The sequence below is a fragment of the Streptomyces sp. NPDC001410 genome (assembly GCF_042895235.1).
Lineage (GTDB): Bacteria > Actinomycetota > Actinomycetes > Streptomycetales > Streptomycetaceae > Streptomyces.
The window spans coordinates 225651-338430 of the sequence record NZ_JBIAWE010000004.1; the positions used below are offsets into that span (position 1 = coordinate 225651).

Genomic DNA, 112780 nt, shown 5'->3' on the forward strand with positions numbered 1-112780 from the left:
CTGACCCAAGTGAGGCAGTCGCATGTCCAGGGCACTTCCGAAGTACAACAAGCGTCGTGTGGCGATCATCGGCGGCGCTGCCGCCATGGCGCTCTCCGGCGCGGTGATCGCCGGTTCCGCCCTCGCCGGGGAGTCGTCGGAGTCGTCGGCGAGTGGCGCCGCCCGGAGCGCGCGCACCCTGGCGGACCCCGGCACCATCACCTGCCCCGACGTGAAGTCGAAGCTGCCCGCGATTCCGGCCTCCGCCCAGGCCGAGGTCGACCGCAACCTCGCCCTCCTCCAGACCCAGCTCCAGGAGGCCAACACGCGACTGAAGAACACCGTGGGCCAAGGCGGGCCCAACTTCGTCAGCAATGCGATCCTCGGCCCCCTCAAGGACAAGCGCGTCTCCACCATCGACCGCATCGCCGTCTCCATCGGCCGCAAGGGCACCAAGCCGACGGGGCTGGACGCGCTGGCGCCCTGCACCCTGAACGCGGGCGGGGTCGGGGGCGGTGGTGCGAACGCGGGCGGCGGCCAGGCGTCCGCCTCCGCGGCCCCGGGCACCGCGGCCGGCCGGCAGTCGGGCGGTGGGGCCGCGGCGGGCGGGAGCACCGCGGCGGGCACGATCACCTGCCCGGACGTGGCCTCCAGGCTGCCGGCCGTCCCGGCATCCGCGAAGGCCGAGGTCGACCGCAACCTGGCCCTGCTGCAGACGCAGATCCAGGAGGCCAACACGCGACTGAAGAACACCGTGGGCCAGGGCGGGCCGAACTTCGTCAACAACGCGATCCTCGGCCCGCTGAAGGACAAGCGGGTCTCGACCATCGACCGCATCGCCATCTCCATCGGCCGCACCTCGGCCAAGCCGACCGGCCTGGACTCGCTGGCCGCCTGCACGCTCACCAAGTGAGATGACAGGCAGCCGTGGCCGCCCCGTTGGACAGCGCCGGCGGGGGCGGCCGCGGCGGATCCGGCAATTCCTTAGACAGCCGAACGACTTCCGTCAATAATCGTTAGACATGGGAAAGATCTATGAGCGCATAGACGGAAGGCTCCGGACGTTCATCGAGGAGCAGCCACTCTTCTTCACGGCGACCGCGCCACTCTCCGCAGAGGGCACGGTCAACCTCTCCCCCAAGGGCCTCAAGGGCTCGTTCGTGGTGCTCGACGAACTCACGCTGGCGTATCTGGACTTCGCCGGGTCCAACGCCGAGACCGTCGCGCACCTGCGGGAGAACGGGCGCATCACCCTCATGTGGTGCGCCTTCCAGGGCCCGCCGAACATCGTGCGGGTGCACGGCCGGGGCGAGGCGGTCTTCCGGGACGACCCGCGCTTCAGGGATCTGGTCGCCCGCTTCCCGGACATCGACCCGAGCCTGCACGGCCTGCGCGCGGTCATCGTCGTCCACGCCGAACTGGTGCGGGACAGCTGCGGATACGCCGTCCCCTATATGGCCTACGAGGAGGACCGCGATCTGCACGCCAAGCGGTTCGCCCGCGAGGACGACGACTCGCTGAGCGCCTATTTCACCAAGAAGGAGCACATCGCGACCAGCCTGGACGGACTGCCCGGACTGCCGTTGCCGCTCCCGCCGTCTACCGTCTGAGCCATGCGCCCCAGTGCCGTCGTCGCCCTCGTGTCCGCGTCCGTCTGCCTGCTCGGCTTCATGCCCGGGCAGGCGCCGGTTCCGTTGCCCGCGCAGCTGGCGGACACCGGGGGCGGCACCCAGCTGATCACCGCTCAGGCGCCGGACACCGACGCGACGTCCGGCACGCTCACGTGGTGGGACCTGCGGGACGGCCAGTGGGTCCAGGCCGGGTCCGCGCCCGCGCGGTTCGGGGCGAACGGGCTGGTGGAGGGGCAGTCGCGGACGCAGGGGACGAAGACCACGCCGACCGGGCTGTACCGCCTTCCGTTCGCCTTCGGCATCAAGGCGGCGCCGAGCGGGACGCGGTTCGAGTACCGGGCGGTGAAGGGGAGTTCCTGGTGGTGCGAGGACCCCGACTCCACCGCGTACAACCGCTGGGTGGATCCCCTTCCGGCCGACTGCCGGGCCGCGGAGTCCGAGCAGCTCAGCTCCTACGGGACGTACGCGTACGGGCTTGTCATCGGGTTCAACTACGACGAGCCGGTGCGGGGGCGGGGGGCCGGGATCTTTCTGCACGTCAACGGGAAGGCGGCCACCGCCGGTTGCGTGTCCGTACCCGAGGATGCGATGCAGCGGATCCTGAAATGGGCGGACCCCGACAGGAAGCCGCATGTCGCGATCGGCACCACGGACGGCGCCACGGCCATCACGCGTTACTGACCTCGCCGAGGGGCAGCCGTACGGTGAACGTCGTCGCCCCCGGCCTGCTCTCCAGCCCGACGCTCCCCCCGTGCGCCTCCACCACCGCCGCCACGATCGACAGGCCGAGGCCCGCGCCACCGCCGGGGGCGTCCCGGCGGCGGCGGTGTTCGGCGCGGGTGAAGCGTTCGAAGACGCCCGGCTGGACTTCCTCGGGGACGCCGGGGCCGTCGTCGTGGACCGAGAGGTGGGCCGAGCCGTCCTCGGTCTCCAGGGTCACCGTCACCTTGGTGCCAACGGGTGTGTGCACACGCGCGTTGGCCAACAGGTTGGCCAACACCTGTTGGAGGCGGTGGGTGTCGCCCGTGACCGTGACCGGTTCCTCCGGGAGGTCCAGGGTCCAGCGGTGGTCGGGGCCGGCGGCCCGGGCGTCCGTCACCGCGTCCAGGACCAGATGCGTCAGGTCGACCGGGCGGCGCTCCAGCGGGCGGCCCGCGTCGAGGCGGGCCAGCAGGAGCAGGTCGTCGACCATCTCGCCCATGCGGGAGGACTCGGCGGCGATGCGCTCCAGGGCGCGGGTCACCTCCGGTGGGACCGGCCCCGGGTGCAGCAGGGCCAGCTCGGCGTGGCCGCGGACCGAGGCGACCGGGGTGCGCAGCTCGTGGCTGGCGTCGGCGGCGAAGCGGCGCAGCCGCTCCTCGCTCGCGTGGCGTTTGGTCAGGGCGTCCTCGACATGGCCCAGCATGCGGTTGAAGGCGGCCGCGACCCGGCCGACCTCGCTGCGGGAGTCGGGGTCCGGGGCCCGGGGCGGCAGGGCCACCTCGCCGCTGGCGAGCGGCAGCTCGCTGACCCGGGTGGCGGTCGCCGCGACCCTGCTGAGCGGGCGCAGCGACCAGCGGACCCAGAAGGCCCCGGCCACGCCGGTCGCCACCAGCGCGAGGCCGAAGACGATGCCGGCCACCAGTTCCAGACGGTGGACGGCGGCCTGGACGGGCTCCAGCGGCAGGCCGACGACCAGGACGTCACCGTCCCGGCCCGGGGTGGCCACGACCCGGTAGTCGTCAAGGGCGGAGAGTTCGACGGTGTGCGGTCTGCCGTCGGCCGGTACGGCGGCCAGCCGCTTCTGGTCCCTGGCGGTCAGGTCCACGCTCAGGTCCGCGGACGGGTCGCCGGAGCGGATGAGGCCCTTGTTGGTGACCTGGCCGTTCAGCAGGCGGGCGCCGAAGGTGCCGGTGGCCAGGCGGCGGGTGTCGCCGTGCTCGTCGCCGTCGTGGTCGTCGGGCACCCGGCCGTCCTGCCCCAGGACCTGGTGCTCCAGGCTCTCCGGGAACCGGGTGCCGACCTGGGTGAGCTGCTCGTCGAGACGCTGGGTGAGGAAGCCGTTCAGCTCGACGACCGCGGCGAGTCCCACGGCCGCGCAGCTCACGGCGAGCAGGATCACCAGGGCGAAGGTGAGCCGGGCGCGCAGGGTGCGGGGCCGGGGCAGGCGTCGTACGGGCCTCACCGGGGCACCGGCTTCAGGACGTAACCCGCGCCACGCACCGTGTGGATCATGGGTTCGCGACCCGCGTCCACCTTTTTGCGCAGGTAGGAGATGTACAGCTCGACCACGTGGGCCCGGCCGCCGAAATCGTACGACCACACCCGGTCGAGGATCTGCGTCTTGCTCAGCACCCGGCGCGGGTTGCGCATCAGGAAGCGGAGGAGTTCGAACTCGGTGGGCGAGAGTTCGATCAGCTCGCCGTTCCGGGTCACCTCGCGGGCCTCCTCGTCCATGACCAGGTCACCCACGGTCAGCCGCGGCCCCTCCTCCAGCTGGCGGGCCATGCCCGCGCGGCGCAGCAGTCCGCGCAGCCGGGCGACGACCTCCTCCAGGCTGAAGGGCTTGGTGACGTAGTCGTCGCCGCCCGCCGTGATGCCGGCGATGCGGTCCTCGACCGCGTCCCGGGCGGTGAGGAAGAGCACGCAGACGTCCGGCTTCACCTCGTGCAGGCGGCGCAGCACGGCGAAGCCGTCGGTGTCCGGGAGCATCACGTCCAGGACGACGGCGTCGGGCAGCAGCTCGCGCGCGGCGGTGACCGCCGAGGCGCCGTCGCCGGCCGCGCGCACCTCCCAGCCCTCGTAGCGCAGGGCGCCGGTGAGCACCTCCGCGAGGTCGGGGTCGTCGTCGACGACGAGGACGCGCAGCGGGGTGCCGTCGGGTCGGGTGAGGGCGGGGCGGCCGGAGCGGGTGGTGTTCATCGCGTCTACCAGCATCGCTCGTGCGCGGGGCACCCGTCTGCCCGGGCGGCTCTGAGTTTCCTCTGAGTCGGCTGGTTCGGCGCCCGCTCAGAGGTCTCTCAGAGTTTCGGACCGCACAGTGGCCTGGCACGACGGACGAAGGGACGACGTATTCATGATCACCGTGGATGCGGGGCGGGCGGCCCCGCCCCGGCCCCTGACCGCACGGCGCTCCCCCGCGGGGCCCGTGCTGGCCGTGCTGTGGGCGGGTGCGGCGGCCGTGGTCGCGCTCTGGTGGGCGGACACGGGCGCCGTGGTCGGTACGGCGGGCTGGCTGACCGGGGCCGGGCGGATCGCCGGGCTGCTGTGTGGGTACGCCTGCGCGGTCCTGGTCGGCCTGATGGCGCGGGTGCCGCTGCTGGAGGTGCGTATCGGCTCCGACCGGGTGGCCCGCTGGCACGCGATGGCCGGCCGGTACACCGTCTGCCTGCTCGTCGCGCACATCGCGCTGATCCTGGCCGGGTACGCCGCCCAGGACCGGGCTTCGCTGTGGCACGAGGCGGTCACCGTCGTGCTGGACTACCCGGAGATGCTCAAGGCCACCGCCGGCACGGTGATCCTCTTCGCGGTCGGCGTCACCTCGGTGCGCGCCGCGCGCCGCCGCACGAGCCACGAGTTCTGGTACTACGTCCACCTCCTCACCTACGCGGCCGTCTTCCTCGCCTTCGGGCACCAGCTGGCGCTGGGCGAGCAGTTCAACGGCAAGCCGGTGGCCACCGCCTTCTGGTACGCGCTGTACCTCGGGGTGGCGGCCCTGGTGCTGTGGTTCCGCGTCCTCGCCCCGGTCCGGCTCAACCGGCGGCACCGGCTGCGGGTGGAGTCGGTGCACAAGGAGGCGCCGGGCGTGTACTCGGTCGTCGTGCACGGGCGGCACCTGGACGAGCTGGGCGCGCGGCCGGGTCAGTTCTTCCGCTGGCGGTTCCTCGGCGAGGGCATGGGCTGGACGTCGACGCCATATTCCCTGTCGGCGCCGCCGCGCCCGGACCGGCTGCGGATCACGGTGAAGGCGCTCGGCGACCACAGCGCGGCCGTGGCGCTGCTGCGGCCGGGCACCCGGGTGTGGGCGGAGGGCCCGTACGGCTCCCTGACCGCCGACCGGGCCACCGGGCAGCGGTCCCTGCTGATCGCGGCCGGGGTCGGCATCACCCCGCTGCGGGCGCTGTTCGAGACGCTGCCCGGCGAGGTCACCCTGCTCTACCGGGCGCGCGGCGCCGAGGACCTGGCGCTGGGCAGCGAGCTGGAGGCGATCGCCCGCTGGCGGGGCGCGCAGCTGCTGTACGCGCTCAACGGGCCGCGCGGGGAGCGGCCGAGCATCACGGCGCAGTCGCTGCGCGCGACCTTCCCCGATCTGGCGGACCACGACGTCTACATCTGCGGCCCGCACGGCTTCGCCCAGGACGTGTACGGCGCGCTGCGGGCGGCCGGGGTCCCGGACCGTCGTATCCACCACGAGTCGTTCGAACTGTGAGAGCTGTGAGGCCCGCGTGCACGCGTTGAACAAGAACCGCCCGCTCCGCCGCATCGTGCTGGCGAGTGCCGCCACCGTCTCCGGGATGGTGCTGTTGCTGTCGCTGAAGCCGCACACGAGCCCCACGCTGGCGACGGCGGACACCAAGTCACCCACGACGTCGAGCAGTTCGAGCCCGACGGCCGGTTCCAGCTCGGGGACCAAGCGCGTCACCGGCGACACCGTCCAGACCCGGTGGGGACCGGTCCAGGTGCGGGTGACGATCGAGAGCGGCAAGCTCACGGACGTGACGGCGGTCAGCTATCCGCAGGACAACCCGCGCGACCAGGAGATCAACAGCTACGCCCTGCCGCAGCTGCGGCGCGAGGCGCTGGCCGCCCAGAGCGCGCAGATCGACACGGTCTCGGGGGCCACGTACACCAGCGACGGTTACCGCCAGTCACTCCAGTCCGCCCTCGACTCGGCGGGGCTCTGAACACTCAGCGCATGCGGCACGTATCTGTGGGCCAAGGGTCAAGTCCCCACGGAGGAACCGTGACCACCACGCTCGCAGGCGGACGTGCCGCCCGCCGCCAGACGATGCGCCGCATCCGCCCGCGCCGCTCACCGGCCGTTCCGCTGCTGCTCGCGGTGTGGGCCGGCGCGGCGGCCGTGCTGTGGCTCTGGTGGCACAACACACCGTCCATAGCCGACGACAACAGCAGGATTCTGAACGCGGGCCGCATCACCGGTCTGCTGGCCGGCTACCTGATGGCGCTGGTCGTGCTGCAGATGGCGCGCGTACCGGCGCTGGAACGGCGCGTCGGCTCCGACCGGGTGGCCCGCTGGCACGCGATGAGCGGCAGGTACACGCTCTGCCTGATCGTCGCGCACGTCTTCCTCACCATGTGGGGGTACGCGCTCCAGGCCGGCAAGTCGCTCGGCGACATCGTCCAGCAGACCATCGACTCCATCAACCAGCTGCCGGACATGGGCAAGGCCGCCATCGGCACGGGCCTGTTCGTGGTCATCGGCCTGACGTCGATCGGCCCGGTCCGGCGCCGGCTGCCGTACGACACCTGGTACCACGTCCACCTGCTGACGTACGCGGCCGTGTTCCTGACGTTCTGGCACCAGATCACCACCGGCAACGACTTCGCGGTCGAGCCGTCCGCCAAGACCTTCTGGTACGTGCTCTACGGCACCGTCACCGCCCTGGTGCTCTGGTACCGGATCCTCACCCCGATCCGGCTGAACCTCCGTCACCGCATGCGTGTGGAAGCGGTCATCGAGGAGACGCCGGGCATCGTGTCCGTACTGATCGGCGGCCGGAAGCTGCACCGGATGGGCGCGGAGGCGGGCCAGTTCTTCCGCTGGCGGTTCCTCGCTCCCGGGATGCGGTTCAGCTCGCACCCGTACTCTCTGTCGGCGGCACCCCGCCCCGACATGCTGCGGATCACGGTGAAGGCGATCGGCGACCACAGCGCCCGGCTGCGCGAACTGACGCCCGGCACCCGGGTGTGGGCGGAGGGCCCGTACGGCGCGCTCACCGCCCAGCGGCGCAGCAAGGGCAAGGTGCTGCTGGTCGCGGGCGGGGTCGGCATCACGCCGATGCGGGCGCTGTTCGAGACGCTGCCCGGCGCGGCCGGTGACATCACCCTGCTCTACCGGGCCAACACCACCCAGGACCTGGCCCTGTGGGACGAGCTGGCCGCGATCGCCGATGAGCGCGGGGCCCGGCTGATGTACGCGGTCAACAGCCCCGAGGGCGAGCGGCCGGACATCTCGGCGGAGAACCTCCAGCGGAAGATCCCGGACATCGATCACCATGATGTCTTCATGTGCGGCCCGCCCGGGTTCGCGCAGTCGGTGTACGAGGCACTGCGCGGCGCGGGAGTCCCCGCGCGCCGTATCCACCACGAGTCGTTCGAGATGTGAGCGGGAGCTGCGAAGCGATGAGGAAGAGCCACCCCATTCGGCGCGTCGTGCTGGCCACGGCCGCCACCGTGTCCGGTGTCGTGCTGCTGCTGTCGCTGAAGCCCGCCTCGGATCCGGCGGCCGCTTCGGCGGCAGGCGCGGCACCCCAGCAGACGGCGGCGGCGCAGGAGTCTCCGCAGGGCGGGGCGCAGGCCGCCGGCACCGGCACGGTGACCGGAGACGCAGCGCAGACCCAGTACGGGGCCGTCCAGGTGCGGCTCACCGTCGCGGGCGGCAAGATCACCAAGGCAGAGGCGGTGCAGGCGCCCAAGGGCGGGCTCAGCGACCAGAAGACCGAACTCGCCGTGCCCAAGCTCAACCAGGAGGCCGTGGCGGCGCAGAGTGCGCAGATCGACGCGGTGTCCGGGGCGACGTACACGAGCACGGGGTACAAGAAGTCGCTGCAGTCGGCGCTGGACAAGATGAAGGCGTCCGCGGGGTCGTCTTCCGGGTCTTCGTCCGGGTCGTCTTCCAGCTCCTCCTCCGGGTCGTCCTCCGGCTCCTCCGCCGGATCGGGCGCGGCGCAGGCCCGTACCGTCACCGGCAAGGCCGTCCAGACCCAGTACGGCACGGTCCAGGTCCGGATCACGGTCAGCAACGGGAAGATCACCAAGGCGGACGCGGTCCAGGCGCCCGAGGGCGGACTGAGCAGCCAGAAGACCCAGCTCTCCGTGCCCAAGCTCAACCAGGAGGCCGTGGCGGCCGGAACCGCGAACATCGACTCCGTCTCCGGGGCCACCTACACCAGCACCGGCTACAAGCAGTCGCTGCAGTCGGCGCTCGACCAGGCCGGTGGCTGACGCGGTGGCCGAGTCGGCTGAAGCTCCCGCCGCGGTGCGTCATGCGGAGGAGGTCATGGGGACCGTCTTCTCCTTCGACGTCCGCGGCGGGGAATCCGGTGCGGTACGGCGGGCCTTGGACGAGGCGGTCGCGGGCCTGCACCGGGTCGACGCGCTCTTCTCCACCTACCGTGAGGACAGCGAGGTGTCGCGCCTCGCCCGGGGTGAGCTGACCGTGGCGCAGTGCGCTCCCGAGGTGGCCGAGGTGCTGGAGCTGGCGGCCGAGGCGGAGCGGGTGAGTGACGGGTGGTTCAGCACCCGGTACCGAGGGTCACTGGATCCGACCGGAATCGTGAAGGGCTGGTCGGCGGAGCGGGCGGCGCGGCTGCTGGCGGCGGTGGACGGGGTGTGCGGGGTCAGCGTGAACGGGGGCGGTGACGTCCAGATGCTGGGCGCGCCGGAGCCGCAGCGGCCGTGGCGGGTCGGGGTGTCGGATCCGCTCCGCCCCGGTGGACTGGCGGCGGTGATCTCGGCGGCCGGAGTGGACGAGCTGTCGGTGGCGACGTCCGGCACGGTGGAGCGGGGCGACCACATCGTGGATCCGCGTACCGGCAGGTCCGCGGTGACGGACCTGGTCGCGGTGACCGTGGTGGGGCCCCGGCTGACGTGGGTGGACTGCTGGGCCACGGCGGCGTTCGCGATGGGGTCGCGGGCGGGGCTGGCATGGCTCGAGTCGCTGCCGGACGTGGAGGCGTTGCTGATCACGGCGGGTGACGAGGTGCGGTGCACCGGCGGGCTGGCGGCGCGGCTCGGCTGAACAGCAGTTCGGTTGAACATCGGACACTGGAACGGGGAATTTTTGACGTTTCTACCAAGTTGTCCCCATTACGCCATCCAACTTCCACGTTGGGACGTATCCCCTGTGGGGCAAGTTTCAGGAGGAACGCATATGGCCATCTTCAACAGTCTCATGCCGGCGAAGGGCCACGGCCACGACGACGACTCGTCGAGGCACGACTCCTCGCGGCACGGGCACCGCCACGACCACGGCGACCGCCGCGACCACGGCGACCGCCACGGCCACGGCGACCGCCACGGCCACGGCGACCGTAACGGCCACGGCCACAGCGGCCACTGATCGCACACGGAGGGTGAGCGGACCGGATTCGGAAGGACCCGGTCCGTTTCGCCGCCCCCCGAGGAATGCATGCCATGGCGCATGTCCTGCGGCGGCTGCTGTCGGTGGGCGAGACGTCCGACGCCGTGGTCGCGGCCGCGCCTCCGGTGCCCCCGCGTGAGGTGTTCCGGCGGTTCTGGCCGTACACCCGCGGTGGCCGGCGCTGGCTCGTGCCCATCGTGTTCTTCAGCCTGATCGGCCCCGTCGTCGACGCCGGGGAGATCTGGCTCTTCAAGATCGTCGTGGACGACGTCCTCGTCCCCCGTGATCTCCGGCCGCTCCTGTGGATCGCGCCGACCTATCTGGGACTCATCGTCGGTTCCGGCGTGCTCGCCTACGCCGACGACGTGACGTCCACCTGGGTCAGCGAGCGCTTCCTGCTCACTCTTCGCGCCGATGTGTTCCGACACGTCCAAGGGCTGTCGCTCGGATTCTTCGAACGCCGGCGGCTCGGGGACGTGCTCTCGCGTGTCACGGGCGATGTCGACGCGGTCGAGACGTTCCTGCTCTCCGGCATCGCGGACGCCCTCTACTACGTGATCAGCCTGGGCGTGTTCCTCGGCCTGCTGTTCTACCTGCAGTGGGATCTCACCCTCCTCGCCCTCGTCATCGTGCCGCTGTTCTGGGGCACGGCCCGGCACTTCGCCAAGCTGATCAAGGCGGCGTCGCGGGAGCGCAGGCGCCGTAGCGGCTCGATCAGCGCGATCGCCGAGGAGTCGCTGGGCAACGTCGCGCTGGTGCAGGCGTACAACCGGCAGGGCTGGGAGGAGCAGCGGTTCGAGCGGGAGAACATCGGCAGGTACCGGGCGGCGATGGCCTCGGCGCGGATCCGTGGCGTGTACGGACCCCTCGTCGACGTCATCGAGGTGGCCGGCGGGCTCGCGGTCATGGGCCTGGGTACCTGGAAGCTGGCCCAGGGCCAGCTCACGCTGGGCGGGCTGCTGGTCTTCCTGGCGCTGATCGGCAAGCTCTACGGCCCGGTCCGCAACCTGTCCCACCTCGGCACCACCTTCTACGCGGCGTCCGCCTCGGCGGAACGGATCATCGAGCTGCTGGACCAGCGACCGCAGGTGACCGAGGCCGCGGGCGCCCGGCGGATCGGCCGGGCCCACGGTGACCTGGAGTTCGACGGCGTCTGGTTCCGCTATCCGGGCCTCCCGTCCTGGGCACTGTCCGACGTGTCCTTCCATGTGGCACCCGGCGAGACGCTGGCGCTGGTCGGGGCCAGCGGGGCCGGCAAATCCACGGTCGCGAAACTGCAGTTGCGCTTCTACGACCCCGACCGGGGAGCGGTCCGCCTCGACGGGACCGATCTGCGCTCGCTGCGCCTGGCCGACGTACGGGAGAGCATCGCGGTGGTGCTGCAGGAGACGCTCGTCTTCCACGGCACCGTGCGGGAGAACATCGCCTACGGCCGGCCGGAGGCGACGCAGGCGGACATCGTGGCGGCGGCGCGCGCCGCGGACGCGCACGAGTTCATCGAGGCGCTCCCGGACGGCTACGACACGCTGGTCGGCCAGCGCGGCCGGACGCTCTCCGGCGGACAGCGCCAGCGCCTGGCGATCGCCCGCGCGATGATCAGGGACGCGCCCGTGCTGCTGCTGGACGAGCCGACCACGGGGCTCGACGTCCGGTCCGGCCGACGGATCATGGACCCGCTGCGCCGACTCATGGCCGGACGGACGACCGTCGTCATCTCCCACAACCTGCTGACCGTCCGCGACGCCACGCACATCGTGGTGCTGGACGGCGGCCGGGTGGTCGAGCACGGCACCCACGAGGACCTGCTGCGGCGCGACGGCAGGTACGCCCGGCTCCACCGGCTGCACGCGCCGGAGGGGAGGGTCCTGTCGTGAGCGACGACGCCCCGCCTCCCCGCCCACCGGGCGCGAGACCGGCCCCGGGTTACGAGGTCCTGGCGCACCTGACGCGCACCGGCTGGCTGGACGTCTACGACGCCTGGAGCGAGGAGCGGGCCTGCCGCTGTGTGATCAAGACGGTGCGTCCCGACCGGCTGGGCGAGGAGCGGCTGCGGGCGCGGCTGCTGCGGGAGGGCCGGTGGCTGGGCGCGTTCACGCATCCCCACCTGGTGCGCGCCTACGAGACCTTCGAGTCGCCCGAGCCGCTCGTCGTCCTGGAGACACTGACCGGTGAGACGCTGTCCCACCTGATCGGCCGGCTGCCGCGGCGGCCGGCCGCCGCCGACGTGGCGCTCCTCGGGGTGCAGCTGTGCTCCGCGGTCCACTACCTGCACGGACAGGGCCTGCTGCACCTGGACCTCAAACCGTCCAACGTGGTGGTGGACTGCGGCCATGCGAAGGTGCTGGACCTGAGCCTCGCACGGCCGCCCGGCAGCGCACCCCCGGGGCTGGGCACGATCCGCTACCTGGCTCCGGAGCAGGCCCGCGGCGGGCAGCTGACGGCCGCCGCCGACGTGTGGGGCATCGGCATCACGCTGTACGAACTCGCCTGCGGTGACGTGCCGTTCGACCGCGGCGGGCCGCCGACGGCCGCGGCCGAGTCCTCCGAGGGGCAGCGGGCGGACCGCTGTCCGCAGCTGGAGCAAAGTGCCCCGCCCATCGCGTCCCGGCGGCGGCTGCCGGCCGCTCTCGCCGCCGCCGTCGACAGCTGTCTGCGCGCCGACCCGGCGTCCCGGCCCACCGTCGACGAGCTGGCCGCCGCCCTCGACGCGACGGCGCCCGGCCATCGGCGCCACACCGCGCGCGCCTGAGGCCGTCCCGGGGGTGGACCGGGTTCACGCCTCCTCGGGGGTCTGGACCTGGCCGATGTGCAGGTCGGCCGTGGCCAGGACGGTGCCGTCGGACGCGGTCACCCGGGCGCCCGTGACCGTCGTGGGGTCGATCGGGGTCGCCGTACCCCAGTGGCCCTGACCGTCGCGCAGGGCGAAGTCACCGATGTGGGTGGTGGTGCCGTCCGCGTGCTCCAGGAGACAGGTGACCTTGCCGGTGTACGAGGCGTGGGTGCCGGTCAGGTCGACGGACATGAAGAGCCAGCCGGGGGGCCCGGGGTGGGCGTAGACCTCGCCGGCCGACGGCTCGGCCCCGTGGGGCGAGGTCAGGTCCCCGACCAGGACCGGCTCGGTCTCGACGGCGGGGGCCGACGAGGCCGTGATCGTCTCGACCGCGGTCCCGATCCCCCAGCCGGCGAAGCCACAGGCGATGGCGAGCGCGGCCACGGCGGAGGCCAGCCGGAGCCTGGCCCGGCGGGCGCGGCCGCGGAGGCCCTTGTGCTCGGCTGCCGACGGGTGCGTGTGCGCGCGGCCCTCGGACGCGGTCACGGCGCGGGTCAGTCCGCGCGCCACCCGGGTCTCGAACCCGTTCGGCGGCTCGGTCGGCGGCAGCAGGCCGAGCAGCCGGTCGCCGACGAGCGTCAGATGCCCGACGTACTCCCGGCAGTCCGCGCACCGCTCCAGGTGCTCGACCGCTTCGGCCCGCTGACGCCCGAACAGCACGCCGAGTGCCAGCTCGGCGCCGCTCTCCTGGAGCTTCTCGCAGGTCACATCACTGGCCATGGTCGCCTCGCTTCGGAGACGTGAGCGTGTTCCGCAGCTTTGCCATCGCGGTTCTGATCCGCGTCTTGGCGGTTCCCAGCGGGATCTTCTCCCAGTCGGCGATCTGCTGAGCCGTCATTCCGTAGATGCCCGCCATCACCAGGGCACGACCCTGTTCCCGTGGCAGCTGCGCCACGGCGGCCCGCAGCCGGGCCGAGGCCTCGTCGGCCAGCGCCCACTGCTCGGGCGTCTCGCTGACGACGTCGAGGAGCACGTCGAGGTCCTCCGGCGCCATCGGCTCGCTCCGCCGCGCCCGGAGTGCGTCCACGGCGAGGTTGTGCGCGATGGTCGTCAGCCAGGTCGCCACCGAGCCACGGCGCGGGTCGTAGATCTGGGCATGACGCCACGCGCGCTCGAACGTCTGCTGGGCGATGTCCTCGGCGAGCTGTGGGTCCCCGGTGACGGCGATGGCGACACCGAAGACCGTGTGCTGGAACCTCCGTACAAAGGTGGCCGCGAGTTCCGGATCACCGGTGGCCAGCCCGGACAGCAGAGCCTCGTCCGGGAGCCGGCCCACCGGGAACCGAATCCCTTGCATACCTCCATATACGGTCCGCCCCCGCCAGGAGATTGCCCGGCCTTCGCGGCGGAAGATCACGTTCCTATTCTCCGCCCGTACCCCCGGCGGCGCCCGTCAGTGGCCGTTCTGGGCCAGCCGCAGGAGGTGGTCCGCCAGAGCCTGCCCGCCGGTGGGATCCCGGCTGATCAGCAGCAGCGTGTCGTCGCCCGCGATGGTGCCGAGGATGTCGTGCAGCTCGGCCTGGTCGATGGCGGAGGCGAGGAACTGGGCGGCCCCCGGAGGGGTCCGCAGGACCACGAGGTTGGCGGAGGCCTCGGCGGAGATCAGCAGCTCCTGGGACAGGCGCCGCATCCGCTCCTCCTTCGCCGACTCCCCGAGCGGCGCCCGGGGCGTGCGGAAGCCGCCCTCGCTCGGCACCGCGTAGATCAGGTCGCCCTCGTTGTTGCGGATCTTGACCGCGTTCAGCTCGTCGAGGTCCCGCGACAGCGTCGCCTGGGTCACGCTCAGCCCGTCGTCGGCGAGGAGCTTCGCCAGCTGGCTCTGCGACCGCACCGGCTGCCGGTTGAGGATGTCCACGATCCGGCGGTGCCGTGCGGTGCGGGTCTGCGGCACGGCGGGCCCGGCGCCTGCCGCGTGCTCGTGGTCCTGCGCCTGGCTCATCGTCGTCTCATTCTCCGGATCGTCCGTCCCCGTTCGCCGGGCTCGCCGCGTCGAGGATGCCGGGCAGCGCCCGGAGGAAGGCGCCTGTCTCGTCGTCGCTCAGGTTCAGCGGCGGCATGAGCCGCACGACGTCGGGAGCGGGCGCGTTCACCAGGAACCCGGCCTCCTGGGCCGCCTGCTGCACCTGCGGTGCGAGCGGCCCGGTGAGCACGATACCCAGGAGGAGGCCCGCACCCCGGACATAATCGATCAACGGGTGACGTGATCCGCCGCAGGCACTCTCGATTCCCTCGCGCAGTGCGCCGCTCTGCCGCTTCACGTTCTCCAGCAGCCCCTCGTCCGCGATGGTGTCGAGGACGGCGAGCCCCGCGGCGCAGGCGACCGGGTTGCCGCCGAAGGTCGTGCCGTGCTGGCCGGGCTGGAGCAGGTCGGCGGCGCGCCCGAAGGCCACGGTGGCGCCGAGCGGCAGCCCGCCGCCGAGTCCCTTGGCGAGCGTGACGACGTCGGGCAGCACGCCCTCGTGGGCCTGGTACTCGAACCAGTTGCCGGTACGGCCGATGCCGGTCTGCACCTCGTCCAGGACGAGCAGCGCCCCGGTGGCCGCGGTGATCGCCCGGGCCGCCTTCAGGTACCCGGACGGGGGCACCACGACCCCGTTCTCGCCCTGGATCGGCTCGATGATGACGAGCGCCGTGTCCTCCGTGACCGCCGCGGCCAGCGCCTGGGCGTCGCCGTAGGGCACGTGGGTGACGTCGCCGGGCAGCGGCAGGAACGGCGCCTGCTTGCCGGGCTGGCCGGTGAGCGCCAGGGCGCCCATGGTGCGGCCGTGGAAGCCGCCGGTGGTCGCCACCATGTGGGTGCGCCCGGTCAGCCGGCCGATCTTGAAGGCTCCCTCGTTGGCCTCGGCGCCCGAGTTGCAGAAGAAGACCTTGCCGTCCCGGCCGAAGAGCTGCAGGAGGCGTTCGGCGAGGGCGACGGGCGGCTCGGCGATGAACAGGTTGGAGACGTGCCCTAGGGAGGCGATCTGCCGGCTCACCGCCTCCACCACGGCCGGGTGGGCGTGGCCGAGCGCGTTGACCGCGATGCCGCCGACGAAGTCCAGGTACTGCTTGCCCTCGGCGTCCCACACCTTGGCGCCCTCGCCGCGCACGAGGGGCAGTCGGGGGGTGCCGTAGTTGTTCATGAGCGCGCCCTGCCAGCGCGCGGTCAGCTCTGCGTTGGTCGCGGTACCCGTCATGACTGCTCCCCCTCGGCTTCGTCGGGCACGACCATCGTGCCGATGCCCTCGTCGGTGAAGATCTCCAGCAGGATCGAGTGCTGGACCCGGCCGTCGATGACGCGGGCCGTGGTGACGCCGTTGCGTACGGCGTGCAGGCAGCCCTCCATCTTCGGCACCATGCCCAAGGACAGCTCCGGCAGCAGTTTCTCCAGCTCGGACGCGGTGAGGCGGCTGATCACCTCGTCGGAGTCCGGCCAGTCCTCGTAGAGGCCCTCGACGTCGGTGAGGACCATGAGGGTCTCGGCCCCCAGTGCCGCAGCGAGAGCCGCAGCCGCCGTATCAGCATTGACGTTGTAGACATGTCCGTCGTCCTGGGATCGGGCGATCGACGACACGACCGGGATGCGGCCGTCGGCCAGCAGGGCCTCGATCGCGCCGGTGTCGATCGCGGTGATCTCGCCGACCCGCCCGATGTCGACCAGTTCGCCGTCGATCTCGGGCTGGTGCTTGGTGGCGGTGATGGTGTGGGCGTCCTCGCCCGTCAGACCCACGGCGAGCGGTCCGTGCTGGTTGAGCAGCCCGACCAGCTCGCGCTGCACCTGCCCGGCCAGCACCATCCGTACGACGTCCATGGCGTCCTCGGTGGTGACCCTGAGGCCGGCCTTGAACTCGCTGACGATGCCGTGCCGGTCGAGGGCGGCGCTGATCTGGGGGCCGCCGCCGTGCACCACGACCGGCTTGAGTCCGGCGTGCCGCAGGAAGACGACGTCCTGGGCGAAGGCGGCCTTCAGGTCCTCGTTCACCATGGCGTTGCCGCCGAACTTGATGACGACGACCTTGCCGTGGTGCCGGGTCAGCCAGGGCAGCGCCTCGATGAGGATCTGGGCCTTGGGCAGGGCGGTGTGCTTACGCGTCGTTCCAGTGCTCATGAGGAGTAGGCGCTGTTCTCGTGGACGTAGTCGGCGGTGAGGTCGTTGGTCCAGATGGTGGCGGTCTGGGAACCGGCCGCGAGGTCGGCGACGATGTGCACCTCGCGGTAGCGCATGTCGACCAGTTCGCGGTCCTCGCCGACACCGCCGTTCTTGCACACCCAGACGCCGTTGATGGCGACGTTCAGCTGGTCCGGCTCGAAGGCGGCCTTCGTCGTGCCGATCGCGGACAGGACGCGGCCCCAGTTGGGGTCCTCGCCGTGGATCGCGCACTTGAGGAGGTTGTTGCGGGCGATGGAGCGGCCCACCTCGACGGCGTCGTCCTCGGACGCGGCGTTGATCACCTCGACCCTGATGTCCTTGCTGGCGCCCTCGGCGTCCCGGATCAGCTGCTGGCCGAGGTCGTCGCAGACCTGGCGCACGGCCTCGGCGAACTCGGCGTACTCCGGGGTGATGCCGGAGGAGCCGGAGGCGAGCAGCAGCACCGTGTCGTTGGTGGACATGCAGCCGTCGGAGTCGACACGGTCGAAGGTGACCTTCGTGGCCGCGCGGAGCGCCCGGTCCAGCACCTCGTCGTCGAGGTCGGCGTCGGTGGTGAGGACGACCAGCATGGTGGCCAGGCCCGGCGCGAGCATGCCCGCGCCCTTGGCCATGCCGCCGACGGTCCAGCCGTCCCTGGTGGCCACGGACGTCTTGTGGACGGTGTCGGTGGTCTTGATGGCGATGGCGGCCTTCTCGCCGCCGTGCTCGGAGAGCTGGGCCGCGGCAGTCTCGACGCCCGGGAGCAGCTTGTCCATGGGCAGCAGGACGCCGATGAGGCCGGTGGAGCAGACGGCGATCTCGATGGCACCCCGGCCGAGCGCCTCGGCCGCCTTCTCGGCGGTCGCGTGCGTGTCCTGGAAGCCCTTGGGGCCCGTGCAGGCGTTGGCGCCGCCGGAGTTGAGGACCACGGCCGTCACCTGGCCGCTCCTGAGGACCTGCTCGGACCAGAGCACCGGCGCGGCCTTCACACGGTTGGAGGTGAAGACGCCTGCGGCGGCACGGCGCGGCCCGTTGTTGACCACGAGGGCCAGGTCGGGGTTGCCGTTCTCCTTGATCCCGGCGGCGATGCCCGCGGCCGTGAATCCCTTCGCTGCCGTCACGCTCACGGCGCAACTCCGATCGTGGTCAGCCCGGTGGTCTCGGCGAGACCCAGGGCGATGTTCATGCTCTGTACGGCACCGCCCGCGGTGCCCTTGGTCAGGTTGTCGATGGCGCTGATCGCGATGATGCGGCCCACCGCCGCGTCGTACGCGACCTGCACCTGAACGGCGTTGGAACCGTAGACGGACGCCGTGGCGGGCCACTGTCCCTCGGGGAGCAGGTGGACGAACGGCTCGTCGGCGTAGGCCTTCTCGTAGGCGGCGCGCACGGACTCGCCGGTCACCCCGTCCCGGGCGGACGCGCTGCAGGTGGCGAGGATGCCGCGGGGCATCGGCGCGAGGGTCGGCGTGAAGGAGACGGAGATCCGCTCGCCGGCCACGCCGCTGAGGTTCTGGATCATCTCGGGGGTGTGCCGGTGGCCGCCGCCGACGCCGTACGGCGACATGGAGCCCATGACCTCGCTGCCGAGCAGGTGGGGCTTGGGCGCCTTGCCGGCGCCGGAGGTGCCGGACGCGGCGACGATCACCGCCTCGGGCTCGGCGAGTCCGGCCGCGTAGGCCGGGAACAGGGCGAGGGTCACGGCGGTCGGGTAGCACCCGGGCACCGCGATGCGCTTGGACCCCGTAAGCCGGGCGCGGGCGCCCGGAAGTTCGGGAAGGCCGTAGGGCCAGGTACCGGCGTGCGGGGAGCCGTAGAACTTCTCCCAGTCGGCCGCGTCGGCGAGGCGGAAGTCGGCGCCCATGTCGACGACGAGGACGTCCGGGCCGAGCTGCTCGGCGACGGCGGCGGACTGCCCGTGCGGCAGGGCCAGGAACACGACGTCGTGCCCGGCGAGTGCCTCGGCCGTGGTCTCGGTCAGCACCCGGTCGGCCAGCGGCAGCAGATGCGGCTGGAGCGCGCCGAGCCGCTGCCCGGCGTTGGAGTTGCCGGTCAGGGCACCGATCTCGACCTCGGGGTGCGCGAGGAGCAGGCGCAGGACCTCTCCGCCCGCGTATCCGCTCGCTCCGGCCACCGCCGCACGTACCGCCATGTCCACCCTCCTCTGGATGGCATGACTATACGTATCGATGCACGTTTATGCAATCGATCGGGGGAGCATCACCCAGCGGGACACGACGAACGTGACGGGGATGGCGGCCGCCGAGGCGAGCAGTGGGGCGAAGCGGCTGCCGGCGTGCAGGACGTCGACGATCACGTACACCCCGGCGGTCGTGATCAGGAAATTGGTGGCGTTGGTCAGCGGGAACAGCAGGAATTTCCGCCAGGTGGGCCGTGTCCGATACGTGAAGTGCGCATTGAGGAAAAAGGATCCGATCATGCTGAGCAGAAAGGCTAGAATATGCGCGGCCAGATAGGGCAGCCATGTGAGGAACAACAGGTAGAGACAGTAATAAGTGGCGGTGTTGATCACACCGACCGCGGCAAAGGTGACGATCTGTCGCTTCAAGGAATGAGGTCTTTCGTCCGTTCCACATTGGTCGCCTTCACCAGGAAGTGCGGGCGCCCCTTCACCTCGTAGTAGATGCGGCCGGTGTACTCCCCGATCACTCCCAGCATGACCATCTGCACGCCGGCGAGGGCCGTGACGGCGGTGATGATGGTCACGTAGCCGGGCGTCTGTACCCCGTTGACCAGCGCGGCGCCCACGATCCAGGCGGTGTACAGCCCGGCGCACAGCAGCAGGCCCATGCCGAGCCAGAGGGCGGCGCGCAGCGGCCGGTTGTTGAAGGAGAGCAGGCCGTCCAGGCCGTAGTTGAGCAGGCTGCGGAAGGACCAGGAGCTGCTGCCGGCCTCGCGCGTCGCGTTCTCGTACTCGAAGGTGGTGCTCGGGAAGCCGACCCAGGCGAACAGGCCCTTGGAGAAGCGGTTGTACTCGGTGAGGTTCAGGACCGCGTCCACCACCCGGCGCGACAGCAGGCGGAAGTCGCCCACGCCGTCGACGAGTTCGACGTCGACCATGCGGTTGATGAGCCGGTAGTACAGGCGGGCGGTGACGGTGCGGGTGAGGCGGTCGCCGGTGCGGCTGCGCTTGGCGATGACCTGGTCGTAGCCCTGGCCGCGCAGCTCCACCATCCGCTTGATCAGCTCCGGCGGGTGCTGGAGGTCGGCGTCCATGACGACGACCGAGTCGCCCGAGGCGTGCCTGAGGCCCGCGAGCAGGGCCGCCTCCTTGCCGAAGTTGCGGCTGAAGGAGACGTACCGCACCCGCGAGTCGCGGTCGGCGAGGCGCCTCAGCACGGCGAGCGTGCGGTCGCGGCTGCCGTCGTCGACGTACACGAACTCCATGTCGTGGCCGAGCGGCAGCAGCTCGTCCGCGATCTTCTGGACCTCCTCGTGGAAGCGTTCGAGGACGTCTTCCTCGTTGTAGCAGGGCGCGACGATCGATATCAGCATGGCGTTCCCCCCAGGGGCGCGGTCAGGGTGCGGTGGTCACGCGCTCGCGTGGTGGTGTGGTCGTGGACGGTGCCGGGGCGCGTCTACGGCGCACGGCGGTGAGGGTGCCGAGCAGCGCGAGCGTGAGCAGCGAGGCGCCCCCGACGGCCGTGCCCAGCCGCAGGCCGGGCGGGTGGAAGGTGCAGGTCAACGAGGTCGAGGTCGCGGCGGTGCCGTCGGTTCCGTCGAGGGGTACGGCGATCAGCCCGTGGTACTCCCCCGCCGGCCGGGCCGGGCCGCCACCGGTGGCGCATCGCCAGCCGGCGATCCGGGGCGCGGCGACGACCGCGATCCCCTTGCTGCCCGCGGGCAGTTGGGCTCGGACGGTGCCGTCGGAGACGGTGACCTCGGTGGCGCCGGTGGCCTTCAGGCGGGCGGCCGCGGTGCGCAGGCGTGCGGTGTCCAGGCAGCCGATCGCACCGCCCGGGACGCGGCCGGGGCGGTCCGGGGTCAGGTCGATGCGCAGTCGGCCGGACGCCGGGGCCGGGCCGAGCGGCGCCATGGCGGCGCGGTTGCGCGGGAACTCGAAGCGGAAGCGCGCGGCGGTGCCGGCGCCGTGCTGCCGTGCCGTGCCCGAGTAGTGCGGGGCCCACAGGTAGACCTGGGTCCCGGCCGGGCAGCGGGCCGTGATCGTCGGGCTCGTGACGGCGTTCCCGGAACCGACCCGGCCTCCCCGGGCCGGCTTTCCGGTGTCGCCGTGCACGGCGAGGCGGGGCACGGTGTAGACGCGGCTGCCGAGCAGCAGCTCCTGGTTGCGGTACGGAGACGGCCCGAAGGCGGCCCGGTCGGGAGCGGTCCGCACGGTCACCAGCGGCGGCACGTCGCGCCGGGTCACCGTCACCCGGTCGCCGTCCTGCGGCAGGTACTTCTGGTGCGGGTCCGGCGGCGAGTGAACCCGGGCGCCGACCGAGAAGATGACGTCGGTGACGGCGTTGTCCAGGCTCTGCACGCTGCGGCCGCGCGAGGTCCAGCCGTCGCCGAGCGCGGTCAGCGTACGGCTGAGGACGTCGGAGGTCAGGCTGCTGTAGTACTGGGCGCCCTGGCCGCCCACCAGCATCGGGTCGTTGCCGACGGTCTGCTCGCGTCCGGGGTCGGTCCGGTACCGGGGCCAGTCGTCGGCCGCCGCGACGGTGTCCGCCTGCCGCTGCTGCCGCTGCCCCCAGGGCGCGTAGTCGTCCAGGTGCCCGAGGCGCAGCCGTGTGGCCACGGCGGAGGTGGCGGCCGTCTCCCCGAGCTGCGCACCGAGCAGGAGAACGACGGCCAGGCCGGCCAGCCGGGTGCGCCGTGCTACGTCGGCGCGGGCGAGCAGGGCCAGTCCGCCGAGGGCGCCGGCGGTGGCGAGCAGCAGCACCGGCCAGGCGAAGGCCCGCACCAGGTCGCTGCGGCTCGCCGCGAGGGCGATCAGGGCGAGCAGCCCGGCCGCCGCCATGAGCGCGCGCCGGTCGGGCAGGCCGTACGACAACGCGTGCCAGGCGGCGATCACCAGCAGCCCGCAGAGCACGAAGGCCTGGCGGTAGGGGCTGCCCTGCGGGGTGGCGAAGGCGTGCCAGACCAGGTGGGTCGGCGCCCACTGCAGGGACAGGGTCACCGCGAGCACGAGGAGCGTCCAGCCCGCACGCACCCGGACGGGGACCGCGCGGTGGAACGGCAGCGCGAGGGCGAGCAGCAGGGCCGTGATGCCCACGTAGACGGCCGGCGAGCCGAAGCCGTACGTCGCCGGCAGCAGCCTGGCCAGCACGTCCTCACTCGCCACCGGGGCGAACTGGCGGACGCGGCCCGGGTAGGCGTGCTTGGTGCCGAAGTAGATGACGGTCACCAGCGGGGCGGCGAGGCCCACGCCGAGGACCACGGTGAGCACGGCGCGGCCGGCCGCCGCGAGCGCCCGCCGCCGGGGCAGGTCCGCCAGCAGCAGCCGGAGCAGCAGGACCAGGGCGGCGCCGAGGGTGGCCATGTAGGCGGTGTAGAAGTTCGCGGTCCAGGCGAGGGCCACGACGAGGACGCCCAGGTAGCGGCGGCGCCCGGCGATGGCCCACTCGCCGACCAGGCACAGCAGCGGCAGCGCGATGAGACCGTCCAGCCACATGGGGTTGTAGGAGGCGTCGGCGACGCTCCAGCCGCACAGGGCGTAGGAGGCGCCGAGCAGTCCTGCCGCCCACCAGCGGCCGGGTCGCAGGGTGAGCAGCAGGCAGGCCATGGCGGCTGCGGCGGCCGCGGTCTTCAGTCCGGTGACGACGTACACCGCGAGGTCGATCTCGTCCCGCGGGAAAAGGGCCACGAGCAGCGCGAACGGGCTGCCCAGGTAGGTGCCGACGTCGGGCAGGAAGCTGGAGCCGTAGCCGGACTGCCAGTTGACGAGGAGGCCGCCGTCGGCCCTGCCGTGCAGCAGGTCCCACAGGTGGGCGTGGAAGGGCACGTACTGGTTGCCCAGGTCGTTGACGCTGCGGGTGCGGGAGCCGAACGGGTAGCTGCGGGCAAGGGCGTCGGCGGCGCAGAACGCCGTGATCGTGACGGCCGCGGCGAACAGTGCGGCGGCCCGCCTCGGCCGGGATATCTCTTTCACACCCTGTTCCTGTCCGGGTGCCGCCGCGCGTTGCCATGCATTTTCGGTGCTCCCCCACGGAATGTATGCCTCGTCGATTCGCCGTCTTAGACGGGGCACGTTTCCAGTTGGTTGTGCGCTCACTGAAAAGTGAGGCGACTTCTTCCGAATACGGGAAACACCGTGTGAATTTCATGACGGCCAGGAAAACAAAGGCTTTCCGGGCGGTGTTTTCAAGGTGAACCGAGCGGCGCTTGACCTGGAGCGCACTCCAGGTTCTACGGTTCCTGCCATGACAAGCGGACAGCCCATAGCCGGCATGAGCGAGAGCACCACCCGTGACGAACGTTTCGCACACGGCCTGGAGGTTCTGAAGAAGGTCGACGGCGAAGCCGGGCAGCGGGTCGTCGACTCGCTCGCCGACATCAGCCCGGAGCTGGGGCACCAGATCGTCGCGTGGGCCTTCGGGGAGGTCTACGACCGGCCCGGGCTCGCCCCGCGCGACCGTCAGCTGGTCACCCTGGGCATGCTCACCGCGCTCGGCGGCTGCGAGGCCCAGCTGGACGTGCATGTGAACGCGGCGCTCAACGTGGGCCTCACGGCCGAGCAGATCACCGAGGCGCTGCTGCACTCCGCCGTCTACTGCGGCATGCCGAAGGCGCTGAACGCGACCTTCGCCGCGAAGAAGGTCTTCGCCGAGCGCGGGCTGCTGCCGCTCGGGCAGCGGCCCGCGGACGGCTCCGTGGCTACCTCTGCTTGATCCGCAGGAAGGTGACGGAGTTCGCCGGGAAGGTGTAGGTGAACTTCCCCGCCACTCCGGTGAGCGTGGAGGTCTTGGGGGCGACCGTCGTGGACGTCTCGGTGTTCACCGCGTCGGGGGCGGCGGCGAGCGTGGTCACGGCGGCCTCGGAGGCGACCTTCGCACCGCCCAGGTCGATCGCCGTACGGGCCGCGGAGGCCTGGGCGTTGACGACCTTGACGATCAGCTCACCGGTCCTCGCGTCCCGGGTGACGACCTGGCGGAACGGCTCGGCCGGCCGGTCGTCGGTGAAGCTGCCCCACTGCTGCCCGTCGAGATACAGGGTGACCTGGCGGCCGCGCACCTTGATGTCGATGTCGTAGGCCCGGCCGGTCTCGACCGAGCCCGCCTTGGAGATCAGCGTGGACTTGCCGCCGTCCACGGCCTGCTCGACCGCGCTCTGGGTGTTGTTCCAGCCGCCCAGGTTCCACCAGTAGTAGTTGCCGGTGTCCTTGACGCCGAAGGCGACGAGGAAGCCCTCCTTTCCGGACTTCTTGGTGGCCTTCACATGCAGGTCGTAGTCGTGCCAGGCCGGGTCGCCCGCCTGGACCATGGTGTTCTCGGCCGCGTCGTCGGTCTGGACGTAGGCGCCGTCCTGGACGCTCCAGCTGCCGGTGCCGGTGTGGGTCCACTTCGAGGTGTCGCCGGAGAAGTCGTCGCCGAACAGGGCGCTCCCGTCGGCGGCGGTGACCTTCACGTCGTCGTAGGCGGCACTGGTGTTCCAGGTGGACAGGCCGACGGCGCCGGTGATGGGGCCGCTGACGGCCGGGGTGGTGGTGGCGGTGGACGGCACCACCCGGCTGCCCACGTTGTTCATGAACAGCTTCTGGACCTCGTAGTTGGCCGAGCCCCAGGAGGCGTGGTTGTTGAACCACACCAGGTCCGGCCGCCACTGGACGTAGTCCTCGTTGGCGAACAGCGGGGCGTAGGAGGCGAGCTTGACGACGTCCGCGTTGCGCTCCAGGCCGGTCATGTAGGCCGCTTCGGCGAGGCCGTTCTTGAAGGCGTTGCCCTGGGAGGCGTACTCACCGAGGAAGACCTTCGGGCCGCTGCGGTCGTAGGAGTCGTAGCGGTCGTTGTTCTGCAGGAACCACTGCGGGCTGTTGTAGTAGTGCTCGTCGACCATGTCGACCTTGTTGTCCCGGTTGAGCTTCCAGGCCGTGTCGAAGGTCGCGCCCGAGTCGTCGGGGCCCGCGTTGGAGATCACCTGCATGTACGGGTACCGGGCCTGGACGGCCGCGCGGAACTGCTGGAAGCGGGCGAAGAACTCGTTCGGCAGGTTCTCCTCGTTGCCGACCTCGATGTGGGTGAGGTGGAAGGGCTTCGGGTGGCCCATGTCGGCGCGCACCTTGCCCCACTTCGAGGTCGCCGGGCCGTTGGCGAACTCGATGAGGTCGAGCGTGTCCTGGATGTGCCGCCCCAGCAGCGCGTCGTCGGCGACGGCCTTGTTCTGGCCGCAGCCGGTCACCAGGGCCGGGACGACGGGCAGGGGCATCGCGCCGATGTCCTCGGCGAAGCGGAAGTACTCGTAGTAGCCGAGGCCGTACGACTGGTTGTAGCCCCAGAAGTTGGCGTTGGTCGCCCGCTGCTCGACCGGGCCGACGGTGTCCTTCCACTGGTAGGAGCGCTTGCGCTGCCAGCCGGAGGCTTCGCTGTAGTCCTGCATGGAGCCGGTGTTGACCAGGCAGCCGCCGGGGAAGCGGACGAAGCCCGGGTGCAGGGCGGCGACCTTCTCGGTGAGGTCCTTGCGCAGGCCGTTCGGCTCGTGCCGGTAGGTGTCGCGCGGGAAGAGGGAGACCATGTCGAGCGCGGCGGCGGCCGGGGAGGCGACGGTGAGGCGGCCGGCGGTGCTGGTGCGGGTCGCGATGAAGGTGGCCCGGTACCGGGCCCAGCCGCCCTTGCGGACGGCGATCTGCCGCGCGGTCGCGAGGGTGCCGCCCGCATCCTGCACGGTCACGGTGAGCGTGCTGCCGGCCTCCGCGCGCGCCCACACCGAGAAGTCGTACTTCTTGCCCTCCTCCAGCGCGATGCCGGTGTTGTAGCCGGCGTTGGTGACGGACGAACCGGCGCCCATGGAGAGGTAGTTGCGGTTGCGGTCGCCCAGGCGGCCGGCGTCGTTCACGACCTGCGCGGCGCCGGAGACCGTCCAGGCGGTCAGGGGCGTGTACGACCTGTTGTCGTCGGTGGAGTACTCGAAGGACCGGTTCTGCACGAGTTCGGCGTACAGGCCGCCGTCGGCGGCGCGGTTGATGTCCTCGAAGAAGACGCCGTACATCGTCTTGTCGATCGCGGCGCCCTGGGCTGTGGGGTCGACGGTGATCGAGTAGTCGGTGACGTCGGCGGCATGGGCGGGGGCCGGGACGGCGGTGGCGGCCAGCAGGAAAGCGCTTGCCGTGAGGCCGAGTCTCAGCCTGGTACGGGTGGTGCGTGACATGGATACTCCGCGGCTCTGGGATCGTTCGAAATATCAGACAGTGGTCAGCACTTCGAACGGCAAGATAGGGAAGGGGTATGAGCACGTCAATGGGGCGGACAGACAGGGGCGATGATGGGCGGGTTCTGGCCCGTGGCCGACGTCCTGGCCCACCTGGCCGGACGCTGGCGGGTGGAGCGGACCGTGCGTGATCTGGCGAGCGGGGACGAAGGGCGGTTCGAGGGAGTCACCGTGTTCAGCCCGCTCGACGGCGGCGGGCTGCTGCACGAGGAGTCGGGGACCTTCACCTGGCAGGGCGTGGCACGGCCCGCGACGCGCACCCTGCGCTTTCTGCCCGGGGCCTCGCCCGGCACGGCCGACGTCCGTTTCGCTGACGGCCGGCCCTTCCACGACCTGGACCTGACCTCGGGACGGTACGTCGCCGGCCACCCCTGTGCGGCCGACGTCTACCGGGGCGAGTTCACGGTCACGGACGCCGACCACTGGCGCTCGGTGTGGCGGGTCGGCGGACCGGCGAAGGACCTGGTGCTGACCACCGACTACGTGCGCGAGGGCTGATTGGGCCCGCCGTCCAGGCGGAGGTTCCAGCGGCCCGAGCGGCCCGTCACCGTGGACGTGGACAGCGGGCGCACGTCGATGTTCCAGTACGTCGCGGGCGGCGCCTTCAGGGCGTACACCAGGGCGGCGCGGATCACCGAGGGTTCGGCGACGGCGACGATCCGGCCGCCGTCGCCCACCGGGCGCGTGTCGAGCCAGCTCGCGACCCGGGAGATGAAGGCCAGCAGTGACTCGCCGCCGTGCGGGGTGGAGCGCGGGTCGGCGAGCCAGGCGTCCACGGCGTCCGGTTCGCGGGCCATCGCCTCGCCCAGCGTCAGCCCGCGCCAGCGGCCCATGTCGCAGTCGCGCAGGGCGAGCTGGACGAGCGGGGCGTACCCCAGGGCGTCGCCGGTGGCGCGGCTGCGCGGGGTCGGGGAGCAGTAACGCAGGTCGGCGGCCCTCAGCGGCAGCAGGTCCCAGGCCATGCGCTGCACCTCGTCCCAGCCGGCCTGGTCCAGCGGCCGGTCGTCCTCGAAGCGCTCCGCGAGCAGCGAGGAACTGCGCGCGGCGGCGACGAACGTGACCCGAAGTGGCATGCGGTGATGGTGAGCCTCGGGTGTGCGCAGGTCAAGGGCTGTTACTCAGCGCGTGCGCGCACTTACTCGAAGGGGTGGATCATCCACTGGCCGGGGCGGTCGAGCGGCCGGAAGCCCACCTTTTCGTACACCCCCTGGGCGTCCTCCGTGGCCAGCAGGATGCGCCGCAGCCCGAAGGGCCGCAGGTGGTCCCGGATGCGGCCGACGAACGCCGTGCCGACGCCCTTGCCGCGCACCGAGGGGTCGACGTACACGTCGGCGAGCCAGGCGAACAGGGCTCGGTCGGTCACCACGCGCGCGTACGCCACCTGCTCGCCGGAGGCCGTCGCGTACACCCCGAAGTTGATCGAGGACGCCATCGCGCGCTCATGCTTCTCCCGCGGGCGGTCGATCGCCCAGTACGCGTCGGTCGACAGCCAGCCGTGGACCCGGTCGACGTCCACACGGGCGGTGTCGGCGGAGAACTCGTAGCCGTCGGGAAGATCGGGTGCGTCGCTCATGCGGGGATCCTCACAGGGCGGACCGACGGCGTCGAATCGATTTACCGGGTCGGTGCGACCGTCGTCCCGCTCTGGAGCACCTCGTCACACGCGGCCCAAAGGCGCCGAATCCCCTCCTTGATCTCCCCCACCCCCGCCACCGCCGCGAAGCTCAGGCGGAGGTGGGCTGCGGGAGGTTCGGCACTGAAGTAGGGGCGGCCGGGGGTGAGGGCGACGCCCGTGCGGAGGGCTGCCGCGGTCAGGGCGGACTCGTCGGCCCCCTCGGGGAGACGGAGCCAGAGGTGGTAGCCGCCGGAGGGGATGTGGGGCAGGGCGAGTTCGGGGAGGTGGAGGGCCAGCTCGGTCGTCATGGTGTCGCGGCGGGTCTTCAGCTCGGCCGACAGGGCCCGCAGATGGCGGGGCCAGGCCGGGGCTCCGACGAGTTCCAGGGCGGCCTCCTGGAGTGGCCGGGGCACGAAGAAGCTGTCCACGACCTGGATCGCGCGCAGGCGTTCCAGCACGGGCCCGCGCGCGGCCAGCGCGGCCACCCGGAAGCTGGGCGAGGTCGCCTTGGTCAGCGAGCCGACGTGGACGACCACGCCGTCGGGGTCGTCGGCGGCCAGCGTGCGGGGCAGCGGGCCGGAGTCCGCGTGCACGAGGCGTCGTACGAAGTCGTCCTCGATGACGAACGCGCCCGCGGCGCGGGCGATGCGCAGCACCTCGGCGCGGCGGTCGGGGGCGAGGACCGCGCCGGTCGGGTTCTGGAACAGGGGCTGGCAGACGAAGACCCGGGCGCCGGTGGCCCGGAAGGCGTCGGCGAGGAGGTCGGGGCGTACACCGTCGGGGTCGACCGGCACCGGGACCGGGCGCAGTCCGGCCGCGCGGGCGAGGGCCAGCATGCCCGGGTAGGTGGGCGACTCCACGAGGACCGGGGCGCCGGGCGGGGCCAGCGCCCTGAGGGCCGTGGCCAGTGCGGCCTGGCCGCCCGCGGCGATCAGCACCTCGGCCGCGGTGACCGACCCGCCGATGCCGCGCGCGAACCACTCTCGCAGTTCGGGCAGCCCCTCCAGCGGCGGTCTCCCCCAGGCACCGGGCCGCCGCCCGGCCCGGGCGAGAGCCGCGGCCATGGCCCGCTCGGGCTGCAGCGAGGGGTGCGGATAGCCGCCGTTGAACTCCAGTACGCCCGGGGGCGGGGTGGTGAGCGAGACGGTGACCCCGGAGGCGTCCACCGTGCGCGGGACCAGCTCGGCGATGCCGTCGGCGCTCAGCGCGACCTCCTGCCAGGAGGTGTCCCCGGCGGGCTCGGCGACAGCGTGCGGCCGCGCGCGGAAGGCGCCGGCGCCGGGCCGGGTGACCACCAGTCCCTCGGCGGCCAGCTGGGCGAGGGCCCGGGAGACGGTCACCGGGCTCACCCGGAACCGCTCGATCAGGGCCCTGCTCGACGGGAGCTTTCCACCAGGCGAGTAGCGGTCCAGCTCCCGTCGCAGCTGTTCTGCCAGTTCGCCGACACTGCTACGCTCATGCATGAGAGCACAGAGTAGCGCTACTACCGCGACGGCGATAGCGGTCCCCGCTCCCCGTGAGCACCGGTCCTTCGGTATCGGGCTGGCCGCCCTCGGCGTGACCGCCTTCTCCCTCACCTTCCCGTCCACCGCCTGGGGTCTGGAGAGCTTCGGTCCCTGGTCCCTGGTGGCGGTGCGCAGCGTCCTCGCGGCGCTGGTCGCGGGCGCGTGTCTGCTGGTGCTCCGGGTGCCGCTGCCCGACCGGCGGCATCTGCCGGGCCTCGCGGTCGTCGCCGCCGGGGTGGTGTTCGGCTTCCCGCTGCTGACCACGCTCGCGCTGCAGACCTCGACCACCTCGCACGCCGCCGTCGTGGTGGGCCTGCTGCCGCTGACCACCGCCGCCTGCTCGGCGCTGCGCATGGGCCACCGGCCCTCGCGGCGGTTCTGGCTGGCGGCGCTGGCGGGCGCGGCGGCCGTGCTCGCCTTCACCGTCGGCCAGAGCGGCGGCGCGCTCACCGCCGCCGACGGCTACCTGTTCGCCGCCCTGCTGGTGTGCGCGGCCGGCTACACCGAGGGCGGGCGGCTGGCCCGGGTCATGCCGGGCTGGCAGGTCATCGGCTGGGCGCTGGTGCTGTGCCTGCCGCTGAGCCTGCCGGCCGCCCTGCTGGCGCTGTCGTACGAGCCGGTGCACTTCACCTGGCACGGGGTGACGGGCCTGCTGTGGGTCTCGATGGTGTCGCAGTTCTTCGGGCTGGTCGTCTGGTACCGGGGCATGGCGGCCATCGGGATCCCGAAGGCCAGCCAGTTGCAGTTGGCCCAGCCGCTGCTCACACTGGTGTGGTCGGCACTGCTGCTGGGCGAGCACCTTACGGCGGCCGCTCCGCTGACCGCCGTCGCCGTGCTCGTCTGCATCGCCGTCACCCAACGGTCGTGACCGTGAGGAGGGCCTGATGCACGCAACCGTCGGCGACCAGCTTGTCCAGCACGGCAGGGTGGTCGGCGAACACGACAAGATCGGCGAGATCGTCGAAGTGATGGGCCAGAAGGGCGAGCCGCCGTACCGCGTCCGCTTCCAGGACGGGCATGTGGGCATCTGCTCCCCCGGCCCCGACACCGAGATCCGGCACAAGGAGATCCGACCGTCGTAGCTCAGCGCGGTGGCTTCGCCGGCTGCCCGTAGTGGTCGGCGACCACCCGCGCCATCGCTCCCACCGGATCCGCCGCCACGTCCGTGGCGGCGAAGAACACGTGCCCGCGCACCTGCGGGTACCCGGCGGCGAGCGTGAGGTGCCGGGACAGCTCGACCGGGTCCTGCCACTGCGAGGGCTGCCCGGCGGCGCCCGCCTTGTACAGCGCCTCACCGATGTACAGCTGCGTCCTGGTGCCCTCGGCCGCCTTCGCCCACCAGTCGACGAGCGTCGCGTAGTCGGCGGCGGCGAAGCCGATGTGCCAGTAGAGCTGCGGGACGATGTAGTCGATCCAGTGGTTGCGCACCCACTTGCGAGTGTCCGCGTGCAGGTCGTCGTACGTCTGCACGCCTGCCCGGGTGTCCGATCCGCGCGAGTCGGTCGTGGCGTTGCGCCACACCCCGAAGGGGCTGATCCCGAACCGGGTGCCGGGCCGTACCTGCTGGACGGCCGCTGCCGTCTCCTGCACCAGCTTGTCGATGTTGTCGCGGCGCCAGGCGGCCCGGGTGTCGAAGTCGCCGCCGTACGCGTCGTACGCGGCGTCGTCGTCGAAGGTCTGCCCGGCGACCGGGTACGGGTAGAAGTAGTCGTCGAAGTGGACGGCGTCCACCGGGTACCTGACGACCGCGTCGAGCATGGCCTGCTCCACGAAGGCACGGACCTCGGGCAGGCCCGGGTTGTAGTAGAGCTTCCCGCCGTAGGGCACCACCCAGTCCGGGTGCCTGCGGGCGGGGTGCGAGGCGGCCAGCCGGGTCGGGTCGGTGTGCTGGGCGACACGGTACGGGTTGAACCAGGCGTGCAGTTCCAGGCCGCGAGCGTGCGCCTCCCGCACGGCCGTGCCCAGCGGGTCCCAGCCCGGGTCCCGGCCCTGGGTGCCGGTGAGGTACTGGGACCAGGGCTCGTACGGCGAGGGCCACAGGGCGTCCGCCGTGGGCCGGACCTGGAGGATCACCGTGTTGAGCCGGTCGCGGACCGCCCGGTCCAGATGGGCGATCAGCTCCGTGCGCTGGGCGTCGGCCGTGAGGCCGGTCTTCGAGGGCCAGTCGCGGTTGGACACGGTCGCCAGCCACACGCCCCGCATCTCGGTGGCCGCGCGCGGCCACGGCCAACGCGGGTCCGGCCGCCCCGGCGCCGCCGTCGCGCCCTGGGCCGTCGCCAGCGTCGACAGCGCCGCCCACGCGAACGCGCGCCGTGTCAGTCGCCCCATCTGCACACCCCCACACGCTCCGGATCCGCGCCGTCACGGATCGTTCCGCGCCCCAGGATGCCCCCACCCGGACGATCGATCATCGATACTTGGCGGTAACGTGCACGATCGGAGCAGGCGCCGAACCCGGAGGTCTGCCAGAGCCGGAAACCAGCGAAGGGGACGATGTGACAGGCTTCCCATCGGGAGATATTGCGCGCGTCGGAGTCGTGGGCTGCGGCCAGATGGGCGCGGGCATCGCCGAGGTGTGCGCCCGCGCGGGACTGGACGTGAAGGTCGCCGAGACCACCGGCGAAGCCCTGGAGATCGGCCGTACCCGGCTGTACAACTCCCTGGCCAAGGCCGCCGAGCGCGGCAAGATCACCGAGGAGGAACGGGACGCCACGCTGGCGCGCCTCAGCTTCACCACGGACCTCGGCGAGTTCGCCGACCGCGATCTGGTGATCGAGGCGGTCGTCGAGAACGAGCAGGTGAAGACGGAGATCTTCCAGGTGCTCGACCAGGTACTGACCCGCGCGGACGCGATCCTGGCCTCCAACACCTCCTCCATCCCGCTGGTGAAGCTGGCGGTCGCCACCTCCCGCCCCGACCACGTGGTCGGCATCCACTTCTTCAACCCGGCCCCGGTGCAGCAGCTGGTCGAGCTGATCCCGGCGCTCACCACCTCCGAGGGCACGCTGAGCCGCGCCCAGGTCTTCGCCGAGAAGGTGCTCGGCAAGCACGCCATCCGCGCCCAGGACCGCTCCGGGTTCGTCGTGAACGCGCTGCTGGTGCCCTACCTGCTGTCCGCGATCAGGATGTTCGAGTCCGGCATCGCGAGCCGCGAGGACATCGACAACGGCATGGAGATGGGCTGCGCCCACCCGATGGGCCCGCTGAAGCTGTCCGACCTGATCGGTCTGGACACCATCGTCTCCATCGCCAACTCGATGTACGCCGAGTACAAGGAGCCGCTGTACGCCGCTCCCCCGCTGCTCCAGCGCATGGTCGAGGCGGGCCGGCTCGGCCGGAAGACCGGCTCGGGCTTCTACACCTACGGCTGATTACCGTCCGCTACACCTGTGGGCCCGGCACCAGTTTCGGTGCCGGGCCCATCTGTTTCACACGCCGTGTGTACGCCGGGCACGCATATGCCCTTCGCACACGCTCCCCACGCGCCCACCAGGCGAGTTGACTCCTCATGCGCATGCAAGGGATGCGGAACAACCAGATTCGACTACGGAAAGGAGTGGACCCGTGACCGCCGATCCGGAGCATCCCGTGGTCCATGGAGAACTCGCAGAGTTACGGCGCCGCCTCGACGTGGCGTACGCCCGAGTCGAGGGAGGACTCGCCCTGCTCAGTCATCGCACCGAGGAGACCGCCAAGGAACTGGACGAACTGCACACGCGCATGAGTTCGCTGGAACACGCACGCTGGCCGCTGCCCTCGGTGGCCGCTCTCACGGCTCTGGGAGCGCTGGTCGTGACGGTCTGGCAGACGCTGGCCCACTAACCATCCGCGAGCCTCATGTGGTGCAGCAGGAGTAACGCGGCCGCCATGTTGGCGGCCGGGACCTCCCCTCGGGCGATCAGGTCGGGGACGACTTTGAGCGGGACCCATTCCCGGCGTTCCGACTCGAAGTCGTCCACGGGGTGACCGACGTACTCGCCCCGGTCGGACCAGTAGATGTGGTGCCGGGCGTCGGTGAGACCGTTGGACGGCTCGACGGTCATCAGGTGGTACAGGGGCCCCGGCCGCCAGCCGGTCTCCTCCTCCAGTTCTCTGGCGGCCGCGCTCGCGATGTCCTCGCCGTCCTCGACCACACCCGCGGCCAGTTCCCAGCCCCAGCTGTCGGTGATGAACCGGTGGCGCCACAGGAGCAGGACTTCGCCCGCCTCGTTGACCACCGTGGCGACGGCGACCGGCCGCAGCCGGATCAGGAAGTGGTCGAGGTGCCGGCCGTCCGGCAGCTCGACATCTGCGAGGTTGACGCTGAACCAGCGGTTTTCATACACAGTTTGTTCGTTCTGTTTCGTCCACTGCACGGTTCTGCCACCTTCCGACGAGTAAGTGGCAATATCGCAGCAGGGACTCTCCAGGCCTACAGCGCAGACCCCGGCCCGGGGCTACAGCGGTACGCGCAGTGCGCCGTCGATGAGTTCGGCGGCCTCGGCGGTTCCGGCCGAGCCGCAGTTCACCAGGTGCTCGCGTACCGCGCGGAGTCTGTCGCGCAGCCGCTGGGACTCCATCCCACGGGCCTGCTCGGCCATCTGCACGGCGGTGACCACCGCCTTGTCGGCGTTGCCCTGACGCAGCTCGATCGTGCTGAGCATGGCGAGCCGGTGCACCCGGCCCCGGTCGTGGGCGGGGTTGTCGACCGCGGCCGCCGCGTGCTCCCGCGCGGCGGCGAGTTCACCGAGGCTGAGCAGCGCCTCGGCCACCTGGACGTTGACCAGGCCGGGCTGGACGTAGCCGGTCTCGTCGGGCTCGTACCCGCGCCGGATGCGGTCGGCGGCCGTCTCGGCCCGGCGGATGCAGGACAGGGCGCTGCTGCTGTCGCCGAGGTGGGCGTACGCCTTGGCCTGCATCGCGTACAGGTCGGAGGCGAGCGCCGGGGTGATGTGCTTGCCCGCGGCGCGCAGCGCGGCCTCGGCGAAGGCCACGGCCTGCCGGTACTCCTTCATGAACAGGGCCTGGTTGACGAGCAGCGCGATCACGTACGCGCCAAGTCCGCGGTCCCCGCTGGCCTTTGCCAGCCTGAGCGCCTGGTGGAAGTAGCGCTGGGCAAGACCGTGCGCGTCGGAGTCGTACGCGCAGATGCCCGCGATCGCCACCAACCCGCCGGTGGCCCGGTGCAGTTGCCTGCCGGTGGCGTCGGTGTAGCTGCCGCGCAGCAACGGAGCCGCCTCGGCGTTGAGGAACCCGACGATGCGGGTGCGGGTCGCCATGCCGCCGGCCTTGCGGTACATCTGCTCGTAGTGGGTGCGGGCGGCGCGCAGCATCTCGATGTCGGCCGCGGTGACCCGGTGCCGGCCGCCCCGGGAGACGTCCACGTCCTCGGGCGGGTTCTCCCACTCCCACACCGGCATGACCGCCGGGGTGCCGGTGACCGCGGGAGCGCCCAGCACATGCGGGCGCTGCTGTTCGTCCGAGCGCCACAGGGCGGTGGCGCGCTCCACGAAGCCGGAGAGCGAACCGGTGTGCGCAGTGCTCGGCTCGCCGGGGACCCCGAGGCCGATGTCGTCCAGGGTGACCGGCCGGTGCAGCCGCCCGGCGAGCACCTCACAGATCAGGTCGGGCACCTGGCCGCGCGGCCGCTGGCCCTTCAACCACCGTGCCACAGCGGTGTGTTCGTACCGGAGCGCGAGGCCCCGTCGCCGGCCCGCCTGGTTGACGTGGGCGGCGAGACCGGCGTGTGAGATCCCCGCCTCGTCCAGGATCGCGTCGAGCAGAGTGTTGGGCTGCATGGGTTGCCCCCCGAGTGGCCTGGTGCCGTCAGCGTAGTGCGTCCGCTTTCACACGGGGTGTGAACGGAGTGCGCGCATCCGCAGTGTGTGCACGCTGTTGCGGAGCGTGTTCTGCCGGTTGACTGAGAGTCCTCGCAAGAGGCTGGCCAAGCCGCCGGCTCCCCCTCAGAAAGCGGCGGCTTGGCCTCTGGCGGTGCCTTGCCGGGACAGCTCGAACGTCCTTCGGTCGTTCCGTAGGACCAGTACCGCCACATCGTCCGTGGGTCTGCCGGCCGTGTGGTGCAGGAGGGCCTTGAAGACCGTGCGCAGGACTGTCTGGGGCGTCACCGGTTGATCGCACACGACCTCTCGCAGCACTGTCGGCAGCGAGAAGAACCGGCCGCGGGCGTCTCTGGCGTCCTCCGCTCCGTCCGTGAAGAGGACCAGGGACTCGCCCGGGAGCAGACGGCCGCACGAGGCTGCCTCCAACTCGGCTGGGAGCGGAAACAGGCCCAGGGGCGGGAGCGGGTCGGCGCCCGTGAGGGGCTCCACCCGGGTGCCGCTGAGCAGGTACGGCCACGGGTGACCGCAGTTGAGGGCGCGCATCTCACCGTCCCGGACGATCTCCAGGAGCAGGACGGTGACGAACTCCTCGGCCACCGGCGGGCCCGGGTCCTGCCCGTTCGCCGGATGGTCGGCACGGGACCGCTCACGCAGATGACGGGCGTGCGCCCGCTCCAACCGCCGCAGCACATCGCTGAGTTCGGCCTCGTCATGGGCGGCCTCACGGAAGCTGCCGAGGACGGCGGCGACGGTCCCGAGCGCGGCGAGTCCATGACCGCGCACATCGCCCATGATCACGCGGACTCCGTACTCGGTGGCGACGGCCTCGTACAGATCACCGCCGATGGCCGCGCCACGGTCGGCGGACAGCTGGGCCGCCGCCAGGTTCAGCCCGTCGAGGCGGGGCGGCAGCGGCCGTAGCAGCACGCTCTGGGCGGCGCCGGCGACCTTGCGGGCCTGCCTGAGTTCGCGCAGCAGGGCATGGCGGACATGGAATATCAGTCCGGTGCCGACGGCGATGAACACGACGCTGGTGACGATGCGCGCGCCGAGCCCGTCCTGCTGGGCGAGCGGGCAGCCGAACTTGTACGTGACCGCCACGGCTCCCCAGACCGTGGGCAGTACGGCTCCCCGCGCGGTGGGTGCCCGTGCCTTGATGCGGATCATGCCTCTGGTCCCCCATGTGGGCCCTGACAGAGCAGACGGACCGACCCCGAAAGGCCGGTCCGATTCTGTCGAGAGGCACGGCTCGGAAGGACCGGATCCCTCCCGATTCCCACCCGAACGAGTGAGAACCCCCCAGGCCAACCCGCATTTATGCAGCTGGCGGCGGGGTCAACTACCAAGGGGCGCGGGGAACTGCGCGACCGGCCACGACGAATCCGCAGCCGGCCGACAACAGAACCTCATCGGCGATTAGCCCCGCAGGACCGCACCCGTACGCTCGCCCGCAAGAGCAACAGCCGCATCCCGAGCAGCAGACGCCTCATCCACAGTCAGCGTCCGATCTCCCGCACGGAACCGCAGCGCATAGGCGAGAGACTTCTTCCCCTCACCCAACTGCTCGGCGTTCTCGTACACATCGAACAGCCGAATGGACTCGAGCAGCTCACCCGCACCGGAACGCAGCGCCGCCTCGACCTCCGCGGCCGGCACCGGCTTGTCGACCACGAGGGCGACATCCTGCGTGGCGACCGGGAAGGACGAGATGGAGGGCGCCTGCGGAGCGCCGTCGCCCACCGCCTCCAGAGCGTCCAGGTTCAGCTCCATCGCGCAGGTGCGCTCGGGCAGGCTCAGCGCCTTGGTGACCCGCGGGTGCAGCTCACCGGCGTGGCCCACGACCTGCTCCGTGCCGTCGGCGACGACGACCAGCTCGGCGCAGCGGCCGGGGTGCCAGGGACCGTACTGCCCCTTGCGCACGACCAGCTCCGCACCGGCCTCACGCGCGACGGCGCGCGCCGCCTCGACCGCGTCGGCCCAGCCGGCCGGACGGCCTGCGCCCCACCAGCCGGCCTGCTCGCCGGCGCCCGCGAGGACGACGGCCACGTGCCGCGGCTGGTCGGGCAGCGCGGCGTTCAGCTCCGCGATCTCCTCGACGGTGGGACGCCGGTCCACGGGCAGGTGCCCGGCGACGCGCCGCTCCTCGCGGGGCTGGAAGACCAGGCCCGTCTCGAAGAGCGCCAGGTCGTGCGAGCCCCGGCCGTCGTTGCGCCGCAGGGCACCCAGCAGGCCCGGCAGCAGGGTCGTACGGAGCGCGGGCTCCTCGTCGTTGAGCGGGTTGACCAGCTTCACGACGCGGCGGGCCGGGTCGTCGGCCTGCAGGCCGAGCTGGTCGAAGATCTGCTCGCCGACGAACGGGTAGTTCGGCGCCTCGACGTAGCCCGCGCCGGCCAGCGCACGGCCGACCCGGCGGTGCAGCCGCTGGCGGTGGGTCAGGCCGCGGCCCGAGGGGAGCTTGGGCAGCGTGGAGGGCAGGTTCTCGTAGCCCTCCAGCCGGATGACCTCCTCGGCCAGGTCGTTCGGCTCCCGGAGGTCGGGCCGCCAGGACGGGACGGTGACGATCAGCTCGTCCTGCCCGTAGACGTCGCAGCCGATCTCCTGCAGGCGGCGGACGACGGTCTCGCGGCCGTAGTCCACGCCCGCGACCTTGTCCGGGTGGTTCGCCGGGACGGTGATCGTGTGCGGGGCGGAGGGCGCGCTGACCTCCGTGACGCCGGCCTCGGCGGTACCGCCCGCGAGCAGGACCAGCAGGTCCACGGTGCGCTGCGCGGCGGCAGCGGCGGCCTGCGGGTCGACGCCCCGCTCGAAGCGGCGGGACGCTTCGGAGGACAGCTTGTGACGGCGGGCCGTGCGGGCGATCGCGACCTCGTCGAAGTGGGCGGCCTCGATGACCACGTCGGTCGTGGCGTTCTCCACGTCCTCGTGGTCGGCGATCTCCGTGTTGGCGCCGCCCATGACACCGGCGAGGCCGATGGGCCCGCGCTCGTCGGTGATGACCAGGTCCTCGGCGTGCAGCTTGCGCTCCACGCCGTCGAGGGTGACGAGCTTCTCGCCCTCCTCGGCCCGGCGCACGCCGATCGTGCCCTGGACCAGCCCCCGGTCGTAGGCGTGCAGCGGCTGGCCCAGCTCCATCATCACGTAGTTCGTGACGTCGACGGCGAGCGAGATCGGGCGCATGCCGACCTTCTGCAGCCGGCGCTGCAGCCAGATCGGGGAGCGCGCCTCGGGGCTCAGGCCGGTGACGGTGCGGGCGGTGAAGCGGTCGCAGCCGGCCGGGTCGGAGACCTGCACCGGGTAGCCGAAGGCGTTCGGGCCGGGGACGTCGAGCAGCGCCGGGTCGCGCAGCGGCAGGCCGTAGGCGATGGCGGCCTCGCGGGCCACACCGCGGATGGACAGGCAGTCGCCGCGGTTGGCGGTGACGGCGATGTCCAGGACCTCGTCGACCAGCTCCAGCAGCTCGATGGCGTCCTTGCCGACCTCGGTCTCCGGCGGCAGCACGATGATGCCGTGGCCGCCGTCGTCGCCCATGCCCAGCTCCTCGGTGGAGCAGATCATGCCGTGGGACGTCTTGCCGTAGGTCTTGCGGGCGGAGATCGAGAAGCCGCCCGGCAGCGTGGCGCCGGGGAGGACCACGACGACCTTGTCGCCGACGGCGAAGTTGCGGGCGCCGCAGACGATCTCCTGGGGCTCGCCGGTGCCGTTGGCCTGGCCGACGTCGACGGTGCAGAAGCGGATCGGCTTCTTGAAGCCCTCCAACTCCTCGATGGTCAGCACCTGGCCCACGACCAGCGGGCCCTTGAGGTCGGCGCCGAGGTGCTCGACGGTCTCGACCTCAAGGCCTGCGGAAATGAGCTTGGCCTGGACGTCGCGGCCGGTCTCCGTCGCCGGCAGGTCGACGTACTCCCGCAGCCAAGAAAGCGGGATCCGCATCAGATCTCCATCCCGAACGGCCGGGTGAACCGGACGTCACCCTCGACCATGTCTCGCATGTCTTCCACGTTGTGGCGGAACATCAGCATCCGCTCGATGCCGAACCCGAAGGCGAAGCCGCTGTACTTCTCCGGGTCGACGCCGCAGGCGGTCAGCACCTTGGGGTTGACCATGCCGCAGCCGCCCAGCTCGATCCAGCCCTCGCTGGAGCAGGTGCGGCAGGGGCGGTCGGGGTTGCCGACGGACTCGCCCTTGCAGACGTAGCAGAGCATGTCCATCTCGGCGCTCGGCTCGGTGAACGGGAAGAAGTTCGGCCGCAGCCGGGTCTTCATGCCCTCGCCGAACAGCGACTGGACCATGTGGTCCAGGGTGCCCTTGAGGTCGGCCATGGTCAGGCCCTCGTCGACGGCGAGCAGCTCGACCTGGTGGAAGACCGGAGTGTGGGTGGCGTCCAGCTCGTCGGTGCGGTACACGCGGCCCGGGCAGATCACGTAGACCGGCAGCTCGCGGTCGAGCAGGGAGCGGATCTGGACCGGCGAGGTGTGGGTGCGCAGCACGACACCGGACTCGGAGCCGCCGTCGGGGCCCTGCACGAAGAACGTGTCGGCCTCGCCGCGGGCCGGGTGGTCCGGGCCGATGTTCAGGGCGTCGAAGTTGAACCACTCCGCCTCGACCTGCGGGCCCTCGGCGACCTCGTAGCCCATGGCCACGAAGATGTCCTCGATCCGCTCGGAGAGCGTGGTCAGGGGGTGCCGGGCGCCGGCCGGGACGCGGTCGTAAGGGAGCGTGACGTCCACGTCCTCCTCGACCAGCACGCGGGCGTCGCGCTCGGCCTCCAGCTCGCCCTGGCGGGCGGCGAGGGCCTTGTTCACCGCACCGCGGGCCATGCCGACGCGCTTGCCGGCCTCGGCCTTGGCGTGCGGGGGCAGGGCGCCGATCTCGCGGTTGGCGAGGGCCAGCGGGGAGGCGGGGCCGGTGTGGGCGACCTTGGCCTCGTGGAGCGCGTCGAGGGAGTCCGCGGCGGCGAAGGCGCCGAGCGCCTCGTCCCGCATGCGCTCGATCTCTTCCGGTTTCAACGCCTCGACCTCGACAGGGTCGTACGACTTATTGGGTGCGGACATCTCTTCCCGTGCTTCCGATTGGCTGGCGGATGGTCCCCGTCACCGACTCGCGAGGGCCGCGTGAAGGACACAAAGGTGCCAAAGGCCGAGTCTAACGGGGTGGGGGTGGACGAATGGCCCGTGGGCCGCTAGGCCCTCCCGTCGCCCGCCACCGCCCTATACGACACTACGTGGCATTTCAAACTCAAACGCCGGGGCTGCCACGGGCAACGTAAATCGGAACTCGGCGCCGCCGTCGGTGGCGCGGCCGACCGTGATGAGGCCGCCGTGGGCCTCGACGATGCCCTTGACGATGTACAGCCCCAGCCCCGTGCCGCCGCGCTTGCTGCCCCGCCAGAAGCGGGTGAAGACGCGGTTCATGGATTCCTCCGGGATGCCGGGCCCCTCGTCGCTCACCGTGACCGACGTGCCGGTTTCCTCGCCTTCGCGCGGGGATGCCGAGGGCGTGACATCAATGGTGACGGTTCCCTCGCCGTGCCGCACGGCATTTTCCAGCAGGTTGCTGAGCACCTGGTCGACCTTGTCGGGGTCGGCCCACAGGGCGGGCAGCGGCTGCTCGATGCGCAGCAGGAAGCGGTCGGCGGGCTGCCCGGCGGCGACGTAGGCCTGGATGTGCCGGCCGACGGCCGCGCCTATGTCCACGGGCTGGCGCCTGACCTCCAGCCGCCCGCTGTCGATCCGGGAGATGTCCAGCAGCTCGGCGATGAGCCGGGTGACGCGGTCGGCGTCGGCGTCGACGGTCTCCAGCATCAGCCGTTTCTGGTCGTCGGTGAAGCGTTCCCACTTGGCGAGGAGCGTGGCGGTGAAGCCCTTCACGGAGGTCAGCGGGGAGCGCAGCTCGTGGGCGACGGTGGCGATCAGCTCGGCGTGGCTGCGCTCGGTGCGGCGGCGGGCCTCGGTGTCCCGCAGCGAGACGACGACACGCTGCACGGCCCCGAGGGGTTCGGCGCGCACGTACCGGGCCGAGACCAGCACCTCCCGACCGCCGGGCAGCAGCAGGTTGCGCTCGGGCTGCCGTACCCGGATGGCGAGACCGCCGTAGGGATCGGTGAGCTGCCACCAGCGCCTGCCCTCCAGGTCCTCCAGGGGCAGGGCCTTGTCCAGCTGCTGTCCGAGGGCGTCGGCGGCACGGACGGCGGTGATGCGTTCGGCGGCGGCGTTGAAGCAGATCACCCGGCCGTGGTCGTCGGCGACGACCAGGCCGTCGGGCAGCTGGTCGGGGTCGATACCGAGGCCGGTCCCGTCGCCGTGCCGGGGCGCGGGTGTGCGGCGCACGTCCCGCCCGTCCGGCGCAGTGCTGGTGCGGACCACACTCATCCCCGTACCCCACCTCTCAGAAGGCGCAGGGCCCCGAGCTGGTCACCTTACTAGCTCTCGGTGACGGAGCGGCACCCTGTGGAGGCGCGCTGTGCACGGGCCGAAGCATAGAGACATACGGCGGCGGCGGTGGCGAGGTTCAGGCTCTCGGCCTTTCCGTGGATGGGGACGCGGACGACGGCGTCGGCGAGGTCGCGGGTCTCCTCCGGGAGCCCCCAGGCCTCGTTGCCGAACACCCAGGCGGTGGGTCCGCCCATCGTGCCCTTGTCCAGTTCCTCGTCCAGGTCGCGGTCACCGGCTCCGTCGGCGGCGAGGATCCTGACGCCCGCGTCCTTCAGTCCCGCCACGGCGTGCTCGACGGGTACGCCGACGGCGACCGGCAGGTGGAAGAGGGAGCCCACGGAGGCGCGTACGGCCTTGGGGTTGTAGAGGTCGACGGAGGCGTCGGTGAGGACGACCGCCTCGGCGCCGGCGGCGTCGGCGCAGCGCAGCACGGTGCCGGCGTTGCCCGGGTCGCGGACGTGCGCGAGCACGGCGACGAGCCTCGGCCGGGCGGCGAGGATGTCCTCGAAGGGGGTGTCCAGGAACCGGCAGACACCGACCAGTCCCTGCGGGGTGACGGTGGTGGAGATGTCGGCGATGACGTCCTCGGAGGCGAGGTGCACCCGGGCGCCGGCGCCGCGGGCCTCTCCGATGATGTCGGCGTACCGCTCCGCGGCCTCCACGGTGGCGAACAGCTCCACGAGGGTCGCCTGCCCGCCGGCCCGATGCCCGGCGGCCTCCCGCACGGCCTGCGGCCCCTCGGCGAGGAACAGCCGGTCCTTACCCCGGAAGTTCCGCTTGGCAAGCCGCCGCGCGGCGCTCACACGGGCGGACCGGGGGGAGATCAGCTCGGGGCTGACGGGGGGCATGAAAGTCACCTCTGCTTCGAAACACAAGCGGACCCGCAGGCTTCCGCAGCCTGCGGGTCCCTTCAGTCACGTCGGCCTAGAGCCAGCGCGGCGTCACGCAGCCTTGGGGGCGTTCACGTCCGCCGGCAGGGCCTTCTGGGCGACCTCGACGAGGGCGGCGAAGGCACCCGCGTCGTTGACGGCCAGCTCGGCCAGGATCTTGCGGTCGACCTCGACGTTCGCGGCCTTCAGACCCTGGATGAAGCGGTTGTACGTGATGCCGTTGGCGCGGGCAGCGGCGTTGATGCGCTGGATCCACAGCTGACGGAAGTCGCCCTTGCGCTTCTTGCGGTCGTTGTAGTTGTAGACCAGCGAGTGGGTGACCTGCTCCTTGGCCTTGCGGTACAGGCGCGAACGCTGACCGCGGTAGCCGGAGGCCTGCTCGAGGATCGCCCGGCGCTTCTTGTGGGCGTTGACTGCCCGCTTGACGCGTGCCACTTGTTAACTCCTTGTAGCGGGGTCGTGGGGGTACTCACACGACCCGGAAACGATTGGGTCCCGGTCCAGACGTACGGCGCTCAGGCGGCGCCGCGACGTCACTTGCCGAGAAGCTTCTTGATCTTCGCGGCGTCGCCCGGGGCCATCTCGGCGTTGCCGGTGAGGCGACGCGTCACGCGGGACGACTTGTGCTCGAGCAGGTGGCGCTTGCCGGCGCGCTCACGGAGCACCTTGCCGGAGCCGGTGACCTTGAAGCGCTTGCTGGCACCGCTGTGCGACTTGTTCTTCGGCATAGCGCCGTTCTCTCCTCGTCGGTGGCGTTCCGGTGCCCGGTCGCGAAACCGGGCACGGTGGAACGTCGTTCTTGTATCGGTTACATCCTCGGGGACTCGCGTCCCCCGGGATCACGCCTCGGCGGAAGCCTCGGCCGGAGCCTCTTCAGACTGAGCCTCTTCAGACTGAGCGTCGGCGGCGTTCTGCGAACGACCGGGGTTCGCCTTCGCTTCGGCCTTGCGGGCCTCCTGCGCCTGACGCGCCTCGGCCATCGCCTCGGTCTTCTTCTTGTGCGGACCGAGAACCATGATCATGTTGCGGCCGTCCTGCTTCGGATTCGACTCGACGAAACCGAGGTCCTGGACGTCCTCCGCCAGCCGCTGCAGCAGTCGGTAGCCGAGCTCCGGCCGGGACTGCTCGCGACCACGGAACATGATCGTGATCTTGACCTTGTCGCCCTGCTTGAGGAACCGGACGACGTGACCCTTCTTGGTGTCATAGTCGTGCGGGTCGATCTTCGGCCGGAGCTTCATCTCCTTGATGACCGTGTGCGCCTGGTTCTTGCGCGCCTCACGGGCCTTCATGGCCGACTCGTACTTGAACTTCCCGTAGTCCATGAGCTTGCACACGGGCGGACGGGCGTTCGCCGCGACCTCGACCAGGTCCAGGTCGTACTCCTGCGCAAGCTCCAGTGCCTTCGCCAGCGGGACGATGCCCACCTGCTCGCCACTGGGACCGACAAGTCGCACCTCGGGAACGCGAATCCGGTCGTTGATGCGGGGCTCGGCGCTGATGGATCCTCCTCGGTAGCACCACACGGCGGTCTGGCGGACAGCCGCGTATGTCTCTTTTCGTGAGACCTAACCGCGCCGAAGCACAAAAAATGCCCCGGACGATCACAGGCGGGGCTCCAAACAACAACCGGAGCACGCCGCGATCACCGCGGGGCGCACATCGGGCGACTCCATCGTCCGTACGGAACGATGGTGGCCGCCTGACCGGATGACCTGCCGTCCCTCAGGACGGTCAGGTGGGAGATCGGAGCCTCCACTTGTTGGCTGGGCACAGTCATGTCCAGCCGGTCGCCCACCAGATTAGCAGGATCGCTTGACAAGGGCTAATCGAGGCCGGACGGGGCTGATGAAGACAACCGCCCGCCCTCGCCTATCGTGTGGGGCATGAGTGAGACCCCTCCTGAGAACACCGACTTCGACGCGATGACCCGGGACATCGCCGAGGTCCCCGCCGTCGAGGTGATCGTGACGGTCGCCGTCAACCTGATGAGCGCCGCCGCCGTGAAGCTCGGGCTGAGCGAGGAGGGCGACAAGTACAAGGACCTGGACGAGGCCCGCAAGCTGATCACCGGTCTCGCCGGACTGCTGGACGCGAGCGCGACCGAGATCAGCTCCTTCCACGCGGCCCCGCTGCGCGACGGTCTGAAGTCGCTGCAGCTGGCGTTCCGCGAGGCCTCGATCGTCCCGGACGAGCCGGGCCAGGGTCCGGGCGAGAAGTACACGGGACCGGTCTACGGCTAGACCGGCTCCCCGTCTACGGCTGACTGGTCCCCGTACGGCGACTCATCCCCGCACGAACAAGGGCTCGCCCGGAGGCGTGGTCCCGGCCGGCAGCAGTGCCAGGTCGAGGCCGCGCACCAGGCGGGCCCGCAGTGTTTCGTCGGCGGCCAGCCGCTCGGCGACCGCGCGGGCGGCCTCGGCGGGCGCGGCGGCCGGGTCGAGGACGAGGGCGAGGGTGCCGTCGGCCTGTCCGGGACCCAGGTGCGCGCGCAGGACGGCGGGCTCGGCGGCCACGGCGGCGCGGACGGCCTCGACGACGGCCGGGTCGGCGAGCGGGTCGGTGCTGGTCCGGCCCTCGGCGAGGGCGAGCAGCGCGGGGCCGGTCAGTTCGAAGGGCACCGGTCCGGCCAGGTCCAGGACGACCGTGTCCGCCTTCTCGTGCGCGGCGGCCTGCAGCGCCTGGTGCAGGGGTACGGCGACCGGGCGGCCCGCCGGGTCCCAGCGGGCCAGGGAGTCGGTGGAGGTGAAGGCGGGCAGGGCGGTGCGGCCGCCTGCCTTCAGTGTGGGTACGGCCATGTCGCTGGTCTTCTCGCGACGCAGCCCGTTCTCGTCCTCCTCGACCTCGCCGAGCACGGCCACCACCGGCACGAGCAGCCGGGCGCCCCTGAGCGCCTCCAGGACGGGCCCGACGGCGGTGCGGTCCTCGGCCCAGGCGGCGAGCGCCGCGCTCAGCCGGGGGTCGGCGGAGCCGTCGTCGTCGGAGAAGCCGGGGTCGGGAATGTTCTTGTTCGCCACGGTCACCGACCTTATAGGGGGGAAGTTTCTGGGCTTGTGCGGGGCCGGAAACCGGGCCGTCACCGACCTCACAGGAATCTCAGCATTCCCTGACGCAGATCTAACGTCCGTCTAACGGAGCGCACAGTCCTCGCCCCGAGCATCGCGGGCATGGAGTCCCCCAGAGCCAGTCGACGCCGCCGTGCCCGCCGCTCCCGCCACCCGCTGCTCTTCACCGCGCTCGCCGTGGTCGCCGTCAGCGGGGTCACGGCGGGCGGCACGGTCTATGTGAAGGCGCGGGCGCACTCCGGTGCCGGGGCCGTATCGTCGGCGGGGTCGCCGTCGGCCTCCTCCTCGGCCACGGCGGGCGAGGAGGCATCGGTGGAACCCGCGACTTCGCCGTCGGCCGTCGACCGGAAGGCGCTGCTGTCCAAGGCCATGGCCACGGTGAGCGTGCCGTCCGGCGCCGAGGTGTCGACGGCGGTGCTGGAACTGGACTCCGGGGAGAGCGCCGGGTACGGCGAGGCCGCCTTCGACACGGCGAGCATCGTCAAGGTGGACATCCTGGCGACGCTGCTGCTGCAGGCGCAGGAGGCCGGGCGGCATCTGACGGCTGCCGAGAAGGCCTACGCCACGAAGATGATCGAGAACAGTGACAACGCGTCTGCGACGGCCCTGTGGCACACGATCGGGCGGGCGGACGGGCTGGACGCGGCGAACGAGCGGTTCGGACTCTCGGCGACCTCGGGTGGTGACGGTGAGCTGTGGGGGCTGACTCAGACCACGGCGGCCGATCAACTGGTGTTGCTTCAGCAGGTGTTCGGGGAGGAGTCGTTGCTGAGCGCGGCCTCGCGGACGTATGTGCAGGGGCTGATGAAGGGTGTGGAGGCCGATCAGCAGTGGGGGGTTTCGGCTGCGGCCGTGGGGTCTTCGTGGGCGTTGAAGAACGGGTGGCTGGCGCGTAGTACGACCGGGCTGTGGGACGTCAACAGCATCGGGCGGGTGACGGTGGACGGCTCCGAGTACCTGGTGGCCGTGTTGTCCAAGGGGACGGTGAGTCAGGCGAAGGGGATCACGTTGGTGGAGGCCGCCGCGAAGGCGGCGGTGTCTTCGTTCGCCACGTCCTAGGTGGTTGTCCTGCGGTTTCTCCACAGGACCACGGCCGCCACCAGCAGGACTCCGCCGATGCTGCCTGCCAGGGGGCCCGCCCAGTCGGAGGTGGACGTGCTGGACCTGGGAGTGTCCGGGCCGGGGCCGAAGTACTTCTTGTCGTACGACGCCGGGCCCAGGTGCTGTGGCTTGAGCTTGGCCGCTGCCCTGAGGGCTGCCGCGGGGTCGATCATGCCGAAGCCCCGGGAGTCGTCACGGCCGCCCGCCGGGGCGTCGCGGGCCGTGTCCTCGAGGAGCTTCTTGACCTGGGCCGGGGTCAGGGTGGGGTGGGCCGCCTTGATCAGGGCCGCGGCGCCCGAGACGAAGGCGGAGGCGGCCGAGGTGCCCCAGCCTTCGTAGTACTTGTGGTCGGGGTCGGCGATCACGACGTTCACGCCGGGTGCGCTGACCGCGGCGTACCAGCGGCGGGTGGAGAAGGAGGCACGCGTGCCGAACTTGTCCACGGCGGTGGCGGCGATGACGCCCGGGTAGGCGGCCGGGTAGGAGACGTGGTCGCCCTTGTCGCCGCCGTTGCCCGCGGAGGCCACGACGACCACGCCCTTCTTCAGGGCGTACTGCACGGCCTCGTCCTCGCTCGGCTCCGGGTGGGCGGAGTTGGAGTCGTCGCCGAGGGAGAGGTTGATGACGTCGGCGCCGTGGTCGGCGGCCCAGCGGATGCCGTCGGCGAGGGCGTTGCCGCGGGTGGTGCGGGCCTTGGCGCGGGCGGGGTCGCCGTCCTCGAGGATCACCCGCACGGGCAGGATCTTCGCCTCGGGTGCGACGCCCATGACGCCCTCGGTGTTGCCGGGTCCGTGGCCGTGCCCGGCGATGATGCCGGCCATGGCGGTGCCGTGCCGGGCCCAGGTGCGGTCGCCGGCCTCGGCGCCGAAGCCGATCATGTCCTTGGTGGACAGCACGTTGCCCGCCAGGTCCGGGTGGTCGGCATCGACTCCGGTGTCCAGGACGGCGACGGTGACGCCCTGGCCCTTGGTGGTGCGCCAGGCCTCGTCGAGGTGGAGGGCGGACAGGCCCCACTGCTGGGCGCGGATGCTGTCGGCGTGGGCCGCGGCGGACGGCAGCAGGACGAGGGAGCCGGCGAGCAGGAGGCTCACCGCCGACCCGGTCACTCGCATGCGGCGGTGGCCGCGCATCGGTCGCCTCATGAGGGTTTCTCCGTGGCCGAGCTGACGGTCTGGCGCAGTCGCCGTTCGACGCGGTCGGCCAGGCCCTGGGCCTCGTTGCCGAGACCGGCCTGGGCGGGTGCCGAGGTGGCGCCGGAGCGGAGGGCGTCCGCGGCGGGCTGGGGCGAGTCGACGGTACGCCCGTCGGCCCAGCCGGAGACGGAATAGGCGACGACGGGGGCGTCGGTGAGGACGGAGAGGGTCCAGCTGGCGCGCTGCTTGTCGCCGAAGCCGGCCGCGGCGGTGCCCTTGGCTGCGTACGGCCGGGGCATCAGGTCGCTGCGGCGGTCCAGGTGCTCGTCGCGGAAGCGGGCGGCGAGCGAGGACATGGCGGCGGAGTCGCCCTTGGTGAAGAGCAGGCCGACGGTGGTGACGTAGGTCTGGGTGGCGTCGGTGTAGGTGGCGCGCAGGAGCCGCTGGCAGCCGACGGGGGCGAGCGCCTTGTGCAGCAGCGGGTCGAAGGCGTCGGCGCACTTGGTGTCCGGGGCGACGGCGATCCGTGTCCAGGTCCGATCGGCACCGCCGGGTCCGGCACCGGTGCCCTGGAGGGTGGGCGGGAAGAGCCGGTCGACGGGCACGTTGTGCCACAGCGTCGCGGCCGCGGTGAACCCGTTTCCGGCCGGGCTGTCCCCACCGTCCCCGGTGAGCCAACTCCCCGTCACGGCACCGCCGATGAGGCCGAGTCCGAGCACCAGGCAGGCTGCGGCAGCTGCGGTCCGGGGACCTACCCGCACGCCCAGCGGCCGCGCCCGCATCCGCTCGTCGTACCCCTCGGGCTCCCCGAACGACACGACGGGCCGAGCGGCGGCCCCGGCACTCCAGGAGAGCGCCGGGTCCGGCGAGGCCGACGGAGGGCTCACAGGGTGCGCGGGGTCGTTCGGGCTCCAGGCACTGCGGAGGTCGCGCGCCGGGGGCCTGGGGGGTGGCAGCGGTGAGCCCGGGCGGGCACCGGCAGGGGCCTGCGCGGAGGCCGGACGGCCGACGGCCGACGTGGCCGCGGAGGCCGGACGGCCGGGAACGGACTCCCCGGATCGGCCGGCGGCCGGCGTGGCGGCAGAACCTGCACGGCCCGGAGCAGACTCCGCCGCACGACCAGCGGCCGACGTGGCCGCAGAACCCGCACGGCCCGCAGGCTCCGCCGGACGACCAGCGAACGGCACGGATGCAGAACCCGGACGGCCCGGAGCAGACTCCCCCGGACGCCCCGCGGCCGACGTGGCCGCAGAACCCGCACCACCCGAAGCGGACTCCCCCGAACGCCCGGCGGCCGGCGTCGCCGCGGAGCCAGGGCGCTGCGGCTCGGCCGCCGACCGGATCGGCCGCAGCGGTGCCGTCGTCTCCGAGAGGGATTCCGCTGGCGCTGCGGGGCGGCGGGACGGTGTGCCCGTGTACGGCGTCGCCACGGAATCGGCACGGCCGGGAACGGACTCCCCCGGACGCCCGGCGAACGGCACGGACGCAGAACCCGGACGGCCCGGAACGGACTCCCCCAGACGACCCGCGGACGGCGTCGCCGCAGAACCCGGACGGCCTGAAGCAGACTCCCCCGAACGCCCCGCGGACGGCGTCGCCGCAGAACCCGAACGGCCCGGAGCAGGCTCCCCCGAACGACCAGCGAACGGCACGGACGCAGAACCCGCACCACCCGAAACAGGCTCCCCCGAACGCCCCGCAGCCGGCGTCGCCGCGGGGCCAGGGCGCTGTGGCTCGGTCGGCGGGCGGAGCGGGCGGAGTCGGGTCGTCGTCTCCGTCAGGGACTCCGTGGGTGCTTCCGGGCGGGGCGGCATGGTCGTGGCGGCCCGTTCGGCGCGTGCCTTGCGGCCCGTGCTCGGTGCCGTGCCGGGGAGGCGGCCCGCGCTCGGCGGGGTGTCGGGGAAGCGGGCCGAGGCGGGGGGCGGCGGGCTCACCAGGTCGGGGGCCTCGGGTACGGCGGAGGGCTGGAAGGCGGTGAAGCCGGTGGGACCCGCGCCGGAAGCCTGCCCCAGGCGGTCGGGCTGTTCATCACCCGGCGCCCGTGTGGTCGCGTTCCGCGCGGCGCGGGGTGCGAAGACGGAGGGCTCTTCGTCGAGGTTCTCGGAGCCCGGTGCGGAGCCCGGTGCGGCCGGGATCGGCGCCGGTCCTGCGGAAAACGTCCGGTACCCGGCCGGTTCGCGAGCGCCCGTCGGTGCCGACGGTGCCCCTGCCGGCGTGGCCGGTGACGGGGGTTCGGGGGTGGGGCCGGGAGGGGGATTCGTCGGGCGTGGCGGTACGGGGGCGCGGCGCGCTTCCGTGCTCATGCACCCCCCGTTTCCTTGTGCCCGGGCCGTTTCCTCGTACGCGGGCCGTCGTGCTCCTCGGCCGCGCCCGGTGCGGAGACTCCGTCCGGGCACGCATACCCGTACGGCTGGACCGGCATCCCGGTTCAGGTGAAGTGGCCGGGCACGTTCCGCCGTACGTGCGCGTCACTCTACGGGTTGTCCGGGAGAGAAAGAGAACCAGTCCACGAGCCCGGGGGCATCTGCCCGGAACGTCCCCCTACCCTGCGGTAATCCTGTCTGGCAGGCTTCCGTCATGACTGCGCCTGCCGCTGATCGGGCCCGTTACGACCGGGCCACCGCGCATCTCGACGCCCCGCTGGCGATCGTGGACCTGGACGCCTTCGACGCCAACGCGGACGATCTGGTCCGCCGTGCCGCCGGAAAGCCGGTCCGGGTCGCGAGCAAGTCGGTTCGCTGCCGGGCTCTGCTGGAGCGTGTCCTGGCCAGGGACGGATTCCAGGGCATCATGTCGTTCACCCTCGCCGAGTCGCTGTGGCTCGCGCGTTCCGGGTTCGACGACATCCTGCTGGCCTATCCGTCCGCGGACCGGTCCGGTTTCGCGGAGCTGGCCGCCGATCCCAAGCTCGCGGGCGCCGTCACCGTGATGATCGACGACGTCGCCCACCTCGACCTCATCGACGCGGCTCGCGACGGCGGGCGTGAAGTGGTGCGGGTCTGCCTGGAGTTGGACACCTCTCTGAAGCTGCTGGGTGGCCGGGTCCGGGTGGGTGCGCTGCGTTCGCCGCTGCACTCGCCCGCCCAACTCGCCGAGCTGGCCCGGGCCGTGGCCCGACGGCCGGGCTTCAGGCTGGTGGGGATCATGGCGTACGAGGGGCACATCGCCGGGGTCGGGGACTCCGTGACGGGACGGCCGCTGCGGTCACGGGCGATCCGGCTGATGCAGGCCGCCGCGAGGCGTGAACTGGTCGAGCGGCGCGCCGCCGTGGTGCGGGCGGTGCGGGCCGTGGCGCCCGGCCTGGAGTTCGTCAACGGCGGTGGTACGGGCAGTGTGCAGCACACCGCCGCCGAGGACGCGGTCACGGAGATCGCGGCGGGCTCCGGTCTGTACGTGCCGCGGCTCTTCGACAACTACACGTCCTTCAGCGGCCGTCCGGCCGCCCTGTTCGCCCAGCCCGTCGTGCGGCGGCCGGGCGTGGGTGTCGTCACCGTGCTCGGCGGCGGCTATCCGGCCTCCGGCGCGGCCGGTCCCGACCGGCTGCCGGTGCCCTATCTGCCGGAGGGGCTCAGGTACGACCCGCAGGAGGGCCCCGGCGAGGTGCAGACGCCGCTGCTGGGCTCGCCCGCCGACGATCTGCTGATCGGCGACAAGGTGTGGTTCCGGCACGCCAAGGCGGGCGAGCTGTGCGAGCGGTTCGAGGTGCTGCAGCTGATCGAGGGGGACGCGGTGACGGCGACCGTGCCCACCTATCGGGGTGAGGGGCAGACCTTCCTCTGAGTGCCGCTCAGTAGACCGTGTCGGCGCGGTCCGGCACCACCGAGCCGTCGGCGCGCCGGAGCGGTCCGAGCGTGCCGTCGGGGCGGGTGCGGGCGGTGGTCGCGCACGGGTACGGCTCCGGCCGGCGCGGCAGCGGGGCGATGAACATGGGGTTCACCAGCCAGTGGGCGTCGGCGTCGTCGTACGCCCGGCACATCAGCTCCGGCTTGTTGCGGTTGATCACGAGGTGGGCGCCGGTGGCGTCCCCGACGAAGGTGACGTCGGTGTCGGCGTCACCGGCCGCGAGCGCGGGCCTGAGTTTCCAGGGTTGTTGTTCCCAGGCCGCGGCGCCCCGGACGCCGTAGACCTCCTGGTTGATCCAGCAGCGCTTGCCGTCGATGTACGGGATCACCGCGCCCCGGGTCGCCGGGACGCCGCCGCAGCCCTCGTTCCACACGGTGATCCGGCTCCGGTGGTCCAGGACCGGGCGGATGGCGATGGTGTGGGCCGCGTCGACGCCGACCGCCCGGGACCAGACCTCGGTGACGGGTTCCGCGCCCGCGGAGACGACGTACACCTCGAAACCGGCTCGCCGCAGGGTGCGGATCAGGTCGCGCTGCTGGTCGTAGTAGCGGACGTAGGCGGGGACCGTGTGGGTGCCGAGGGTGCGGGTCGCACCGACGGGGGCGGTCAGGGCCTCGTGGCGGGCGGACCTGGCGTAGGAGGCGAGTTCGGCGGGGGTGCGGCCGGCGAAGAGCTGGGGGACCCAGGCGTACTGCGGGACCGTGCGCCGGTGGTTCCAGTCACCGGCGAAGGCGGAGGCGCCGCTCGTCGTGGTGCCGGTCTCGCGGATCTGCACGATCTCGTCCGTGCAGCGGGGCTCGGAAGAGGTGCGCAGAGGTGCGCCCGCGCCGGTGCCGCAGGCGGCCGTGAGGGTGCGGTCGGCGGCGTCGGTCAGCCAGGCGCTGGTGTCCTTCCAGCGGGCGGGGCGCAGGAGCCGGTCGTGGCGCAGGGCCCAGGAGAGGGTGGCGTCGGTGACGTCGTTCTTGGTGACCGTGTTGTCCCAGTCGAACGTGGCCACCGCGCCCCGGTGACCGGAGCAGCTGCCGTGGGCGTCGATGACCTGCTGGAGGCGGGCGCGGTTGGCGCCGTACCAAGTACCGGTCAGCCGAGGGCAGTGGTGAGCGGCTGCCGGCGATGCGGTGGGCGCGGCCGCCAGGACGGCGGCCGCTGCCAGGGTCCACGCGAGGTGCTGTCGCATACGCGCGGACCGTACACCTTTGTCCCTACAGGGGTGTGACGTACGCGCCCGCGATTCCGCCGTCCACCAGGAAGTCGGTGGCGTTGACGAAGGAGGAGTCGTCGCTGGCCAGGAAGGCGACGGCGGCGGCGATCTCCTCGGCCTCGGCGAACCGGCCGACGGGGATGTGGACGAGGCGGCGGGCGGCCCGCTCCGGGTCCTTGGCGAACAGCTCCTGCAGGAGCGGGGTGTTCACCGGGCCCGGGCAGAGGGCGTTGACCCGGATGCCCTCGCGGGCGAACTGCACGCCCAGTTCGCGGGACATGGCGAGCACGCCGCCCTTGGAGGCCGTGTACGAGATCTGGGACGTGGCCGCGCCCATCCTCGCCACGAAGGAGGCCGTGTTGATGATGGAGCCCTTGCCCTGGCGGCGCATGTAGGGGATGGCGGCCTTGCAGCACAGGTAGACGGAGGTGAGGTTGACCTCCTGGACCCGCTTCCAGGCCTCCAGGCCGGTCTCCAGGATGGAGTCGTCGTCGGGCGGGGAGATACCGGCGTTGTTGAAGGCGACGTCGACGCTGCCGTAGGTGTCGTAGGCGGTCTTGAACAGCGCCTCGACCTGCTCGGGGTCGGTGACGTCGACCTTGACGAAGATCCCGCCGACCTCGTCGGCGGCGGCCTTGCCGCGGGCGTCGTCGACGTCGCCGCAGACCACGTGCGCGCCCTCGGAGGCGAGGCGGCGGGCGGCGGCGAGGCCGATGCCGCTGCCGGCTCCGGTGACGACGGCGGTACGGCCGACCAGGCGGCGGCAAACGATGTTGTCGGTCACAGTGCGGGGCCCTCCGTGCTGATGAAGACGTTCTTGGTTTCGGTGAAGGCGGTCAGGGCGTCCGGGCCCAGCTCGCGGCCGAGGCCGGACTGCTTGAAGCCGCCGAACGGGGTCCAGTAGCGGACGCTGGAGTGGGAGTTGACGGACAGGTTGCCCGCGCGGACGGCCTGGGAGACGCGCAGGGCGCGGCCGACGTCCCGGGTCCAGATGGAGCCGGAGAGGCCGTAGGGGGTGTCGTTGGCGAGGCGGATCGCGTCCTGTTCGTCGGTGAAGGGGAGGAGGACGGCGACGGGGCCGAAGATCTCCTCGCGCGCCGCCGCGCTGTCGTGCCGCTCCCCCGTGAGAACGGTCGGCGGGAACCAGAAGCCGGGTCCGTCGGGGGCGCTGCCGCGCAGCGCGGGGGCGCCCTCGGGGACGTACGACCGTACGCGGTCGAGTTGCTGACGGGAGATCAGCGGGCCCATCTGGGTCTTCTCGTCGGCCGGGTCGCCCACCACGACGCCGGCCAGCGCGTCGGCGAGGAAGTCGCGGGCCTCGTCGTACACCGACTCCTGGACGAGGATCCGGGTGCGGGCGCAGCAGTCCTGGCCGGAGTTGTCCAGGAAGGAGAAGGGGTCGAGGGCAGCCTTGAGGTCGGCGTCGGCGAAGACGACGTTGGGGCTCTTGCCGCCGAGTTCGAGGGTCAGGCGCTTCGCCTGGTCCGCGCAGAGCCCCATGATGCGCTTGCCGACCCGGGTGGAGCCGGTGAAAACGATCTTGGAGACGCGTGGGCTCCGGACGAGGGAGTCCCCCGCGATGTCACCACGACCCGGGAGAACCTGGAACAGGTGCTCGGGCAGGCCCGCCTCCAGGGCGAGTTCGGCGAGGCGCAGGGCCGTGAGCGGAGTGGTCTCGGCGGGCTTCAGCAGGACGGCGTTGCCCGCCGCGAGCGCCGGGGCCGTACCCCAGGCGGCGATCGGCATCGGGAAGTTCCAGGGGGCGATGACCCCGACCACGCCGAGCGGTTCGAGCAGCGTGACGTCCAGCCCGCCGGCGACCGGGATCTGCCGTCCGGTGAGCCGCTCCACTCCCCCTGCCGCGTAGTCCAGCAGATCGCGGACGTTGCCGGCCTCCCAGCGTGCGTTGCCGATGGTGTGGCCGGCCTCGCGCACCTCCAGCCGGGCGAGTTCCTCGATGTGGTCGTCGACGACGGCGGCGAAGCGGCGCAGCAGCCGGGCCCGGTCGCCGGGTGCGAGTGCCGCCCAAGTCTGCTGGGCCCGTTCGGCTCGGTACGCGGCCGCGTCGACGTCCTGCTCGACGGCGCCGGGTACGGTCGCGATCACCTCTTCCGTCGCGGGGTTGAGGACATCGAGTTCATACAGTTGCGACAAGTCATGCCTCACAGGCGTTCGAAGGAGCGGCGCAGCTCCCAGTCGGTGACCGCGGCGTCGAAGGCCTCCAGCTCGACGCGTGCCATGTTGCGGTAGTGCGCGACGACCTCGTCGCCGAAGGCGGCCTTGGCGATCGAGCTGTTCTCCCAGAGTTCGGCGGCCTCGCGCAGGGTGGTCGGGACGTGCTCGAAGTCGGCGGTGTAGGCGTTGCCGGGGCAGGGCTCGGGGAGTTCCAGCTTCTGCTCGATGCCGTACAGGCCGGCGGCCACCAGTGCGGCGACGGCGAGGTAGGGGTTGACGTCGCCGCCCGGCAGGCGGTTCTCGAAGCGCAGGGAGCGGCCGTGGCCGACCACGCGCAGGGCGCAGGTGCGGTTGTCGTGGCCCCAGGCGACGGCGGTGGGCGCGAAGGAGCCGGGCTGGAACCGCTTGTAGGAGTTGATGTTGGGGGCGTAGAGCAGGGAGAAGTCGCGCAGGGCGGCGAGCTGTCCGGCGAGGAAGTGCCGCATGACGTCGGACATCCCGCCGTCGCCGTCCCGCGCCATCGCGTTGTCGCCGTCGGCGTCCGCGAGCGAGAGGTGGATGTGGCAGGAGTTGCCCTCGCGCTCGTTGTACTTGGCCATGAAGGTGATCGAGACGCCTTCCTGGGCGGCGATCTCCTTGGCGCCGGTCTTGTACAGGGCGTGCTGGTCGCAGGTGCGCAGGGCCTCGTCGTAGCGGAAGGCGATCTCGTGCTGGCCGGGGTTGCACTCGCCCTTGGCGGACTCGACGGTGAGGCCGGCGGCGGCCATGTCGTTGCGCAGGCGGCGCAGCAGGGGCTCGATGCGGCCGGTGCCGAGGATGGAGTAGTCGATGTTGTACTGGTTGGCCGGGGTCAGGTCGCGGTAGTTCGCGTCCCAGGCCTGTTCGTAGCTGTCCTTGAAGACGATGAACTCCAGCTCGGTGCCGACCTGGGCGGTGTAGCCGAGTTCGGCGAGCCGGTCGAGCTGGCGGCGCAGGATCTGGCGCGGGGCGGCGACGACCGGGGCGCCGTCGTTCCAGGCGAGGTCGGCGACGAGCAGGGCGGTGCCGGGGTGCCAGGGAATGCGGCGCAGGGTGGCGAGGTCGGGGTGCATGGCGAAGTCGCCGTAGCCTCGGTCCCAGGAGGACATCGCATAGCCGTCGACGGTGTTCATCTCGGTGTCGACGGCGAGGAGGTAGTTGCAGCCTTCGGTGCCGTGCTGCAGGACCTCGTCGAGGAAGAATCGGGCGGCGAACCGCTTGCCCTGCAGCCGCCCTTGCATGTCGGGGAAGGCCAGGACGACAGTGTCGATCTCACCACCGGCGACGAGGGCATGCAGCTCCTCGACACTCAGCGGGGGTGTGCGGTCTGCCACGGGAGAGCCTCCTTAGGCTGCTTCGCGTTTTACGGCGGGGCCGGGAGCCATAAGGTATTGCGGAGAACCATTGCTTGGGAAGGGGGTACGGCCGGATGTCGCAGGAGACGGACGCACAGGGCGTGCATGCACAGGGAGTCGACGACCGGCTCGCTCCGGTGCTGCGGCCGGTGCGGGCGGGCAACGGCTTCGAGGAGGCGCTGGAGCAGATCCTCCAGGTCGTACGGCTCGGCCTGGTGGCGGGCGGCGAGCGGCTGCCCGCCGAGCGGGAGCTGGCGGAGCGGCTCGGGATCAGCCGGGTGACCCTGCGCGAGGTGCTGAAGGTGCTGCAGGACCAGGGCCTGGTGGAGGCGCGGCGCGGGCGGTACGGCGGAACGTTCGTGCGGCCGCGCACGGACGCGGGCGGCGAGGACGAGCTGCGGCGGCGGATCGCCGAGGTCGACATCGAGGACGTGCTGCGCTTCCGCGAGGTGCTCGAGGTGGGAGCGGCGGGGCTGTGCGCGGCGCACGGGCTGAGCGACGAGCAGGCCGACCGGTTGCGGGAGGCGCTGGACCGGACCCATGAGGCGCCGCTCGCGGACTACCGGCGGCTGGACACGCTGCTGCACCTGACGCTGGCCGAGCTGTGCGGTTCGCCGTCGCTGACGGCGCAGTACGCGGCGGTGCGGGCGAGGGTCAACGACCTGCTGGACTGCATCCCGCTGCTGGTGCGCAACCTGGAGCACTCGCAGCGGCAGCACATCGCGCTGGTGGAGGCGGTGCTGGACGGGGACGCGGACGGGGCGCGGGAGATGATGCGGGAGCACTGCGCGGGTACGGCGGCGCTGCTGCGGGGCTTCCTGGCGTGAGCCCGCTCTGCAAAGGTATGCACGTGTACCTTTGGATTCCTGGGAGGGCGGCATGACCGTACGACCGCTGATCGGTGTGAGCACGTACCTGGAGGCCGGTGCGCGCTGGGGTGTGTGGGAGCTGGACGCCGCGCTGCTGCCGGCCGGATATCCGCGGCTGGTGCAGCGGGCCGGGGGGCTCGCCGCCATGCTCCCGCCGGACGCGCCCGAGCGGGCCGCCGAGGCGATGGAGCGGCTGGACGGGCTGGTGATCGCGGGCGGGCCGGACGTCGATCCGTCGCGGTACGGGGCCGAGCGGTCGCCGCGTACCGGGCTGCCCGCGCCGGAGCGGGACGCGTGGGAACTCGCGCTGATCGAGGCGGCGCTGGCGGCGCGGGTGCCGGTGCTGGGGATCTGCCGGGGGATGCAGCTGCTGAACGTGGCGCTCGGCGGGACGCTGGTGCAGCACCTGGACGGGCACGCGGAGGTGGTCGGGGTGTTCGGGGGGCATGCCGTGAAGCCGGTGCCGGGCACGCTGTACGCGCAGATCGCGCCCGAGGAGACGACCGTGCCGACGTATCACCATCAGGCGGTGGAGCGGCTCGGTACGGGACTGGTGCCCTCGGCCCACGCGGCGGACGGGACCGTGGAGGCGATCGAACTGCCGTCGGGCGAGGGATGGGTGCTCGGGGTGCAGTGGCATCCGGAGATGGGCGAGGATCTGCGGGTGATGCGGGCTCTGGTGCTGGCCTCGTCCTGAGGTCACCCCCTCGTCAGCGACAGCAGCTCCCGCGCCGGACCCGTGGGCCGGTGCCCCGTCGGCCACACCGCGCGCAGATCCCGGCGCAACGACACCTCCTCGACCGGGATGATCACCAGCCGTCGCATCGCCAGCTCCTCCCCCACGGCCAGTTCGCTGAGCACCGAGGGGCCCGCGCCGCTGACCGCCGAGGCCTTCACGGCCGTGGTGGAGGAGAGTTCCATCAGGGGGCGGGCCAGGCCGCCGAGTGCACTGTCCAGGACCTGGCGGGTGCCGGAGCCGCGTTCGCGCAGGATCAGGGGCGTGGCGGCCAGCTCCTCGGGGGTGAGGGGGCGCCGGCGCCGGGCCCAGGGGTGGCCGGGGGCCGTGACGACGATCAGGCGGTCATGGGCGATCACCGTGGAGTCCAGGCCCGCCGGGACCGTGAGGCCCTCCACGAAGCCCAGGTCCGCCTCGTCGGCCAGCAGGAGTTCCGCGACCTTCGCCGAGTTGCCCGCGAGCAGCGAGACCGCGGTGTCGGGGCGCTCGGCGTGCAGGGCGAGGAGCCAGCCCGGGAGCAGGTACTCGGCGATGGTCATGCTCGCCGCGACCCGCAGCCGCGAGTCCCGCCGGTCCCGCAGCGCCCGCGCACCCGCGTCGAAGGCGGCCGCCGCCTCCACCACCCGGCGGGCCCAGTCCGTCACCAGGGCGCCCGCGTCCGTGAGCCGGGAGCCGCGCGGGGAGCGGTCGACCAGGGCGACGCCCAGTTGCCGCTCCATGGAGCGGATGCGGCTGCTGGCGGCCGGCTGGGTGATGCCGACCTCCCGCGCCGCAGCCCCGAGACTGCCCAGACGGGCCACGGCCAGCAGCAGTTCCAGCGCGCCGAGGTCCGGCACCCGGTGCGCCAGTGAGCCGGCGGGCCGGCCGTCGTCCGTCGCATACTCCTCGCTCATAAGGCCAGTTTATGCCCTCATAGACAGGAACTCCCTGGTCAGCGGCGCCCGGGGGCGGAACGGTGAGGTCATGGTCATCGCAGCCCATTCCCTGCCCGCCGCCCGCGTCCGGCACCTCGGTCCCAACTGGTACGCCTCCGTCATGGGGACCTCCGTCGTCGGCACGGCCGGTGCCGCACTACCCCTGCGCCTTCCTGGGCTGCGCGAGGTGTGCACGGCCGTCTGGGCGCTGGCCCTCCTCATGCTGCTGACCCTGCTGACCGCCCGCGCCCGGCACTGGGCCCACCACCGCGACCAGGCCCGCGCCCACCTCCTCGACCCGGCCATGGCCCCCTTCTACGGCTGCCTGTCCATGGCCCTGCTGGCGGTGGGCGGCGGTGCCCTGACGGTCGGCCGGGACTGGATCGGCACCGGTGCGGCCGTCGCGCTCGACACGGTCCTGTTCAGTGCCGGTACGGCGGTCGGGCTCGCGGCCGCCGTGACCGTGCCGTACCTGCTCGCCGTGCGCCACCGCGTCCAGGCCGCCCAGGCCACCCCGGTCTGGCTGCTGCCGCTCGTCGCGCCGATGGTCTCCGCCGCGCTCGGCCCGCTGCTGGTGCCGCATCTGCCGCCCGGGCAGCCCCGGGAGACGCTGCTGCTGGCGTGCCTCGCGATGTTCGGGCTGAGCCTGCTCGCGACGCTGCTGATGCTGCCCCTGGTCTTCGCCCGGCTGATCACCTCGGGCCCGCTGCCGCTCGCCCTCACCCCGACCCTGTTCCTGGTCCTCGGTCCGCTCGGGCAGTCCACCACCGCCGTAGGCCTGATCGCGGACGCGGCTCCCCGGGTCGTACCGGCCCCGTACGACCGCGGTTTCGCCGTGTTCGTGCTGCTCTACGGTGTGCCGGTCATGGGGTTCGCGCTGCTGTGGCTGGCGTTCGCGGCCGCGCACGTGGTGCGGGCCCGGCGGCAGGGCATGGGCTTCGCCATGACCTGGTGGGCGTTCACCTTCCCCGTGGGCACCTGTGTCACCGGCGCCGCCGCCCTGGCCCGGCACACCGGGCTCGCCGTGTACGAGGCCCTCGCGGTCGGCTTGTACTTGCTGTTGGTCGCCGCCTGGCTCGCGGCCGCGTCCGGGACGGTGCGGGGGCTGCTCAGCGGTGAGCTGCTCGCAGGGCCTCGGCCAGCACCCGTGGCGCCTCTGCCAGCGACGGTCCGTACCAGGTCAGGTGCCGTCCGCTGACCAGGGCGCAGGGCAGGCCCGGGAAGGCCTCGGGGCCGTCGTCGGCGGTGAAGCGGTAGGGCTCGTCCGGCAGCACCACGACATCCGGGGCCGCCGCCCGCAGTTCGTCCAGGGGCACGCGGGGATAGCGGTCGGGGTGCGTGGCGTACAGGTGGTGCACGCCGAGACGGGCCAGCACGTCACCCGCGAAGGTGTCCCGGCCCAGGACCATCCAGGGGCGGCGCCAGACCGGCACCACCGCCGTCGTACGGCTCCCGGGATCGGGAAGGCCGGTCCAGGCGGCCTCCGCCTCGTCCAGCCAGGGCGGCCTGGCCGGTGCGCCGCACGCGGTCAGCACCCGCTCCAGCTCCCGGAAGGCCTGCGGCACGGTCCGCACCTCGGTGACGAGCACCTTGAGGCCGGCCGCGCGCAGGGCGTCCAGGTCGGGGGCGCGGTTCTCCTCCTCGTTGGCGATCACCAGGTCGGGGGCGAGGCCGAGGATCCGCTCCGTGTCCGGGTTCTTCGTGCCGCCGATCCGGCTGACGTCGAGGTCCGCGGGACGGCTGCACCAGTCGGTGGCCCCGACGAGGACTCCGGGCAGCGTCTCGGCGACGGCCTCGGTGAGCGACGGGACCAGGGAGACGACGCGCACTAACGGGGCCGGTCCTGCACGGCCTCGATGTGTTCGGCGACCGCGACCACGATGACCCGCGTGTCGGGGACGGTCGCCCGCCAGCGATGCCGGACTCCGCCGGTGAGGTAAAGGGTGTCGCCGCGGCCGAGGCGATACGCGCGGCCCTCGGCCTCGATCTCGACGGCGCCGTCGGCGACGTACATCAGCTCGTCGTTGCGGTGCTGGAACTCGCGGCCGGCATCGTGGTCGCCGGTGAACTCGGAGGCGTGCAGCTGGTGGTGGCCGCGCACCAGGGAGCGGGTGCGCGCGTCGAAGTCGCCCTCGTCGACCGGCTCGGCGCGGACGACGTCCACGCTGCAGGCCGGGTCGGCGGCGGCGAGGAGTTCCACGGCCGTGGTGCGCAGGGCGTCGGCCAGCTTCTCCAGGGAGGTGCGGCTCGGGCGGGCCCGGTCGTTCTCGACCTGGCTGAGGAAGGGCACCGAGAGGCCACTGCGCTCGGCCACGACGGCGAGGGTGAGTTCCAGCGCACGACGACGCCGCCGGACGGCCGCGCCCACCCGCACGGGCTGTTGCTCTTTGTGGTCGCCCATCGCTCCGGCTCCCTCCTTCACTCGTCGTGCCGCCGACAGGGTGTCCACCGCCGGACACACCCCTGATGAGTTGTCTGCACCCTACGCATGTTCGGCAAACCGTTTCATGCGGGTGTCACATCCCTGACACGCCGGTGGGCCCGCACCCCCATGGTTCACGCCAGTGCGGCCGCTCGCCGTGCGGGACGGGTCTCTCCTGCTTCAAGGCCGAAGCGGGCCTCCGTGTTCCCGCCGCGGCGGGGCCCATAGCGCTCCGTGGTTGGCCGGATCCTTCCCGTAGGGGAATCTCGCGGAAGCCGGTCGCCCGGATACGCCACGAGGGGTGGGCGGCGCCCGCCCGCAGGCGTACGGCGCCGCCCACCCCTCGGGTGGCGGTCCGGGAGGTCAGGTCACCCGGCTGCCCCGCTCCCGGCACCCTTGCGGGCCACCGGCGCCCACCGGTCGACCAGGTCCGGGTGCTGCCCCAGCCAGCTGCGCACGGCGTCCTGTTCCCCGCCCTTGCCGGACTTCTGGATCTGCGCCTCCAGGCCGGTCAGCTGCTCCTCGGTCATCGAGAAGTTCTTCAGCCAGGTGCCGACCTCGGGGTTGTCGGCGGCGAAGCCCTTGCGGGCCAGGGTGTGCACGCCGTCGCCCGCGCCCCAGGCGCCCTTCGGATCCTTCAGCTTCTTCAGGTCGTAGTCGCTGTACGCCCAGTGCGGGGACCACAGGGTGACGACGACCGGCTGCTTCTTGGCGTAGGCGCGCTTCAGCTCGGCGAGCATCGCGGGCGTGGAGCCGTCGACGACGTCGTACGTGCCCTGAAGGCCGTACTCCTTGAGGACCTTGGTCTTGAGCAGGCCCATCATGCCCGCGCTGGGCTCGATGCCGACGATCTTCCCGCCGAACTCGGAGGCGTGGTCCTTCAGGTCCGCCAGGGAGTTCACGTCCTTGACATAGGACGGGACGGTCAGCTCCAGGGAGGTGGGTCCGTACCACTTGCCGAGGTCGTCCAGCTTGTCGCCGTACTTCTTCCAGTACTCGGCGTGCGTGGTGGGCAGCCAGGAGTCGGTCTGGAAGTCGACCTGGCCGGTGGCGAGGCCGGTGTAGAGGGGGCCGGCGGCGTACTGGGTGGTCGTCACCTTGAAGCCGCGCTCCTCCAGCAGCTCCTTCCAGAGGTAGGTGGAGGCGATGCCCTCGTCCCACGGGATGTAGCCGATCCTGATCTCCTTGCCCTTGCCGACGTTGGTGGCGGAGGCCTCGGAGGTGCCGGAGGAGGAGCCGAAGATCCCCATGCCCGCGGCGACGAGCGCGAGGACGACCACGCCGACGACGGCGACCTGCGGGCGCGGGCTGTACGACCACATGGTCGTCCGGTCCTTCGCGGCGGACCTGCGGCCCTGCGGGGAGAGCTGGGTGCCGAGGGCGCTGGTCACGCGGTCCAGGTAGATGGCGAGGACGACGATGCCGACGCCCGCCTCGAAGCCGAAGCCGATGTCGAGCTGCCCGATGGCCTCGTTGACCGCGCCGCCCAGGCCGCCCGTGCCGACCATGCCGGCGATGACGACCATGGACAGGCCCAGCATGATCACCTGGTTGACGCCGGCCATGATGGTCGGCAGGGCGAGCGGCAGCTGGACGCGCAGCAGGGTGTCGCGCGGCGGTGTGCCGAACGCCTCGGCGGCCTCGACCAGTTCGGGGTCGACCTGGCGGATGCCCAGCTCGGTCATGCGGACACCGGGGGCGAGCGCGAAGATCAGGGTGGCGATGACACCGGCGGCGGTGCCGAGGCCGAAGAAGAGGATCGCGGGGATCAGCAGGACCATCGACGGCATGGTCTGGAGCAGGTCCAGGACGGGCCGTACGGCCGCGCTGACCGTGCGGGAGCGGGCGGCCCAGATGCCCAGCGGGAGCGAGATCACCAGGGCGATGACGGTGGCGACCAGGACCAGCGCCAGGGTGGACATGGCCCGGTCCCACAGGTCGAGCGAGTCGACGAGGGCGAACCCGGCGAAGGCGAGGACGCCCGCGACCAGTCCGCGCAGCCACCAGGCGACGACCGCGAGCATGCCCGCCAGAAGCAGGGGTGCAGGCGCGGTGAGGACCGCGTCGATGCCGTCGTACATGCCCTCCACGACCGCGCGGATCGCGTCGAACAGCCAGGAGAGGTGGGCGACCAGCCAGTCGACGCCCGAGTCGACCCAGTCGCCGAGGTGCAGCCTAGGCACGGGCGATCACCTTCTTCCCGTTGTTGTCGCATCCCGTGGGCTCGGCCGGTTCGTCGCCGAGGAGGCCGACGAGGCGCTGCCGGGACACGACGCCGACGAGCGCGCGGTCCGCGTCGAGGACGGCGACCGGGTGGGTCAGGCGGGCGCTGATCGCGCACAGCTCGGCGAACGGCGTGCCCGGGGCGGCCGTCTCGCAGCCGCAGTCGGCCTCGTCGCCGCGGACGTCGGTGTCCATGACGGCGGCGGCGGTCAGCACGCGGGAGCGGTCGACGTCCTGGATGAAGGAGGCGACGTAGTCGTTCGCGGGGCGCAGCAGGATGTCCTCGGCGGTGCCGGTCTGCACGATGCGGCCGTCGCGCATGACGGCGATGCGGTCGCCCAGGCGCATGGCCTCGTTGAGGTCGTGGGTGATGAAGACGATGGTCTTCTTCAGGGTCTTCTGCAGCTCCAGGAGCTGGTCCTGCATGTCGCGGCGGATCAGCGGGTCCAGGGCGCTGAAGGACTCGTCCATGAGGAGCAGGTCGGCGTCGGTGGCGAGGGCGCGGGCGAGGCCCACCCGCTGCTGCATGCCGCCGGACAGCTCGTCGGGCCAGGAGTCCTCCCAGCCGGCCAGGCCGCACAGGGCGAGCGCCTCGTCGGCGCGGCGCTCGCGCTCGGCGCGGGGCACGCCCTGCACGCTCAGGCCGTAGGCGGCGTTGTCGCGGACGCTGCGGTGCGGGAAGAGCGCGAAGTGCTGGAAGACCATGCTGATCTTCTTCGAGCGCAGCTCGCGCAGGGCGCGGTCGCCGAGCGCGGTCAGGGCCTGGCCGTCGAAGCGGACCTGGCCGGCGGTCGGCTCCAGCAGGCCGTTGAGCATGCGCAGCAGGGTGGACTTGCCGGAGCCGGACAGGCCCATGACGACGAAGATCTCGCCGGCCTCGACCTCGAAGGAGGCGTCGATGACGGCGGCCGTGCTGCCGTCGGCGCGCAGCTCCTCCCGGTCGGCGCCCTGGCGCAGCCGTTCCACTGCCTGGTCCGGTCGTCTGCCGAACACCTTGAACAGGTGTTCCGCCTCAAGCCTGGATGACACGCTTACCTCTCGTCTCGGTGGACACAACAAAGGCCGCGCCTCCCCAGGACCGCTTTGGTCAAACTTTTAAGTGGCCCAGCTCACAGGGGTGGATCCGTGGCGGCAGGAGACCGTCAGTGCCGTACGGCATGATGCGACCGTGACCGGACGACTCATGCTTCTCGACACCGCCTCGCTGTACTTCCGCGCCTACTTCGGCGTGCCGGACTCCGTGCGGGCGCCGGACGGCACGCCGGTGAACGCCGTGCGGGGACTGCTGGACTTCATCGACCGGCTGGTCCAGGACCATCGGCCGGCGAAGCTGGTGGCCTGCATGGACGCCGACTGGCGGCCGCAGTGGCGGGTGGACCTGATCCCCACCTACAAGGCGCACCGGGTTGCCGAGGAGCACGAGGGCGCGCCGGACACGGAGGAGGTGCCGGACACGCTCACCCCGCAGGTGCCGGTCATCGAGGCCGTGCTGGACGCGGTCGGCATCGCCCGGGTCGGGGTCGCGGACTACGAGGCCGACGACGTGATCGGCACGTTCACCGCGCGCGCCGACGGACCGGTGGACATCGTCACCGGCGACCGCGACCTGTACCAGCTCGTCGACGACGCGCGCGGCATCCGCGTGCTGTACCCGCTGAAGGGCGTCGGCACGCTGCAGCTGACCGACGAGGCCGTGCTGCGCGAGAAGTACGGGGTCGACGGGCGGGGGTACGCGGATCTGGCGCTGCTGCGCGGCGACCCGAGCGACGGCCTGCCGGGCGTCTCGGGGATCGGTGAGAAGACGGCCGCCAAGCTGCTCGCCGAGTTCGGCGACCTGGCCGGGATCATGGCGGCGGTCGACGACCCGCAGGCGAAGCTCACTCCGTCGCAGCGCAAGCGGCTGACCGAGGCCCGGCCGTATGTCGCGGTCGCGCCGAAGGTGGTGCGGGTGGCCGACGACGTCCCGTTGCCGGACGTCGACACCACGCTGCCGCGCACCCCGCGGGACCCGGCCGGACTGGAGGCGCTGGCGGCGCGCTGGGGGCTCGGCGGCTCCCTGCAGCGGCTGCTGACGACGCTGGGAGAGTGATCCCGACTGGAATATTCCGGCAAAACGCGTTCACCGAGGCCTCGTGGAAGCCGTGTTCACCAGAGAGAGATGCTAACTTAGGTAAACCTAACCAATGCAGCAGGAGGCCGTGATGGCAGAGCGTCCGGGACGAAAGGCGCGGGGGCCCCACACCGCTCAGGTGGTGCGCACCGAGCGGCTGACCCCGCACATGCAGCGTGTGGTGCTCGGCGGCGAGGGCCTCGTCGATTTCGCCGCGGACACCTGCACCGACCACTATGTGAAGCTGCTGTTCGGCCCTCCTGGCGTGACCTACCCGGAACCCTTCGACCTGGAGCGGATCCGCGCGGAGTTCCCCCGTGAGCAGTGGCCGGTGACGCGGACGTACACCGTGCGCGCCTGGGACCCCGAGCACCGCGAGCTGACCCTGGACTTCGTGATCCACGGCGACGAGGGTCTGGCCGGGCCGTGGGCCACCCGGGTGCAGCCGGGTGAGAGCGTGCGCTTCATGGGCCCCGGGGGTGCCTACGCGCCCGACCCCAGCGCCGACTGGCATCTGCTCGCCGGTGACGAGAGCGCGCTGCCCGCGATCGCCCGCGCCCTGGAGACGCTGCCCTCCGGCGCCCGGACGCACGCCTTCGTGGAGGTGCCCGGCCCCGCGGAGGAGCAGAAGATCGACTCCGAGGTGGCGGTCGTCTGGGTGCACCGCGGGGACCGGCCGGTGGGCGAGGCCCTGGTGGAGGCCGTGCACGCGCTGGAGTTCCCCGAGGGCCGGATGCACGCGTTCGTGCACGGCGAGGCGAGCTTCGTGAAGGAGCTGCGCCGGCTGCTCCGGGTCGAGCTGCAGATCCCGCGCGAGGACCTGTCGATCTCCGGCTACTGGCGCCTCGGCCACAACGAGGACGGCTGGCAGGCCTCCAAGCGGGACTGGAACGCCCGCATCGAGGCCGAGCAGGAGAGCGGCGGCGCGGCCGCGGCCTGAACACGTCGAGAGCGGCGGCACCCTGACGGGGTGCCGCCGCTCTCGTCCGCCGTCCGAGCAGCCTCGTACCCTTGACCGATGAGACGCCGTACCCCGCCCCCGCCCGCCCCGCTCCCCCAGCGTGACGGTGTCGATCCGGTGCGGGTGCGGCTGCCGTTCGGCGGGGTGTGGGCGACCGTGCGGGAGCATCTCGTGGAGCGGCTGACGGGGGCCGGGCCCGGGGTGATCGAGGAGATGTTCGACGCGGGGCTGATCGTGGGCGCCGACGGGCGGGCGGTGGCACCGGACGCGCCGTACCAGCCGGGGATGTTCGTGTGGTTCCACCGGGAGCTGCCCGCCGAAGTGCCGGTGCCCTTCCCGGTGGAGGTGGTCCACCGGGACGCGCACATCGTCGTGGCCGACAAGCCGCACTTCCTCGCGACGACCCCGCGCGGCACGCATGTCACCCAGACCGTGCTGGCCCGGCTGCGGACCGAGCTGGGCATCCCCTCGCTGTCCGCCGCACATCGGCTGGACCGGCTCACCGCCGGTCTCGTGCTGTTCACGGTGCGGCCCGAGGAGCGCGGCGCGTATCAGACGCTGTTCGCGGACCGGCTGGTCCGCAAGGAGTACGAGGCGATCGCGCCGTACGACGCCTCGCTCGCCCTGCCCCGGACCGTGCGCAGCCGGATCCTGAAGGAGCGCGGCATCCCGGCCGCGCGGGAGATCGAGGGCGAGCCGAACGCCGTGACCCGGGTGGAGCTGGCCGAGCACCGGGCCACGCTGGGCCGGTACCGGCTCGTCCCGAAGACGGGGCAGACCCACCAGCTGCGGGTGCACCTGAGCGCGCTGGGCATCCCCATCCTCGGCGACCCGCTCTACCCGGAGGTGACCGCCCCCGTACCGGACGGCGACTTCCGGCGTCCGCTGCAACTGCTCGCACGGAGGCTGGAGTTCACCGATCCGGTGACGGGGGCGGAGCACACGTTCGTCAGCGGGCGGACGCTGGAGGCCTGGCACTCGCCCGAGCGGTGGGCCGGCCAGGAGCCCTGACCGCGCTCCGCTCGCTCACTCCCCCCGCCACCAGCGCAGCATGCGTTGCCACACGTTCTGGCGGCGGGGCTGCACCGGTGCCGCGGGCGCCGGCTCGGGGGCGGGGCGCGGGATCGCCGGAGTGGGCTCCGGCATGGGGGCCGGTTCCGGGCGGACGGAGCCGACCTGCCAGGTGGCGCGCTGGGTCGGGATGTGCGACGCGCTGGGCGGGAGGCCGGCGTCCTGCTGGGGCTTCGGTTCGAAGCGCACCGGCAGGGCCACCAGGTGCCGGGAGGCGATGGACGACCGCCAGCGCAGGTCCTCCTCGGGGCAGTCCAGCTGGATGTCCGAGAGCCGCGTCAGCAGGGCGTCCACGCCGACGTCGGCGATGGCACGGCCGATGTCCTGGCCGGGGCACTCGTGGGGGCCGCCGCCGAAGGCGAGGTGGGACCGGTTGCCCTGCATGTTGGCGGACAGGTCGGGCCGCACCCGCGGGTCCACGTTGCCCGGGGCGGGCGCGAAGAGCAGCCCGTCGCCCTTGCGGATGCGCTGGCCGCCCAGTTCGGTGTCCTGCTTCGCGAAGTAGCCGAGGACGGTGCTGAACGGCGGCTCGTCCCACAGGGACTGCTCGATCGCCTCCGGCACGGTCATCTGGCCGCCGTTGAGCTGGGCGCGGAAGCCCGGCTCGGTGAGGACCATGCGCAGCGCGTTGGCGAGCAGGTTGGCGGTGGCCTCGTAGGCCGCGAAGAAGACGAGGCGCAGGTGTTCGCGGACCTCGTCGTCGGTCAGCCCCGCGGGGTGGGTGATGAGGTGACTGGTGAAGTCGTCGTCGGGCCGGGCACGGCGGCGGGTGGTGAGCCGGCTCAGCGCGTCCATGACGTAGCCATGGCTCTGGATGGCGGTCTCGGTGCCCTTGAGCGCGTCGCGGGCGGCCTGCACCATCCGGTCGTTGTACTCCTCGGGCATGCCGAGGATCTCGCACATGACGGCCATCGGCAGGTGCTCGGCGAACTGGGAGACCAGGTCGGCCCGGCCGCGTTCGCAGAAGTCGTTGACCAGCTCCTGGGTGTAACGGCCGATGTGGCGGCGCATGCTGCGGTGGTCGATGGTCGACATGGCGCCGGTGACCGCCGCGCGCAGCCGCTGGTGCTCGTCGCCCTCGGCGAACGCGCAGATGGGCTGCCAGGCGATGTGCGGCATGAGCGGGTGGTCGGGCTTGACCATGCCCTCCTGCAGCGCGGTCCAGATCCGGCTGTCGCGGGCGTACTGGGAGGGGCTGCGGACCATGTGCAGGTTCTCGGAGTGCCCGAGGACCACCCACACCGGTACGTCCTCGTGGAGCAGCACGGGCGCGACGCTGCCGTGCTCCTCCCGCAGCCGTTCGTAGAGGTCGTCCAGGTCCGCCGCGTCGGGGCCGTAGAGCCGGTGCAGGCCTCCGGGACCGAGGCCGTGCGCCGGGCAGCCGGGCGGCGGGCCGGCGGTGGCGTCGGTGCCGGTGAGGGATGGGGGTTCAGGCGTCACAGTGTCGCTCCGGAACGGGAGGTGTGGGGGTCGGGTCGGATGGGGGTCAGGTGAGGGCGCCGGACATGGCGAGCGAGTGCAGGAAGCGCATCAGGGTCATCAGCACGTCCTTGCTGGAGGCCCGGCGGCGCACGTCGCAGTCGATGATCGGGATCTCCGGGGCCAGGTCCAGCGCGGTGCGCAGTTCCTCGGTCGGGTAACGAGGCGCGTCGGGGAAGGAGTTGACGGCGACGACGAACGGGACACCGCGTTCCTCCAGGCGTCCCATGACGTCGAAGCTGACTTCCAGGCGGCGGGTGTCGACCAGGACGACCGCGCCGAGCGCGCCCTCGAACAGGCCGTTCCACAGGAACCAGAAGCGCTCCTGGCCGGGGGTGCCGAACAGATAGAGCACCAGCTTGTCGGTGATGCTGATGCGGCCGAAGTCCATGGCCACGGTGGTGGCGGTCTTGGACTCGGAGCCGTAGTTGTCGTCGACCCCGATCCCGGCCTGGGTCATGGTCTCCTCGGTGGTCAGCGGCCTGATCTCGCTGACCGAACCGACCATGGTGGTCTTGCCGACGCCGAAGCCGCCCACGATCACGATCTTCACCGCGGCCTGGGCCGTCTGCGGGAGGTGATCCTCGGTGCGTGGGCCGGGGATGGTGTCAGAGCCGTTGAAGTCCATGCATCACCGCTTCGAGGAGAGAACGGTCCGGGAGCGCCTTGCGGACGATCGGGGCGCGCGCCTGCACCAGTTCGTTCGTGATCAGCTCGGTGATCAGGACGGTCATCGCGCTGAACGGCAGGTTGAGGTAGGCCGAGAGCTCGGCCACGGACAGGGGGGAGGTACAGAGCTGGATCACGGCCGCCTCCTCCGGTGAGGCCGACGGCGGTGGCGCGGATCGCGCCACGATCAAGGTGACCAGGTCGAGTTCGGCCCGGCCGCCGTCGGCGGTGTCGGCGATGGCGTACAGCCGTTCGGGGTTCCCGGGCTTCTCCTCGCCGTCCGCCGGTGCGGGCAGCGGCGGCGGTGGAGGCGGCAGTTGCTGCGGCAGGCGCCGTTTGCGTTGCGGAGGAGTCATACGGTCTGCCCGTTCCGCCGGGGCGGACTGGTGAGGTGGGCTCCGATCCGGACGACGAGGTCGCGCATCATGCCGGCCATCCGGCCCGGCTCGCAGGTCACGTCGGCGAGCACGGCCAGGAAGGCGTTGGCGCCGGCGTCCATGAGGTAGAAGTAGCCGCCCTCGATCTCGATGACGACGAGCTTCATGTCGCCGGCACCCTCGATCTCCTGAATGATGGCACCGGCGAGGCTCTGAACGCCCGCGCAGGCGGCGGCCACCCGGTCGGCCGCGTCGGGGTCGCCGCCGTAGCGGGCGATGCGCAGTCCGTCGGCGGAGAGGACCACGATCATCTGGACGCCCGGTACGCCGTCGTTGAGTTGCTTGAGCATCCAGTCGAAGTTGCCTCGCTGCTGGATCACTTGAGGTTCCCCTCGTCGTCGTCGGTGGCGCCCTCGATGGGGGTGTCCGAATCGTTGAGCAGGTGCAGGTACTTGGTGGGGTTCCGGGTGAAGTCGGTCAGTTCGGGTGCGGTGGCGTCCTCGGGCATGCCCTTGCGCAGGCCGTTCCAGAAGTCGTCGACCCACATGCCCGGCGGCCGGTCCCGGAGCTTTTGGATCTCGGGGTCGATCTCGGGCGCGGGCTCGGGCTCGGGCTTGGGCTGGGACCAGATGGTCGGCTTGCCCTCCCGCTCGGCGCGCTCGATGGCGGCCTGTTCGGCGTACCGCTGGCTGAGCGGGGTCTTCATCCGGCTGCGGCGCTGCGGCAGACCGCCCGCCGTCCACTCGGTGACCTCGGGGACGTCGTCCTCCATCGAGATCCCGGCCGGGATGCGGGGGCTGGTGGGGCGGCGCTTCTTGGGCCTGCGCTTCGGGCCCTCCACCGCGCCGAGTTCGGGCTTGGGCACACCGGTGGCACCGATGCCGTGGGCGGCGCCGACGCCGGGCTCGGTGGTGGTCATGACGCGCGGTACGACGAGGATCGCGCGGACGCCGCCGTAGGCGGAGGCGCGCAGCGAGACCTGCATGTCGAAGGCCTTGCACAGCCGGCCGACGACGGCGAGGCCGAGGCGCGGGTTCGAGCCCAGGTTCTCCGCGTCGTCGCCCGCCATGGCGTCGTAGATCGCCTTCTCGATGCGGGCGCGGCCTTCCTCGCTGAGGCTGACGCCGGCGTCCTCGATCTCGATGACGAGGCCGGACTGCACCTCGGCGGCGGTGACGTGCACCTTGGTCGACGGCGGCGAGTAGCGGGTGGCGTTGTCGAGGAGTTCGGCGGCCGCGTGCAGGAGCGGCTCGACGGACGTGCCCTTGATGTTGATGTTGACGATGGAGTTCAGCTCGATGCGCCGGTACTCCAGGATCCGGGACATGGCACCGCGCAGCACGCTGTAGAGCGAGACGGGCAGCGGCCACTGACGGCCGGGGCGGCCGCCGCCCAGCACGGAGATGGTGTCGGCGAGACGGCCGATCAGCGCGGTGCCGTGGTCGATGCGCAGCAGGTCGTCGAAGACCTCGGGGTTGCGGCCGTGGTCCTCCTCCATCTCCCGCAGTTCGTTGGCCTGCTGGTGGACGATGGCCTGGATGCGGCGGGCGATGCTGACGTAGGAGCGCTCGGTGGCGTCGCGCATCGAGATCTCGAAGTCGGCGCCCTTCAGCGCCGTACGCAGCAGGGTGCGCTGCGACTCGGGCATGTGGCGCAGTTCGGGGTCGTTGTCGACGACCTTGCGCATCACCTCTCTGAGCGGTTCTCCGTGGCGCAGCCGGAGAAGCGCGGTGGGCAGGACGTCGGCGCCGAGGCGGACGATCTCCGCGTCGTGGGCGGCGAGGCGGCGCTCCAGATACGCCGTGTGACGGGCGTGCTCGGCCTGTGTCTCGCGGAGTTTGCGTCCGCGGCGGACGGCTTCGACGGCCGTGGCGAGGACCAGCAGCAGGGCCACGGCCCCGCACCCGCCGACGGCGATCCGGGCCGAGGCCGGAGCCAGGGCGACCGCCGCCGCGGTCGCCGCGGCCATCGCTATGGCCGGCAGCAACAGCACGCGCGCATAAGGACGTTCACGGCCACCGGGAGGCTTTTGAACACTCACCATGGATGCCTTCTGAGACGAATCGGCTGGGTGTCAGGAGAGCTTGCGGGGGGAAGAGTCATGGAACCGAAGGGATCATCGGGAAGTTTGGGAACAGACGCACGATTTCAGCTCAACTCGGTGCGCCGCGGGCGAGCTTAGTCCGACCGGATCATCGCCGTGTCATATTCGGCAAGCACCTGAAATCGCCCCTGCAACAGGAGTACGCTCGGCCCATTTGCACGCTAGGCGATCATTCGAACACGACACGTGACGGCGTACGGGCGTACGAAAACTACTCACCGTGATGAGGGAAAAGGGGGCTCAGACTCCGGCGCTCAGGCCGACGAGACATCACCCCACCGACGAGTAGGCGACAACCCCTCGCAGCAACTGATCGACAGCCTTACGCGCGGCCTTGGCCACCGTCGAGCCCGCCACCGGAGATGCCGCCGAGATCTGCCCGAGGACATCGATGACCTGCTTGCACCACCGCACGAAGTCACCCGCGGGCATCTCCGCCTCGCGCAGCACCTCGTCGAGCCCCGTCCCCGAGGCCCACATGTACGCGGCCCAGGCGAAGCCGAGGTCCGGCTCGCGCTGGCCGACGCCCTCGGTCTGGTTGATCCGGAACTCCTCCTCCAGACCGTCCAGCCGGCCCCAGATCCGGACCATCTCGCTGAGCGCGGCCTTCGCCTTGCCGGAGGGCAGCTTGGGCGTCATGGCGTCGTCGCCGACCCGGGCCTCGTACACCAACGCCGAGACACAGGCGGCGAGTTCGGCCGGGCCGAGCCCCTCCCAGACGCCCTCGCGCAGGCACTCACTGGCCAGCAGGTCGAGTTCGCCGTAGAGCCGGGCGAGCCGCTTGCCGTGCTCGGTGACCTCGTCGCCGCGCAGGTAGTCCAGCTCCGTCAGCAGCGCGACGATCCGGTCGAAGGTCCGCGCGATGGTGTTCGTGCGGCCCTCGATGCGCCGCTCCAGCTGCGAGGTGTCGCGCAGCAGCCGGTGGTACCGCTCGGCCCAACGGGCGTGGTCCTCACGGTCGTTGCATCCATGGCACGGATGCGCCCGGATCTCCGTGCGCAGCCGGGCGATCTCACGGTCGTCGGCGGCCTGCGAGCGCTTCTTGCGGGCCCGCTCCGGCGGGATGTGCCCGGCCTTGCTGCGCAGCGCGGAGGCGAGGTCCCGACGGGACTGCGGCGAGCGCGGGTTGAAGGACTTCGGGATCCGCATCCGGTCCAGCGGCTCGACCGGCACCGGGAAGTCCATCGACGCCAGCCGCTTGACCTGCCGTTCGGCGGTCAGCACCAGCGGGCGCGGGCCGTCGTGGTGGTCGAAGCCGCGGTGGCCGTTGGAGCGGCCGGCGGGCAGGCCGGGGTCCAGCACCAGGGCCAGCCCGGCGTACTTGCCCGTGGGGACGTGGATGACGTCACCCGGCTTGAGCTTCTCCAGGGCCACGGCCGCCTCGGCCCGGCGCTGGTTGGCGCCCTGCCGGGCCAGCTCGGTCTCACGGTCCTTCAGTTCGCGGCGCAGCCGCGCGTACTCGTCGAAGTCGCCGAGGTGACAGGTCATGGAGGCCTTGTAGCCCTCCAGGCCCTCCTCGTTGCGCTGCACCTGCCGGGAGATCCCGACGACCGACTTGTCGGCCTGGAACTGCGCGAAGGAGGTCTCCAGCAGTTCGCGCGAGCGGTGCCGGCCGAACTGCTCGACCAGGTTGACCGCCATGTTGTACGACGGCTTGAAGCTGGAGCGCAGCGGATACGTACGGGTGCCGGCGAGTCCCGCGAGGTGCTCGGGGCTCATCCCGCGCTGCCACAGCACCACGGCATGACCCTCGACGTCGATGCCACGCCGGCCCGCACGCCCCGTCAACTGGGTGTACTCACCGGGCGTGATGTCGGCGTGCTGCTCGCCGTTCCACTTGACGAGCTTCTCCAGGACCACCGAGCGGGCGGGCATGTTGATGCCCAGGGCGAGGGTCTCGGTCGCGAACACGGCCTTGACCAGCCCGCGTACGAACAGCTCCTCGACGACCTCCTTGAAGGTCGGCAGCATGCCCGCGTGATGGGCGGCGATGCCCCGCTCCAGGCCCTCCAGCCACTCGTAGTAGCCGAGGACGTGCAGGTCCTCGGACGGGATCGCGGCGGTGCGCTCCTCGACCAGCGCGCGCACCCTCTCCCGCGCCTCCTCGTCGTTGAGCCGCAGGCCCGCGTACAGGCACTGCTGGACGGCGGCCTCGCAGGCGGCGCGGCTGAAGATGAAGGTGATCGCGGGCAGCAGTCCCTCGGAGTCGAGGCGCTCGATGACCTCGGGCCGGCCCGGCGTCCACACGCGCGAGCGCTGTCTGCGCTCCCGCTCGCGGTCGGCCTCGCGCATCGCACGGCCGCGCCGGCGGTCCTGGTACGACGGCCGGGTCGACTCCATGCGGGCGAGACGGACGAGGTCGGGGTTGACGGCCTTCTTGTGACCCTCGCCCTCCTCGAACAGGTCGTACATCCGGCGCCCGGCGAGCACGTGCTGGAACAGCGGCACGGGCCGGTGCTCGGAGACGATCACCTCGGTGTCACCACGGACGGTGTCCAGCCAGTCACCGAACTCCTCGGCGTTGGACACGGTCGCCGACAGCGACACCAGGGTCACCGACTCGGGCAGGTGGATGATCACTTCCTCCCAGACGGCGCCGCGGAAGCGGTCGGAGAGGTAGTGCACCTCGTCCATGACCACGTAGCCGAGGCCGAGGAGGGTCTGCGAGCCGGCGTACAGCATGTTCCGCAGCACCTCGGTGGTCATCACGACCACCGGGGCGTCGGAGTTGATGCTGTTGTCTCCGGTGAGGAGGCCGACCATGCCGTCTCCGTAGCGGCGGCACAGATCGGCGTACTTCTGGTTCGACAGCGCCTTGATGGGTGTCGTGTAGAAGCACTTCTTGCCCTGCAGCAGGGCGAGGTGGACGGCGAACTCGCCCACGATCGTCTTGCCCGAGCCGGTGGGGGCGGCCACCAGGACGCCCTTCCCCTCTTCGAGGGCCTGGCAGGCCTCGATCTGGAAGGGGTCGAGGCCGAAGTCGTACATCTCGCGGAAGGACGCGAGCGCGGTGGCCTGCTCGGCTGCCCGCCTCCGGGCTGCCGCGTACCGCTCGGCCGGTGAGAGATCCTCTGTCATCGTGCTTTCGAGCGTACCGGGCGGCACTGACAACAGGACGATCATTATCCGGATCTTGGGTTGTTCGACAACGACGGACGGCCCCGTCCTCGAGGACGGGGCCGTCGCGTCATGCTGCTCGGTGCGGTCTCAGGTCACGTCGTCGTAGCCGTTGACCCGGTCCGTGCTCGTCTGCTCGGGCAGGGCGCGGGCGGCCGGGACGGGCTCGATGGAGCCGATGTCCTCGGGCGTGAGGTCCAGGTCGGAGGCCTCGTCGTCCCCGGGGCCGTCGGCCTCGCGGCGGGCCCGGCGCCGGTCGTTGATCAGAGCGATGCCCACGGCGATGAAGTAGAGCGCCCAGATCGGAGCCGCCAGTGCCAGCATCGTCATCGGGTCGGGGCTGGGCGTGGCCACGGCCGCGAAGGCGGTGATGCCGACGACCATGCCGCGCCACCAGCCCAGCATGCGCCGCCCGGACAGGACGCCTGTGAGGTTGAGCATGACCAGCAGCAACGGCATCTCGAAGGCGAGGCCGAAGACGACGATCATGCGGGTGACCAGGTCCAGCAGATCGTCCAGCGGCAGCAGGTTCTCGGCACCGCTGGGCGTGAGGTCGATCATCACCCGCGCCGTGGTGGGCAGCACGTGGAACGCGAGGTAGCCGCCGCCGAGGAAGAGCGGGAAGCCGAAACCGACGAAGGCGTAGGCGTACTTCTTCTCGGCGCGGTGCAGGCCCGGCGCGACGAACGCCCACAGCTGGTAGAGCCAGACCGGGGAGGCGAGCACGACACCGGCCATCAGGGCGACCTTCAGGGCCAGGGTGAACGGCGCCAGCAGGCCGCTGACGGTGATGTGCGCGCAGTGGACGTTCTTGGCGTTGGCCAGCTCACCGAAGGACTGATGGCAGCCGATCTCGTCGAGCACCGGCTCGGTGATGAAGTTGACGATGTCCCTGTAGAAGAACGCCGCCACGATCGTGACGACCACGATCGCCAGGACACCCTTCGCGAGCCGGTTGCGCAGCTCACGCAAGTGATCCACGAGCGGCATCCGCCCCTCGGGATCCCTTTCCTTCTTGCGGGCAGACTTGAGCAACCCACATCCTCATCTCGTGCAGCGGACCGGATGCCCCCGGCCCTCGCGTCAGCGCTGGGTCGTGTCCGTCGGCTCGTTGACCGGGCGGGAGCTGGTCACGTCGCCGGGGGCGGCCTGGATGGTGCGCTGAGCCGGAGCGGGCTCCTCGGCGGACTGGGCGGTGCCGGCGGACTGGGCGGTGCCGGCCTGCTTGCCGTCGTCCTTCATGGCCTTCGCCTCGCTCTTCAGGATGCGCGCGGACTTGCCGAGCGAGCGCGCCATGTCCGGAAGCTTCTTGGAGCCGAACACCAGGAGGATCACCAGAACGAGGAGCAGCAGGTGCCACGGCTCAAGTCCGTTGCGGAACATAAATCTTCACCTTCTCACCGAGGCGGGATGTCCGACAGGTCGGACACTTGTCCGGACGTCATGCTGGCTGCGATCGTAACGCCTGGGGATGAACGCGGGACAATCCCCGGGCGTACTCCTGCTCTGCGGACCGCGCTGCGTCCATGGGCCGCGATCAGCAGCGTACCTGGCCGGGAGGGCAAGGTGACAGGGTGAAGCGACGCAGGAGGGAAGCTCACAGGGACTCCACGGCGCGGGCCGTGCTCACCGCCGCCCGCTCCAGATCCTCGGCCGCCCTGTTGATACGCCGCGCGGAGTCAGAGACCTGCTCCCCGAGGCGCCGCGCCTCCAGGAAGACCCGGACGGCGAGCACCCCCAGGACGGCGAGACCCAGGAAACCCACGGCTACCGCGAACATCGGCCAGAACATGGCGTCGAGCCTAGACGGTCCTACACCGTGGAGTGCAGCCGCAGGGTCCTGACACCGCCGCCGGTGAGCAGCTCGACGATGCGCTCCCCCGCCGGCTTGCGCACCGAGGAGCCGCAGTCGGGGCAGGTGAACGAGTAGAACGTCGTCCGGCTCGTGGCACCGATGGCCAGGCGCAGGGCGCTCGCGGCGAGCTCGAAGCGGCCCCGGCAGTCCGGGCAGCCGGCCTTGAACACCACGGGGACCACTCTCCTCATCCCGGCGAAGGCGGCCGCCACCGTCATTTCCCCAGCACCGGACCCCGGAGACTCGTTCAAAGCCGTCGCTCCTCTTTTTTTCTGGTCGTTCGCCTTCGGGGCGCCACAGCCCCTGCGGCTCACTCCTGCCTCTCGTACTGCCCGTCGTTCCCATCGTCGTGACCACCGTGCGCCGCCGGGGGCGGTGTGTCGTACGCCGCCAGGGCCTCGCCGGCCGCCGTGCGGGCGCTGTCGGCCAGCTCGGGCGGCGAGACGATCCTGCCGTCGCGGCCCAGACGCAGGGCCAGCCGGCGCAGGGAGGCCGGATCGGGGGTGCGCAGAGTGATACGCAGCCCGCCGTCGGGAAGCTCATCGGCGCTGTCGTGCGGGTAGTACTCGGCCACCCAGCGGCCACCGGGGCCGACCTCGATCACGACCTCCGGATCCTCGGCGGCCGGCTGGACCAGGGCCTCGGAGAGGTCCCGCAGCTCGATCTCCGGCGGTGCGGAGGGCTCGTCCAGGATCCTGATCTCGGCGACCCGGTCGAGCCGGAAGGTACGCCGGGCCTCGGAGCGGCGGCACCAGGCCTCCACATAGGTGTGTCCGACGCTGACCAGGCGGATGGGGTCGATCTCGCGCTCGGTGACCTCGTCACGGGCGGGTGAGTAGTAGCGGATCCACAGCCGGCGGCGCTCCGAGATCGCCCGGTCGACGTCGGCGAAGACACCGCCCTCGGACTCGAAGGTCACCGAGAGACGGGAGCTGGCACCGGCGACCTCACCGGCCGCCGCCTCCACCTTGGCCGTCGCCCGCAGCAGGGCCTGGCGGTCGCTCTCCCGCAGGCCGGGCAGGGTCGACACCGCGCGGGCGGCCACCAGCAGGGCCGTGGCCTCGTCGGCGGCGAGCCGCAGCGGCTCGGCCGCCTCCTCGCCGAGCGCGGCCGCGTTGTGCCACCAGATGCGCTCGCCGTCGGTGTCGATGTCCAGCAGGTCGCCGCCGCGGAAGCTGGTGCCGCACATGGGCAGCAGATCGAGGTCGGAGACCAGCTCGTCCTCGGTGATGCCGAAGGCGCGCGCGACGTCCGCGATCCGGGCGCCGGGGCGCTCCCTGAGGTACGTGACCAGGGAGAGCATCCGCCGGGTCTGGTCGATGGCGTTCACGGGCCTGACCGGTTTGCCTGCCATGGTTGTGCTCCGCTTCCCCTCAGCCCTTGGCCACGGCACGCAGCCGGTCCACCACATCGGCCCGCAGCTCGGCCGGCTCCACGACGACCACGTCCGGCCCGAACTCCACCAGCCAGGCGTCCAGGCCGTGCCCGTACGGAATCTCCAACTCGTCCCAGCCGTCACCGAGTTCCCGGACCTTGGTGGCTTTCGCCCGAAGGGGGTAACCGGCGCCGGCACGCAGCCTGATCAGCGCCGAACGGTCGGCGATCTCGCCCGCCCAGCCCGCGACGGTCTCGCGCACGGTGACGACGTCCGGAACGGGCGCGGTGAAGCCGGTGCCCCGCGAGCGCACCCGCCCGGTGATCCGGGAGAGCCGGAAGACACGCTCGGCGCCCCGGTCGCGGTCCCAGCCGGCCAGGTACCAGTGGCCGCGCCAGCACTCAAGGGCCCACGGCTCCACATTCCGGGTTTCGGGGTGGGCTGCGGAGGCCTTGCGGTAGTCGAAGACGACCGGGCGGCGGTCGCGGCAGGCCAGCATCAGCGGCTCGAACGCGGCCTCGTGCACCGGGATGCGCGGCTCCAGGGCACCGTGAGCCTCGTACGGGTCGACGTCCTCGGGCAACCCCGCCGCGCGCAGCTTCTGCAGGGCGCCGCTGGCCGCTCCGGCCAGGCGGGCCTGCTGCCAGACCTTGGCGGCGAGGCCGAGGGCGGCGGCCTCCTCGGCGTCCAGGGTGATGGGGGGCAGGCGGTTGCTGTCGCGGCGGGCGAGGTAGCCGACCTCTCCGTCGAGGTTCTCGACGGTCTCGATCACCAGGCCCAGCTCGCGCAGGTCGTCCTTGTCCCGCTCGAACATCCGGTTGAAGGAGTCGTCCGAGCCCGCCGCGCCCTTTTCCGGCCTGACAGCCTCGACGTATGCCTCGATCGAATCGCGAAGCTCCCGCTTGCTGAGCGGCCGCCGTGTCCCGAGCAGACACAGCGCGAGGTTCATCAGCCGCTCTGCCTTGGCAATGGCCATCGACGCCCTTCGCCTTCCTGTGGTGCTTACGGACGACGACCGTACCGCTCGGAAGTGGCCTGGCAAAGCCGAGGGCCCATGCCCGGACAGGCATGGGCCCCAGCCGATCGGGTCCGGTCGGATCCCGAAAAACAGGCCGTACGACGATCAGGCCGCGATCAGGTCCACCACGAAGATCAGCGTCTCGCCGGGCTTGATCGCCGGGGTCGGGCTCTGGTTGCCGTAGGCGAGGTGCGCCGGGATGGTCAGCTGGCGGCGGCCGCCGACCTTCATGCCCTGCACGCCGAGGTCCCAGCCCTTGATGACCCGGCCGCCACCCAGCGGGAAGCGGAACGGCGTGCCGCGGTTCCAGCTGGCGTCGAACTCCTCGCCCGTGCTGAAGGCAACACCCACGTAGTGGACGGTGACGTTCTGGCCCGCCTCCGCAACGGCACCGTCACCCTCCCAGATGTCCTTGATCTCGAGGTCCGCCGGGGGCTCGCCGCCCGGAAAGTCGATCTCGGGCTTGTCGATGCTCACGTCAAAAGCTCCTGCTTGTGTACGACACGAAACACGGACAGTCTTTCATCCCCGCTGGTCTGCCGCCTGCCATCGCCACCACGGCGCGGCACGGCTACATCGCGGCCAGGATGTCCACCGAGAACACCAGCGTGGAACCCTTCTTGACGGCACCGCCGCTCGGCGGGTTGTCGCCGTAACCCAGCTCCGGCGGGACGACGACGAGGACCCTGCTGCCCACCTTCTTGCCGGTCAGTCCCTCGGACAGGCCCTTGACGGCCTGCTGCATCTGCTCCAGCGAGAACTGGCTGAGCCGCCCGGAGCCGTACGTCTGCTGGAACGTCTTTCCGCCGTCCCAGACCACGGCCTTGAACTGGCACAGGATCGCCTGGTTCGCCTTGAGCTCGTCGCCGTCCCCCTCCAGGACGTAGTTCGACACCAGCTTCTTCGGCGGCTCGGACTTCGGGACGGTGATCTCGGGTGCCTTGCCGTCGGTGTTGGTGCCGACCTTGGGCAGGGCGGCGTCGGTCTGCGGGACCGGCTTGCCATGGGAAGAGCTCTTGGAGTTGAAGGAGTCCATCAGGTCGATGACGAAGACCAGGGTGTCGGTGCCCTTGATGCCCGCCTGCGGGTTGCCCGACTTGCCGTAGCCCAGCTCCGGCGGGACGGCCAGCTCGATCCGGCTGCCCACCTTCTTGCCCGCGATCGCGTACCGCCAGCCGTCGATGATGCTGCCCTGGGCGAGCTGGATGACCAGCGGGTTGCGGTCGTAGGAGTTGTCGAAGACCTTGGCGGTGCTCCAGATCTGGCCCAGGTAGTTCGCCTGGATGAAGTCGTTCTCCGCGATCGTGCGGCCGTTGCCCGCGATGACCGTCTTGACCGCGAGGTTCTTGGAGGGCTCTCCCGGCCCCTTGGCGACCGTGGGCTTCTCGCCGAACTTCGTGCCCGCCGTGATCGCCGGCAGCGGCCCCTCTACGATCTTGGGTGGGGGCGTGGACTTCGAGGGCGACGGTGACGCACTGGCCTTGCTGGAGTCGGACTTGTCGTCGCCGCACGCGGCGAGCGTGACCAGTCCTGCGGGTACAGCGGCGAGGAGGAGGGAGCGTCGGCGCACGGAGATGCCTCGTAATCGGTCGATCTTGTGGATTGGCGTGCGCGCAACTCTACGACGCGAGAAGGGCGCCGTACGGAAAACGTACGACGCCCGTGTGGCGTTCCGGCAATTCGGTGCGGAAACGCTTGACTCACGTACCTTTGTCACATTCCGGCGATGAGCTTCTCCACCCGGTCGTCCACCGAACGGAACGGGTCCTTGCACAACACGGTGCGCTGTGCCTGGTCGTTGAGCTTGAGGTGCACCCAGTCGACCGTGAAGTCCCGGCGCTGTTCCTGTGCCCTGCGGATGAAGTCGCCGCGCAGCCGGGCCCGAGTGGTCTGCGGGGGAACCGACTTGCCCTCGAAGATCTTCAAGTCGTTGCAGATCCGGGCGGCTTGGCCCCTTTTCTCCAGCAGGTAGTACAGACCACGGCGGCGGTGGATGTCGTGGTAGGCGAGGTCTATCTGGGCGACCCGCGGGTGCGACATGGTCATGTTGTGCTTGGCCCGGTACCGCTCGATGAGCTTGTACTTCATGACCCAGTCGATCTCGGTGCCGATGCGGTCGAGTTCCTCGGTCTCGATCGCGTCGAGGGTGCGGCCCCACAGCTCCAGGACCTGAGCGACGGTGCCGGTGCGGATGCCGCGGCGGTCGCAGAAGTCCACGGCCTTGTCGAAGTACTCGCGCTGCACCTCCAGCGCGGAGGCCTCCCGGCCGCTGGCCAGGCGCACCTTGCGCCGGCCGGTGATGTCGTGGCTGACCTCGCGGATCGCCCGGATCGGGTTCTCCAGGGTGAGGTCGCGCATCACGGTGCCCGCCTCGATCATGCGCAGCACCAGGTCGGTGGCGCCGACCTTGAGCAGCATGGTCGTCTCGGACATGTTGGAGTCGCCCACGATGACGTGCAGGCGGCGGTAGCGCTCGGCGTCCGCATGCGGTTCGTCGCGGGTGTTGATGATGGGCCGGGAGCGGGTCGTCGCCGAGGAGACGCCCTCCCAGATGTGCTCCGCGCGCTGGCTGACGCAGTAGACGGCGCCGCGCGGGGTCTGCAGGACCTTGCCCGCGCCGCACAGCAGCTGCCTGGTCACCAGGAAGGGGATGAGGATGTCCGCGAGCCGGGAGAACTCCCCGTGCCGTGCCACCAGATAGTTCTCGTGGCAGCCGTAGGAGTTGCCCGCCGAGTCGGTGTTGTTCTTGAAGAGGTAGACGTCGCCCGCGATTCCCTCCTCGTGCAGGCGTCGTTCCGCGTCCACCAGGAGTCCTTCGAGAATGCGCTCGCCGGCCTTGTCGTGGGTGACCAGTTCGATCACGTTGTCACATTCGGGTGTCGCGTATTCCGGATGTGACCCCACGTCGAGATAGAGCCGGGCGCCGTTTCGCAGAAAGACATTACTGCTGCGGCCCCATGACACGACACGGCGGAAGAGGTACCGCGCCACCTCGTCAGGAGACAGGCGCCGCTGTCCCCTGAACGTGCACGTGACGCCGTACTCGTTCTCCAGCCCGAAAATGCGGCGGTCCATGACTGAACATTACGCCCGATCCCCTGAGCTGAAACGGGGTTCGGCAGCACGATTTGGATCATTTTCCGATGAAGCCGCAACAACCCCGCTCCGCGCGGGAGCTGCGAGGACCCGTCCGGTGGTGAGCAGGACCAGCAGGGACACGGCCCCCGCGACGCCCGGGAGGGCGAATCCCCACAGCGCGCCACCGGCCTGGACCACCGGGCCCGCCAGCCCCGTTCCGACCGAGGCACCCACGGTGAACGTCGTCACAAGCCAGGAGAACGCCTCGGTGACGGTTCCGCTCGGCGCGTGCCGGTCGACGATGATGAACGCGCAGGCGATGCAGGGGGCGAGGAACACTCCGGAGACCACGGTGAGCAGCACCATGGCGACCGCTCCCGGCATCAGCATCAGCGGCAGGTAACACACCGCCAGAAGCGCCACCAGGATCCGCAGTCGCCGCTCGGGCGTGCCGCTCCACCGGCGCGCGCCGTAGACGGTGCCGCCGAGGAGGGCCCCGAGGCCGAGCGCGGCCATCAGCCAGCCGTAGACGGCGTCACCCCCGTGGTCGTCGGCGTACGGCACCGAGGCCACGGTGATGGAGCCGAGCGCGATGCCGACGAAGAAGAAGGCGCCGAGCAGCACGAGCAGGCCGGGCGAGCGCAGGGCGCCGAGCCAGTGCGCCTCGCGCGGGGCCGAGCGCCACGCGCGCGAGGGCGGTGAGAGGACCACCGAGAGGGCGCCGAGGACGCCGACGGCGTTGAGCACCAGCAGGGCCGCACGCTCCGACCACAGGGACACGCACAGGGTCACCAGCAACGGGCCGACGGTGAACATCACTTCCTGCGCGACGGCGTCCATGGCGTACGCGGTGTGCACCTGCTCCTGGCGGCGCAGCACGGAGGGCCACAGGGCGCGCAGGCCGCCCTCCAGGGGCGGCGTGAAGAGGCCGGCGGCCGCGACGGCGGCATACGCGAAGGGCAGCGGGTCGGTGCCGGAGAAGGCGAAGGCCGTCATGGCGAGGGCGGAGAGGACGGCGGCGGGCAGCTGGACGCGCGGCTGGCCGTACAGGTCCACGAGGCGGCCGAGCACCGGCTGGCCCACGGCGTTGGCGACGCCGTACACGGCCGCGAGGGCGCCCGCCAGGCCGTACGTGCCGCCCTCGCCGCGGACGAACAGCACCAGGGCGATCGCGGCGGTCGCGTTGGGCAGCCGGCCCACCAGGGTGCCGGTCAGCAGACGGGCCGCGTGTCTCGCCCTGAGGATCTCCAGGTATCCCGCGGCCATGTCCCGCCTCCAAGTGTTACGTATAACGTCCCCACTCATACGTACCATGTGCGCTGTTCGCACGTCCACATGAAGGAGCAGGCCCCCGCCGTGGCACGCAGCAGTACGCGCCCGACCAGCCGTGACGTCGCGCAGGCGGCCGGGGTCTCCCAGGCGGCCGTCTCGCTCGTGCTGGGCGACAAGTGGCGCGGCCGGGTCTCGGAGGCCACCGCCGAGCGGGTCCGTCAGGCCGCGCGCGAGCTGGGCTACCGGCCCAACCTGGCCGCCCGCAATCTGCGCCTGGGCCGCACCCGCACGGTCCTGCTCGTGGTGCCGGCGCTGACCACCGAGTTCTTCGCCGGTGTCTACACGGGCGCGGCACGGGTGGCCGCCCGGCACGGCTTCGGCGTCGTGCTGTACCCCTCCCCCGAGGGCATCGGCCCGGCCCGCGACCCCTTCGCCTCCGCCCAGGCCGCCCTGGACGGCGTCATCGCCTCCTCGATGGCCGCCGACGCCCTCACCGCGATCCGCGGCGACCAGCTGCCGCTGGTCATGCTCGACAGCGACCCCGAGGGCAGCCTGGGCGCGGCGACCGTGAACCTGGACATCGCCGACGGCGTCCGGCAGGTCGCCGAGCACCTGCTGGGCCTCGGCCACCGCCGCGTCCTGCACCTGGCCGCCGACGTGCCCTCCTGGACGTTCGAGATGCGTGCGCGGGAGCTGGCAACGCGCCTGGCCGCCGTGCCGGGGACGCAGATCCGTACGGCCCCCGCGCCGATCTCCATCGAGGGCGCCCTGGCCGCCGCCGAGGCAGCGTTCACCGCGCCCGGCCCCCGGCCGACGGCGGTGGTCTGCGACGACGACAAGCTGGCGGCCGGCGCCTACAAGGCCCTGCGCCGCCTGGGCCTGCGCGTGCCGGACGACGTCTCGGTGACCGGCCTGGACGACCTGGCCCTGGCCACGGCCCTCGACCCCGAGCTGACGACGGTACGGCTGGACGCCGAGCTGTTCGGGGAACGCGGGATGGAGGCCCTGCTGGCGGTCCTGGAGGGCCGGGAGCCCGAGCGCGGGGACATTCCGGTGGAACTGGTCGTACGGGGGTCCACGGCACCGCCTCGCGCGTCCTGAACGCCGAGCGCCCCGGCCGGAGAACCGGTCGGGGCACACGGGAGCGGGATGCGGACGGGCTACTCCTCGGAGCCCTCTGCCTCGGAGCCCTCCTCCTCGGAGCTCTCCGCCTCGGTGGCCGCGCCGTTCTCCTCCAGGAGGCGGGCGAGCTGACGGCCGACGATGCGCTTGAACTTGCGGGTCTGCGGGCGGGTGCGGTCCAGCACCGCGACCTCCAGGCGCTCGGCGGGGATCTCCCGCTGGGTGCCGTTCGACTCGCGCGACAGGGCCATCACGGCCAGCTTCAGCGCCTCGGCCAGGCTCATGCCGTCCTGGTGGCGCTGGTCCAGGTAGTTGCTGATCAGCTCCGCGTTGCCGCCGACCGCGACCGAGCCGTGCTCGTCGACGATCGAGCCGTCGTGCGGCAGCCGGTAGATCTGGTCGCCCTCGGGGGTGTCCCCGACCTCGGCGACGACCAGCTCCACCTCGTACGGCTTCTCGGCGGCACTGGAGAAGATCGTGCCCAGGGTCTGGGCGTAGACGTTGGCGAGACCGCGGGCGGTCACGTCGTCCCGGTCGTAGGTGTAACCGCGCAGGTCGGCGTAGCGGACGCCGCCGATGCGGAGGTTCTCGTACTCGTTGTACTTGCCGGCGGCCGCGAAGCCGATCCGGTCGTAGATCTCGCTGAACTTGTGCAGCGCGCGGGACGGGTTCTCGCCGACGAAGACGATGCCGTCGGCGTACTGCAGCACGACCAGGCTGCGACCGCGGGCGATGCCCTTGCGGGCGTACTCCGCCCGGTCGGCCATGGCCTGCTGGGGTGAGACATAGAACGGCGTCGACACCGGTTATCCGTCCCTTTCTGTCATGGTCACTGGATCACCTTGATAAGAACGGGCCCGCGCTCAGAGCAGGGCGGCCTTGGGACCGTCCGGCTCCTCCAGGCGGCGCTGGAGCACCGCACGGGAGAGCCCGGAGGACTCGTCCTCGGAGAGCCGGCGGAAGCCGTCCTCGGTGATCACGGTGATGATCGGGTAGATCCGGCGGGCGACATCGGGACCACCGGTCGCCGAGTCGTCGTCTGCCGCGTCGTACAGGGCCTGGACCACCAGGGTCGTGGCCTGTTCCTCGGTCAGGTCGTCACGGAACAGCTTCTTCATGGCACCCCGGGCGAAGATCGAGCCGGAGCCCGTCGCGGCGAAGTTGTGCTCCTCGGAGCGGCCGCCCGTGACGTCGTAGGAGAAGATGCGCCCCCTCTCCCGGTCCAGGTCGAACCCGGCGAACAGGGGCACCACGGCCAGGCCCTGCATGGCCATGCCGAGGTTGGAACGGATCATGGTCGACAGCCGGTTCGCCTTGCCCTCCAGCGACAGCTGGGCGCCCTCGACCTTCTCGAAGTGCTCCAGCTCGAGCTGGAAGAGCTTGACCATCTCGACGGCGAGACCGGCGGTGCCGGCGATACCGACGGCCGAGTACTCGTCCGCCGGGAAGACCTTCTCGATGTCCCGCTGGGCGATGACGTTGCCCATGGTGGCGCGGCGGTCACCGGCCAGCACCACACCGCCGGGGAACGTGGCGGCCACGATGGTCGTGCCGTGCGGCGCCTCGATCACCCCCTGGGTGGGCGGCAGCTGCCGCTTGCCGGGCAGCATCTCCGGCTGGTGCTCCGACAGGAAGTCCATGAACGAAGAGGACCCAGGCGTCAGGAAGGCAGCTGGTAGACGCCCGGTGCTACGAGTGTTGGCTTCCACGCGTTTCCTTCCACGTATGCAGCAGCCCGCCTTATGGCCTCGGGCTGATCCTTGAACTGCCCCAGCGCAGCGTTGCAGCTGAAGCACAGTACGCCACGGACCCTACCCGTCTCATGGCAGTGATCCACATGTGCGGCCGGGGCCGCAAGACATATGCAGCAGACGCCTCCTTGGGAGGCGATCAACTCGTCGCGCTCGGCTTCGGTGATGCCGTACTGGCGCTTCAGGTGGCCCGCTCGCCCCTTGGTCGCCCGGCACGCCTTGCAGCTCGTGGAGAGACCGTCGGAAGCTGTCGCATTGCGATGCCACTCGTCGTGCGGCTTGGTCTCACCCCAGCTGCGGCAGAACTTGTGCCCTTCCGGTGTCTCCACTCGTGGACGGACGTTCTTCCCCTTGGCCAGTTGCCGGGCCTGGTGGTACGACGCCCAGCACTCCCGGCAGTAGGCCTGCAGTCCGTCGCGGGCCGCCTTGTTACTAGCGAAGGCTGCTCGCGGCCTGACCTCCTTGCACCGCGAGCAACGCTTCACCCCTTGCTCCTCGCTCACTCACACCCCCGAGGCCCCGAACCTTAGATTCGAAGGTAAAGTGGCCTACTGGCCACCCTTCTGAACGAATGAGCGTACGAAATCCTCTGCATTCTCCTCGAGGACGTCGTCAATCTCGTCCAGCACGGAGTCCACGTCATCGCTCAGCTTCTCGTGCCGCTCCTTGAGGTCCTCGGAAGCCTGCGCGTCCTGCGCCTGCTCCTCGACCTCCTCGGTGGAGCGCGTTGCCTTCTGCTGGCCGCCGCCGGTGTCCTTGGTTGCCATAACCCTCACCCCGCTCAGTTCGCCCGACATGGTCGACGGGTCGGCATTCCTGCCGATCGGTGATGATCAGACCCTACAAGCCGGGTCCGACATCGGCCCCGCAGTTTCCACAACGTGCGGGGGCCACCTCGATGATTCCCGGGCGGCGGGATTTCCACCCTGTCCGCCCGGGCCGGTGCGCGGACCGGCCGGCCGCGCTCAGCCGCCTGACAGGACCCTGACCAGGTCTTCCGCCGTGCGGCAGCGGTCCAGCAGCTCCTTGACGTGATTTCGCGTTCCGCGAAGCGGTTCGAGGGTTGGAACGCGTTGGAGGGAGTCCCGGCCGGGCAGATCGAAGATGACCGAGTCCCAGGAGGCCGCGGCCACGTCGTCCGCGTACTGCTCCAGGCAGCGGCCGCGGAAGTATGCGCGCGTGTCCTCCGGCGGCTTGGTACGGGCCCTGTCGACCTCGGACTCGTCCAGGAGCCGCTTCATGCGCCCGCGGGCCGCCAGACGGTTGTAGAGGCCCTTCTCGGCGCGTACGTCGGCGTACTGCAGGTCGACCAGGTGCAGCCGGGCGGCGTCCCAGTCGAGGCCGTCACGGCGGCGGTAGCCCTCCATCAGCTCCCGCTTGGCGACCCAGTCCAGCTCGCCGGCCAGGCTCATCGGGTCGTTCTCCAGCCGGTTGAGCGTGTCCTCCCAGCGTGCGAGCACGTCCTTGGTCTGCTCGTCGGCGTCCGCCCCGAAGCGCTCCTCCACGTACTTGCGCGACAGCTCGAAGTACTCCATCTGCAACTGGACCGCGGTGAGTGTCCGGCCGCTGCGGAGGGTGACCAGGCGCTTGAGGGACGGGTCGTGGGAGACCTGGTGGAGCGTGCGCACGGGCTGGTCGACCGCGAGGTCGACCGCGATGAAGCCGTCCTCGATCATGGACAGGACCAGGGCGGTCGTGCCCAGTTTGAGGTAGGTGGAGATCTCGGAGAGGTTGGCGTCGCCGATGATCACGTGCAGGCGGCGGTACTTCTCCGCGTCCGCGTGGGGCTCGTCCCGGGTGTTGATGATCGGGCGCTTGAGGGTGGTCTCCAGGCCCACCTCGACCTCGAAGTAGTCCGCGCGCTGACTGAGCTGGAAGCCGTGCTCGTGCCCGTCCTGACCGATGCCGACGCGGCCCGCTCCGGCGAAGACCTGCCGGGAGACGAAGAAGGGCGTGAGGTGGCGCACGATGTCCGAGAAGGGGGTCTCCCGCTTCATCAGGTAGTTCTCGTGCGTGCCGTAGGAGGCGCCCTTGTTGTCGGTGTTGTTCTTGTAGAGGTGGATCGGCTGGGCGCCGGGCAGCTGGGCGGCCCGCTCGGCGGCCTCGGCCATGATCCGCTCGCCGGCCTTGTCCCAGAGGACGGCGTCGCGGGGATTGGTCACCTCGGGGGCGCTGTACTCGGGGTGGGCATGGTCCACGTACAGGCGCGCACCGTTGGTGAGGATCACGTTGGCGAGGCCGATGTCCTCGTCGGTGAGCTGGCTGGCGTCGGCGGCCTCCCGGGCGAGGTCGAAGCCTCGCGCGTCCCGTAGCGGATTCTCCTCCTCGAAGTCCCAGCGGGCCCGGCGGGCCCGGTGCATCGCCGCCGCGTAGGCGTTGACGATCTGGGACGAGGTGAGCATGGCATTGGCGTTCGGGTGGCCGGGGACGGAGATCCCGTACTCCGTCTCGATGCCCATTACTCGCCGTACGGTCATGCGGCCCTCCTTGCCCGGCGGCACCCTCGGTCGTGGGCGCCGCTCAAGTACCGCTGGAGCTCCGGTGCGTGTGCGGTGCCCGTCCCCGCACTGCGCGACTCGGCGGTAGGAACGAGCCTAGAACGCCTTTGCGCTGGTGGGGAGATCATTTGCGTCATTGCCTGCTCCGGTCGTGGCCAGAAAAACAGTCGGCTGCGGGTACCCGCCGAGGGCACCCGCAGCCGCCCTGCCTTTACAGGTACTGACCGGTATTCGCCACCGTGTCGATCGAGCGGCCGGTGTCCGCACCCTGCTTTCCGGTGATGAGCGTACGGATGTACACGATCCGCTCGCCCTTCTTTCCGGAGATCCGGGCCCAGTCGTCCGGGTTGGTGGTGTTGGGCAGGTCCTCGTTCTCCTTGAACTCGTCCACGCAGGCCTGGAGCAGGTGGGAGACGCGGAGACCCTTCTGGTTCTTCTCCAGGAAGTCCTTGATCGCCATCTTCTTGGCGCGGCCCACGATGTTCTCGATCATGGCGCCGGAATTGAAGTCCTTGAAGTAGAGGACTTCCTTGTCGCCATTGGCGTAGGTGACCTCCAGGAAGCGGTTCTCCTCGGATTCGGCGTACATGTGCTCGACCGCCGTCTGGATCATGCTCTGGACGGTCGTCTCCTTGCTGCCGCCGTGCTCGCCGAGGTCGTCGGCGTGCAGCGGGAGCCGCTCGGTGAGGTACTTGCCGAAGATGTCCTTCGCCGCCTCGGCGTCCGGACGCTCGATCTTGATCTTCACGTCGAGCCGGCCGGGGCGCAGGATGGCGGGGTCGATCATGTCCTCACGGTTGGAGGCACCGATCACCACCACGTTCTGCAGGCCCTCCACACCGTCGATCTCGGCGAGCAGCTGCGGGACGATGGTGTTCTCCACGTCCGAGCTGACACCGGAGCCGCGGGTGCGGAAGAGGGACTCCATCTCGTCGAAGAAGACGATCACGGGGGTGCCCTCGCTGGCCTTCTCACGCGCACGCTGGAAGACCAGGCGGATCTGCCGCTCGGTCTCGCCGACGTACTTGTTGAGCAGCTCGGGGCCCTTGATGTTGAGGAAGAAGCTCTTGCCGGCGGCCTGGCCGGTCACCTCGGCGACCTTCTTGGCCAGCGAGTTCGCGACGGCCTTGGCGATCAGCGTCTTGCCGCAGCCGGGAGGCCCGTAGAGCAGGACGCCCTTCGGCGGCCGCAGCTCGTGCTCCTTGAACAGGTCCGGGTAGAGGTACGGCAGCTCGACCGCGTCGCGGATCGCCTCGATCTGGTTGCCGAGGCCACCGATCTGCTCGTAGCCGATGTCGGGGACCTCTTCGAGGACGAGCTCCTCGACCTCGCTCTTGGGCACGACCTCGTAGACGTAGCCGGAGCGGGGCTCGAGCAGCAGGGCGTCGCCGGGACGGATGGTGACGTCCAGCAGCGGCTCCGCGAGCCGCACCACCCGCTCCTCGTCGGTGTGCCCGAGCACCAGGGCGCGCTCGCCGTCCTCGAGGATCTCCTTGAGGGTGACGATGTCCCCGACGCTCTCGTACTCCATGGCCTCGACCACGTTGAGCGCCTCGTTGAGCATGACCTCCTGGCCGCGCCTGAGGTCGTCGAGTTCGACGCTCGGGCTGACGTTCACCCGCAGTTTGCGACCGCCGGTGAAGATGTCGGCCGTGCCGTCCTCGTTGGCCTGCAGGAAGACACCGAAGCCGGCCGGCGGCTGGGCGAGCCGGTCGACCTCCTCCTTGAGGGCCACGATCTGGTCGCGGGCCTCGCGGAGCGTGTTGGCCAGTCGCTCGTTCTGCGCGGAGACGCCGGCCAGGTTGGTCTGCAGCTCGACGATCCGCTCTTCGAGAATCCTCGTGTGTCGCGGAGAGTCGGCGAGCTTGCGTCGCAGGACGGCGATCTCCTGCTCAAGGTAGGCGATCTGCCCGGCCGGGTCGTCGGACCCTCGTCCCGGGCGGATGCCGCGGTTCATGTCGTCGTCGTGGGCTGCCACGGTCCTCACCTCCTCCAAGGGGAGCTGGACGCTTCCAGACCCTACCTGGGTGGGTGACGATTGAAACCCCTAGATCACAGAGACTGTCAAGGTGTGTCGTCGGTCACCCGGTGCGCTCCCTCTCGCACGGAGGGAATACCCACTCAACGTGATTCAGAAGCGGGTTGTTCCTTGTCGGGGGCGGTCAAAACCCTTCAGGACTGGCCGGAGTTGTCCCTTCCGGGCCGGTCGGCCGGTACGCGGGCAGGCCTGCGGACGCTCCTGCGATCATCACGCAGAGCGACGATACGAACGGTGGGCGTCACCGTTGGGCCGGCCTGAAGTGCTTCTCCGTCGGCGCAAAGCAGGCGGAGGTAGGGTCGAGGTGTTCAACAGCCGCTGGAGCGGACCCGGCTGGCCTTCGTGCCTCGGGCACCGCCCGGCGAACCGAAGGCAGGAGAGATGACCGTGCAGCAGGAGGCCCCGGGCGGCGAGGCGCTGGAGGTCTGGATCGACCAGGACCTGTGTACCGGCGACGGGATCTGCGCCCAGTACGCCCCCGAGGTGTTCGAGCTGGACATCGACGGGCTGGCCTATGTGAAGGGCGCGGACGACGAGCTGCTCTTGCACAAGGGAGCCACGACCCCGGTGCCGCTGCCGCTGCTCACGGACGTCGTGGACTCGGCGAAGGAGTGCCCCGGCGAGTGCATCCACGTGCGCCGGGTTTCGGACAAGGTCGAGGTGTACGGGCCCGACTCGGAGTGAGCCGGGCCTCGGACAGGCCCTGGGTCAGACGCTGTGAGCCCCGGCCGGGGTGGAGCGGAGGAACGCGGTGCCGTTCCACCGCCACTTGGCCGGGGTTTTCACGTCGGGGCAGCAACTGGGCACGTCGGACGAGGAGTAGCCGAGCAGGGTGGCGCTGACGGCACCCGCGCGCAGGGCGAAGTCGGTGACGGTGAGGCGGTCCTTGGGGTCGACGAGCGTGGCGACCACGCGGGCCTTGCCGCCGTCCGTGCCCCGGGTGAGGACGTAGACGCCGTCGGGCGGGGTGCCCATGGGGGCGTCGCAGTGCACGACCGCGACGGTTTCCGGTCTGCCGTCGCCGTCCAGGTCGCCGGCGGCCTGCTTCACCACCAACTCCTTCACCGGTCCGCAGTCGAGGGGGAAGTCCACGCCCGTCGTGCTGGGCGGCGCGACGGCGGCGGGGGCCGACTTGGCCTCGGTGCCGGGGGCCGGTTGGGCGGCCGTGGCCGAGCCGGGCTGGACGACGGAGGACAGGGCGATCACGCCGGCGACCGCGGTGGCCGTGGCGACCCAGTGGATGGGCCCGGCGTGCGTGTGGGCGAGCTCCGGAACGGCGGATTGCTGCACTAGGAGTGTCTCCTGTGAGGGCTGTGCCGGTGGGGGGGTGGCCTGCATGGTGCCACACGTCACAGTGCGGGGGAACGGCGGGGTCGGTACGGGATTTTCGCCGGCGAAGTGCACACGCGCGCGTGGGGCCGTACACCTCCTGGTGCCGTGTCAACGCGAGGGCGCCGTGCCCGAGTTCCCCGGATCGGCCGGGAACTCGGGCACGGCGCCCTCGCGTTGTGCTCGGTGGGAGCGGGTCAGCGGCCGGAGCCGCCCTCGGCGTTGGGGCCGGCGTAGTCCTCGCCGTAGGCGCCCTTGGCGGGGCGGCGGCGGCGCATGGGCGGCTCGACGCCGTCCGCGAGGCGGCGGGCGGTGAGCAGGAAGCCGGTGTGGCCGATCATCCGGTGGTCCGGGCGGACGGCCAGGCCCTCGATGTGCCAGTTGCGGATCATCGTCTCCCAGGCGGTCGGCTCGTTGAAGCAGCCGATCTCCCGGATGGACTCGACGGTCCGGGCGAGCTGGGTGGTGGTGGCCACGTAGCAGCACAGGATGCCGCCGGGCACCAGCGCCTTGGAGACGGCCTCCAGGCACTCCCAGGGGGCGAGCATGTCGAGGATGACGCGGTCCACGTCGACGTCGGACAGGTTGTCCTGCAGGTCGCCGACGGTGAGCTGCCAGGCGGGGTGCGGGCCGCCGAAGTAGCGTTCCACGTTCTGCTGGGCGATCTCGGCGAAGTCCTCGCGGCGCTCGTAGGAGTGCAGCATGCCCTGGTCGCCGATGGCGCGCAGCAGGAAGCTGCTGAGCGAGCCGGAGCCGACACCGGCCTCCACGACGCGGGCGCCGGGGAAGATGTCGGCGAAGGCGAGGATCTGCCCCGCGTCCTTGGGGTAGACGACGGCTGCCCCGCGGGGCATGGACAGGACGTAGTCGGGGAGCAGGGGGCGCAGCGCGAGGTAGGCCACGTTGCCGGTGGTGCGGACAACGCTGCCCTCGGGAGCACCGATCAGTTCGTCGTGCGGGAAGGAGCCCTTGTGGGTGTGGAAGTTCTTCCCGGCTTCGAGCGTGAACGTGTAGTGGCGGCCCTTGGGGTCGGTCAGCTGAACCTGGTCCCCGACCTTGAAGGGCCCGCGCCTGCGGGCGGCACCGGTCGGTTCGGACATGTGACCAGCCTACCGGCACCTGAGGGAGCCGCCGACCACTAGGACGGCCTCGCCATGGCCTTCACGAAGGCGCGTTCGACGTCCGCGGCGGACAGGACGCCGTAGATCTCACCGCTCTCCTCGACCACCAGGTACTCGGTCGCCGGTGTGGCCCGCAGGACGTCCAGCAGCTCCTCCCCGGACAGCTCGGCGGAGACCCGCATGCCGTCGGTCAGCTCCTGGGCGAGGCCGCTGACTGCGACCCAGGGGCGGCGGTGCTCGGGTACGCCGACGATGGCGGCCTCGCGGACGAGGGAGAGGGGGTGACCCTCGGCGTCGACGACGACCAGGGCGCGGGCACCGGCGGCGTTGGCGCGGCGCAGGGCCTCGGAGAGCGGGGTGTCGGTCTGCACCGGTACGGCCCGCCGGGTCAGGGTGCGGGCCCGCAGCTCGGGGAGGTGCTCGCGCAGCCGGGCCATGCGCAGGCTGTTGCCGGCGCCGGTCCAGATGATCGCGGCGAGGATGGCGGCGAGCAGGGCGTCGGTGACGGTGTCCATGCCGCTGATCTCCTCGCTGCCGCCGCCGAGGGCGCCGGACTGGTTGAGCAGCGGGAGACCGACCAGGACCGAGATGGCGAGGGCGCGGCCGACCCAGGCGGCGGCGACGGTGCCGCTCATGGGCTTGCCGGTGATCTTCCAGACGACGGCGCGGAGCATGCGGCCGCCGTCCAGGGGCAGGCCGGGCAGCAGGTTGAAGGCGGCGACGATGAGGTTGGAGATCATCAGGCCGGCCAGCAGGACACCGGGGACGGTGTCGGGCTCCACCGGTTTCATCGCCAGGTAGAAGATCCCGGCGAGGACGAGCGAGAGCAGCGGCCCGACGAAGGCCAGGACGAACTCCCGGCCCGGGGTCTCGGCCTCCTTCTCGATCTCGGAGACGCCGCCGAAGAACTGGAGCTGGATGCGGCGGACCGGGAGCTTGAAGCGGATCGCGGCGACCGTGTGGGCCAGCTCGTGGACCAGCACGGAGGCGTAGAAGGCGACGGCGAAGAACAGGGACACCAGATAGCGGGCGGCGCCCAGTTCGGGCAGCACACGGTCCAGCTGGCCGCCGAAGACCCAGGTGATCAGCGCGGCGACCAGGAACCAGCTCGGCGCGACGTACACCGGCACGCCGAAGGGCCGGCCCATGAGCAGCCCGCCACCGGGTTCCTTGGCCGGCGGCTGGGGCGGCTCCCCCTTGGCGATCCCGGAGTGGGCGAGGGTCCGGTGCTCGCCGGACCCGGTGCGGGTGCCTGCGGCGGGCGCCTCTTCGCCGGCCCCGGTGTCCCCGGCGTCCCCGGCGTTCCCGGCGTTCCCGGCGTCCTTGCCGGTCGTCGGGTGCGGGGGCTCGGTCGGGGTGTCTTCGCCGGTGTCGGGATCCGGGTGGGGGTCCCGGTCCGCGGGAGGCGGGGGCGTCGGGGCGTCGTGGGGCTCCGGCCCGGGGTGGTCGGTGGTTCCGGTCGTCGGGGCCGTAGGACCTGCGGGGTGCTCGGCCGGCTCGTCGTTGCCGGACCGCGGCTGCCCGCTCCCGCCGCTCACGTCCACGCTGTCCCCTCGTTCGAAGCGTCTTCCGCACCAACCGGGCGGAAGGGTCTGGGTCGATGGTATGCGGCCGTGGTGACACGTTCCGCCCCGGCACCCCCTGTGTTTGCCCCGCTGCCGAGCGCCCGACGCGCCCGCGGCTGGGTCACTGTCAGTGCCGGGCCGTATGGTCTGGGGTCATGGACAGCAGCAGCGAGGACGCGGGGACACGGCCCGGCGCGGTCGAGGACTCAGGGACAGCCGGCTCCAGCGGTGAGGCCGCCGGGTCGGCGGGTGAGCGTGCCGCCATGGCGCCCACGTCGTTGTCCCCGTCGCGCGCCGGTGACTTCATGCAGTGTCCGCTGTTGTACCGGTTCCGGGTGATCGACCGGTTGCCGGAGAAGCCGAGCGAGGCGGCGACCCGGGGCACGCTGGTGCACGCCGTGCTGGAGCGGTTGTTCGACGCCCCCGCCGGGGAGCGGACCGCGCCGCGGGCCAAGGCGCTGATCCCGGGCCAGTGGGACCGGCTGCGGGAGAGCAGGCCCGAGGTCGGCGAGCTGTTCGCCGACGACCCCGAGGGTGAGCGGCTGGCCCGCTGGCTCGGCGAGGCCGAGCAGCTCGTGGAGCGCTGGTTCACGCTGGAGGACCCGTCCCGGCTGGAGCCCGCCGAGCGGGAGCTGTTCGTGGAGGCCGAGCTGGAGTCGGGTCTGCGGCTGCGCGGGATCATCGACCGGGTGGACGTGGCGCCCACGGGCGAGGTGCGGATCGTCGACTACAAGACGGGCAAGGCGCCGCGGCCGGAGTACGCCGAGGGCGCACTGTTCCAGATGAAGTTCTACGCGCTCGTCGTGTGGCGGCTGAAGCGGGTGGTCCCGCGCCGGCTCCAGCTCGTCTATCTCGGCAGCGGGGACGTGCTGACGTACGACCCCGTCCTCGCCGACCTGGAGCGCGTGGAGCGCAAGCTGCTCGCCCTGTGGGAGGCCATCAGGCGGGCCACGGACACCGGGGAGTGGCGGCCCCGGCCGACCAAGCTGTGCGGCTGGTGCGACCACCAGGCGCACTGCCCGGAGTTCGGCGGCACTCCCCCGCCCTATCCGCTGCCGGTGAGGGCGCCTGAGTCGGAGGCCGTGCAGCAGGGCAGAATGGGCCGGGACTAGCGAAGGAGTGTCACGTGGCCATCCGCGTCCTACTGGTCGACGACCAGCCCCTGCTGCGTACCGGTTTCCGCATGATTCTGGAGGCCGAGCAGGACATCGCGGTCGTGGGCGAGGCCGGTGACGGCCTGCAGGCCCTCGACCAGGTGCGCGCCCTGCAGCCCGATGTCGTGCTCATGGACATCCGGATGCCGCGGATGGACGGGGTGGAGGCGACCCGGCAGATCTCCGGTCCGGGTCGGGACGGCCCGGCGAAGGTGCTCGTGCTGACCACGTTCGACCTCGACGAGTACGTGGTGGAGGCGCTGCGGGCCGGGGCGAGCGGCTTCCTGCTCAAGGACGCGCCCGCCAACGAGCTGGTGCAGGCGATCCGGGTCGTGGCGGCCGGCGAGGCCATGCTGGCGCCGAGCATCACCCGCCGTCTGCTGGACAAGTACGCCACGCACCTGCCCTCCGGCGAGGAGCCCGTGCCGGACACCCTGCACACCCTCACCGACCGCGAGGTGGAGGTGCTGAAGCTGGTGGCGCGCGGGCTGTCCAACGCCGAGATCGCCGCCGACCTGTTCGTCAGCGAGACCACGGTCAAGACGCACGTCGGGCACGTCCTGACCAAGCTGGGCCTCAGGGACCGGGTGCAGGCCGCGGTGTACGCGTACGAGAGCGGCCTGGTGCGGCCCGGCGCGCAGTAGCACGTACGGGCGGTACGGAAATACGCCGAGGGCGCCCTTCCCCGCGGGGAAGGGCGCCCTTTCGCATGGCCGGGACCGGGGCCGTCAGCTCTTGCTCAGTTCCCAGAACCGGAACACCGTCGAGGCGTCCAGGCAGTACTCCAGACCGTAGACGCCGTCGCGGACGAGCGCGTACTGCTTGGCCTGCCAGACCGGCAGCACGGGCAGCTCGTCGGCGACGATGTCCTGCAGCTTCCCGAAGTCCTTGTCGGTCGCGGCGCGGTCGCTCTGCGCGGCCGTGCCGGGGATGAGGGAGCCGGTGATGGTGTTGTTGCTGTAGTTGTTGCCCAGCACGTTGCCCTTGCCGAAGAAGGGGGCCGTGAAGTTGTCGGCGTCCGGGTAGTCCGGCACCCAGCCCTTCACGTACACGCCGTACTTGCCCTGGGCGATGTCCTTCTCGTACTGGTCGAAGCCGACGGACTTGACGTCGGCCTGGAACAGTCCGCTCGCGTTGAGCTGGCCGGCGATGGCCTTCAGCTCCTCGTCGGTGGCGGGGCCGTAACGGGACGGCGTGGACCACAGGGTGAGCTTCACCTTGCCGGTGATGCCGTCGGCGCGCAGCGCGGCGGCGGCCTTCTCCTTGGAGGGGCGGGCGCCGTAGGTGTCGAAGAACGCCGTGTTGTGGCCCGCGATGCCCGCCGGGATGATCGAGTACAGCGGGGTGGCCGTGCCCTGGTAGACGTTCTTGACCAGGGCGTCGCGGTCGAGGAGGTAGGCCATGGCCTTGCGGACGCCGACCTTGCCGGCGACCGGGTCCTTCATGTTGAAGACCAGGTGCTGGACCTCGGCGCTGCTGCCCTCGATGACCTCGACGCCCTTCTTGCCGTCCTGCTGGTCGAGGTCGGCGATGTCGGTCGCGGACAGACCACGGTAGGCGATGTCGACGTCACCGCTTTCGAGGGCCGTCTTCAGGCCGGCCCGGTCGCCGTGGAAGAACTTCAGCGTGACGCCGGAGTTCTTGACCTCGGCGGTGCCCTTGTAGTGGGAGTTGACGGAGAAGACCGCCTCGTCCTTGTCGAAGGAGTCCAGCTTGTAGGGCCCGGAGCCGACGGCCTTGTCGTCGGTGCGCAGGCCGTTCGCGTCGTACTGCCGGTGGTCGACGATGGACCCGGCACCGGAGGCGATCTTGCTGGGGAAGGTGGCGTCGGGGACCTTGAGCCGGAAGACGACCGTCTTCGCGTCCGGTGCGTCGACCTTGCCGAGCATCGGGAACATGATCGCCGGGCCGGCCGAGTCGTTGATCTTCAGCATGCGGTCGAAGGAGAACTTCACGTCCTCGGAGGTGAGGTCGTCACCGTTGCTGAACGTCAGGCCGTCCTTCAGCTCGCACCTGTACACCATCGCCCGGGTGTCGGTGAAGGAGCACTGCTTCGCCGCCTCCGGCTCGGGCTCCGTGCCGCCCTTGGGGAAGCTGAGCAGCGACTGGAAGACGTTGTTGAACAACAGCCAGGAGCCGGGGTCGTAACCGGAAGCCGGATCCGTGGCGAGGACGTCGTCGGACATCCCCATCACCACGGAGGAGCCGGTACCCCCGGATGCACCGTCTTCCGTGCCGCAGCCGGTCAGCAGGCCGGAGGCCAGCCCCGCCACGATGGGAAGAACTGGCCACTGGTTGCGCATGTTCACTGTGTGCCTTGTCGTCGGTTCGTCGATCCGAGGCCCCCGTTCCGTGCCCCGGGCAAGAGAAACGTCAGCCGCTCACACCGCGGCCGAGCTCCCACAGCTGAAGCGTCGAGGAGGAGTTGAGGGCGTAGGAGACGCCCGTGATGTCGTTCCGTGCGGCGACGTACTGCTTGCCCTGCCACAGGGGCAGCACGGGGACGTCCTCGGCGACGATGTCCTGAATCTCGTTCAGGGTCTTGGTGGCGTTGAGCCGGTCGGCCTCGCGGCGGGACTCCGGGATCAGCGTGCGCTGGACCGTGCCGTTGGAGTACGGCGAGCTCAGGAAGTTGCCCTTGTCGAGGAAGGGCGCGATGAAGTTGTCGGCGTCCGGGAAGTCGGGGAACCAGCCCATGCCGTAGACGTCGTACTGGCCCTTCTTCTCGGCGGGCCGGAAGGACGCCCAGGGGTGGCCCTGGATGCTGACGTCGAACAGACCGCTGCCGCCCAGCTGCTGCTGCAGGATCTTGAACTCCTGCTTGGTGGCCGAGCCGTAGTGGTCGGTGGTGTAGTGCAGCGTCAGCTTCACCGGGGTGGTGATGCCGGCCTTGGCGAGCAGGTTCTTCGCCTTGCCGACGTTGGGGTCGCCGTACTTGTTGAAGAACGAGTTGGAGTGGCCGGCGAGGGTCGCCGGGACCAGCGAGTACAGCGGCTCGGCCTGGGTGCCGTAGACCTTGGAGACGAGTTCGCCGCGGTTGATGATCTGGGCCATGGCCTGGCGGACGGCCTTGCTCTTCACCGTCGGCGCGTCGGTGTTGAAGGCGAGGTAGCGGATCTCCAGGCCCGGCATGTCCACCAGGTCGACGTTCGAGTCGGAGCCGCTGTCCAGCTTGCTGATCTGCGCCGGGGACATGGCGCGGGTCATGACGTCGATGTCGCCCTTGTCGATCGCGGCGCCCATGGCGTCCGCGTCCTCGTAGGTGCGCAGCACGACCTCGCTGTTGTTCACCTGCACGCTGCCCTTGTAGGACGGGTTCTTGGTGAAGGTGGCGCTGACGATCGCGTTGTCCTTGACGTCGGCCTTGAAGGTGTACGGGCCGGAGCCGTCGACCTCGAAGCCGTCGCGCAGCTTGCGCCGGTCGTAGTCCTTGGGGTCGATGATGCCCGCGACCGGGGTGGACAGCTTGTACGGGAAGGTGGCGTCGGCCGTCTTGAGGTGGAAGATGACCTCGCGGTCGCCCTGGGTCTCGATCGTGTCGATGGTGTTCAGCAGGGCGGCGACACCGCTGTCGGCGTTGATGCGCAGGGCACGCTCGATGGAGTACTTGACGTCCTCCGCCGTGACCTCGTCGCCGCCCGCGAACGTCAGGCCGTCCCGCAGTTTGCAGGCGTAGCGCTCGTTGCCGCTGTCGGTGAAGGAGCAGCTCTCGGCCGCCTCCGGCACCGGGACGCCCTCGCCCTTGGGCTGGGTCATCAGGGTCTGCACCGTCTGGCGCAGGATGTTCCAGGTGCCGACGTCGTAGGCGTAGGCGGGGTCGAGGGGCGCGGGCGCATCACTCGTGACGGTGAACCGGTCCGTGGTGCCGACGACGATGGCGTTCCCGCTCTTGCTCCCGCCGGCGGATCCGCCGCACGCGGCGAGAACCGGCGTGAGCAGGCCGGCGACTGCCGGCAGCACCAAAGTCTTGCGGTTCATGCGGGACTTTCTCCAGAGCTGTACGAATCCGTGTACCCGGCATGCAGGGGTGGCTGCGGCGGATCACGGGGGTTGCTGCGATGTTCTCGCGACGAGATTAGACCGAGCCCGCAGGAGGGTTCACAGCCGCGCGAGTTGAGACCCCATCACGCAGTGAAACCGGGTGTGGACAGACCGAAAACCCGACAGTGGCAGGTTTGGTGCAGCATCCCATCAATCGGGACACAAGGGCACGTCCGACGACCCCGAACCGGGATGATCAGCACACCTGGGCAACGTTGTCGAGCCCGCCACACGTGGGGAACGTCACACATCCAACTGGGTTGGCGGTTACCGGAATTAGGCCGGGCGGCCCGCTTTGAATTCCACCCCGGTGTACTTCCCCGGAATTTTGTCCACCGCGTCCAATGGACTTTTACGCTGGGTGAACGACTAACGCATTTCCGTCATGAGGCTGCACAGAAATGCCAGGTCGACCTCTTCCAGCGAACTCACGACCGTGCGCCCGTCGGTCTGCGCGATGGGCGCCACCGAGGGCACGGCGACCACCCGGCAGCCCGCGGCCTCCGCGGACTCGACGCCGGTCGCGGTGTCCTCGATCACCGCGCAGCGGGCCGGATCGGCACCGAGCCCGGCGGCGGCGAGCAGATACGGGTCCGGGTACGGCTTGGTGCGCGACACCTCGTCGCCGGCCACGGTCAGGGCGAAGTGCTGGGGGCCGAGGGCGGCCAGCACGCGGTCGATGATGCGCCGGTGGGAGGCGGAGACCAGGGCGGTCGGGATCTCGTGCTCGTACAGCTCGGCGAGCAGCCGGCCGGCGCCCGGCATCAGCGGCAGGGAGCGGCCGATGCGGTCCTCGAACCCGTCGTTGAGCAGCGTGGTCAGCTCGGCGAGGGTGATGTCGGCGCCGGTGGCCTCGATCAGGAATCCCGCGCTGCGGGTCATGGGGCCGCCGACCACGACATGGCGCCAGGTCTCGTCCAGGGTGTGGCCCAGGGCGGCGAAGACCTCGACCTCCACGTCCCACCAGAAGCCCTCGGTGTCCACCAGGGTGCCGTCCATGTCGAGGAGCACGGCCTGCAGGGCTGAGCCTTCGGCCGTACGGGTTCCGAGCGCGGGGACCGTACTGGTCATCCTGGCGCACCTCCTTGAGGGACGACCAGGCCGGTTCCCGGACAGGGAACCGGCCTGCGGTGGACCGACCAGTGTACGACTTATCCGATCAGTGTGCTGTGCGACGCGCCTCACCGGGCGTTGAAGTACTTCGCCTCCGGGTGGTGGATCACGATCGCGTCGGTGGACTGCTCGGGGTGGAGCTGGAACTCCTCGGACAGGTGGACGCCGATCCGCTCGGGCTGGAGCAGTTCGGCGATCTTGGCGCGGTCCTCCAGGTCGGGGCAGGCGCCGTAGCCGAGGGAGAAGCGGGCGCCCCGGTACTTCAGGGCGAACATGTCCTCGATGTCGGCCGGGTCCTCGCCGGCGAAGCCGAGTTCGGAGCGGACGCGGGCGTGCCAGTACTCGGCCAGCGCCTCCGCCAACTGCACGGACAGGCCGTGCAGTTCGAGGTAGTCGCGGTAGGAGTTCGACTCGAAGAGCTTCGCCGTCTCCTCGCCGATGCGGGAGCCGACGGTGACCACCTGGAGGCCGACGACGTCCGTCTCCCCGGACTCCTCCGGGCGGAAGAAGTCGGCGAGGCACAGCCGCCGGCCGCGGCGCTGGCGCGGGAACGTGAACCGGGTGCGCTCGTTGCCCCGCTCGTCCAGGATGATCAGGTCGTCGTCCTTGGAGACGCACGGGAAGTAGCCGTAGACCACGGCCGCCTCCAGCAGGTTCTCCGTCTGGAGCCGGTCGAGCAGGCCGCGCAGGCGGGGGCGGCCCTCGGTCTCCGCCAGTTCCTCGTACGTCGGACCGTCCCCGGTGCGGGCCTGCTTCAGCCCCCACTGGCCCTTGAACAGTGCGCCCTCGTCCAGCCAGCTCGCGTACTCCTTGAGCTGGATGCCCTTGATGACGCGCGTGTCCCAGAACGGCGGGGTCGGCACCGGGTTGTCGGTGGCGACGTCGGAGCGGACGTGCCCCTCCTCGGGGCGCTCCTCGACCTGGACGGCGGCCGTCGCGCGGACCCGGCGCTGCCTCAGCTCGGGCAGCTGTGCGCCGGGCACGCCCCGCTTGACGCCGATCAGGGCGTCCATCAGGTGCAGGCCCTCGAAGGCGTCGCGGGCGTAGCGGACCTCGCCCTCGTAGATCTCGTGCAGGTCCTGCTCGACGTAGGCGCGGGTGAGGGCGGCGCCGCCGAGGATGACCGGGAAGCGGGCGGCGAGGCCGCGCTGGTTCAGCTCCTCCAGGTTCTCCTTCATGATCACCGTGGACTTCACCAGGAGGCCGGACATGCCGATGACGTCGGCCCGGTGCTCCTCGGCGGCTTCCAGGATCGCGGAGACCGGCTGCTTGATGCCCAGGTTGACGACGTTGTAGCCGTTGTTGGACAGGATGATGTCGACGAGGTTCTTGCCGATGTCGTGCACGTCGCCGCGCACGGTGGCGAGGACGATGGTGCCCTTGCCCTCGGCGTCCGACTTCTCCATGTGCGGTTCGAGGTGGGCGACGGCCGTCTTCATGACCTCGGCGGACTGGAGCACGAACGGCAGCTGCATCTGGCCGGAGCCGAAGAGTTCGCCGACGACCTTCATGCCGTCCAGGAGGGTGTCGTTGACGATGTCCAGGGCGGGCCGGTCCTGGAGGGCCTCGTCCAGGTCGGCCTCCAGGCCATTGCGTTCGCCGTCGATGATGCGGCGCTTGAGGCGCTCCTCCAGCGGGAGGGCGGCCAGCTCCTCGGCCTTGCCGGCCTTCAGGGACTTGGTGGTGGCGCCCTCGAACAGGGCCATGAGCTTCTGCAGCGGGTCGTAGCCCTCGCTGCGGCGGTCGTAGATGAGGTCGAGGGCGGTGTTGACCTGCTCCTCGTCGAAGCGGGCGATCGGCAGGATCTTGGAGGCGTGCACGATCGCCGAGTCCAGGCCCGCCTTGACGCACTCGTCCAGGAAGACGGAGTTCAGCAGGATGCGGGCGGCCGGGTTGAGGCCGAAGGAGATGTTCGACAGGCCCAGCGTGGTCTGTACCGCCGGGTGCCGCCTCTTCAGCTCGCGGATCGCCTCGATGGTGGCGATGCCGTCCTTGCGGGACTCCTCCTGGCCGGTGCAGATGGTGAAGGTCAGGGTGTCGACGAGGATGTCCTCCTCGCGGATGCCCCAGTTCCCGCTGAGGTCGTCGATCAGCCGCTCGGCGATCTCGACCTTCTTCTCGGGGGTGCGGGCCTGGCCCTCCTCGTCGATGGTCAGCGCGATCAGGGCGGCGCCGTGCTCCTGGGCCAGCCGGGTGACCTTGGCGAAGCGGGAGTCGGGGCCGTCGCCGTCCTCGTAGTTGACCGAGTTGATCACCGCGCGGCCGCCGAGCCTCTCCAGGCCCGCCTGGATGACGTCGACCTCGGTGGAGTCGAGGACGATCGGCAGGGTGGACGCGGTGGCGAAGCGGCCGGCCAGTTCCTCCATGTCGGCGACGCCGTCGCGGCCGACGTAGTCCACGCACAGGTCGAGCATGTGCGCGCCCTCGCGGATCTGCTCGCGCGCCATCTCCACGCAGTCGTCCCAGCGGGCGCCCAGCATGGCCTCGCGGAACTTCTTGGAGCCGTTGGCGTTGGTGCGCTCGCCGATGGCCAGGTAGGAGGTGTCCTGGCGGAACGGCACGGTCTGGTAGAGGGAGGCGGCGCCGGGCTCGGGCTGCGGCTGCCGCTCGGGCGGGGTGAGGCCCCGGACGCGCTCCACGACCTGGCGCAGGTGCTCCGGGGTGGTGCCGCAGCAGCCGCCGACCAGCGAAAGGCCGTACTCGCGGACGAAGGTCTCCTGGGCGTCGGCCAGCTCCGGCGCGGTCAGCGGGTAGTGGGCGCCGTCCTTGCCGAGGACCGGCAGGCCCGCGTTGGGCATGCAGGACAGCGGGATACGGGCGTTGCGGGCGAGGTAGCGCAGGTGCTCGCTCATCTCGGCCGGGCCGGTGGCGCAGTTCAGGCCGATCATGTCGATGCCGAGCGGCTCCAGCGCGGTGAGGGCCGCGCCGATCTCGGAGCCGAGCAGCATGGTGCCGGTGGTCTCGACGGTGACGGACACGATCACCGGCACGTCCAGGCCGAGGGCGGTGAGGCCCCGGCGGGCGCCGAGGACGGCGGCCTTGGTCTGCAGCAGGTCCTGGGTGGTCTCCACGAGCAGGGCGTCGGCGCCGCCGGTGACCAGGCCCTCGGCGTTGCGCTGATAGGCGTCGCGCAGGGTGGTGTAGGGGGCGTGGCCGAGGGTGGGCAGCTTGGTGCCGGGGCCGATGGAGCCGAGGACCCAGCGGGGCCGGCCGTCCTTGGCGGTGAACTCGTCGGCGACCTCGCGGGCCACGCGGGCGCCGGCCTCGGACAGCTCGTGGACGCGGCCCGGGATGTCGTACTCGGCGAGCGCGGAGTGGTTGGCACCGAAGGTGTTGGTCTCGACGCAGTCGACGCCCACGGCGAAGTACGCCTCGTGGACGGAGCGGACGATGTCGGGGCGGGTGAGGTTGAGAATCTCGTTGCAGCCCTCGAGGTCCTGGAAGTCCTCGAGCGTCGGTTCCTGGGCCTGGAGCATCGTGCCCATGGCTCCGTCGGCGACCACCACACGGGTGGCGAGTGCCTCTCGGAGCGCGGACGCACGAGTCCGGCTGTCGGCGGAAGGGGTCGTTGGCAACGAGGCCATGAAGGGGCTCCCTGGGGTGCGACGGCTGTCGGCTATGCGCCTTCCCCGGACATTGCCGGGCAAGGGCACGGCGTCAGAGTAACCGGCAGTGGGCTTGGATGGGCAGCGGCGTCCACGAGGCGGACTCCAGTGGTGGACCCTGGATGGCCGCGGCGCCACTCGCAGGCCACAAGAGATGTAACAGGTGTCGGTCGACCATTAGCGGGAGGCCGTCATGGACCGGTAGTGTTCGACATTGCCGAACGGTGTCTTCGATGCTGTTCGGGAATGGCCGAAGAGGACGGAGGGCAGGACGGCGATGGCACGGAACATCCAGTCGCTCGAACGGGCGGCCGCGATGCTGCGGCTGCTCGCGGGCGGCGAACGACGGCTCGGTCTGTCGGACATCGCCTCGTCGCTGGGCCTCGCCAAGGGCACCGCCCACGGCATCCTGCGCACCCTCCAGCAGGAGGGCTTCGTCGAACAGGACGACGCCTCCGGGCGCTACCAACTGGGCGCCGAGCTGCTGCGCCTGGGCACCACCTATCTCGACGTGCACGAGCTGCGGGCGCGCGCCCTGGTGTGGACCGACGACCTGGCCCGGGCCAGCGGGGAGAGCGTGTACCTGGGCGTCCTGCACCAGCAGGGCGTACTGATCGTGCACCACGTCTTCCGGCCCGACGACAGCCGGCAGGTGCTGGAGATAGGGGCCATGCAGCCGCTGCACTCCACGGCGCTGGGCAAGGTGCTGTCGGCGTACGACCCGGTGGCGCACAGCGAGGCCATGGAGGCCGACCGCAAACCCTTCACCGACCGCACGGTGTGCGAGCAGGCGGACTTCGAGCACATCCTCGACATCACGCGCGCGCGTGGGTACGCGGCGGACGTGGAGGAGACCTGGGAGGGCGTGGCCTCGGTCGCCGCGCCCATCCACGACCGGCGCCGGATGCCCGTGGGCGCCGTCGGCATCACGGGCGCCGTGGAACGGCTGGGCCGGGACGGCGAACTACGCCCCGAACTGATCGCGGCGGTACGGGACTGCGCCCGCGCGGTCTCCCGCGACCTGGGCGCGGGACGGTTCTGAGCAGCCGGGCGATGTGCCGCTGACCAGCGGATGACCCACCGGGGGACGACCGGGACGCTAGGCGGCGTTCCGGTTCTCGCCATACCCTGAAGTGGACATATGGGGCGAGAAGGTACGTCAGTGTACGAAGAGCGATAACCGGCAGCGATCAATAACGATCCTGTTTTCGATAACAGAACCCTTGACGCATGCGTAACGCCGAAGCAAGACTCCCGTCCATCGGTCGGCATTGTCGAACACCTACCGGCAATACGCGCTAGAGTGTGACAACGCCAAGGACCGGAATCGCTCTCACCCCCGAGGGCGCCAGAACCCCCGGCGGGACCCGGGGTTCGGCTTCCCTGGACGAAGGACAAAGGAGTCGCGGGTGTCCAGCTCCGACATCTTCATCGGCGAGACCATCGGTACCGCCATACTCATCCTGCTCGGTGGCGGCGTCTGCGCCGCCGTGACGCTGAAGGCCTCCAAGGCCCGTAACGCCGGTTGGCTCGCCATCACCTTCGGGTGGGGTTTCGCCGTACTGACGGCCGTTTACACCTCGGCGCCGCTCTCCGGCGCCCACCTGAATCCGGCCGTGACGCTCGCGCTCGCGATCAAGGACAAGGACTTCAGCAACCTGCCCGTCTACTGGGGCGGCCAGCTGCTCGGCGCCATGATCGGTGCCACCCTGGTCTGGGTCGCCTACTACGGCCAGTTCCACGCGCACCTCACCGACAAGGAGATCGTCGGCGGTCCGGGTGCGCAGGCCACGGCGGCCAAGGCCGTCGAGGCGCAGGAGACGGGCGCCGGCCCGGTCCTGGGCGTCTTCTCCACCGGTCCCGAGATCCGGAACGCGGTGCAGAACCTCCTCACCGAGATCATCGGCACCGTGGTGCTGGTGCTCGCCGTCCTCACACAGGGCCTGAACGACAAGGGCAACGGCCTCGGCACCCTGGGTGCCCTGATCACCGCCTTCGTGGTCGTCGGCATCGGCCTCTCGCTCGGCGGTCCGACCGGCTACGCGATCAACCCGGCCCGTGACCTCGGCCCGCGCATCGTGCACGCCCTCCTGCCCCTGCCCAACAAGGGCGGCTCCGACTGGAGCTACGCCTGGATCCCGGTGGTCGGTCCGCTGATCGGCGCCGCCATCGCTGCAGGCATCTACAACGTCGCCTTTGCTTAAGAAGAACCGAGAGAAGAACCGAGTCTTCCAGCACGCGCCGTACGTACAGCCCCATCACCACGGATCTTTCAGGAGCACACAGTGACCGACGCCCACACCGGCCCGTTCATCGCGGCCATCGACCAGGGCACGACTTCCTCGCGCTGCATCGTCTTCGACAAGGACGGCCGTATCGTCTCGGTCGACCAGAAGGAGCACGAGCAGATCTTCCCGAAGCCGGGCTGGGTCGAGCACAACGCCAACGAGATCTGGACCAACGTCCAGGAGGTCGTCGCCGGAGCCATCCAGAAGGCCGGCATCACCCGCGACGACATCAAGGCCATCGGCATCACCAACCAGCGCGAGACCACCGTGCTGTGGGACAAGAACACCGGTGAGCCCGTCCACAACGCCCTGGTCTGGCAGGACACCCGCACCGACGCCCTCTGCAGGGAGCTGGGCCGCAACGTCGGCCAGGACCGCTTCCGCCGCGAGACCGGTCTCCCGCTCGCGTCGTACTTCTCCGGTCCCAAGGCCCGCTGGCTGCTCGACAACGTCGACGGCCTGCGGGAGCGCGCCGAGGCGGGCGACATCCTCTTCGGCACCATGGACACCTGGGTCATCTGGAACCTGACCGGCGGTGCCAACGGCGGCCACCACGTCACCGACGTGACCAACGCCTCCCGCACCATGCTGATGAACCTGCACACCATGCAGTGGGACGAGAAGATCGCCGAGTCCATCGGCGTGCCGCTGCAGATCCTGCCGGAGATCCGTTCCTCCGCCGAGGTCTACGGCGAGGTCACCGGCGGCAAGCTCGGCGACCTGCTCGGCGGCATCCCGGTCGCGTCCGCGCTCGGCGACCAGCAGGCGGCCCTGTTCGGCCAGACCTGCTTCTCCGAGGGCGAGACCAAGTCCACCTACGGCACCGGCACCTTCATGGTGATGAACACCGGTGACAAGATCATCAACTCCTACGCGGGCCTGCTGACCACGGTCGGCTACAAGATCGGCGACCAGCCGACCGTGTACGCCCTGGAGGGCTCGATCGCCGTCACCGGCTCCCTGGTGCAGTGGATGCGCGACCAGATGGGCCTGATCTCCACCGCCGCCGAGATCGAGACGCTCGCGCTCTCGGTCGAGGACAACGGCGGCGCCTACTTCGTACCGGCCTTCTCCGGCCTGTTCGCCCCGCACTGGCGCTCCGACGCCCGCGGTGTGATCGCCGGCCTGACCCGGTACGTCACCAAGGCGCACCTCGCCCGCGCGGTCCTGGAGGCGACCGCCTGGCAGACCCGGGAGATCGCCGACGCGATGGTCAAGGACTCCGGCGACGAGCTGGTGGCCCTGAAGGTCGACGGCGGCATGACCTCCAACAACCTGCTGATGCAGACCCTCGCCGACGTTCTGGACGCACCGGTGGTGCGCCCGATGGTCGCCGAGACCACCTGCCTCGGCGCCGCCTACGCCGCCGGCCTGGCCGTCGGCTTCTGGTCCAGCACCGACGAACTGCGCGCCAACTGGCGCCGGGCCGCCGAGTGGACCCCCCAGATGGACGCGGACACCCGCGACCGTGAGTACAAGAGCTGGCTCAAGGCCGTCGACCGGACCATGGGCTGGATCGAGGACGAGGACTGAGCCGCTCAGACAGCTCAGCCAGATCTGACGAGGAGTAAGAACCCGACATGACCAGTCAGTCCACCCTGAAGTCCGTGCCTGCCCTGGGGACGCACCCGGCCTCGGGCTCCAACCCGAGCCGGGCCGAGACCAGGGAGCAGCTCTCCAAGGCGTCGTACGACCTTCTTGTGATCGGCGGCGGCATCCTGGGCATCTCCACCGCCTGGCACGCCGCGCAGTCCGGGCTCAGGGTGGCGCTGGTCGACGCCGGCGACTTCGCCGGTGCCACCTCCTCCGCCTCCTCCAAGCTGCTCCACGGCGGTCTGCGCTACCTGCAGACCGGCGCGGTGAAGCTGGTGGCGGAGAACCACTTCGAGCGCCGTGCGGTCTCCCGCCAGGTGGCCCCTCACCTGGCGAACCCGCTCACCTTCTACCTCCCCGTGTACAAGGGCGGGCCGCACGGCGCGGCGAAGCTCGGCGCGGGCGTCTTCGCCTACTCCGCGCTCTCCGCGTTCGGGGACGGCGTCGGCCACCTGCTCTCCCCCGCCAAGGCGGCGCAGGACGTGCCCGAGCTGCGCACCGAGAACCTCAAGGCCGTGGCCGTGTACGGCGACGACCAGATGAACGACGCGCGCATGGCGCTGATGACGGTCCGCGCGGCCGTCGAGGCGGGCGCGGTCGTCCTCAACCACGCCGAGGTCACCGGCCTGCGTTTCACCAAGGGCCGGGTCACCGGCGCCGACCTCCGGGACCGCATATCCGGCGAGGAGTTCGGAGTCAACGCCCGCCTGGTGCTGAACGCGACCGGCCCCTGGGTCGACCACCTGCGCCGGATGGAGGACCCGAACGCGGCCCCGTCCATCCGCCTGTCCAAGGGCGCGCACCTGGTCCTGAAGCGCACGTCCCCCTGGAAGGCCGCGCTCGCCACCCCCATCGACAAGTACCGCATCACCTTCGCCCTCCCCTGGGAGGACATGCTGCTGCTCGGCACCACCGACGAGGAGTACGAGGGCGACCCGGCGGACGTCGCGGTCAACGAGAAGGACATCGCCCAGATCCTGGACGAGGCCGCGTTCTCCGTCCGGGACCAGCAGCTGCAGCGCGACCTGATCACCTACGCCTTCGCCGGCCTGCGCGTGCTGCCGGGCGGCCCCGGTGACACCGCCAAGGCCAAGCGCGAGACCGTCGTCACCGAGGGCAAGGCCGGCATGCTGTCGGTCGCCGGCGGCAAGTGGACGACCTTCCGCCACATCGGCCGCACGGTGATGCAGAAGCTGGAGGAGCTGCCGGGCCACCCGCTCGGCGACGACTTCGAGCCGATCTCCTCACTGCCGAAGAAGCTCCCGCTGCCCGGTGTCGCCAACCCGCGCGCGGTCGCCCACCGCCTCCTGGTGGACCACCCGGCGCCCGGCCCGCGCATGGCCGCCGACACCGCCAAGCACCTCGCCACCCACTACGGTTCGCTGGCCTTCGACATCGCCCGGCTGGCGAACGAGAGCCCGGAGCTGGCCGAGCGCGTCCACCCGGACGCCCCGGAGATCTGGGCGCAGGTCGTGTGGGCCCGCGACCACGAGTGGGCCGAGACGGCGGACGACGTGCTGCGCCGCCGCACCACGCTGACCATCCGTGGCCTGGCCACGGACGAGGTCCGCGACAAGGTCCAGGGCCTGCTCGACAAGAAGTAGGCCCCGGCCGGCCCCTCCCCCTGACCGGGGCCGGAACGGATGAGGGACGGCTCCTCCCGCACGAGGAGCCGTAGCGACGAGAGGGGCGGCTCCGCGCCGACGGAGCCGCCCCTCTCGCATGCGCGCATTGCGCCCCGGAGCAGTGAAACCGCGCTCTTGTGGCGGTAAAGGCGGGCTATAGCCGCCACCTCCATGGTCATGAACCGCGATCCGACGGACGGATCGCGGTTCTTCATGGAGGTGTGGGATGCACCGCAGACTCGCCACCGGCCTCGCCGCCTCGGCCCTGGCCCTCATCACCGTCACGACCACCGCCACCGCGGCCACCGCGGCTCCGGCCGACAAGCCCCAGGTGCTCACCAATTTCACCCAGACCACCTCGTCCAGCTACAACGCCTGGGCCGCGGCGCGCGCCAACCAGTCGGGCTGGTCCGCCTACGGGTTCGACTGGTCGACCGACTACTGCTCCGACTCGCCGGACAACCCGTTCGGCTTCCCCTTCGCCATGTCCTGCGCCCGGCACGACTTCGGCTACCGCAACTACAAGGCGGCCGGCACCTTCAGCACCAACAAGGCCCGCCTCGACAGCGCCCTGTACGAGGACCTCAAGCGCGTGTGCGCCAACTACGGCGGTGCCACGAAGACCGCCTGCACCAGCACCGCGTGGACGTACTACCAGGCCGTGAAGGCCTTCGGCTGACAGTCCTCGCCGACCCTCTCCCCGGTGCCTCCATAATGTGCTGAGACATCCGATGTCTGAGCCACTGGGAGGCCGGTCATGGCAGTCACCGACGAGGCGATCGAGAAGATCAAGGACATGATCGTCTCCGGTGCCCTGCGCCCTGGCGACCGGCTGCCCAAGGAGAGCGAACTCGCCGCCGACCTCGGCCTGTCCCGCAACTCGCTGCGGGAGGCCGTACGGGCCCTGTCGCTGATCCGGATCCTGGACGTGCGACAGGGCGACGGCACCTATGTCACCAGCCTCGATCCGCAGTTGCTGCTGGAGGCGATGAGCTTCGTCGTGGACTTCCACCGTGACGACACGGTGCTGGAGTTCCTGGCCGTGCGCCGGATCCTGGAGCCGGCCGCGACCGCGATGGCCGCCTCGCGGATCAGCGAGCAGCAACTGGACGCACTGTCGGCCCAGTTGGACGCGCTCGGCGCCGAGCCCTCGGTGGAGGAGCTGGTCGCCTGCGACCTGGAGTTCCACCGGGGCATCGTGCAGAGCGCGGGCAATTCGGTGCTGTGCTCGCTGCTTGACGGCCTGTCGGGTCCCACCACCCGGGCCCGGATCTGGCGGGGGCTCACCCAGGAGGACGCGGTCAGCCGCACCCTGCGCGAACACCGGGCGATCCTCGCCGCACTGCGCGACCGGGACGCGGAGGCGGCCCGCTCCTGGGCCACCGTGCACATCGCGAGCGTGGAGCAGTGGTTGCGGTCCACGCTGTGAGTTCGGCCAGGGGGCGCCGTCGGGGTGCCGATCGTCTTGTCGGTGCGGGCTCGTTGTGGCTGGTCGCGCAGTTCCCCGCGCCCCTTGGGTCGGCCCACTTGCCCGAGTAGAGCGCTGGGGTGTTCCGAGGTGGCGAACGGGGCAGTGATCCGTGCATCCCCCGGCCCGGGGGCTGCGGACGCCCCCGCCGGACGCCGTAAGGTTGGGACGTCAGGCGAGGGCACGTTGGAAGGAGGCACTGGGTGATCGAGCTGGAGGGGGTTCCCGAGCTGATCGACCCAGTCATGGTGGCCGCGTTCGAGGGCTGGAACGATGCCGGCGACGCCGCCTCCACGGCGGTCGCGCATCTGGAACGCGAGTGGAAGGGCGAGGTGTTCGCGGCGCTCGACGCCGAGGACTACTACGACTTCCAGGTGAACCGCCCCACGGTGTTCATGGACGGCGGAGTGCGCAAGATCACGTGGCCGACG

The 112780-nt window shown here is 71.1% G+C and carries 105 protein-coding genes (1 of these 105 running past the window's edge); 37 read left to right on the forward strand and 68 right to left on the reverse strand.

Features of this window, described 5'->3' with window-relative positions; genetic code table 11:
* Positions 1-22 precede the first annotated feature (22 nt).
* The 3 genes from ACFY3C_RS10445 (at position 23) to ACFY3C_RS10455 (ending at position 2291) form a co-directional block, all read left to right on the forward strand.
* Positions 23-892: a hypothetical protein gene (locus tag ACFY3C_RS10445; RefSeq protein WP_390770473.1), complete on the forward strand. Its 870-nt coding sequence runs from the start codon at positions 23-25 to the stop codon at positions 890-892.
* A 109-nt stretch (positions 893-1001) separates the two neighbouring features.
* A complete protein-coding gene (locus tag ACFY3C_RS10450; RefSeq protein ID WP_386574788.1) occupies positions 1002-1589 on the forward strand; it encodes a pyridoxamine 5'-phosphate oxidase family protein in 588 nt (195 codons plus the stop codon).
* A gap of 3 nt (positions 1590-1592) precedes the next feature.
* Entirely contained in the window at positions 1593-2291 is a 699-nt protein-coding gene (locus tag ACFY3C_RS10455) for a L,D-transpeptidase (RefSeq protein WP_386574787.1), read from the forward strand.
* Here ACFY3C_RS10455 and ACFY3C_RS10460 read toward each other — a convergent pair.
* Complete coding sequence (locus tag ACFY3C_RS10460; protein WP_390770474.1) at positions 2278-3774, reverse strand: sensor histidine kinase; 1497 nt, start codon at positions 3772-3774, stop codon at positions 2278-2280. The two genes, ACFY3C_RS10455 and ACFY3C_RS10460, sit on opposite strands and share 14 nt — an antisense overlap.
* Entirely contained in the window at positions 3771-4511 is a 741-nt protein-coding gene (locus ACFY3C_RS10465; protein ID WP_386574785.1) for a response regulator transcription factor, read from the reverse strand. Before ACFY3C_RS10465 ends, ACFY3C_RS10460 begins: the two co-directional genes overlap by 4 nt.
* A 154-nt stretch (positions 4512-4665) precedes the next feature.
* Here ACFY3C_RS10465 and ACFY3C_RS10470 point away from each other — a divergent pair, with 154 nt between their 5' ends.
* From ACFY3C_RS10470 to ACFY3C_RS10505, 8 genes are all read left to right on the forward strand, one after another.
* Positions 4666-6018 carry a ferric reductase-like transmembrane domain-containing protein gene (locus ACFY3C_RS10470; RefSeq protein ID WP_390770475.1) on the forward strand — a complete coding sequence of 451 codons (1353 nt, stop codon included), beginning with the start codon at positions 4666-4668 and terminating at the stop codon, positions 6016-6018.
* A gap of 16 nt (positions 6019-6034) precedes the next feature.
* Positions 6035-6493 carry an FMN-binding protein gene (locus tag ACFY3C_RS10475; RefSeq protein WP_386574783.1) on the forward strand — a complete coding sequence of 153 codons (459 nt, stop codon included), beginning with the start codon at positions 6035-6037 and terminating at the stop codon, positions 6491-6493.
* Positions 6494-6552: 59 nt separating this feature from the next.
* A complete protein-coding gene (locus tag ACFY3C_RS10480) occupies positions 6553-7935 on the forward strand; it encodes a ferric reductase-like transmembrane domain-containing protein (protein ID WP_386574781.1) in 1383 nt (460 codons plus the stop codon).
* 17 nt (positions 7936-7952) lie between these two features.
* Positions 7953-8774 (forward strand): FMN-binding protein, encoded by an 822-nt coding sequence (locus tag ACFY3C_RS10485; RefSeq protein ID WP_390770476.1) that lies wholly within the window; start codon positions 7953-7955, stop codon positions 8772-8774.
* A gap of 55 nt (positions 8775-8829) precedes the next feature.
* Positions 8830-9570 (forward strand): FAD:protein FMN transferase, encoded by a 741-nt coding sequence (locus ACFY3C_RS10490; protein WP_390770477.1) that lies wholly within the window; start codon positions 8830-8832, stop codon positions 9568-9570.
* 132 nt (positions 9571-9702) lie between these two features.
* Positions 9703-9891, forward strand: a complete 189-nt coding sequence (locus ACFY3C_RS10495) for a hypothetical protein (RefSeq protein WP_390770478.1) — start codon at positions 9703-9705, stop codon at positions 9889-9891.
* A 74-nt stretch (positions 9892-9965) separates the two neighbouring features.
* Positions 9966-11786: an ABC transporter ATP-binding protein gene (locus tag ACFY3C_RS10500; protein WP_390770479.1), complete on the forward strand. Its 1821-nt coding sequence runs from the start codon at positions 9966-9968 to the stop codon at positions 11784-11786.
* The gene (locus ACFY3C_RS10505) at positions 11783-12661 is read left to right on the forward strand and encodes a serine/threonine-protein kinase (RefSeq protein WP_390770480.1); all 879 of its coding nucleotides are present in this window, start codon (positions 11783-11785) and stop codon (positions 12659-12661) included. The genes ACFY3C_RS10500 and ACFY3C_RS10505 overlap by 4 nt, the downstream gene beginning before the upstream one ends.
* A gap of 24 nt (positions 12662-12685) precedes the next feature.
* Here ACFY3C_RS10505 and ACFY3C_RS10510 read toward each other — a convergent pair whose 3' ends face one another.
* The 10 genes from ACFY3C_RS10510 to ACFY3C_RS10555 form a co-directional block, all read right to left on the reverse strand.
* Entirely contained in the window at positions 12686-13462 is a 777-nt protein-coding gene (locus ACFY3C_RS10510; protein ID WP_390770481.1) for a hypothetical protein, read from the reverse strand.
* Entirely contained in the window at positions 13452-14039 is a 588-nt protein-coding gene (locus ACFY3C_RS10515) for an RNA polymerase sigma factor (protein WP_386574774.1), read from the reverse strand. Before ACFY3C_RS10515 ends, ACFY3C_RS10510 begins: the two co-directional genes overlap by 11 nt.
* Positions 14040-14135: 96 nt before the next feature.
* Positions 14136-14681 (reverse strand): arginine repressor, encoded by a 546-nt coding sequence (locus tag ACFY3C_RS10520; protein ID WP_386574773.1) that lies wholly within the window; start codon positions 14679-14681, stop codon positions 14136-14138.
* Positions 14682-14688: 7 nt separating this feature from the next.
* On the reverse strand, positions 14689-15918 hold the full coding sequence (locus tag ACFY3C_RS10525; RefSeq protein ID WP_390770482.1) for an acetylornithine transaminase: 1230 nt from the start codon (positions 15916-15918) through the stop codon (positions 14689-14691).
* Positions 15915-16829, reverse strand: a complete 915-nt coding sequence (gene argB / locus ACFY3C_RS10530; protein ID WP_390770483.1) for an acetylglutamate kinase — start codon at positions 16827-16829, stop codon at positions 15915-15917. The genes ACFY3C_RS10525 and argB overlap by 4 nt, the downstream gene beginning before the upstream one ends.
* Positions 16826-17977, reverse strand: coding sequence for a bifunctional glutamate N-acetyltransferase/amino-acid acetyltransferase ArgJ (gene argJ, locus ACFY3C_RS10535; protein WP_390770484.1), 1152 nt, complete (start codon positions 17975-17977; stop codon positions 16826-16828). Before argJ ends, argB begins: the two co-directional genes overlap by 4 nt.
* Entirely contained in the window at positions 17974-19002 is a 1029-nt protein-coding gene (argC, locus tag ACFY3C_RS10540; protein ID WP_390770485.1) for an N-acetyl-gamma-glutamyl-phosphate reductase, read from the reverse strand. The genes argJ and argC overlap by 4 nt, the downstream gene beginning before the upstream one ends.
* A gap of 45 nt (positions 19003-19047) precedes the next feature.
* The gene (locus tag ACFY3C_RS10545) at positions 19048-19419 is read right to left on the reverse strand and encodes a GtrA family protein (protein ID WP_386574768.1); all 372 of its coding nucleotides are present in this window, start codon (positions 19417-19419) and stop codon (positions 19048-19050) included.
* A complete protein-coding gene (locus ACFY3C_RS10550; protein ID WP_390770486.1) occupies positions 19416-20366 on the reverse strand; it encodes a glycosyltransferase family 2 protein in 951 nt (316 codons plus the stop codon). The genes ACFY3C_RS10545 and ACFY3C_RS10550 overlap by 4 nt, the downstream gene beginning before the upstream one ends.
* 22 nt (positions 20367-20388) lie before the next feature.
* On the reverse strand, positions 20389-22965 hold the full coding sequence (locus tag ACFY3C_RS10555; RefSeq protein WP_390770487.1) for a YfhO family protein: 2577 nt from the start codon (positions 22963-22965) through the stop codon (positions 20389-20391).
* 298 nt (positions 22966-23263) lie between these two features.
* On the opposite strand from ACFY3C_RS10555, the gene ACFY3C_RS10560 reads away from it, so the two are divergent.
* The gene (locus ACFY3C_RS10560) at positions 23264-23704 is read left to right on the forward strand and encodes a carboxymuconolactone decarboxylase family protein (RefSeq protein WP_386575015.1); all 441 of its coding nucleotides are present in this window, start codon (positions 23264-23266) and stop codon (positions 23702-23704) included.
* Here the strand turns inward: ACFY3C_RS10560 and ACFY3C_RS10565 are convergent.
* Positions 23691-26177 (reverse strand): alpha-L-arabinofuranosidase C-terminal domain-containing protein, encoded by a 2487-nt coding sequence (locus tag ACFY3C_RS10565; RefSeq protein WP_390770488.1) that lies wholly within the window; start codon positions 26175-26177, stop codon positions 23691-23693. The genes ACFY3C_RS10560 and ACFY3C_RS10565 overlap by 14 nt on opposite strands.
* 114 nt (positions 26178-26291) lie before the next feature.
* Here ACFY3C_RS10565 and ACFY3C_RS10570 point away from each other — a divergent pair, with 114 nt between their 5' ends.
* Positions 26292-26735 (forward strand): DUF6314 family protein, encoded by a 444-nt coding sequence (locus ACFY3C_RS10570; RefSeq protein WP_390770616.1) that lies wholly within the window; start codon positions 26292-26294, stop codon positions 26733-26735.
* Here ACFY3C_RS10570 and ACFY3C_RS10575 read toward each other — a convergent pair.
* From ACFY3C_RS10575 to ACFY3C_RS10585, 3 genes are all read right to left on the reverse strand, one after another.
* A complete protein-coding gene (locus ACFY3C_RS10575; protein WP_386574763.1) occupies positions 26717-27310 on the reverse strand; it encodes a histidine phosphatase family protein in 594 nt (197 codons plus the stop codon). The genes ACFY3C_RS10570 and ACFY3C_RS10575 overlap by 19 nt on opposite strands.
* Positions 27311-27372: 62 nt before the next feature.
* The gene (locus tag ACFY3C_RS10580) at positions 27373-27810 is read right to left on the reverse strand and encodes a GNAT family N-acetyltransferase (protein ID WP_390770489.1); all 438 of its coding nucleotides are present in this window, start codon (positions 27808-27810) and stop codon (positions 27373-27375) included.
* Between the two features lie 41 nt (positions 27811-27851).
* Complete coding sequence (locus tag ACFY3C_RS10585) at positions 27852-29315, reverse strand: PLP-dependent aminotransferase family protein (protein WP_386574760.1); 1464 nt, start codon at positions 29313-29315, stop codon at positions 27852-27854.
* Between ACFY3C_RS10585 and ACFY3C_RS10590 the strand changes: the two genes are divergently transcribed.
* Together ACFY3C_RS10590 and ACFY3C_RS10595 are read left to right on the forward strand one after the other, a co-directional pair.
* Positions 29314-30225, forward strand: coding sequence for a DMT family transporter (locus tag ACFY3C_RS10590; RefSeq protein WP_390770490.1), 912 nt, complete (start codon positions 29314-29316; stop codon positions 30223-30225). The two genes, ACFY3C_RS10585 and ACFY3C_RS10590, sit on opposite strands and share 2 nt — an antisense overlap.
* Positions 30226-30241: 16 nt before the next feature.
* Positions 30242-30439, forward strand: a complete 198-nt coding sequence (locus ACFY3C_RS10595) for a DUF1918 domain-containing protein (RefSeq protein ID WP_386574758.1) — start codon at positions 30242-30244, stop codon at positions 30437-30439.
* Between the two features lies 1 nt (position 30440).
* Here the strand turns inward: ACFY3C_RS10595 and ACFY3C_RS10600 are convergent, their stop codons facing one another.
* Positions 30441-31685 (reverse strand): glycoside hydrolase family 10 protein, encoded by a 1245-nt coding sequence (locus ACFY3C_RS10600; protein ID WP_390770491.1) that lies wholly within the window; start codon positions 31683-31685, stop codon positions 30441-30443.
* A 167-nt stretch (positions 31686-31852) separates the two neighbouring features.
* Between ACFY3C_RS10600 and ACFY3C_RS10605 the strand changes: the two genes are divergently transcribed.
* Both ACFY3C_RS10605 and ACFY3C_RS10610 read left to right on the forward strand, forming a co-directional pair.
* A complete protein-coding gene (locus tag ACFY3C_RS10605; RefSeq protein WP_389182847.1) occupies positions 31853-32728 on the forward strand; it encodes a 3-hydroxybutyryl-CoA dehydrogenase in 876 nt (291 codons plus the stop codon).
* 193 nt (positions 32729-32921) lie between these two features.
* Positions 32922-33179: a hypothetical protein gene (locus tag ACFY3C_RS10610; RefSeq protein WP_145881316.1), complete on the forward strand. Its 258-nt coding sequence runs from the start codon at positions 32922-32924 to the stop codon at positions 33177-33179.
* Here the strand turns inward: ACFY3C_RS10610 and ACFY3C_RS10615 are convergent.
* The 10 genes from ACFY3C_RS10615 to infC all read right to left on the reverse strand — a co-directional run bounded on the left by ACFY3C_RS10615 (position 33176) and on the right by infC (position 44023).
* Complete coding sequence (locus tag ACFY3C_RS10615; RefSeq protein ID WP_390770492.1) at positions 33176-33712, reverse strand: NUDIX hydrolase; 537 nt, start codon at positions 33710-33712, stop codon at positions 33176-33178. The genes ACFY3C_RS10610 and ACFY3C_RS10615 overlap by 4 nt on opposite strands.
* 81 nt (positions 33713-33793) lie before the next feature.
* Entirely contained in the window at positions 33794-35134 is a 1341-nt protein-coding gene (locus ACFY3C_RS10620) for a transcriptional regulator (protein ID WP_386574752.1), read from the reverse strand.
* Positions 35135-35299: 165 nt separating this feature from the next.
* On the reverse strand, positions 35300-36343 hold the full coding sequence (locus ACFY3C_RS10625) for a PP2C family protein-serine/threonine phosphatase (protein ID WP_390770493.1): 1044 nt from the start codon (positions 36341-36343) through the stop codon (positions 35300-35302).
* A gap of 249 nt (positions 36344-36592) precedes the next feature.
* Complete coding sequence (gene pheT / locus ACFY3C_RS10630; protein WP_390770494.1) at positions 36593-39106, reverse strand: phenylalanine--tRNA ligase subunit beta; 2514 nt, start codon at positions 39104-39106, stop codon at positions 36593-36595.
* Positions 39106-40227 carry a phenylalanine--tRNA ligase subunit alpha gene (pheS, locus tag ACFY3C_RS10635; protein ID WP_390770495.1) on the reverse strand — a complete coding sequence of 374 codons (1122 nt, stop codon included), beginning with the start codon at positions 40225-40227 and terminating at the stop codon, positions 39106-39108. Before pheS ends, pheT begins: the two co-directional genes overlap by 1 nt.
* A 156-nt stretch (positions 40228-40383) precedes the next feature.
* Positions 40384-41544: an ATP-binding protein gene (locus ACFY3C_RS10640; RefSeq protein ID WP_390770496.1), complete on the reverse strand. Its 1161-nt coding sequence runs from the start codon at positions 41542-41544 to the stop codon at positions 40384-40386.
* 50 nt (positions 41545-41594) lie between these two features.
* Positions 41595-42455, reverse strand: coding sequence for a TrmH family RNA methyltransferase (locus ACFY3C_RS10645; protein ID WP_386574747.1), 861 nt, complete (start codon positions 42453-42455; stop codon positions 41595-41597).
* Between the two features lie 93 nt (positions 42456-42548).
* Positions 42549-42932: a 50S ribosomal protein L20 gene (gene rplT / locus ACFY3C_RS10650; protein ID WP_055492778.1), complete on the reverse strand. Its 384-nt coding sequence runs from the start codon at positions 42930-42932 to the stop codon at positions 42549-42551.
* Positions 42933-43030: 98 nt separating this feature from the next.
* On the reverse strand, positions 43031-43225 hold the full coding sequence (gene rpmI, locus ACFY3C_RS10655) for a 50S ribosomal protein L35 (RefSeq protein ID WP_004933563.1): 195 nt from the start codon (positions 43223-43225) through the stop codon (positions 43031-43033).
* 111 nt (positions 43226-43336) lie between these two features.
* A complete protein-coding gene (gene infC / locus ACFY3C_RS10660) occupies positions 43337-44023 on the reverse strand; it encodes a translation initiation factor IF-3 (protein WP_390770497.1) in 687 nt (228 codons plus the stop codon).
* Positions 44024-44383: 360 nt separating this feature from the next.
* On the opposite strand from infC, the gene ACFY3C_RS10665 reads away from it, so the two are divergent.
* On the forward strand, positions 44384-44740 hold the full coding sequence (locus ACFY3C_RS10665) for a DUF1844 domain-containing protein (protein WP_145881329.1): 357 nt from the start codon (positions 44384-44386) through the stop codon (positions 44738-44740).
* 42 nt (positions 44741-44782) lie between these two features.
* On the opposite strand, the gene ACFY3C_RS10670 is transcribed toward ACFY3C_RS10665, so the two are convergent.
* Positions 44783-45514, reverse strand: a complete 732-nt coding sequence (locus ACFY3C_RS10670; protein WP_386574745.1) for an SseB family protein — start codon at positions 45512-45514, stop codon at positions 44783-44785.
* A 150-nt stretch (positions 45515-45664) separates the two neighbouring features.
* Between ACFY3C_RS10670 and ACFY3C_RS10675 the strand changes: the two genes are divergently transcribed.
* Entirely contained in the window at positions 45665-46621 is a 957-nt protein-coding gene (locus tag ACFY3C_RS10675) for a serine hydrolase (protein WP_390770498.1), read from the forward strand.
* Here ACFY3C_RS10675 and mycP read toward each other — a convergent pair.
* The gene (gene mycP, locus ACFY3C_RS10680; protein ID WP_390770499.1) at positions 46618-47805 is read right to left on the reverse strand and encodes a type VII secretion-associated serine protease mycosin; all 1188 of its coding nucleotides are present in this window, start codon (positions 47803-47805) and stop codon (positions 46618-46620) included. The genes ACFY3C_RS10675 and mycP overlap by 4 nt on opposite strands.
* Positions 47802-48683 carry a hypothetical protein gene (locus tag ACFY3C_RS10685; RefSeq protein WP_390770500.1) on the reverse strand — a complete coding sequence of 294 codons (882 nt, stop codon included), beginning with the start codon at positions 48681-48683 and terminating at the stop codon, positions 47802-47804. The genes mycP and ACFY3C_RS10685 overlap by 4 nt, the downstream gene beginning before the upstream one ends.
* Before the next feature lie 1690 nt (positions 48684-50373).
* On the opposite strand from ACFY3C_RS10685, the gene ACFY3C_RS10690 reads away from it, so the two are divergent.
* A complete protein-coding gene (locus tag ACFY3C_RS10690) occupies positions 50374-51576 on the forward strand; it encodes an amino acid deaminase/aldolase (protein WP_390770501.1) in 1203 nt (400 codons plus the stop codon).
* A 7-nt stretch (positions 51577-51583) separates the two neighbouring features.
* Here ACFY3C_RS10690 and ACFY3C_RS10695 read toward each other — a convergent pair whose 3' ends face one another.
* From ACFY3C_RS10695 to ACFY3C_RS10710, 4 genes are read right to left on the reverse strand one after another with little or no spacing between them, the layout of a single operon-like run.
* Positions 51584-52816 carry a haloacid dehalogenase-like hydrolase gene (locus tag ACFY3C_RS10695; protein ID WP_390770502.1) on the reverse strand — a complete coding sequence of 411 codons (1233 nt, stop codon included), beginning with the start codon at positions 52814-52816 and terminating at the stop codon, positions 51584-51586.
* Between the two features lie 25 nt (positions 52817-52841).
* Positions 52842-53624, reverse strand: a complete 783-nt coding sequence (locus ACFY3C_RS10700; RefSeq protein WP_386574738.1) for a 3-oxoacyl-ACP reductase — start codon at positions 53622-53624, stop codon at positions 52842-52844.
* Positions 53621-54994: an aldehyde dehydrogenase family protein gene (locus ACFY3C_RS10705; protein ID WP_390770503.1), complete on the reverse strand. Its 1374-nt coding sequence runs from the start codon at positions 54992-54994 to the stop codon at positions 53621-53623. The genes ACFY3C_RS10700 and ACFY3C_RS10705 overlap by 4 nt, the downstream gene beginning before the upstream one ends.
* A gap of 8 nt (positions 54995-55002) precedes the next feature.
* The gene (locus ACFY3C_RS10710; RefSeq protein ID WP_390770504.1) at positions 55003-56367 is read right to left on the reverse strand and encodes a glutamine synthetase family protein; all 1365 of its coding nucleotides are present in this window, start codon (positions 56365-56367) and stop codon (positions 55003-55005) included.
* Between the two features lie 95 nt (positions 56368-56462).
* Here ACFY3C_RS10710 and ACFY3C_RS10715 point away from each other — a divergent pair, with 95 nt between their 5' ends.
* Positions 56463-57215, forward strand: a complete 753-nt coding sequence (locus ACFY3C_RS10715) for a FadR/GntR family transcriptional regulator (RefSeq protein ID WP_386574735.1) — start codon at positions 56463-56465, stop codon at positions 57213-57215.
* Between the two features lie 52 nt (positions 57216-57267).
* A complete protein-coding gene (locus ACFY3C_RS10720; RefSeq protein WP_390770505.1) occupies positions 57268-57954 on the forward strand; it encodes a gamma-glutamyl-gamma-aminobutyrate hydrolase family protein in 687 nt (228 codons plus the stop codon).
* Between the two features lie 2 nt (positions 57955-57956).
* Here ACFY3C_RS10720 and ACFY3C_RS10725 read toward each other — a convergent pair whose 3' ends face one another.
* On the reverse strand, positions 57957-58886 hold the full coding sequence (locus ACFY3C_RS10725; protein WP_386574733.1) for a LysR family transcriptional regulator: 930 nt from the start codon (positions 58884-58886) through the stop codon (positions 57957-57959).
* Positions 58887-58956: 70 nt separating this feature from the next.
* On the opposite strand from ACFY3C_RS10725, the gene ACFY3C_RS10730 reads away from it, so the two are divergent.
* Positions 58957-60105: a TDT family transporter gene (locus ACFY3C_RS10730; protein ID WP_390770506.1), complete on the forward strand. Its 1149-nt coding sequence runs from the start codon at positions 58957-58959 to the stop codon at positions 60103-60105.
* Here ACFY3C_RS10730 and ACFY3C_RS10735 read toward each other — a convergent pair.
* The 4 genes from ACFY3C_RS10735 to ACFY3C_RS10750 form a co-directional block, all read right to left on the reverse strand.
* The gene (locus tag ACFY3C_RS10735) at positions 60017-60736 is read right to left on the reverse strand and encodes a helical backbone metal receptor (protein WP_390770507.1); all 720 of its coding nucleotides are present in this window, start codon (positions 60734-60736) and stop codon (positions 60017-60019) included. The two genes, ACFY3C_RS10730 and ACFY3C_RS10735, sit on opposite strands and share 89 nt — an antisense overlap.
* Positions 60736-61308 (reverse strand): helix-turn-helix domain-containing protein, encoded by a 573-nt coding sequence (locus ACFY3C_RS10740; protein WP_386574729.1) that lies wholly within the window; start codon positions 61306-61308, stop codon positions 60736-60738. Before ACFY3C_RS10740 ends, ACFY3C_RS10735 begins: the two co-directional genes overlap by 1 nt.
* A gap of 389 nt (positions 61309-61697) precedes the next feature.
* On the reverse strand, positions 61698-63512 hold the full coding sequence (locus tag ACFY3C_RS10745; protein ID WP_390770508.1) for an ABC transporter permease/substrate binding protein: 1815 nt from the start codon (positions 63510-63512) through the stop codon (positions 61698-61700).
* On the reverse strand, positions 63505-64581 hold the full coding sequence (locus ACFY3C_RS10750) for a glycine betaine/L-proline ABC transporter ATP-binding protein (RefSeq protein ID WP_390770509.1): 1077 nt from the start codon (positions 64579-64581) through the stop codon (positions 63505-63507). Before ACFY3C_RS10750 ends, ACFY3C_RS10745 begins: the two co-directional genes overlap by 8 nt.
* Positions 64582-64720: 139 nt before the next feature.
* Between ACFY3C_RS10750 and ACFY3C_RS10755 the strand changes: the two genes are divergently transcribed.
* The 3 genes from ACFY3C_RS10755 (at position 64721) to ACFY3C_RS10765 (ending at position 67634) form a co-directional block, all read left to right on the forward strand.
* Positions 64721-65641 (forward strand): 5'-3' exonuclease H3TH domain-containing protein, encoded by a 921-nt coding sequence (locus ACFY3C_RS10755; protein ID WP_390770510.1) that lies wholly within the window; start codon positions 64721-64723, stop codon positions 65639-65641.
* 112 nt (positions 65642-65753) lie between these two features.
* Positions 65754-66602 carry a siderophore-interacting protein gene (locus ACFY3C_RS10760; RefSeq protein WP_386574725.1) on the forward strand — a complete coding sequence of 283 codons (849 nt, stop codon included), beginning with the start codon at positions 65754-65756 and terminating at the stop codon, positions 66600-66602.
* A gap of 78 nt (positions 66603-66680) precedes the next feature.
* Positions 66681-67634, forward strand: a complete 954-nt coding sequence (locus ACFY3C_RS10765) for an RluA family pseudouridine synthase (protein WP_386574724.1) — start codon at positions 66681-66683, stop codon at positions 67632-67634.
* Between the two features lie 15 nt (positions 67635-67649).
* Here the strand turns inward: ACFY3C_RS10765 and ACFY3C_RS10770 are convergent, their stop codons facing one another.
* The 16 genes from ACFY3C_RS10770 to ACFY3C_RS10845 all read right to left on the reverse strand — a co-directional run bounded on the left by ACFY3C_RS10770 (position 67650) and on the right by ACFY3C_RS10845 (position 84032).
* The gene (locus ACFY3C_RS10770; protein WP_390770511.1) at positions 67650-69134 is read right to left on the reverse strand and encodes a cytochrome P450; all 1485 of its coding nucleotides are present in this window, start codon (positions 69132-69134) and stop codon (positions 67650-67652) included.
* 46 nt (positions 69135-69180) lie between these two features.
* A complete protein-coding gene (locus ACFY3C_RS10775; protein WP_386574722.1) occupies positions 69181-69801 on the reverse strand; it encodes an ATP/GTP-binding protein in 621 nt (206 codons plus the stop codon).
* Entirely contained in the window at positions 69782-70198 is a 417-nt protein-coding gene (locus tag ACFY3C_RS10780; protein ID WP_386574720.1) for a DUF742 domain-containing protein, read from the reverse strand. Before ACFY3C_RS10780 ends, ACFY3C_RS10775 begins: the two co-directional genes overlap by 20 nt.
* Positions 70195-70599 carry a roadblock/LC7 domain-containing protein gene (locus ACFY3C_RS10785; RefSeq protein WP_386574719.1) on the reverse strand — a complete coding sequence of 135 codons (405 nt, stop codon included), beginning with the start codon at positions 70597-70599 and terminating at the stop codon, positions 70195-70197. The genes ACFY3C_RS10780 and ACFY3C_RS10785 overlap by 4 nt, the downstream gene beginning before the upstream one ends.
* On the reverse strand, positions 70596-72263 hold the full coding sequence (locus ACFY3C_RS10790; RefSeq protein WP_390770512.1) for a sensor histidine kinase: 1668 nt from the start codon (positions 72261-72263) through the stop codon (positions 70596-70598). The genes ACFY3C_RS10785 and ACFY3C_RS10790 overlap by 4 nt, the downstream gene beginning before the upstream one ends.
* 330 nt (positions 72264-72593) lie before the next feature.
* Positions 72594-75446, reverse strand: a complete 2853-nt coding sequence (locus tag ACFY3C_RS10795; RefSeq protein ID WP_390770513.1) for a DEAD/DEAH box helicase — start codon at positions 75444-75446, stop codon at positions 72594-72596.
* An 84-nt stretch (positions 75447-75530) separates the two neighbouring features.
* Positions 75531-76475 (reverse strand): twin-arginine translocase subunit TatC, encoded by a 945-nt coding sequence (gene tatC / locus ACFY3C_RS10800; RefSeq protein WP_386574716.1) that lies wholly within the window; start codon positions 76473-76475, stop codon positions 75531-75533.
* A gap of 48 nt (positions 76476-76523) precedes the next feature.
* Positions 76524-76823, reverse strand: a complete 300-nt coding sequence (gene tatA, locus ACFY3C_RS10805; protein WP_386574714.1) for a Sec-independent protein translocase subunit TatA — start codon at positions 76821-76823, stop codon at positions 76524-76526.
* A gap of 214 nt (positions 76824-77037) precedes the next feature.
* Positions 77038-77232: a hypothetical protein gene (locus tag ACFY3C_RS10810; protein WP_386574713.1), complete on the reverse strand. Its 195-nt coding sequence runs from the start codon at positions 77230-77232 to the stop codon at positions 77038-77040.
* 20 nt (positions 77233-77252) lie between these two features.
* Entirely contained in the window at positions 77253-77513 is a 261-nt protein-coding gene (locus ACFY3C_RS10815) for a hypothetical protein (protein WP_386575014.1), read from the reverse strand.
* A 92-nt stretch (positions 77514-77605) separates the two neighbouring features.
* Entirely contained in the window at positions 77606-78649 is a 1044-nt protein-coding gene (locus tag ACFY3C_RS10820) for a helix-turn-helix transcriptional regulator (RefSeq protein WP_386574712.1), read from the reverse strand.
* Between the two features lie 19 nt (positions 78650-78668).
* The gene (locus ACFY3C_RS10825) at positions 78669-79646 is read right to left on the reverse strand and encodes a helix-turn-helix transcriptional regulator (protein ID WP_386574711.1); all 978 of its coding nucleotides are present in this window, start codon (positions 79644-79646) and stop codon (positions 78669-78671) included.
* A 147-nt stretch (positions 79647-79793) separates the two neighbouring features.
* On the reverse strand, positions 79794-80165 hold the full coding sequence (locus ACFY3C_RS10830) for an FKBP-type peptidyl-prolyl cis-trans isomerase (RefSeq protein WP_390770514.1): 372 nt from the start codon (positions 80163-80165) through the stop codon (positions 79794-79796).
* 94 nt (positions 80166-80259) lie between these two features.
* Positions 80260-81258, reverse strand: coding sequence for an FKBP-type peptidyl-prolyl cis-trans isomerase (locus ACFY3C_RS10835; protein WP_390770515.1), 999 nt, complete (start codon positions 81256-81258; stop codon positions 80260-80262).
* A gap of 143 nt (positions 81259-81401) precedes the next feature.
* Positions 81402-82763: a Pup--protein ligase gene (gene pafA / locus ACFY3C_RS10840; RefSeq protein ID WP_097255646.1), complete on the reverse strand. Its 1362-nt coding sequence runs from the start codon at positions 82761-82763 to the stop codon at positions 81402-81404.
* A 9-nt stretch (positions 82764-82772) separates the two neighbouring features.
* Positions 82773-84032 carry an MFS transporter gene (locus ACFY3C_RS10845; RefSeq protein ID WP_390770516.1) on the reverse strand — a complete coding sequence of 420 codons (1260 nt, stop codon included), beginning with the start codon at positions 84030-84032 and terminating at the stop codon, positions 82773-82775.
* A gap of 90 nt (positions 84033-84122) precedes the next feature.
* Between ACFY3C_RS10845 and ACFY3C_RS10850 the strand changes: the two genes are divergently transcribed.
* Positions 84123-85139 carry a LacI family DNA-binding transcriptional regulator gene (locus ACFY3C_RS10850; RefSeq protein WP_386574707.1) on the forward strand — a complete coding sequence of 339 codons (1017 nt, stop codon included), beginning with the start codon at positions 84123-84125 and terminating at the stop codon, positions 85137-85139.
* Positions 85140-85198: 59 nt separating this feature from the next.
* Here the strand turns inward: ACFY3C_RS10850 and prcA are convergent, their stop codons facing one another.
* The 6 genes from prcA to arc all read right to left on the reverse strand — a co-directional run bounded on the left by prcA (position 85199) and on the right by arc (position 91387).
* Positions 85199-85963 (reverse strand): proteasome subunit alpha, encoded by a 765-nt coding sequence (gene prcA, locus ACFY3C_RS10855; protein WP_386574706.1) that lies wholly within the window; start codon positions 85961-85963, stop codon positions 85199-85201.
* A gap of 60 nt (positions 85964-86023) precedes the next feature.
* Complete coding sequence (gene prcB, locus ACFY3C_RS10860) at positions 86024-86869, reverse strand: proteasome subunit beta (RefSeq protein ID WP_386574705.1); 846 nt, start codon at positions 86867-86869, stop codon at positions 86024-86026.
* Entirely contained in the window at positions 86821-87414 is a 594-nt protein-coding gene (locus ACFY3C_RS10865) for an endonuclease VII domain-containing protein (RefSeq protein ID WP_390770517.1), read from the reverse strand. Before ACFY3C_RS10865 ends, prcB begins: the two co-directional genes overlap by 49 nt.
* Before the next feature lie 45 nt (positions 87415-87459).
* Complete coding sequence (locus tag ACFY3C_RS10870; RefSeq protein WP_030608326.1) at positions 87460-87678, reverse strand: ubiquitin-like protein Pup; 219 nt, start codon at positions 87676-87678, stop codon at positions 87460-87462.
* Between the two features lie 198 nt (positions 87679-87876).
* Positions 87877-89388 (reverse strand): depupylase/deamidase Dop, encoded by a 1512-nt coding sequence (gene dop / locus ACFY3C_RS10875; RefSeq protein WP_386574704.1) that lies wholly within the window; start codon positions 89386-89388, stop codon positions 87877-87879.
* A 232-nt stretch (positions 89389-89620) separates the two neighbouring features.
* Entirely contained in the window at positions 89621-91387 is a 1767-nt protein-coding gene (arc, locus tag ACFY3C_RS10880; protein ID WP_386574703.1) for a proteasome ATPase, read from the reverse strand.
* A 441-nt stretch (positions 91388-91828) separates the two neighbouring features.
* On the opposite strand from arc, the gene ACFY3C_RS10885 reads away from it, so the two are divergent.
* On the forward strand, positions 91829-92131 hold the full coding sequence (locus ACFY3C_RS10885; protein WP_390770518.1) for a ferredoxin: 303 nt from the start codon (positions 91829-91831) through the stop codon (positions 92129-92131).
* 24 nt (positions 92132-92155) lie between these two features.
* Here ACFY3C_RS10885 and ACFY3C_RS10890 read toward each other — a convergent pair whose 3' ends face one another.
* The 3 genes from ACFY3C_RS10890 to ACFY3C_RS10900 all read right to left on the reverse strand — a co-directional run bounded on the left by ACFY3C_RS10890 (position 92156) and on the right by ACFY3C_RS10900 (position 95441).
* Positions 92156-92737: a hypothetical protein gene (locus ACFY3C_RS10890; protein ID WP_386574701.1), complete on the reverse strand. Its 582-nt coding sequence runs from the start codon at positions 92735-92737 to the stop codon at positions 92156-92158.
* A 236-nt stretch (positions 92738-92973) separates the two neighbouring features.
* Positions 92974-93876, reverse strand: coding sequence for a tRNA (adenine-N1)-methyltransferase (locus tag ACFY3C_RS10895; RefSeq protein WP_386574700.1), 903 nt, complete (start codon positions 93874-93876; stop codon positions 92974-92976).
* A 38-nt stretch (positions 93877-93914) separates the two neighbouring features.
* The gene (locus tag ACFY3C_RS10900) at positions 93915-95441 is read right to left on the reverse strand and encodes a site-2 protease family protein (RefSeq protein WP_390770519.1); all 1527 of its coding nucleotides are present in this window, start codon (positions 95439-95441) and stop codon (positions 93915-93917) included.
* A 176-nt stretch (positions 95442-95617) separates the two neighbouring features.
* On the opposite strand from ACFY3C_RS10900, the gene ACFY3C_RS10905 reads away from it, so the two are divergent.
* Positions 95618-96574 carry a RecB family exonuclease gene (locus ACFY3C_RS10905; protein ID WP_390770520.1) on the forward strand — a complete coding sequence of 319 codons (957 nt, stop codon included), beginning with the start codon at positions 95618-95620 and terminating at the stop codon, positions 96572-96574.
* 14 nt (positions 96575-96588) lie between these two features.
* On the forward strand, positions 96589-97260 hold the full coding sequence (locus ACFY3C_RS10910) for a response regulator transcription factor (protein WP_094216819.1): 672 nt from the start codon (positions 96589-96591) through the stop codon (positions 97258-97260).
* An 84-nt stretch (positions 97261-97344) separates the two neighbouring features.
* Here ACFY3C_RS10910 and ACFY3C_RS10915 read toward each other — a convergent pair whose 3' ends face one another.
* From ACFY3C_RS10915 to metH, 4 genes are all read right to left on the reverse strand, one after another.
* Positions 97345-98925 carry an ABC transporter substrate-binding protein gene (locus ACFY3C_RS10915; RefSeq protein WP_390770521.1) on the reverse strand — a complete coding sequence of 527 codons (1581 nt, stop codon included), beginning with the start codon at positions 98923-98925 and terminating at the stop codon, positions 97345-97347.
* A 64-nt stretch (positions 98926-98989) separates the two neighbouring features.
* The gene (locus ACFY3C_RS10920) at positions 98990-100594 is read right to left on the reverse strand and encodes an ABC transporter substrate-binding protein (RefSeq protein ID WP_390770522.1); all 1605 of its coding nucleotides are present in this window, start codon (positions 100592-100594) and stop codon (positions 98990-98992) included.
* Between the two features lie 432 nt (positions 100595-101026).
* Positions 101027-101728, reverse strand: coding sequence for an HAD family hydrolase (locus ACFY3C_RS10925; protein ID WP_390770523.1), 702 nt, complete (start codon positions 101726-101728; stop codon positions 101027-101029).
* Between the two features lie 110 nt (positions 101729-101838).
* Positions 101839-105354: a methionine synthase gene (gene metH, locus ACFY3C_RS10930; protein ID WP_386574694.1), complete on the reverse strand. Its 3516-nt coding sequence runs from the start codon at positions 105352-105354 to the stop codon at positions 101839-101841.
* Positions 105355-105652: 298 nt separating this feature from the next.
* Here metH and ACFY3C_RS10935 point away from each other — a divergent pair, with 298 nt between their 5' ends.
* From ACFY3C_RS10935 to ACFY3C_RS10965, 7 genes are all read left to right on the forward strand, one after another.
* Positions 105653-106417, forward strand: a complete 765-nt coding sequence (locus ACFY3C_RS10935; RefSeq protein ID WP_386574692.1) for an IclR family transcriptional regulator — start codon at positions 105653-105655, stop codon at positions 106415-106417.
* A 367-nt stretch (positions 106418-106784) separates the two neighbouring features.
* On the forward strand, positions 106785-107579 hold the full coding sequence (locus tag ACFY3C_RS10940) for an MIP/aquaporin family protein (protein ID WP_386574691.1): 795 nt from the start codon (positions 106785-106787) through the stop codon (positions 107577-107579).
* 81 nt (positions 107580-107660) lie between these two features.
* Positions 107661-109196, forward strand: coding sequence for a glycerol kinase GlpK (gene glpK, locus ACFY3C_RS10945; RefSeq protein ID WP_390770524.1), 1536 nt, complete (start codon positions 107661-107663; stop codon positions 109194-109196).
* Positions 109197-109243: 47 nt separating this feature from the next.
* A complete protein-coding gene (locus ACFY3C_RS10950) occupies positions 109244-110860 on the forward strand; it encodes an FAD-dependent oxidoreductase (RefSeq protein WP_390770525.1) in 1617 nt (538 codons plus the stop codon).
* Between the two features lie 247 nt (positions 110861-111107).
* The gene (locus ACFY3C_RS10955) at positions 111108-111560 is read left to right on the forward strand and encodes a phospholipase (RefSeq protein ID WP_390770526.1); all 453 of its coding nucleotides are present in this window, start codon (positions 111108-111110) and stop codon (positions 111558-111560) included.
* A gap of 78 nt (positions 111561-111638) precedes the next feature.
* Positions 111639-112310, forward strand: a complete 672-nt coding sequence (locus tag ACFY3C_RS10960) for a FadR/GntR family transcriptional regulator (RefSeq protein WP_094216795.1) — start codon at positions 111639-111641, stop codon at positions 112308-112310.
* Between the two features lie 242 nt (positions 112311-112552).
* Positions 112553-112780 carry the start of a PAC2 family protein gene (locus tag ACFY3C_RS10965; RefSeq protein WP_390770527.1) on the forward strand. The gene runs 810 nt beyond the window's last position, so 228 of the gene's 1038 nt are visible here — the first part of the coding sequence; its start codon is at positions 112553-112555; its stop codon lies off the right edge, out of view.

Excerpts from the sequence above, each read along its gene's own strand:
- ACFY3C_RS10445 (WP_390770473.1), top strand. The coding sequence starts at position 23 with ATGTCCAGGGCACTTCCGAAGTACAACAAGCGTCGTGTGGCGATCATC.
- ACFY3C_RS10450 (WP_386574788.1), top strand. The coding sequence starts at position 1,002 with ATGGGAAAGATCTATGAGCGCATAGACGGAAGGCTCCGGACGTTCATC.
- ACFY3C_RS10455 (WP_386574787.1), top strand. The coding sequence starts at position 1,593 with ATGCGCCCCAGTGCCGTCGTCGCCCTCGTGTCCGCGTCCGTCTGCCTG.
- ACFY3C_RS10465 (WP_386574785.1), bottom strand. The coding sequence starts at position 4,511 with ATGAACACCACCCGCTCCGGCCGCCCCGCCCTCACCCGACCCGACGGC.
- ACFY3C_RS10470 (WP_390770475.1), top strand. The coding sequence starts at position 4,666 with ATGATCACCGTGGATGCGGGGCGGGCGGCCCCGCCCCGGCCCCTGACC.
- ACFY3C_RS10485 (WP_390770476.1), top strand. The coding sequence starts at position 7,953 with ATGAGGAAGAGCCACCCCATTCGGCGCGTCGTGCTGGCCACGGCCGCC.
- ACFY3C_RS10490 (WP_390770477.1), top strand. The coding sequence starts at position 8,830 with ATGGGGACCGTCTTCTCCTTCGACGTCCGCGGCGGGGAATCCGGTGCG.
- ACFY3C_RS10495 (WP_390770478.1), top strand. The coding sequence starts at position 9,703 with ATGGCCATCTTCAACAGTCTCATGCCGGCGAAGGGCCACGGCCACGAC.
- ACFY3C_RS10500 (WP_390770479.1), top strand. The coding sequence starts at position 9,966 with ATGGCGCATGTCCTGCGGCGGCTGCTGTCGGTGGGCGAGACGTCCGAC.
- ACFY3C_RS10510 (WP_390770481.1), bottom strand. The coding sequence starts at position 13,462 with ATGGCCAGTGATGTGACCTGCGAGAAGCTCCAGGAGAGCGGCGCCGAG.
- ACFY3C_RS10515 (WP_386574774.1), bottom strand. The coding sequence starts at position 14,039 with ATGCAAGGGATTCGGTTCCCGGTGGGCCGGCTCCCGGACGAGGCTCTG.
- ACFY3C_RS10520 (WP_386574773.1), bottom strand. The coding sequence starts at position 14,681 with ATGAGCCAGGCGCAGGACCACGAGCACGCGGCAGGCGCCGGGCCCGCC.
- ACFY3C_RS10525 (WP_390770482.1), bottom strand. The coding sequence starts at position 15,918 with ATGACGGGTACCGCGACCAACGCAGAGCTGACCGCGCGCTGGCAGGGC.
- argB (WP_390770483.1), bottom strand. The coding sequence starts at position 16,829 with ATGAGCACTGGAACGACGCGTAAGCACACCGCCCTGCCCAAGGCCCAG.
- argC (WP_390770485.1), bottom strand. The coding sequence starts at position 19,002 with ATGGCGGTACGTGCGGCGGTGGCCGGAGCGAGCGGATACGCGGGCGGA.
- ACFY3C_RS10550 (WP_390770486.1), bottom strand. The coding sequence starts at position 20,366 with ATGCTGATATCGATCGTCGCGCCCTGCTACAACGAGGAAGACGTCCTC.
- ACFY3C_RS10560 (WP_386575015.1), top strand. The coding sequence starts at position 23,264 with ATGAGCGAGAGCACCACCCGTGACGAACGTTTCGCACACGGCCTGGAG.
- ACFY3C_RS10565 (WP_390770488.1), bottom strand. The coding sequence starts at position 26,177 with ATGTCACGCACCACCCGTACCAGGCTGAGACTCGGCCTCACGGCAAGC.
- ACFY3C_RS10570 (WP_390770616.1), top strand. The coding sequence starts at position 26,292 with ATGGGCGGGTTCTGGCCCGTGGCCGACGTCCTGGCCCACCTGGCCGGA.
- ACFY3C_RS10575 (WP_386574763.1), bottom strand. The coding sequence starts at position 27,310 with ATGCCACTTCGGGTCACGTTCGTCGCCGCCGCGCGCAGTTCCTCGCTG.
- ACFY3C_RS10580 (WP_390770489.1), bottom strand. The coding sequence starts at position 27,810 with ATGAGCGACGCACCCGATCTTCCCGACGGCTACGAGTTCTCCGCCGAC.
- ACFY3C_RS10590 (WP_390770490.1), top strand. The coding sequence starts at position 29,314 with ATGAGAGCACAGAGTAGCGCTACTACCGCGACGGCGATAGCGGTCCCC.
- ACFY3C_RS10585 (WP_386574760.1), bottom strand. The coding sequence starts at position 29,315 with ATGCATGAGCGTAGCAGTGTCGGCGAACTGGCAGAACAGCTGCGACGG.
- ACFY3C_RS10595 (WP_386574758.1), top strand. The coding sequence starts at position 30,242 with ATGCACGCAACCGTCGGCGACCAGCTTGTCCAGCACGGCAGGGTGGTC.
- ACFY3C_RS10600 (WP_390770491.1), bottom strand. The coding sequence starts at position 31,685 with ATGGGGCGACTGACACGGCGCGCGTTCGCGTGGGCGGCGCTGTCGACG.
- ACFY3C_RS10620 (WP_386574752.1), bottom strand. The coding sequence starts at position 35,134 with ATGCAGCCCAACACTCTGCTCGACGCGATCCTGGACGAGGCGGGGATC.
- ACFY3C_RS10625 (WP_390770493.1), bottom strand. The coding sequence starts at position 36,343 with ATGATCCGCATCAAGGCACGGGCACCCACCGCGCGGGGAGCCGTACTG.
- pheT (WP_390770494.1), bottom strand. The coding sequence starts at position 39,106 with ATGCGGATCCCGCTTTCTTGGCTGCGGGAGTACGTCGACCTGCCGGCG.
- pheS (WP_390770495.1), bottom strand. The coding sequence starts at position 40,227 with ATGTCCGCACCCAATAAGTCGTACGACCCTGTCGAGGTCGAGGCGTTG.
- ACFY3C_RS10640 (WP_390770496.1), bottom strand. The coding sequence starts at position 41,544 with ATGAGTGTGGTCCGCACCAGCACTGCGCCGGACGGGCGGGACGTGCGC.
- ACFY3C_RS10645 (WP_386574747.1), bottom strand. The coding sequence starts at position 42,455 with ATGCCCCCCGTCAGCCCCGAGCTGATCTCCCCCCGGTCCGCCCGTGTG.
- rpmI (WP_004933563.1), bottom strand. The coding sequence starts at position 43,225 with ATGCCGAAGAACAAGTCGCACAGCGGTGCCAGCAAGCGCTTCAAGGTC.
- ACFY3C_RS10665 (WP_145881329.1), top strand. The coding sequence starts at position 44,384 with ATGAGTGAGACCCCTCCTGAGAACACCGACTTCGACGCGATGACCCGG.
- ACFY3C_RS10675 (WP_390770498.1), top strand. The coding sequence starts at position 45,665 with ATGGAGTCCCCCAGAGCCAGTCGACGCCGCCGTGCCCGCCGCTCCCGC.
- mycP (WP_390770499.1), bottom strand. The coding sequence starts at position 47,805 with ATGAGGCGACCGATGCGCGGCCACCGCCGCATGCGAGTGACCGGGTCG.
- ACFY3C_RS10690 (WP_390770501.1), top strand. The coding sequence starts at position 50,374 with ATGACTGCGCCTGCCGCTGATCGGGCCCGTTACGACCGGGCCACCGCG.
- ACFY3C_RS10695 (WP_390770502.1), bottom strand. The coding sequence starts at position 52,816 with ATGCGACAGCACCTCGCGTGGACCCTGGCAGCGGCCGCCGTCCTGGCG.
- ACFY3C_RS10715 (WP_386574735.1), top strand. The coding sequence starts at position 56,463 with ATGTCGCAGGAGACGGACGCACAGGGCGTGCATGCACAGGGAGTCGAC.
- ACFY3C_RS10720 (WP_390770505.1), top strand. The coding sequence starts at position 57,268 with ATGACCGTACGACCGCTGATCGGTGTGAGCACGTACCTGGAGGCCGGT.
- ACFY3C_RS10725 (WP_386574733.1), bottom strand. The coding sequence starts at position 58,886 with ATGAGCGAGGAGTATGCGACGGACGACGGCCGGCCCGCCGGCTCACTG.
- ACFY3C_RS10730 (WP_390770506.1), top strand. The coding sequence starts at position 58,957 with ATGGTCATCGCAGCCCATTCCCTGCCCGCCGCCCGCGTCCGGCACCTC.
- ACFY3C_RS10740 (WP_386574729.1), bottom strand. The coding sequence starts at position 61,308 with ATGGGCGACCACAAAGAGCAACAGCCCGTGCGGGTGGGCGCGGCCGTC.
- ACFY3C_RS10760 (WP_386574725.1), top strand. The coding sequence starts at position 65,754 with ATGGCAGAGCGTCCGGGACGAAAGGCGCGGGGGCCCCACACCGCTCAG.
- ACFY3C_RS10765 (WP_386574724.1), top strand. The coding sequence starts at position 66,681 with ATGAGACGCCGTACCCCGCCCCCGCCCGCCCCGCTCCCCCAGCGTGAC.
- ACFY3C_RS10775 (WP_386574722.1), bottom strand. The coding sequence starts at position 69,801 with ATGGACTTCAACGGCTCTGACACCATCCCCGGCCCACGCACCGAGGAT.
- ACFY3C_RS10780 (WP_386574720.1), bottom strand. The coding sequence starts at position 70,198 with ATGACTCCTCCGCAACGCAAACGGCGCCTGCCGCAGCAACTGCCGCCT.
- ACFY3C_RS10790 (WP_390770512.1), bottom strand. The coding sequence starts at position 72,263 with ATGGTGAGTGTTCAAAAGCCTCCCGGTGGCCGTGAACGTCCTTATGCG.
- ACFY3C_RS10795 (WP_390770513.1), bottom strand. The coding sequence starts at position 75,446 with ATGATCGTCCTGTTGTCAGTGCCGCCCGGTACGCTCGAAAGCACGATG.
- tatA (WP_386574714.1), bottom strand. The coding sequence starts at position 76,823 with ATGTTCCGCAACGGACTTGAGCCGTGGCACCTGCTGCTCCTCGTTCTG.
- ACFY3C_RS10810 (WP_386574713.1), bottom strand. The coding sequence starts at position 77,232 with ATGTTCTGGCCGATGTTCGCGGTAGCCGTGGGTTTCCTGGGTCTCGCC.
- ACFY3C_RS10815 (WP_386575014.1), bottom strand. The coding sequence starts at position 77,513 with ATGACGGTGGCGGCCGCCTTCGCCGGGATGAGGAGAGTGGTCCCCGTG.
- ACFY3C_RS10820 (WP_386574712.1), bottom strand. The coding sequence starts at position 78,649 with ATGGCAGGCAAACCGGTCAGGCCCGTGAACGCCATCGACCAGACCCGG.
- ACFY3C_RS10825 (WP_386574711.1), bottom strand. The coding sequence starts at position 79,646 with ATGGCCATTGCCAAGGCAGAGCGGCTGATGAACCTCGCGCTGTGTCTG.
- pafA (WP_097255646.1), bottom strand. The coding sequence starts at position 82,763 with ATGGACCGCCGCATTTTCGGGCTGGAGAACGAGTACGGCGTCACGTGC.
- ACFY3C_RS10845 (WP_390770516.1), bottom strand. The coding sequence starts at position 84,032 with ATGGCCGCGGGATACCTGGAGATCCTCAGGGCGAGACACGCGGCCCGT.
- ACFY3C_RS10870 (WP_030608326.1), bottom strand. The coding sequence starts at position 87,678 with ATGGCAACCAAGGACACCGGCGGCGGCCAGCAGAAGGCAACGCGCTCC.
- dop (WP_386574704.1), bottom strand. The coding sequence starts at position 89,388 with ATGACCGTACGGCGAGTAATGGGCATCGAGACGGAGTACGGGATCTCC.
- ACFY3C_RS10885 (WP_390770518.1), top strand. The coding sequence starts at position 91,829 with ATGACCGTGCAGCAGGAGGCCCCGGGCGGCGAGGCGCTGGAGGTCTGG.
- ACFY3C_RS10895 (WP_386574700.1), bottom strand. The coding sequence starts at position 93,876 with ATGTCCGAACCGACCGGTGCCGCCCGCAGGCGCGGGCCCTTCAAGGTC.
- ACFY3C_RS10905 (WP_390770520.1), top strand. The coding sequence starts at position 95,618 with ATGGACAGCAGCAGCGAGGACGCGGGGACACGGCCCGGCGCGGTCGAG.
- ACFY3C_RS10920 (WP_390770522.1), bottom strand. The coding sequence starts at position 100,594 with ATGAACCGCAAGACTTTGGTGCTGCCGGCAGTCGCCGGCCTGCTCACG.
- ACFY3C_RS10925 (WP_390770523.1), bottom strand. The coding sequence starts at position 101,728 with ATGACCAGTACGGTCCCCGCGCTCGGAACCCGTACGGCCGAAGGCTCA.
- metH (WP_386574694.1), bottom strand. The coding sequence starts at position 105,354 with ATGGCCTCGTTGCCAACGACCCCTTCCGCCGACAGCCGGACTCGTGCG.
- ACFY3C_RS10935 (WP_386574692.1), top strand. The coding sequence starts at position 105,653 with ATGGCACGGAACATCCAGTCGCTCGAACGGGCGGCCGCGATGCTGCGG.
- ACFY3C_RS10950 (WP_390770525.1), top strand. The coding sequence starts at position 109,244 with ATGACCAGTCAGTCCACCCTGAAGTCCGTGCCTGCCCTGGGGACGCAC.
- ACFY3C_RS10955 (WP_390770526.1), top strand. The coding sequence starts at position 111,108 with ATGCACCGCAGACTCGCCACCGGCCTCGCCGCCTCGGCCCTGGCCCTC.
- ACFY3C_RS10960 (WP_094216795.1), top strand. The coding sequence starts at position 111,639 with ATGGCAGTCACCGACGAGGCGATCGAGAAGATCAAGGACATGATCGTC.